Below are 112193 nucleotides of genomic sequence, written 5' to 3'. Positions count from 1 at the left end.
CCATGGGCGCCATTCCGCTCGGCATCGGCCTGATGCGCGACCAGCTGCCCCGCGAGAAGCTCGGCTCCGCGATGGCTCTGATGAGCTCCTCCATAGGCGTTGGCGGCGGGCTCGCACTGCCGCTCGCCGCCCTGGTCGCCCAGCACACCGACTGGCACGCGCTGTTCTTCGGCTCGGCCGGCCTGGGCGCGGTGGCCATCGCGCTCACCCTCCTGTTCGTACCGGAGAGCGAGGTCAAGGCGACCGGCACGTTCGACGTGCTCGGCGCGGTCGGTCTCTCCGCGGGACTCGTCCTGCTGCTGCTCCCCATCACCAAGGGCAGCGACTGGGGCTGGGGCTCCACCACCACGCTCGGCCTGCTGGGCGCGGCCGTCGTCGTCCTCGTCCTGTGGGGCGTGATGGAGCTGCGCCTCAAGGCGCCGCTCGTGAACCTGCGCACCAGCGCCCGCCGCGAGGTCCTGCTCACCAACCTCGCCTCGACCATGGTCGGCGTCGCCTTCTACGCCATCTCGCTCGTCCTGCCCCAGCTGCTCCAGCTGCCCTCCGCCACCGGGTACGGCCTCGGCCAGTCGATGGTCGTGGCCGGCCTGTGCGTGGCGCCGCTCGGCCTGACAATGATGCTGACCGCGCCCGTCTACGCCCGTCTCTCCGCCAAGTACGGCCCGAAGACCACCCTGATCCTCGGCATGCTGATCATCGCGATCGGGTACGGGGCGGGGCTCGGCCTCATGAGCGAGGCCTGGCAGACCATCGTCATCTCGGTGATCGTCGGCGCGGGCATCGGCCTCGCCTACTCCTCGCTTCCGGCCCTGATCATCGGCGCGGTCGACCCGTCCGAGACGGGTGCGGCCAACGGCCTCAACACCCTGATGCGCTCCATCGGCACCTCGGTGTCCAGCGCCGTCATCGGCATGGTGCTCGCCAACACGTCGCAGACCTTCGGGACGGTCGCGCTCCCCACGATGCACGGCTTCCGCGTCTCGTTCCTGATCGCCACGGTCGCCGTGGCCGGCGGTCTGGCGCTCGCCGCCTTCCTGCCCAAGGGCCGTCCCGCCGCCAAGCCGCAGCTGCGGGCCAGCAGTGAGGAGGACGCGGTCCTGGAGCGCGTCACCGAGGCACTCGCCGCCTTCCACGGACAGGTCGTCGGCGCGTCCGGCGCGCCCGTGGCCCGCGCCAAGGTCACCCTCATCGACCGTCACGGCCGTCAGGCGGGCTCCGCGCACACCGACGAGAGCGGCCGCTACGCGGTGCCGGTCCCGCAGGGTGGCGCGTACGTCCTGGCCGCGACCGCCTCGGGCCACGCGCCGCTGGCGTCGGCGGCCACGCACCACGGCGGCGAGGGCCCGGTGACCGTGGACCTGGCGCTGCCGGTCCCGGTCCGGTAACGGACCCGGCACCACCACGGCCGCCCCCCGACTCCCGTATCGCACGGCGGAGTCGAGGGGCGGCCGCGTTGTGTCACCGCTGGGGCGAGGCGCTCGGCGAGGCCGACGCCGGGGCGCGGCACACGCCGCCCTCGACCATCTTCAGGTGCCCGGCCACGATGGGCCGGGCGGCCTTGGCGGCCGCCTTGATCTGGCTGTCCGTGCCGGACTTCAGCTCCTTGTCGATCAGCGCGAGCGCCTGCTGATGGCCGCTGCTCTGCACCTTCAGCCACGCGACGTCGTACTGCTTGGTGCCGTTCATGGGTTTCAGCGCGGTCAGGCTCTTCTGCTGGGCCGTGCTGGGTTCGTTCGGCAGCGTGATGCTCTTGCTCTTGGCCAGGGCAGCGCCCTTGGCGTCCAGCGTGGTGTGATCACGCACGATGACATCGGCGACCTGCTTCACACAGGCGCCGTTGGCATGGGTGCGTGCGTCCTTGCCCGCGGCGATCTCGGCGAGGTTGGCCTGGTGGATCGCCTGCAGGAACACCGCGTCGGCGGTGGCGGAAGGGCTGCCGGAGGGGCTGGCGGCGGCGAACGCGGGCGCGGCGCCGGTGAGGGCCAGCGCGGTGACGGCGGCAGCGGTTGCGCAGGTGTGGGTGAATCGCATGGGGGACCTCCACGTGTCCGTGGACCTGATGAGGGGCCACGTAGGCGTTCGGACGGCGCGTGGGGGGGGCGCCCGTCCGGACTTCGCTCAACGCGGATCATCGTAGGTCGGCACGCGGACGCCCGCCCGTCCAGATCACTCAGCGTGACGGACGCGGCGGGCGACTCGCGGGGCCGCGGAGCGGGTCGGGCCCGGCCCCGGGGGTCAAGAGGCCGGGTACGGGGCCGCCTTGAGGCGCCGTGCGAGGTGGCTCGCGTTGGCGGCGAGGGTGGCGGTGGTGCCCGCCGTGGTCTTGGGGGTGCTGGGGAGATCGCGGTAGTCCGTACCCTGCATGGCCTCACCGACCCAGTAGGTGACCGCGCCGGGTGCCAGCGTGAAGCCGACGTCGTTGAGTCCCTGGAAGATGTCGGCGCTGACCTTGTGCGCGCCGTCCTCGTTGCCCACCACGCATACGGCGGCGACCTTGCCGTAGACGAGCGGCCGTCCTTCGTCGTCGGTCTGCGAGATCTCCGCGTTGAGGCGCTCCATGACCTTCTGGGCGACGCTGGAGGGGTGGCCGAGCCAGATCGGTGTGGAGATCACCAGGATGTCCGCGCCGAGCACGCTGTCGCGGATCTCGGGCCAGGCGTCGCCGTCCCCCATGTCGGTCTCCACGCCCGGCTTCACCTCATGGTCGACGACGCGGATCACCTTGCCCGTCACGCCGTGCTCCGCGAGCGACTTCATGGTCTGCTCGGCCAGCAGCTGGGAGCTGGATTCGGCCGGGGACGGGGACAGGGTGCACACGAGCGCGACGGCGCTCAGCGGGACGTTGTTCGAGGCATCGGCGTGTGTCTGGTTCGTATCCATGCATCCCCTACTGCCCCGCCGTCAGCCGTCCTATCGCCCCGGCACGAAGCGGACGTCCTTCGCGCGGCGCGCGGGCGGCCGGCCTCCGGCCCCTTGGTGACCAGGTGCGTTCAGGCCCGGCGTGCGGCGCCCTCGCCCGGCTTGGTCGTGGGCGGCCACCATTCGATGAGGAGCATGGTGGCGTCGTCGCGCAGGTCGCTGTCCTCGGTGTCGAGGATGGCGTGGATGAGGCGGCGCAACGACTCGGCGGCCAGTTCACCGGACGCGGTGGCCAGGATGATGGAGTCCGTGAAGCGGTCCATGCCGAATTCGCCGCCGCCCACGGTGCGGGCCTCGGTGACGCCGTCGGTGTAGAGGAGGACGCGGTCGCCGGGTTCCAGCTTCAGTTCGTGGACGGCACGCGGGTCATCGCTGAACCTCGCGGGCAGGCCCATGGGCGGCTGGGGGGTGCGTTCGAGCGCTCCCGCGACGACGCGCCCGTCGCGGATCAGGACCGGCGGCGGATGCCCGCAGTTGCACCAGCTGAACAGCCCCGAGGCGAGGTCGAGCTGGGTGAGGATGCCGGTGCAGTACTTGTCGGGCAGCCACTGGGCGAGCGCCTGGTCGATGGTCTCGACGAGGTCGAGCAGGCCCGCCCCGGCCCGGCGCGCGTTGCGGCACCCGGCGAGGGCGACGGAGGTCGTCAGGCCCGAGGCGAGGTCGTGGCCCATGGCGTCGAGGATCGCCGCGTGGAGGGTGGACTGGGTGAGCGAGTGGTCGAAGGCGTCACCGCCGATCTCGTACGCCGGCTCCAGGACGGCGGTGGAGACGACGTGCGCGTTGCCGATGGTGCGCGGGGGGAGGAAGGCCCGGAGCATCTCGGCGGGCAGCTGCATGCGTTCGGCCCGAGCGCGGCGGGCGAAGCTGTCGCTGTAGGCGCGCTTGGAGGTGATGGCCATCGCGACGATGCCGGTCAGCATGCGGCAGCGGCGCAGGCGTACGGCGTCCACGGAGCGGGTGCGCACGCCGAGGACGCCGAGCCGTTCGGCTCCGTCCACCACGGGAAGCCACAGGCACAGAATGCCGGCCTCGACATCCTCGATGCGCAGGGAGACGGTCCGGTAGCACCAGCCGGCGACGGACGCGTCGATGTCCAGGGTCGCGAGGCCGTCGGTGAGCCCGACGAGACTGCGCTGCTGAAGGTCGGTCAGGTAGATGACGACCTCCCCGAGACCGAAGGCCTCGGCGCATCGGTTGACCAGGACGGGGAGGTCCATCGGGGTCGCGCTGTGCGCCTGGGCGAGCAGGTCCTCCAGCAGCCGCTCGCCGCAACCGGAGTCCCAGGTGTCCTCCGAGCCCATGCCCGACCACCTCCTTGTGAGGCAGTCTCACATCCCGCGCACCGTGCCGCCCGCTGTGTTCGGCCGGTCGCCGAGCGGACGGGAGCGGGCGGACGACGGCGGGCGGACGAGAGCGGGGCGGCCCGCGTGGGCCGCCCCGCTCCGTGTGACGCGCGCGGCGTCAGCTGTTCTCGGCCTGGAACATCCAGGCGTGCTTCTCCAGCTCGGCGGTGAGGGCGATCAGGAGGTCCTGGCTGACCGGGTCCGGCTCGTCGGTCGCCGCGATGCGCTCGCGCATCCGCTCCACGACCCTGCCGAGCGCCACGACCAGGATCTCCACCGCCTCGGAGTCCTTGATCCAGCCCTCCGGCACCGTCCCCAGCGCACTGTCGCCCGCGACCGTGGCCGCACGCCCGTCCGGGTTCACGCCCAGCGCGGCGGCGCGCTCCGCGACCGTGTCCGAATACTGCCGCGCCGTGGCCACCACGTCGTCGAGCTGAAGGTGCACCGAACGGAACCGCGGACCGACCACGTTCCAGTGCACCTGCTTGGCCGCGAGCGACAGATCCACCAGATCGACCAGCGCACCCTGCAGGGCCGAACCGACGACCTTCAGCTGCGCATCGGACAGCGAACTCTTCACGACAGACACTGCTTCACTCCCATTCGGATTCCGGGGACGAGAGGGTTTACGGAAGGGGACCGCCGTAGTACCGGCCGATGATGTCGCGGTACGTGGGGTCGTCGAGGTGGGTGGCCGGTTCGAACTCCGGCGAGTCCTTGACCTGGTCCCGGGTGAGGGCGATATGGATCCTCTTGTCGTCCGGGTCCAGGCGGGTCACGGTGCCCGCGGGCAGCAGCACCCGCTTGCCGAAGATCCACGGCCCGGTGTCCACCACGAGGTGCGCCGAGCCCACCTCGTCGGAGTGGCTGTCGACCTTGCCGATCGACCCGTCGGCCGCCTCCACCTTCCAGCCGCGCAGATCCACCCCGGCAAGGTGGCCACTGGTGTCCTTGAAACCCCAGAGATCGAGACCGCTGTTCATGACAGGGACATCCCTTCCGTTCGTTGTGGCGGCGGGCTCCAGCCGCGTCGTCCGCGCCGGGGCCGCGCTGTCGCGCGCTATCCCGGCCGGCCGCGGGTCAGCGCCTGAAGGCCTCGTTGGCCTTCTCCTTCTCCTCGCGGGTTTCACCCTTGACCTGGTCGATGCGGCCCTCGGCGGTGAGCCGCTCATTGCCCGTCATACGGCCGAGCGCTTCCTTGGCCTTGCCCTTGGCCTGCTCGGTCTTCGCCTTGGCCTTCTTGTCGGCAGACATATGTGCTGCGCCTCCACCGTGGATCGCTGGGGATCGATGACGTATGTACGACGTATCGATGTATCGGCGACGTAGAGGAGGACGAGGGATCCATTACGTCGACATCCATACGCCTGGCCGCTCCACCCGGTTTCAAACGAACGGGTTCAGCCCGCGGTGAGGATCTCGGCGAGGAAGGCGTCCACGTCGACCTCTTCCCGGCCGGGCGGGACGATCTCGTAGGTCTTCTCCAGGAACGTGCGCAGGGCGGGCTCCCACGCCGAGAACACCGCGCACCCCCAGGACCCGTCGAGACCGCAGCCCGCGAGTTCGATGCGCGCCTCACGGCGTCCCTCGACGACCTGGGGAGCCACGCGTACGTCACCGTCGCCCATCGCGCGGTGCAGGCCCTGGGCCAGCAGGTCCCGCTCGATCGTCCACACGACGGCGATGTCCTCCTGCAGCTCGAAGCAGAGGCCGACCGCGAACGGGTCGTCGGCCGTGTAGGTGAGCCGGGTGACCACGGGGACGCGCTCCGCCCCGTCGGCCTCCAGGTTCATGAACACGGTCTCGCGCAGGGAATTCAAGGATCGCCTCCAGCATGCGGCTCGGGCAGGCGTCGGCTTCCAGGAATTCGTCGAGCGGCGGCGGGACCCCGGCCCGCATCGGGGTCCCGCCGCGAGTACCGCGTGCGGCCGGGTGCCGCGGACCCTCAGGTGCGTACGGTGAGGTCGTCGGCCATGCCGGCGCGCAGCTTGGTCAGGATGCGCGACAGCAGGCGGGAGACCTGCATCTGTGAGACGCCGAGCTCCGCTCCGATCTCGGACTGCGTCATCTCGAGACCGAACCGCATGCTCACGATCCTGCGCTCGCGCTCGCTCAGGTCCCCCATCAGAGGCGCCAGGGACTGGAGGTTCTCGACCTTCTCCATGCCCGGGTCGTCCTCGCCGAGGAAGTCGACGAGCGTGCGGCTGCGGTTTCCGGCGGCGCCGCCCGCGTCCTCGGAGTCGGCGGACATGTCGAGCGAGCCCGCGGTGTACCCGTTGGCGGCGACGAGCCCTTCGACGACCTCTTCCTCGTCACGGTCCAGGTGGGCGGCGAGCTCCCGGACGGTCGGGTCGCGGTCGAGGTCGACGGCGAGCCGCTCCTTGGCCTTGGCGATGTCGACGCGCAGCTCCTGAAGACGCCGGGGCACGTGCACCGCCCAGGTGGTGTCCCGGAAGAACCGCTTGATCTCGCCCACGATGTAGGGGACGGCGAACGAGGTGAACTCGACCTCGCGCGACAGTTCGAACCGGTCGATCGCCTTGATCAGGCCGATGGTGCCGACCTGGATCACGTCTTCCATCTCGCCGCTGCCGCGGTTGCGGAAGCGGCCCGCGGCGAAGCGCACCAACGACAGGTTCATCTCGATGAGCGTGTTGCGCGCGTACTGGTATTCGGCGGTGCCCTCTTCGAGCACCTGGAGCCGTTCGAAGAAGACCTTCGACAGCTCACGGGCGTCCTTCGGCGCCACCTTCCCCGCGTCCTCGACCCACGGCAGCTCCCCCACACCGGGGTCCATGGTCTTGGCCGCCGGCCGGTCCGTCCGCTCGCGTACCGTCACTTGCGCCGCTGCCATGAGGACAACCTCCCTAGTCGCCAAAACTATGTCCGTCGAAGCAAGCGCCTGCCCCCGGTCACACGGAACATGCACTCCGACCCTCAACTGGCCGAAGCAGCCGGTCCGGGACCGGCGCCCGCCCGGCGCGTTCGGCCCGCTGCGGCGTCAGCGCGGCAGGGCGACGCAGACGTTCTTGCCGCCGTCGGCGGCCGGGGTGACGGCCACGCTCTTGGCGAGGTAGCGGACCAGCAGCCAGCCGAACCCTCCCTCGTACCCGCGCAGGTCCGGGGTGCGTTCGCGGGGCGGTACGGGGCTGGGGTCGCGGACGCTGACGCGCAGCGTGCTGGGGTCGGCCGCCAGGTCGAGCGAGGTGGCCCGGCCCGCGTGACGCAGGGCGTTGGTGACGAGTTCGGAGACGATGAGCACGGCGTTCTCGATGCTCTCGTTCGACGGCCTGGGCACGAGTGCGGCGAGGAACGCGCGAGCGGTGTCACGTGCCTGGGCGGCCGTCGCCGGGCCCGTGTCGGCTGGTTCGAGACCCGGCGGAGGACTGCCGGTACCGGTGTTGGCAGGCGGGCGAGCCATGTGCGGAACCCCCAGATGATCGGCCCTTGGTCAGGTGCGTCTCGGTTTCTGTGTGTGGTGCTCCTGCCCGTAATCCCCGGGACGGAACATGTACACCCCCCGTCTCGATTCGGCCGGTTCTCGCGGCGGGCCGGGCCCGCCGCCCACGGAACGGCGCGTTACCCGGGCGTCCCCGGCCCCGGGTCGGGCTGCGCCTCCGCGGCCTTGGCCATGTTGCGGGCCATGCCGCCGAAGACGATCGCGTGGAACGGGGAGACGCTCCACCAGTAGGCGTGCCCGAGCAGCCCGCGCGGATGGAAGATCGCCTTCTGCCGGTAGTGGCTGCGTCCCTGCCCGTCCGGTTCCGTACGCATCTCCAGCCAGGCCAGGCCCGGCAGCCGCATCTCCGCGCGCAGGCGCAGCAGCCGGCCGGGGATGATCTCCTCGACCCGCCAGAAGTCCAGCGAGTCGCCGACGCGCAGCCGGTGCGCGTCGCGCCGGCCGCGCCGCAGGCCGACGCCCCCGGCGAGCCGGTCGAGCCAGCCCCGGATCGCCCAGGCCAGCGGGAAGGAGTACCAGCCGTTCTCGCCCCCGATGCCTTCCACCACGCGCCACAGCACGGCGGGCGGCGCGTTCACCGTGCGCTCCCGCTCGTCGGTGTAGAGGCTGCCGCCCGCCCAGTCCGGGTCGGTGGGCAGCGGGTCGCTGGGCGCGCCGGGCAGGGCGGCGTTGGACCAGCGCGTGTCGACCTGGGCCTCGCGGACGCGGCGCAGGGCCAGTTCGAGGGCGTCGTCGAAGCCGAGCGGGGCGCCCTGCTCGTCGGGCACGTACCGCGCGATGTCGTGTTCGCCGCAGACCACCTCGTGGCGCAGGGACTCCGCGAGGGGCCGGGCGATGGCGCGGGGCACCGGGGTGACCAGGCCGATCCAGTGGCTGGAGAGCCGTGGGCTGAGCATCGGGACCGGCAGGATCAGGCGGTGGGGCAGGCCGGCGACCTTGGCGTACCGCTCCATCATGTCGCGGTAGGTCATGATGTCGGGTCCGCCGATGTCGAAGGCCCGGTCGACCTCGCGCGGCATGCCGGCGCTCGCGACCAGGTAGCGCAGCACGTCGCGGATGGCGATGGGCTGGATGCGGGTGCCGACCCAGCTGGGGGTCACCATGACCGGGAGGCGCTCGGTCAGGTAGCGCAGCATTTCGAACGAGGCCGAGCCGGAGCCGATGACGACGGCGGCGCGCAGCACGACGGCGGGTACCGCGCCGGCCAGGAAGATCTCGCCCACTTCGGCGCGGGAGCGCAGGTGTGGCGACAGCTCACGTACCGGCACGTCCACCGGGGTGAGTCCGCCGAGGTAGACGATACGGCGGACGCCCGCGTCGGCCGCGCCGGCGGCGAAGGTGCGGGCGGCGTCGCGGTCGGTCTTCTCGAAGCCCGATCCGGTGCCGAGGGCGTGCACCAGGTAGTACGCAATGTCGGTGCCGCGCAGCGCGCCGGCCACGGACTCCGGGTCGGTGACATCGCCCCGTACCACCTCGACGCGGTCCGCCCACGGCTGGTCGCGCAGCTTCTCGGGGGAGCGCGCGAGGCAGCGCACCCGGTGCCCGGCCTTCAGGAGCTGGGGCACGAGCCGGCCGCCGATGTAGCCCGTGGCACCGGTCACCAGACACGTCAGGGGTCCCCCGCCGTCGTGCTCCGTCTCGTTTCCTGAGGCCACCGGACACCCGCTTTCTGTGTGCGCGCGCCCCGGCGGTGCCCGGCTCCTGCGCCGGGCACCCGGGCACGCTGTCGACGGGGTACACCGTGGCACCCGGGGTCCGCACATCGCGGTATCCGGTGTGCCACCGGTGTTGCGCGAGCCGCGCCCCCTGCGTGCGCGTCTGTCGGCTCAGGGCACGACGACGCGTTCCACGAGGAGCCGTACGGCCGCGGCGATGGACTCGGCGTCGATGCCGGCCAGCCGCAGCTGCTCCTCGGGGCTCGCCGACGCGGGCATGGTCTGCACGCCGAGCCGGACCAGGCGCGGGACCGGACGTCCGTCGGCGAACGCCTCGGCCACCGCGTCGCCGATGCCGCCCTGCACGCGGTGGTCCTCCACCGTGACGAGGCAGCCCGTCGCCTCGGCCGCCGCCTGGAGGGTGTCGGTGTCGACGGGCTTCACCGAGTACAGGTCGATGATCCGCACGGCGATGCCCTCCCGTTCGAGCAGGTCGCCCGCGCGCAGCGCCTCGTGGACCGTGACGCCCGCGGCCACGACGGTCACCCGGTCCTGGTCGCCCGAGCGCAGGACCTTGGACCCGCCGGGTGCGAACCGCTCGTCGGGGCCGTAGATGACGGGCGCCTCGCCCCGGCCGGTGCGCAGATAGCGCACCCCCGGCAGGTCGGCCATCGCGGCGACGAGCTGCGCGGTCTGGTTGGCGTCGCACGGGTAGAGCACCGTGCTGCCGTGCACCGAGCGGAACATCGCCAGGTCTTCGAGGCCCATCTGCGAGGGGCCGTCCTGGCCGATGGAGACCCCGGCGTGCGAACCGACGAGGTTGATCCCGGCCTGGCTGACGGCGGCCATCCGCACGAAGTCGTGGGCGCGGGTCAGGAAGGCGGCGAACGTCGAGGCGTAGGGGACATAGCCCCTGGTCTGGAGACCGACGGCGGCGGCGACGAGCTGCTGCTCGGCGATGTAGCACTCGAAGTACCGCTCGGGGTGGGCCTTGCCGAAGAACTCCGTGCGCGTGGAGTCGCCGACCTCGCCGTCGAGGGCGACCACGTCCTCGCGGGCGGAGCCGAGCGCGGCGAGCGCCTGGCCGAAGGCGTCGCGGGTGGCCACCGAGTCGCCGACGTCGAAGCGCGGCAGGTCGAGGTGGCCGGTGCCGGCGTCGCGCCGGGCGGGGACGGAGGGCGGCGAGGAGACCTCGACACGGACGAAGCGGGGTCCGCCCAGCTCCTCGATGGCGGCGTCGGCGTCGGGCAGCGGCTTTCCGTGGTGGCCCTCGCGGTCCTCGACCTCCGCGACCCCGCGGCCCTTCATGGTGTGCGCGATGATGGCGGTGGGCTGCGAGGTCGTGGCCGACGCCTCGGCGAACGCCGCGTCCACCGCGTCGATGTCGTGCCCGTCGATCTCGATGGTGTGCCAGCCGAAGGCCTTCAGGCGGCGTGCGTACGCGTCGAGGTCCCAGCCGTGCCGGGTGGGGCCGCGCTGGCCGAGCCGGTTCACGTCGATGATCAGCGTGAGGTTGTCGAGGTTCTCGTACGCCGCGTGCTCGGCCGCCTCCCAGACGGAGCCCTCGGCCATCTCGCTGTCGCCGGACAGCACCCACACGCGGTACGGGGCGTGCTCCAGCCGCTTGCCCGCCAGCGCCATGCCGACGCCCACCGGGAGCCCCTGTCCGAGCGAGCCGGTGGCGACGTCCACCCAGGGCAGGCGCGGCGTGGGGTGGCCCTCCATGCGGCTGTCACGACGGCGGAAGGTCAGCAGCTCCTCGTCGTCGATGACGCCCGCCGCCCGGTACATCGCGTACAGGAGCGGGGAGGCGTGGCCCTTGGAGAGGACGAACCGGTCGTTGCCGGGGTGCTCGGGGTGGTCGAAGTCGTAGCGCAGATGGCCGGCGAGCAGGACCGCCGCCAGGTCGGCTGCGGACATGGACGACGTGGGATGTCCGGAGTTCGCCGCGGCGGCCGCGCGCACGGCGTCCACCCTCAGCTGCTGCCCCAGGTCGGCGAGTTCCAGCGCGGCTTCGCGTTGCATGTCACTCCTTGTGGTCGACGGCCCGGCGGGCGGACCGGTTGACGGATGCGATGGGGGTTGCCGGTGCGGGGCGCGGGGCCGCCGCGGTCCGGGCGCGCCTTCCGCGGCCACGCGCGCCGAAGGCCACTCTCGCGCCGGGTATCCCGGTGCGCCGAGCCCAAACGGTCACATAGCGCCCAACCGGGTGCTCGCGCGGAGACCGGACCAATCCCTCGCCACGCCCGCGCCGAATGAGCGGTGGGACGTCCCGTGTCGAGGAGGATCGAGCCATGGGGGCGCCCCTCCCCTGACCCACCGTCCGACTGCCCGGGGCGCGTCCCCGAACCACACCCCGATCCACCCCATCCGAGGAGCTCGTCCCGTGTCGGTGTCCGTAGTCCTGTTCACGTCCGATCTGCGGTTGCACGACAATCCGGTGCTGTCGGCGGCGGTGCGCGAGGCCGATCGGGTCGTGCCGCTGTTCGTGGACGACGACGGGGTGCGGGCGGCCGGCTTCGACGCCCCCAACCGCCGGGCGTTCCTCGCCGACTGCCTGGCCGATCTGGACGCAGGGCTGCGCGAGCGCGGCGGACATCTGGTGGTGCGCTCCGGCGACGTCGTGAGCGAGGTCTGCTCCGTCGTGACGGCGGTGGGCGCGGAGCGGGTGCACGTCGCGGGCGGCGTGAGCCGGTACGCCGCGCGGCGCGAGGAGCGGCTGCGTACCGCGCTCGACGGGATCGGCTGCGCCCTGTCCGTGCACGACGCGGTGGTGACGGTGCTGCCGCCGGGCGACGTCACCCCGTCGGGCGGCGACCACTACACGGTGTTCACGCCGTACTTCCGGCGCTGGGCCGACGCGCGGGTACGGGAACTCGCCCCGACGCCGCGCACGGTCTCCCTGCCCCGGATCGCGGCCGGCACCCTGCCGCGGCGCGCCGGGGACGGGGTGTCGCCGGGCGTGATGGAGGGCGGCGAGACGGCGGGCAGGAAACGGATGCGGCAGTGGCTCTCCGGGGGCGTCGCCGGGTACGAGGACGGGCACGACGACCTGGCGGGCGACGCCACCTCGCGCCTCTCGCCCTACCTCCACTTCGGCGCGCTCTCCGCGACCGAACTGGTCCACCTGGCGCGGCGCGAGGGGTCCTCCGGGGCGGAGGCGTTCGTCCGTCAGCTGGCCTGGCGGGACTTCCACCATCAGGTGCTGGCGGCCCGTCCGAAGGCGGCGGGCGAGGACTACCGTGCCCGCGGTGACCGGTGGCGCTCGGACCGGCGCGAGGTCGAGGCGTGGCGGCGGGGGCGCACCGGCTATCCCCTGGTGGACGCGGCGATGCGGCAGCTCGCCCACGAGGGCTGGATGCACAACCGGGGCCGGATGCTGGTGGGGAGCTTCCTCACCAAGACGCTCTACACGGACTGGCGGATCGGCGCCCGCCACTTCCTGGAGCTCCTGGTCGACGGCGACCTCGCCAACAACCAGCTCAACTGGCAGTGGGTGGCCGGAACCGGCACCGACACCCGGCCCAACCGGGTCCTCAATCCGGTGGTCCAGGGCAAGCGCTTCGACCCGCAGGGCGCGTACGTGCGCCGCTGGGTGCCCGAACTCGCCGACGTGGAGCGCAAGTTCATCCACGAGCCGTGGAAGATGGACGAGTCGGACCGGGCGGCGCTCGACTACCCCGAGCCGATCGTGGACCTCGCCGAGGGCCGGGCCCGTTTCGAGCAGGCGCGGGGCGCATGACCCCCTGAAGCACGGCGAACCCGGAACGCGCCGCCCTGTAACGCAGGTCACACGCATGGACGTGCGCGACGGGGGCACCCGCTGCGTATGCCCCCTCGGGGCCGGGCCTCCCCCCGCCCGGCCCAGGGCCCGCGGCCCCGCCGTCCTCTCCCCCCTCGGACGCGCGGGGCCGCTTCATGTCCTGCGCGGGCCGCTCCCCGTCGGACGCGGGGCGGCTAGCGCACCGTGACGCCGATGAGGCACGTGTCGTCGTCCGTGTCCGCGTTGGTGTACCGCAGCAGGTGGTCGAGCTGGTTCTCCAGCTGGGTGCCGCGGCCCAACTGCCGTGCGCTCTGGGCTACTTGGAGGAGGTTGTCCAGGGAGTCCTGCACGGAGCGGTCGCGGCGCTCGATCAGGCCGTCGGTGTACATCATCAGGGTGTCGCCGGTCTCCAGCTGCGTCCGGCCCTCCTCGTACTGGGCCTGGCCCGTGGCGCCGAGGAGGATCCCGCGGAGCTGGGGCAGCGCGCCCGCCTTGCCGTCCCGGACGAGGACCGGCGGGAGATGGCCGGCCCTGGCCCAGCGGAGCGCGCGCGAGACGGGGTCGTACAGGCCGCAGACCGCGGTCGCCGTGACGTTGTCGGTGAGGTGGTGGGTGACGGTGTTGAGCCAGGCGAGGAGCTGGGCGGGCCCGGCCCCGGTGGTGGCGAGGCCGCGCAGGGCGTTGCGCAGCGCGACCATGCCGGTGGCGGCCTCGATGCCGTGCCCGGCGACGTCGCCCACGCACAGCAGGACCTGACCGGAGGGCAGCGCCGCCGCGTCGTACCAGTCGCCGCCGACGAGGTGGTCCTTCTCGGCGGGGCGGTACCGGACGGCCACGCTCAGGTTGTGCAGGTCCACCGGGTCGTGGCTCGGCGGCATGATGGCCTGCTGCAACCGGAGGGCGAGGCGGTTGCGTTCGGCGGTCTCCTGCTGGCTCTGGGCGAGCTGGTCCCGGGTGGCCGCGAGGGCGACCTCGGTCCAGTGCTGGGCGGAGACGTCCTGGTAGGCGCCGCGCACCGCGACGACCCGGGTGTTCTCGTCGAGTACGGGTTCGGCGACGACGCGGATGTGCCGGGCCACGCTGTCGGCGCGCTGGAGCCGGAAGGCGGTGGAGGCGGGCCGCTGGTGGTGGAGCAGGGACCGCAGGAACCGGCCGATGGAGTGGGCGTCGTCGGGGTGGACGTGGGCCGCGAGCTGCTCCAGGGGGACGGGTTCGGCGGTGGGCGGAAGGCCGTGGAGCTCGAAGAGGGAGTCGTTCCAGGCGATCTCGCCGGAGACCAGGTTCTCCTCGAACCCTCCGATGCGGCCCAGGCGTTGGGCGTGCTGGAGCAGGCTGGCGACCTTGGGGGCGCCGTCGTCGAACCGCCACACCACGAGGACGTGGGCGCCCTGGCGGCTGATGCTGACCTGGGCCTGCGTGGTGAGGGCGACGGTGTCGACCACGGCGGCGAGCCGCATGCGCTCCGCGCGGAACGGCTCGCCGGTGGCCAGGACGTGCTCCACCTTCTCGAAGAGGCCGTCGGCGCCGGCGGCCAGCGGGTAGGCGTCGAGCAGCCGGGATCCCGCGATCGTGTTCCGCGGCCGGCCCGCGAAGTCGACGAAGCTCGGGTTGACGTGCCGGATCAGGAAGTCGGCGGGGGTGTCCGCCACGTCGAGGAGCGGTTCGAGGACCAGGCACGGGTCGTGGAGTCCGTCGGTGAGGTCGAGGAGTTCGGCCAGCCTCGGGTCGGCGGGCCGCCGCGAGGGGCGGTCCGGGTCGCAGACGGGGTGGCTCTCCAGGGCGATCGCGCACAGCTCGGCCAGGACCTCCACCTGCCGGTCGATGGACTGCGAGCGCTCGGGCAGCCGGTCGCGCCAGCAGATCTCCAGGACGCCGATGATGCGGCCGCCCGTGCCGGCCGGGACCGTCATGCGTCCCCCGCTCAGCTCCTGGAGCCCGATGGACGGCAGGGCGGCTTCGCCGAGCATGTCGTAGTGCGTGGCGGCCCGGTTGCCGAGGGCGTGCCGGGCGGGCGTGGGGACACCGGGCGGCACATGCCGCCAGCGGGCCGGCTCCTCCTCGGAGAAACCGGCGCTGCCGGCCAGGGTGAGGGACTGGTCGGCGTGGGCGGCCCAGATGGCGACGGCGACGGCGCCCAGCGGTTCGAGGGCGTGCTGGAGGATCGACTGCGCCACGGCCTGGGCGTCTCCGGCGGCGAGGGCGCCCGCCTCGGCGCTGCGCAGCCGCAGGCCCACGGACGCGCCGGGCGGCTGGGCCGTCTCGGTGACGAAGTCACGCGCGACATCGGCGATCTTGTCGCGGGTCGCCTGGTTGACGAGGTCGGCGGCGAGTTCCAGCGTGGAGAGGCCGGCCTGCGCGGCCAGGCTGTCCAGCTGCGCCGCAGCCTCGACCGGGCTGCACGTCAGGCGCTCGACGAGGATGCCGCTCGCGAGGTCGACGAGGGCGCGCCCCTCGGACTCGGCCTGCGCGCGCTGGAGTTGGTCCTGCAGGCGCTGGACGGTGTCGGCGAGCCGCCCCACGGCGCTCCCCTCCTCCGTCGGGAAGTCCGCCGGGAAGTCCGCCGGGAGGTCCGCCGGGAGGTCGGTCGCGACGTCCGCGGATTGCGGGCCGCGCGCGCCGTCGGCGTCCCGCAGGGCGGCACGGGAGCCCGCCGGCCGGGCCGGAAGCGGGCCCGGCTCGGCGGGAGGGCCCGGCTGAAGGGGCAGGCCCTGCTCGGGCGGCGGGCCCGACTGGAGAGGCAGGCCGCTGCCGGGCTCATCGCCGGGCTGGTGGGACGTGGACACAAGCTCTCTCCTCACGTCAGGAGACGGATCGGGGCGTGGCAGTGGCGGGGGCGGGCGGCCGTCAGGGGTTGAGCTGCCGCTTGATCCTCGCCATCAACTCCCCCGCGTCCACGGGCTTGGTGACGTAGTCGCTGGCCCCGGAGGCCAGGCTCTTCTCCCGGTCGCCGATCATCGCCTTGGCGGTGACGGCGATGATCGGCAGGTCGACGTGGTCGGGCATGGCGCGGATCGCGGCGGTGGCCGCGTAGCCGTCCATCTCCGGCATCATCACGTCCATCAGGATCAGGTCGATCGCCGGGTGCGCGGTCAGCGTGTCGAGGGCGATCCGGCCGTTCTCGGCCTGGAGCACCGTCATGCCGTGCACCTCCAGGATGCCGGTGATGGCGTACAGGTTGCGGTCGTCGTCGTCGACGACGAGCACGGTGCGTCCGGCGAGCGACTTGTCGGCGTGCTGGCTGACCTCGACCGGCTCGTCCGCCCGGACCAGCGGCAGTACGTCGCCGGGCTGGTCCGCGCTCAGGTGCAGGGCGATGCGCTCGCGCAGCTCGTCGAGGCTGGAGATCAGCTCCAACGGCTGGGTGGCCGCGCGCTTCTGCAGGATCCGCTCCTGGTCCGTGCCGAGGCGGCGGTTGTTGTGGGCGAGCACGGGGACGCCGCGCAGCGCCGAGTCGCGGGCCATGTCCTCCAGGAACCTGAGCGCCGCGTCCTCCGGCAGGTCGAGTTCGAGGACGACGCAGTGGCAGGGGGCCGCGGCCAGCGCCTCGGCCGCCTCGTGGACGCCGACCGCCGCGGTGATCTCCACGGGCCCGCGCGGGTCACCGAGGGTGGGGTGCGCGGCCAGATCACCGACGGCGCTCTCGGCGACGAGCGAGAGCAGCCCGCGCGAACGCTCCTCCACCACCAACAGCCGCTTGGGCTGTACGGGTTCGGGGGCCGGCAGGATCGAGTGGCGCTGGTCGGGCTCGTCGACGGGCTCCTCCAGCGGCTCGGCCGCCGGGAGCGCCGGGCGGCCCGGCTGCACGGTGAACTCCGCGTAGTCGGGCCGGGCGACCGGCAGGTACAGGGTGAAGGTGCTGCCCTGTCCCAGGGTGCTCTCGGCGGTGATGGCGCCGCCCAGCAGGAACGCGATCTCCCGGCTGATGGAGAGCCCGAGCCCGGTGCCGCCGTACTTGCGGCTCGTCGTCCCGTCGGCCTGCTGGAAGGCGCCGAAGACGGTCTCCAGGTGCTGCGGCGCGATGCCGATGCCGGTGTCCGCGACGTGGAAGGCGATGACCGGGCCGCCGCGCCGCGCGGCCTCCGGTGCGAGTTGTTCGGCGAGCACCTCGATGCGCAGCTCCACGCCGCCCTTCTCGGTGAACTTGACCGCGTTGGAGAGCAGGTTGCGCAGCACCTGGCGCAGCCGGTAGTCGTCGGTGAGCAGCTCGGTGGGCAGGGTGGCGGGGGTCTTCACCGTGAAGGTCAGGCTCTTCTGGCTGGTGACCGGCCGGAAGGTGACCTCGATGTAGTCGAGGAGCTTGCGCAGCGAGATCCGCTCGGGACTGACGTCCATCTTGCCGGCCTCGACCTTGGACAGATCGAGGATGTCGTTGATGAGCTGGAGCAGGTCGGAGCCGGCCGAGTGGATGATGCCGGCGTACTCGACCTGCTTGGCGGTGAGGTTGCGGCTGGGGTTCTGGGCGAGCAACTGGGCCAGGATGAGCAGGCTGTTGAGCGGGGTACGCAGCTCGTGGCTCATGTTGGCGAGGAACTCGGACTTGTACTTCGAGGCCAGCGACAGCTGGTGGGCGCGGTCCTCCAGCTCCTGGCGGGCCCGCTCGATCTCCAGGTTCTTGGTCTCGATGTCACGGTTCTGCGCGACGAGGAGCTCCGCCTTCTCCTCCAACTCGGCGTTGGAGGACTGCAGTTCCTCCTGTCGGGACTGCAACTCCTGCGAGCGGACCTGGAGTTCGGCGGTGAGGCGCTGCGACTCGCCGAGCAGCTCGTCGGTGCGGGCGTTGGCGGTGATGGTGTTGACGTTGACGCCGATCGCTTCCATGAGCTGTTCGAGGAAGTCGCGGTGGATGGGCGTGAAGGCGTGCACGGTGGCGAGTTCGATGACGCCGAGCACCTGCTCCTCGACCACGATGGGCAGCACCATCAGGCAGACGGGCTCGGTGCTGCCGAGTCCCGAGGAGACCGTCACGTACCCGGGCGGGAGGTTGTCGACGGCGATGGTGCGCTTGCTGCGGGCCGCCTGGCCGACGAAGGACTCGCCGAGCCGGAAGCGGAATCCGAGGGTGGTGTCGGGGCGCGCGTAGGAGCCGACCAGGTTGAGGTAGACGCCCTCGCCGGTCTCCTCGGCGAGGTAGAAGGCGCCGTACTGTGCGGAGACCAGCGGGGTGAGCTCGTCCATGATGAGTTCGGCGACGACCGCGAGGTCCCGGCGGCCCTGCATGAGGCCGGAGATCCGCGCGAGGTTGGACTTGAGCCAGTCCTGTTCCTCGTTGGCCCGGGTGGTCTCGCGCAGCGACTCCACCATGAAGTTGATGTTGTCCTTGAGGTCGGCGACCTCGCCGGAGGCGTCGACGGTGATCGAGCGCGTGAGGTCGCCCTCGGCGACGGCCCCGGTGACCTCGGCGATGGCACGGACCTGGCGGGTCAGGTTGCCGGCGAGTTCGTTGACGTTCTCGGTGAGGCGCTTCCAGGTTCCGGAGACGCCCTCGACCTCGGCCTGGCCGCCGAGCCGTCCCTCGCTGCCGACCTCGCGGGCGACGCGGGTGACTTCGGCGGCGAACGAGGAGAGCTGGTCGACCATCGTGTTGATGGTCGTCTTGAGCTCCAGGATCTCGCCCCGCGCGTCCACGTCGATCTTGCGGGTCAGGTCGCCCTGGGCGACGGCGGTGGTGACCTGGGCGATGTTGCGGACCTGGCTGGTCAGGTTGTGGGCCATGAAGTTGACGTTGTCGGTGAGGTCCTTCCAGGTCCCCGCGACGTTGGGGACGCGGGCCTGGCCGCCGAGCGTGCCCTCGGTGCCCACTTCGCGCGCCACCCGGGTCACTTCGTCCGCGAAGGCGGACAGGGTGTCGACCATCGTGTTGATGACCCCGGCGAGCGCGGCGACCTCGCCCTTCGCCTCCACGTTGATCTTCTGCGAGAGGTCGCCCTTGGCGACGGCGGTGGCGACCTGGGCGATCGAGCGGACCTGGCCGGTGAGGTTGGACGCCATCACGTTGACGTTGTCGGTGAGGTCCTTCCACGTGCCGGACACGCCCCGCACGGTGGCCTGGCCGCCGAGGTTGCCCTCGGTGCCGACCTCGCGCGCCACCCGGGTCACTTCGTCGGCGAACGCGCCGAGCTGGTCGACCATCGTGTTGATGGTCTCCTTGAGTTCCAGGATCTCGCCCCGGGCGTCCACCCGGATCTTCTGCGAGAGGTCGCCCTTGGCGACCGCCGTCGTCACCTCGGCGATCGACCGGACCTGCGCGGTGAGGTTGTCGGCCATGACGTTGACCGACTCGGTGAGGTCGCGCCAGGTGCCCGACACGTCCCGTACGTCGGCCTGACCGCCGAGCCGCCCTTCGGTGCCGACCTCGCGTGCCACCCGGGTCACCTCCCCCGCGAACGAGGAGAGCTGGTCGACCATCGTGTTGATGGTGTCCTTCAGTTCGAGGACCTCGCCGCGCGCGGTGACCGTGATCTTCTGCGACAGGTCGCCCTTGGCGACGGCGGTGGCGACCTGAGCGATGGAACGGACCTGGGCCGTGAGGTTGCCCGCCATGAAGTTGACCGAGTCGGTCAGGTCGCGCCAGGTGCCGGAGACGCCCTTCACATCGGCCTGCCCGCCGAGGATCCCCTCGGTGCCGACCTCCCGCGCCATGCGCGTCACCTCGTCGGCGAACGCCGAGAGCTGGTCGACCATCGTGTTGACGGTGTTCTTCAACTCCAGGATCTCGCCCCGGGCGTCGACGGTGATCTTCTGCGACAGGTCGCCGCGCGCCACCGCGGTGGTCACCTGGGCGATGTTGCGCACCTGGTCGGTCAGGTTGCCCGCCATGAAGTTGACCGAGTCGGTCAGGTCGCGCCAGGTGCCGCCGACGCCGGGCACCTGCGCCTGGCCGCCGAGCCGTCCCTCGCTGCCGACCTCCCGGGCTACGCGGGTGACTTCGTCGGCGAACGCGGAGAGCTGGTCGACCATCGTGTTGACGGTGTTCTTCAGCTCCAGGATCTCGCCGCGGGCCGCCACATCGATCTTCTGCGACAGGTCGCCCCGCGCCACCGCCGTGGCCACCTGCGCGATGTCGCGCACCTGGCTGGTGAGGTTGCCCGCCATCGCGTTGACGGAGTCGGTCAGGTCCTTCCACGTACCGGAGACCGAGGGCACCTCGGCCTGGCCGCCGAGCCGGCCCTCGGTGCCGACCTCGCGGGCGACCCGGGTGACCTCCGACGTGAACAGCGAGAGCTGGTCGACCATCCCGTTGAAGACCGTGGCGATCTCACCGAGCAGACCGTCGGCCTCACCCGGCAGCCTCGTCCCGAAGTCGCCGTCGCGCACCGCGGTCAGACCGGCGAGGAGCTGCCGCAGCTCCGATTCGCCGACCTGGGCGGAGGCAGCCCCCGCGGATGTCCGCTGCTGAGCAATGCTGGATTTAGCCGAGCCGGCCATCGACCATCGCCTCCGTCACCTTCGCCGGGCCCACGACCCGTCACTCCCGCCCAGTCGGTGGGGCGCCGCGCCACGAAGACCCTCACGAGATCCCCACCGCACGTACACGCACCGCCGAGGAGGTTATCCCACCGCCCGGACGCCTCGGACCCGACCGGCCGAACTCCCGTGACCAGGCGGAGTCCGGGGCCGTGGGAGCCGGACCGGTAGGCTCGGGGGCGTTCACCACCCGAGCCGGCGCCGCGAAGAAGGGGACCTCGTGCCCGCATCCGACGTCCCTGGCGCGCGGCTCCCTGCGCCGCCCGGCGTGACGCACCTCTCCCCCGGCGCGTGCGCCGTGCCGGGGGTGCGCGCATGACCGGCGCCTTCGCGCTCCCGCCGGAGACGGGGGAGTTCCAGCATCCCGCGCTGTTCTACCGGGCCCTCGACGCGTACGTACGGGAGACGGCCGGATTCGTGCGGGACGCGCTGAAGGTGGAGGAGCCGGTGCTCGTCGCCGTGCCGCAGCCGCGCCTCGACGCCCTGCGCCAGGCGCTCGGCACGGACGCCGCCGCCGTCTCCTTCGCCGACATGACGGAGCTGGGCCGCAACCCCGGCCGCGTCCTCTCGGCGCTGGGGAGCTTCGCCGACCGGCACCCGGGGCGGCCCGCCCGGATCGTCGGCGAATCGATCTGGCCGGGCCGGCCGCCGGCCGAGACCGTCGAGGCGGTCCGCCACGAAGCCCTCGTCAACACCGCGTTCAGGGGCCGCCGGGCCACCGTCCTGTGCCCGTACGACATCGAGGCGCTGCCCCCGGCGGTGATCGCGGACGCCCGGCGCACGCATCCGGCGCTGATCGAGGACGGCCGGGCCCGGACCAGCTCCGCGTACACGGACCCCGCCGCCGTGTGCGCCGGCCTCGACCTGCCCCTGCCCGAGCCCGCCGCGGCCGAGGTGCGACTGGCGTACGCGGGCGGCCAGTTGCGGCAGGTGCGGGAGCGGGCGGACGCCTGGGTCCGGGGCACGGCCCTCGCTCCCCACCGGCGCGGAGACTTCGTCATCGCCGTCAACGAGGCCGCCGCCAACTCCCTTGCCCACGGCGGCGGGAGCGGCACCCTGCGGCTGTGGCGCACCGGCTCCGGCACGGCGGTGGCGGAGATCCGCGACGGCGGCCGCCTCACCGATCTGCTGGCGGGCCGCCACTGCCCGCCCCTGGCGTCCAGCCGGGGCGGCCGCGGCCTGTGGATGATCCACCAGCTCTGCGACCTGGTGGAACTCCGCACCGACACCGCGGGCCTCACGCTGCGGCTGCACATGAGGACTCAGGACGCCTGACCCGGGGAGCGCAGGGACGTTGCACGCGCCGGGGCGTGTGCGCCGTTGGTATTGAGGGTGTGTCAGATTCTGTATCTGGTCACGTGTGGAGTTTCTCCGCCGCGCTCGCACCGTCGCAGGCCAGAGTGTGCGCGTCCGGCCGAACCAGCGCCGGGCATCCGCACGATTCGGCACCCTCACGCTCGTGTTGAGGGCGCCGCGAATTAGGGGTTCACATGTCTCCTCGTTCCATCCGCCGCGTCGCCGCACTCGCCCTGGCCGCCGCGGGCCTCGCCACCGCGGCAGCCGTTCCCGCCACCGCGGCGGCCCGCCCGGCTCCGCACTCGCCCGTCGTCCTGGGCGCCATCCAGTACGACAGCCCCGGGCGTGACGACCGCTCGCAGAAGAGCCTCAACGCCGAGTGGGTCACGGTCACCAACACCGGCCGCGGCAGCGTGAACCTCAAGGGGTGGACCCTGACCGGCCGCCACCACCAGACGTACACCTTCCACGACCTGCGCCTCGGCGGCCACCAGTCGGTGCGGGTCCACACCGGCAAGGGCCACAACACCGGGCGCGACGTCTTCCAGGACCGGCGCGACTACGTGTGGGACAACCACATGGACACCGCGGTCCTGCGCGACCACCACAAGCACATCGTCGACACCAAGACGTGGCGCCACCGCTGAGCCGAGCGGAGCTCCTCGACCCGCACGTCGTGAGATGACCGGTGCCCGGCACCCCTCAGGGGGCGCCGGGCACCGGCCGTTGGTGTGGCTGCCACCGAACTACCACCCATAGGCGGGGTACTTGGGGGCGTCGCGCCGGATGCGCGAGGCCGCGTACTCGCCGAGGACGAGCAGTACGCAGGCGCCCGCGAGGAGCGGGATGAGGCTTTCCGGCGCGGGGTGGTGCAGTACGACGACGACCGGGGTGGCGCAGGCCGGTGCGTGCGGGGCGCGGGCGAGGAGGGTGAGCGCGTCATGTGCACGGTCTCTGGGCAGGCGGCGCTGGGCCGAGCGGGTCGACAGGGGCGGGAACGGTCGACACTGCGCGGAGCAGGTTCTGCGATCAGCAGAGACGGTGACCTTGCGCCGGCCCGGTGGGGCCGAACACAGTCCGCCGTTCATGTTGTCGAACGCGCCGGGCTCGGCCTCCGTGCCGTGGGCCGGCCCCGGTCGTCGGCACACCCGTCATGGACGTCAAGCCGTGGGGTGCGGAGTGCGGCCCCCTCGGGGCTGTGCGGCAGCCGGCGTGGGCGTCCGGTCTGATTTGGGGCTCCTACTGGGCGGGCCGTCGCCGGAACGCCGCCGGGCGGTCGGCGCCGCCGTGTCCCGGCACGCCGCCTGCGCCGTCAGGACGTACAGCAGGGCGAGGCTGATCAGCCAGTCCGTCACCGCGGAGAACTGGTTGAGCGTGAACTTGAAGGCCTGGCCGAGGAGCAGGTCCACCAGGAGCGCGGCGCGCAGGGTGCGCAGGGCGCTGTCCTGGTCGCGGCCCAGCAGGGCCGTGCCGCGCAGGGCGAGCACGAGGGAAGCGAGCGAGCACGCCAGGGCGCCGGCGATGGAGGTCCACTCCGTCTCGTGGGCGAGCGCGCCCGTGAGGCCGTCGACGGCGACCGCGACGAGCAGGAGCGCCGCCTGGAGCGTCGTGCCCCACGCCGCGATCCGGACGAGCTCCCGGCGTCCCGACACCCGGGTGCCCAGCCATGCGCGGGCCCGTCGGACCGCCTCGTGGTGCGGGCCGGGTCGCGGGGCCGGAGCGTCCGGGACCGCTTCGATGAGGGCCGCCAGAGCCGCCTCCACCTCGCCGGCCGGGGCGCCCGTGCCGCGCAGACGGCGCAGCGCCTCCTGCCGTTCGCGCGGGGTGAGACCGCACAGGACGCCGTGCAGCGCGATGTCCGCGGCGGCGGCCGAGCCGAGCGCGCCGGGGGCCCGCTCCCGGTCCGTACGCGTGCGGCGCGCCACCCACCAGACGAGGCCGGTCAGCGCGGCGAACGTCAGATAGATGATCCCGGCGGCCGGCCGGTAGAAGTAGCCGACATCGGCGACCTGTTTGCCGACCTCGTCGATGAAGAGGCCGAAGCCGACACCGCCGACGAGCGCGCCGCGCTGCCGGGAGGCGACTCCGGTGAAGACGAGCATGACCAGGAGCCCCGCCAGCATCAGCAGCCCGCCCCACAGCATGTGCGAGATGTGCAGCCTGCTGGTTCCCGCCCCTCCCCCGAGCTTGGGGTAGCCGGTCGCGGCGAGGAAGGCGCGGGTCGCCAGGACGGTGACGATCCCGGCCAGGACGAAGAGCCGCAGGTGCGCCGCGGCGCTCGCGGTCCGCAGGAGTCCGTTGGTCACATGCGTACGGGGCATGGTTCGAGCGTCGCCGCTGCGGGCCGCCCGATCCATGGGGGCAGCCCCCTTCTCCCCCGACGGGCTGACACCACCGTGCAGTTGGGGGCCAGGCGGTGGGCGCCCCTGCCGTCCGGCCCTCGGCGGCGTCCGGGCGTGCCCGACGCGCGTGAGGGGCGGAAGGCCGGCGCGCCCTCCGCCGTCCTCAGCCCTGCCTCGCGGGCACCGCGTCCCGGGCGCGGATGCGCCGGCTGAGGAAGAGCGCCGCGCGGTCCAGCGCGTCGTCGGCCTCTTCCAGGACCCCGGCGAAGGCCTGGAAGACGTGCGGGACGTCGGCGACCACGTCGAGGACGACGTCCACTGCGGCTTCCCGCGCCCGCGCGGCCAGACGGGTGGAGTCGTCCAGGACGATCTCGTTGCTGCCCGACTGCAGGAGCATCGGCGGGAATCCGGTCAGGTCGGCGAGGACGGCGGGGCTCAACAGCGGCTGCCACGGGTCCTGGCCCGCGAGGTACATGGCCCCGGTGTGCAGGAGGCCCTCGCGGGTGAGGTACGGGTCGACGTCGGCCTTGTCGTCCATGCTGGGCCCGGTGCGGGTCATGTCGAGCCCCGCGGAGAACGTGACGATCGCGGAGGGCAACGGCAGCCCGGCGTCGCGGGCGGCCAGGCAGGTGGTGACGGCGAGACCGCCGCCCGCGGAGTCCCCGGCGAACACGATGGCCGACGGGTCCTCGCCGCCGTCCAGGAGGGCGCGGTACGCGTCGAGCGCGTCCTCGATCGCTGCGGGGAACGGATGCTCGGGCGCGAGCCGGTAGTCGAGCGAGAGCGCCCTGACCCCGGTGCGGCTCACCAGGTTCCCGGTCAGCGACAGCGCCGTCCGCGGCGAGCCGACCACATAGGAGCCGCCGTGGAAATAGAGGATCGTCCCGGGTTCCGGCGCACCGGACGGCTCGACGAGCAGCGCGGGGCGGGACCCGAGCGTCGTGGGGCGGGTGCGTATCCCCGACGGGACGATCATCTCCGCCATCATCGCCCGGAACCCGGCCCGGAGCCGCTCCACCGACGGAGGCCCGTCGGACGCACCGGCCTCCGCCGACGCGTCCCGCTGCGAACGCCGGATCATCGCGTCGAGTTCCGCGCGCTGTTGCCTGCTCATGGTCGCCTCCATCACAAGTGCATGCCAAGGAAATATATGCCCAGGAATCTAGGTTAGAATATATGCCATGGCATCCAAGTCAAGCGACGGGGAACTCGACCTCCCGGCCCTCTTCGCCGATCTCGTCCGCTGCGAGACCCGTCTCTACAACGCGCTCAACGACCGCCTTCGCGAGGCCCACGGGATCGTCGCGTCGCAGTTCGAGTTCCTGCGCTTCCTGCGCGAACACCCCGGCTCGCGGGTGGCGGAGCTCGCCGTCGAGTTCGCCATCGGGATCGGGGCGAGCAGCAAGGGGGTCGACCGCCTGGAGAAGCAGGGGTGGGCCGAGCGGCGGCCCCACCCCTCGGACCGCCGTTCGTCGCTCCTGCACCTGACCGACGACGGCCTGCGGCTCACCGAGGCCGCGGAGGTGACGTTCACCCAGACGCTGGCCGAGCTGACAGCGGGCGCCCTCGACGGCCCCGCGGGCCCGGCCGTCGCAGGCGCCCTCGCCCAGCTGCGCTCCGCCCTGGAACGCGAGCAGATCGGCCTGCCCACGGGGTGACACCCCCCGTGCCCACGAGCCGGGCCGGGTGCGTGCGACCGGGAACGGGCCGGGGGCGCGCGGCCCGGTACGGGGGCCGGGCGGAGGCCTGCCGCGCCCGCCCTCCCCCTCCGGACCACCCGCACCCCGGTGCGGAAGGGGGACGCCACCGGTCAGTTGAGCGCCGCCGCGAAGGCACCGGCCTCGTACGAACCTCCGCGCTGGTGCACGATCACGGCCAGCCGGTTGGCCGCGTTGATCAGGGCCACCAGGCAGACCAGGGCGGCGATCTGGTCGTCGTCGTAGTGCTTGCGCACCTGCGCCCAGGTCTCGTCCGAGACGCCCTGGTGCGCGTCCGCGAGCCGGGTGCCCTCCTCGGCGAGGGCGAGCGCGGCCTGCTCGGCCTCGCTGAACACCGTCGACTCGCGCCAGGCGGCGACCAGGTGGAGCCGCACCGCCGTCTCACCCGCGGCCGACGCCTCCTTGGTGTGCATGTCGATGCACCAGCCGCAGCCGTTGATCTGGCTGGCCCGCAGGGAGACCAGCTCCTGGGTCGAGGCCGGCAGGGGCGACTGCTGGATCACCATGCTCGCGTTGGCGAAGCGCTTGGTGAACTTCGCGGCGATCTCGTTCTCGAAAAGGTTGAATCGCGCGTCCATGATCTCGTCCTTACTCGTAGCAGCTCATAGCGTTGCGCTGGACGAACACAAGATGCCGACGCCCCGATCGCTGTGACAGGCCCACGATGTGACGTGAACCACAGCTCACGGATGTCACAGAGCACCGGCGAGCGGCGTCTGGTGGGCGTTACAGGGGAGAGCGACAGGCGAGGAGCAACCGGTGAACAGCGAGCACAGTGAGAGCGCCGCGGAGTCGGCCGGGCAGGCCGTCCCGGGCGACAGCAACAGCACCGGCGGCGGCGACAGCGTCGGAGCCGGCGCCGGCCCTGCGACCGAGGCGTTCGTGGCCCACCGCAATCTGCTGTTCACGGTGGCCTACGAGATGCTCGGCTCGGCCGCCGACGCCGAGGACGTCCTCCAGGAGACGTGGCTGCGGTGGTCCGGGGTCGATCTCGCCGAGGTACGGGACCGGCGCGCCTATCTGGTCCGGATCACCACGCGGCAGGCGCTGAGCCGGCTGCGCACGCTCGGCCGCCGCAAGGAGTCCTACGTCGGCACCTGGCTGCCCGAGCCGCTGCTCACCGCACCGGACGTGGCCGACGACGTCGAGCTGGCCGACAGCGTCTCGATGGCGATGCTGCTGGTGATGGAGACGCTCACGCCGACCGAGCGGGCGGTGTTCGTGCTGCGTGACGTGTTCGCCCTGGAGTACGAGGAGATCGCGCGGGCCGTCGACAAGAGCCCGGCGGCGGTCCGCCAGGTCGCGCACCGGGCGCGGGCGCACGTCACGGCGCGGCGGCCGCGCGGCGCCGTGTCCGCCTCCGAGACCAAGGACGCGCTCACCGCGTTCCAGCGGGCCACCGACACGGGTGACCTCCAGGGCCTGTTGGACATCCTGTCGCCCGATGTCGTCCTCCTCGGCGACGGCGGCGGGATCAGGCAAGCGGTGCTGCGGCCGGTGGTCGGAGCGGACAAGGTGGCCCGCCTGCTGGCCCACGGTCTGGGCAGGATCGCCACGTCGTCGCTGCGGCCGGCCCAGGTCAACGGCTGGCCGGCGCTGGTCGTGCACCTCGACGGCGATGTCGACACCGTCGTGGCGCTGCGCATCGACGAGGGCCTGGTCACCGGGATCTACGCGGTACGCAACCCCGAGAAGCTGTCCCACATGCACCACCAGGCCACCCTCCTGCGCCGCTGAGCCCCGGCCTCGGCTACTCCCCGTCGACGTACTCCGCGACCAGGCCGGCGAACTCCTCCGGGGTCATGAGGGGCACGCCCAGGTCCTCGGCCTTGGCGCGCTTGGAGCCCGCGCCCTCACCGGCCACGACGAGCGTGGTCCGCTTGGAGACGCCGGACGACGCCTTGCCGCCGGCGCGTTCGATGAGCTCGTTCATCTGGTTGCGCGACAGCTTCTCCAGGCTGCCGGTCATGGCGCCGGTGACGACGACCGTCCTGCCGGTGAGCGGGCCCCCGTCGCCGGCCGGTTCGGCCTGTGCGCCGTCGATCGCGGGCGGGGTCGCACCGGGCTCGGTCATGTTGACCCCGGCGGCCGTCAACTTGGCTATCAGCGGGCCGAGTTCGGCGAGTTCGTCCACGATCACCCGCGCCTTCTCCGCGCCGATGCCGTCGACCCGCTGGATCGCCTCGGCATCGGCGGAGCACAGCTCGGCCATGGTGGCGAAGTGCCGGGCGAGACGGCGCGATATGGAACGTCCGGTGCCCCGCACCCCCAGCGCGGCCAGCACCCGGGACAGCGGCCGGTCCTTGGCGGCGCCGATGGCGGCCAGGAGGTTGTCGGTGCTGGTCTCGCCCATGCGCTCCAGGGACAGGAGGTGCTCACGGGTCAGGGTGAAGAGGTCGGCCACATCGGCGGCGAGGCCCGCGTCGACGAGCTGGACGACCCGGGTCGCACCCAGGCCCTCGATGTCGAGCTGATCGCGGCCGACGGCGTACGAGATCGAGGCGACCACATGGCAGGCGCGGCCCCGCACACAGCGCCAGCGCTGCTCACTCGTATCGATCTCCGATCCGCACTGCGGGCACACGTCGGGGAAGGCAATCGGCTGTTCCGCACCGGTCCGCAGATGCGCGACGGGGGCTTCGACGCGGGGAATGATGTCGCCCGCCTTGTAGACCATCACCCGGTCACCGACGCGCAGGTCGCGTCGGGTGATGTCGGCGGGGTTGTGGAGCGTCGCGTAGGTGACGGTGCTCCCGTCGATCCGGACGGGTTCGAGCACCGCGCGCGGCGCGATGATCCCGGTGCGGCCCACGTTCCACTCCACGGCGAGCAGGGTGGTCACCTTCTCCACCGCGGGCAGCTTGAAGGCGATGGCCCAGCGCGGCGCGCGGGAACCGGACCCGGCGTCGCGCTGGTCGGCCGCGCTGTCGGCCTTGATGACGACCCCGTCGATCCCGAAGGGCAGCTCGGCCCGCAGCCCGGCGATCTCCGCCACCCGCTCCAGCGCCTCCTGCGCGGTGGCGGCCGTGCGCGGCGGCACGGCCGTGTCCGCGGCGGTGTGCACGCCGAGCGCCGCCGCGCGGGCGAGGATCTCGGTGTGGGTGGACTCCCGCAGCTGGGCGGCCAGTTCCTGCGAGGTGGCGGGCAGCGGCAGGGCGCCGTAGCAGAAGAAGGTCATCTCCACCGTGTACGCGCGGTCCTTGGCGCGCAGCGAACCGGCCGCCCCGTTGCGCGGGTTGACGAACGGAGCGCCACCATGGGCGACCCGCACCGCGTTGGCCTGCTCGAACTGCTCGGTGGTCATGAGGACTTCACCCCGCACTTCGAGGGTGACGGGCTCGGCGAGCGACTCGGGCAGCCCCCGGATCGCGCCGATGGCATGCGACACGTCCTCACCTGCGCTGCCGTCGCCGCGGGTGACCAGCTGGACCAGGCGCCCGTCCCGGTAGCGGGCGGCCATGGCGAGGCCGTCGAGCTTCGGCTCCACGCTCCACCCGGCGACCGGCCGCCCGGTGCGGCGCTCCACGGAGGCGGTCCAGGTGATGAACTCCTCCGGGGAGAACACGTTGTCCAGGGACAGCATCGCCACCGTGTGCGGTACGTCGCCCACCGCGGCGCCGCCCGCCACCTTGCCGCTCGGGGAATCCGGCAGCACCCGGTCCGGGTGGGCCGCTTCGTACGCCGCGACCGCGCGCACCAGGCGGTCGTACGCGTCGTCGTCCAACGCGCTCTCGCCCGTGGCGTAGTAGGCACCCGCGGCCGCGACCGCGGTCTCGACCGCCGCGGCGTAGGCAGCGTCGTCCGCGAGGACTCCAGCAGATCCAGCAAGTGTCGTCATGTCGAACATCCTGCCGGGCACCACTGACAACGCCCCCGGGACGCCGCTGCCGCGGCGGTCGTACCCCTGCGGGCCGCCCCCGTACCCCTGCGGGCCGGCGCGCTACACCCGGCCGCGGGCCATGTCGATCAGGCGGTCGAGCACCCGTCCGCCGCTGACCTTGAGACCGTCGTGCTCCCACTCGTTGGTGACCCAGGCCCGCAGCCCGCCCACGGCGTCGGCGGTGGCGAGGGAGTCTGCGGTGTCGACGTACATGTCGTCGTGGTAGACGGCGGCGAACACCGGAACCCGGTTGGCCGCGAGGGCGTCGTGGTCGTACAGGTCGGGCCAGTCCCTGCGCCGGGCGAGGAGGTCGGCCGTCTCGCGCAGCGGGCGCAGCGCGGGGTCGGTGTCGAACATCCAGGGGTAGATCATCTCGCCGGTGAACCGCACGGGCGCGCCGTCCGCCAGGGCCTTGGCCGCGTCGAAGCCGGGGAACTCGGCGCGTACCCGCTCGGCGGCCCAGCCGGTCGGCCCCGGGTCCACCGACCGCTGGCCGTAGATGGATTCGTGCAGCACGGCGTAGAGCGGGCCGTCGGCGAACGAGAGCTTCGACTGGGCGCCCGCCAGGAAGGTGTCGGAGAGTTCGGGTCCCGCGGCGCCGTGGACCCAGGCGTCCTCCAGCAGGTAGTGCAGGAGGTCGGAGCCGTTGCCGGAGCCGAGCATCAGACCGAGCGCCTGGAAGGCTTCGACGGTCAGGGTGCCGCCGTCGGGCAGCCGGGCGGGCGCGGCGAGCAGGTGCTCGGCCACCCGCCGGGCCGCCTCGACGTCCTGCGGGTAGCGCGCGTAGTGCGCGGCGTTCTTGCGGGCGACCCGGGGGTAGGCCGCCCGGTACACGTCCGCCGCGCTGCTGCGCAGGCCCGCGAGGCCGCCGGTGACCAGCGCCTCGCGCAGCCCCTCGGGGGCGAGCGAGAGGTAGGTGAGCGTGCAGAAGCCGCCGAAGCTCTGCCCGAGCAGGGTCCATCGCCCCTGGTCGCCGAGGAGCCGGCGCCGGATCAGTTCGGCGTCGCGGACGATCGAGTCGGCGCGGAAGTGGCAGAGGTAGGCGGCCTGTTGGGCCGCGTCGCCGCGCTGGGGCAGGGTCTGGCGGTTGGCCGGGGTGGAGCGTCCGGTGCCGCGCTGGTCGAGGAGGAGGACCCGGTAGTCCTCCAGGGCCCGGTCGAGCCAGCCGTCCCGGCCCAGCGGCCTGCCCACACGTCCGCCGGGGCCGCCCTGGAGGTAGAGCAGCCAGGGAAGTTCGGCGTTCTCCTTCCCGGCGGCGACGACCTCGCGGGCGTACACCTCGATCTGCTCGCCCCCCGGCACGTCGTGGTCCAGCGGCACCTGGAAGAGATGGTCGGCCAGGACGACACCCGGCTGTCGGAACACGGCGGACATGAAGCTCCCTCGTCTACGGTCTGTGCTCGTGCGGCGGTCCCGTCCCGGCCCCGCCCGGTACGGGCTGCGCCCCCTGCGTACCGTAAGGGAGGGGGCCTGCCGCGGTTCGGGCGGCCCGTGGTGTACGAAGTGCTACGTGACCGAAGAGAATCAGCCGCCGACCGTCCGCGTCTTCATAGCGCTCGCCCCGCCCGACGAGGCGAAGGACGAGCTGGCCAGGGCGCTGGGGCCGGCGTACGAGGCGTATCCGCGGCTGCGCTGGAACCGCATCGAGGACTGGCACATCACCCTGGCGTTCCTCGGTGAACTCCCGGCCACGACCACCCCGCTCCTGCGCCCGCCGCTCGCCGGGCTGGCGCGGTCCCGGCGCCCGCTGCGGCTGTCGCTGCGCGGCGGCGGCCACTTCGACGAGCGGGTGCTGTGGAGCGGCATCGAGGGCGAGGTCGAGGAGCTGCACCGGCTCACCGCCGATGTCCGCGATGTCGTCAAGGAGTGCGGCGTCGTCTTCGAGGACCGTCGCTTCCGGCCCCATCTGACCCTCGCCCGCGCGCGCCGCGACGACGTGTCCAGTGTGCTGGAGGCGGCCGGGGGACTCGCCGGGTTCACCGGCGGTTCGTGGCCCGCCGCACGGCTGCATCTCGTCGCGAGCAATGTCGCCCGGGGCCCGGGGCCGATCCGCTACCGGTCCATCGCGACGTGGGACTTCACCGGCGGGCTCTGACACCCGGTCGTCCTTCCGGCCCCGCCCCGGCCCCGGGGCCGCCCGGATCCGTTCAACGCCCTTTCCGGAGCGGGGAGTTCAGCGCGCGCCGAGCAGATGGTCCAGGGCCAGCTGGTCGAGGTGCTCGAAGGCCATGCCCCGCTCCCCCGCCGCCTCGACGTCGAACTCCTCGAAGGCGGTACGGTCGCCGAGCAGCCCCGCGAGGCCGTCCTCGGCGGTGGACCGGGCGAGGTCGTCCAGGCGGGCGGCGCGCAGCGCCTCGCGTACCTCGGGGTCGGCACGGAACGCGGCCGAACGCTCTTTCAGGATCAGGTAGTTGCGCATGTTGCCGGCCGCCGACGCCCAGACGCCCGCGATGTCCTCGGTGCGCGGCGGCTTGAAGTCGAAGTGCCGGGGGCCGGTGTAGTCGGAGGATTCCAGGAGGTCCACCAGCCAGAACGCGTCGCGCAGATTGCCCGACCCGAAGCGCAGGTCCTGGTCGTACTTGATGCCGGACTGGCCGTTGAGGTCGATGTGGAAGAGCTTGCCCGCCCACAGGGCCTGGGCGATGCCGTGGGTGAAGTTGAGGCCGGCCATCTGCTCGTGCCCGGTCTCGGGGTTGACGCCGAACAGTTCGGGCCGTTCCAGGCGCTCGATGAAGGCGAGGGCATGGCCGATGGTGGGCAGCAGGATGTCGCCGCGCGGCTCGTTGGGCTTGGGCTCCACGGCGAAGCGCAGATCGTAGCCCTGCTCGGTGACGTACTGGCCGAGCAGGTCGAACGCCTCCTTCATCCGGTCGAGAGCGACGCGTACGTCCTTGGCCGCGCCGGTCTCGGCGCCCTCGCGGCCGCCCCAGGCGACATAGGTGCGGGCGCCGAGCTCGACGGCCAGGTCGATGTTGCGCAGGGTCTTGCGCAGCGCGTACCGGCGGATGTCGCGGTCGTTGGCGGTGAACGCCCCGTCCTTGAAGACCGGATGGGTGAAGAGGTTGGTGGTGGCCATCGGCACGGCCATGCCGGTGGCGTCGAGGGCCTGCCGGAAACGCTTGACGCGTGCTGCGCGCTCCGTGTCCGGGGCGCCGGACGGGATCAGGTCGTCGTCGTGGAAGGTGACGCCGTACGCGCCGAGGTCGGCCAGGCGGCGCACGGACTCGACGGGGTCGAGGGGCGGCCGGGTGGCGTCGCCGAACGGGTCGCGCCCCTGCCAGCCCACGGTCCACAGCCCGAAGGAGAACTTGTCGTCAGGGGTCGGGGTGAAGCGCTGGGTCATGCTCGTCGCCGCCTTCGTGCGGGCCTGTCCGACGATCGCCGGAGCCATTTGTTTGCTGAGTTACCAAATAGGGGTCCACCAAATACTGCACGATCGTGGCGGCTTCCGTAACCCCGTCCTGTCGCCTAGGTTGGTCGAGCCCTTTTTGTCGCCCCCGATTGCAAATGGCAAGCCGCAGGAGAGGTGCCCCGGATGCCGCACGACCCGGTCGTCATCGGTGTGGACAGTTCCACCCAGTCCACCAAAGCCCTGTTCGCCGACGCCGCCACCGGCAGGACGCTCGCTGTCGCACGCGCCCCGCACCGCGTCACCGGCTCCGGCGGCGCCCGGGAGAGCGATCCCGAGGAGTGGTGGCGGGCCCTGTGCGAGGCCGTCACGACGGGGCTGGAGGAGTCGGGCGTCCCGGCGTCCGCCGTGCGCGGCATCGCGGTCGCCGGGCAGCAGCACGGCCTCGTGGTCCTGGACCGGGACGGGCGGCCGCTGCGGCCCGCCCTGCTCTGGAACGACACCCGCTCCGCCCCGCAGGCCACGGCGCTCACCGGGAGGCTCGGCGGCCCGCGCGCCTGGACCGAGCGCACCGGATCGGTGCCCGTCGCCGCGGTGACCGCCGCCAAATGGGAGTGGCTGCGCGAGAACGAGCGGGCGACGGCCGGGCGCTGCGCGGCCGTCCGGCTGCCGCACGACTTCCTCACCGAACGGCTCGCCGGTGTCGCCGTGACCGACCCCGGTGACGCGTCGGGCACCGGCTGGTACTCCACGGCCACCGGTGCGTACGACCGCGAGATCCTCCAACTCCTGGGCCTGGAAGCGGAGTTGTTGCCCACGGTGGCCGATACCGGCGCCACCCGCGTCGGAGCTCTCACCGCTTCCGCCGCCGACGCCCTCGGGCTGCCGCCCGGCGTCGCGGTGGCCGCGGGCACCGGTGACAACATGAGCGCCGCCGTGGGGCTCGGGCTGGGCGGCGCCGGACTCCTGGACCACCCCGTGCTCAGCCTCGGCACCTCGGGCACGGTCTTCGCCGCGACCCGCAACCGCCCCGCCGACCCGGCCCTGAGCGGCTTCGCCGCCGCCGACGGCACCCATCTGCCCCTGGCCTGCACCCTGAACTGCACGCTCGCCGTCGACCGCATCGCCGGGCTGCTCGGCCTCGACCGGGACGACGCGGCGCCGGGCGGCGAGGCGGTCCTGCTGCCCTACCTCGACGGCGAGCGCACCCCGGACCTTCCGGCCGCCTCGGGGCTCCTCACCGGCCTGCGCCACGCCACCACGCGGCAGCAGCTCCTCGGCGCCGCCTACGAGGGCGCCGTCGTCACCGTCCTGCGCGCCCTGGACGAGGTCCTGCGTGCCTGCGGGCTCGACCCCGCGGCCCCCGAGGTCGCGGCCCGGCCGCTGCGCCTCATCGGCGGCGGCGCCAGGGGGCGCACCTGGGTCGAGACGGTGCGCCGCCTGTCCGGGCGCCCCCTCGTCGTCCCGGCCGGCACCGAACTCGTGGCGGTCGGCGCGGCCGCTCTCGCCGAAGCCGCCGTCTCGGGGGCCGATCCCGTCTCCGTCGCGACCGCGTGGGGAGCCGGAGAAGGGAGCGAACTGCCTGCCGTGGAAAGGGACTTGGCGTCCTGGGAACGCATCGTCTCGGTGCTCGACGGCGCCGGAGCGACGTTGCTCGGCGGACCGTAGCCCCGGCGCGCCGTCCGGGAGGACGCGCGCGGCGACCCGATCCGGCCAGAGGCGGAGGGTGACAGTGCCCTCGTCATCGACGCCTTGGCCGCGGGCCCGCCGCCGTCACCTTGTCCGAAACTCGCACCATTACGGAACGTCACAGACGTGAGATCCTCAGATCATCGGGGCATGAGGACTACCAGGGGGTTTTCCACACGCCCCCACTTCGCGCCCCGCGCGAGGGTCACGGAGAGTGAAAATCCTTCGGATGCTGACGCCGTTCAAGCACCGGGGCTCAAGAGACAGGCAGGCACGACGTGGGCGCAGACGAACTCGCCTTCTGGCTGCGGGCGCGCACCGTGGGCGGCACCATCATCATCGAACTGCACGGCGAGCTGGACATGCTGGCCCAGGGCGAACTGGGCCCGCGCATCCACGCCCTGGTGTGCCGGGAAGCCACCGAAGCGATCCTGGATCTGCGGGCGGTGACCTTTCTCGACGCCGGCGGCATCCGGCTGCTCCTCGCGGTACGCGACCAGGTGGCGCGGCGGGGCGGGTCGCTGCGGCTCATACGCGGCGCTCCGCGCATCGCGCAGGTGCTGAGGATCGTCCGCCTCGACACCGCGTTCACCATGCTCGACGCACTCCCCCGTACGCTCGCCGAGGGCGCCGACGCCGATCTCGGCATCAGACCCTCCGTCTAGCGGCCCGGCCGGCAGAACCCGGCCGCCGTGGCTACACCTTCCGTGCCGGGTCCTGGAGGGCCCGGACAAGTCCGGCCACCAGGTTCGCCCGCCCGGCCATGGTGTCCACCACCACGTATTCGTGGTCGGCATGGGCGCCGCCGCCGACCGCCCCGAGCCCGTCGAGGGTCGCCACGCCCAGGGCCGCGGTGAAGTTGCCGTCGCTTCCGCCCCCGACCGCCCTGCCTTCGAGACCGGGAACCAGCCGCTCGGCCATCGCGAACAGCGTGGCGGACGCGGACCGGGGCATCGGAGGCCGCCCCACCTCCCCCTCGACCCTGATCCTCGCCCCGTCGAGGTGCGGGGTCAGCGCGGCGAAGGCGGCTTCGATCCGCTCCTTCTCCTCGGCCGACTCGACCCGTACGTCCACGACGACGGTGGCTCCGGCCGGCACGACGTTGTCCAGGGTGCCGGCCGACGCGACGGTCGGGGTGACCGTCGTGCCGAGCTCCGACCGGCCGAGCGCCACGATGTCCAGGACCTGGTGCGCCGCCTCGACCAGGGCGTTCACCCCGGCCTCCGGCTCGAGACCGGCGTGCGAGGCCCGGCCCTCGACGAAGACCTGGAACGTGCCGCAGCCCTTGCGCCCGGTCTTGACGCCTCCCCCGTCGGCCGCGCCCTCGGCGACCAGGACCGCCCCGCAGGCCAGGGCCCGTTCCTCGATGAGCGCGCGTGAGGCGCGGGAGCCGACCTCCTCGTCGGCGGTCACCAGGATCTCGACGCCCGAGCGGTCCGCCAGGGCCGCCACTCCGTGAATGGCCTGGACGAGCCCGCCCAGCATGTCGAAGACGCCCGGTCCGCTCACGTGCCCGTCCGCGACCCCGAACGGGCGGCGCGCCAGGGTGCCGAGCGGGAAGACCGTGTCGTGGTGGCCGAGGATCAGCACCGCGGGCTCGCCCCCGCCCGACCAGTGGACGTGCGGCCCGGCCTCGCTCTCCACCAGCACCGCACGGCCGCCGAGGCGATTCTCGATGACCGCGGCGACGGCCTCGGCCGACGCCTTGAGGGCGACGAGATCGCGCGAGGGCGACTCCACCTCCACGAGGGTCCTGAGGTCCTCGATCATCGCGTCCACACTCACCGGGGCCGTCTCGCGCATCGTCATGCGGCCAGGTTAGTGAAGGCTCACGCGGCCGCTCCGGCCAGGTCGCCGCCCGTACCACTGCGAAAAGGACATGTCGATACCGCCGTGCAGCGGGTACTCGTCCAGAGAGGCCCCGAGAGCGGCGACGTACGGCATGCAGAGGTGAGTGATGTGACCGCACCCGAGAACGGGACCACCCCGGAGGGCCGGGCGGTACGAGACGGCGGGAGCACGATGATCGGCGTGCGGCACCGCACCGATGTGGACCTGGCGCTCAAGTATCTGAACGCACGCTCCCAGACACCCGCGCAGTTCGCCCTCGGGGTGGCCGCCGCGTACAACTGGGCGACCGGCCGCGCCCCCCGCGCCCCCGTCACGGGCTCCTCCGCCCGGCACCACGTCCCCGATCTGCGCCTGCTCACCGCCGAGGTGGACGCGGCCGTGGTCCAGCTCGAAGACCCCACCACGCAGCGGGGCGCCCGGGACTTCACCCGCGGTGTGCACGACGGGCTCGCGTGGGTGTGCGGCTACAGCGACCAGCGGATCTGAGCACTCCCCGCCCGCCCTCGCCGTCCGCCCTCGCCGTCCGCCGCCCCGGGGTGCCGGACGCCCGTCGTCGCGCTCAGGACGCGTCGGTACGGGAGAAGACGTGCTCGTCCAGGATCAGCCCGATCGCGACGGCGACCGGGATCGCGACCAGGGCGCCGACGATGCCGAGCAGCGCGCCGCCGAGCAGCACGCCCACGACCGTGACCAGCGGGTGGACGTCGACGGCGAACCGCATCACGCGCGGCACGATCAGGTAGTCCTCGGCGACGCGGAAGGCGACGTAGAAGCCGGCCGTGGCGAGGGCGACGGGCAGCGAGACCGACAGCGCCACGAGGCTGACGACGAAGCCGCCGATGGTGGTGCCCACGATGGGGATGAGGTCCATCAGGGCGATGAAGACGCCGAGCGCCGCGGGATAGGGCACGCCGAGGGCCACGCACCACAGGAACGAGGCGAGACCCGCGATCACCGAGGTGACGACGTTGCCGAGCATGTACCGGCCCACCCGGTTGAGGATCTCGTCGGTCACCTCCTGGGTGTGCGGGCGTCTGCTGGCCGCGACGAAGCGCAGGCAGAACCGCTTGAGGGACGGCAGGAAGGCCATCACGTACACCGTGACGACCATGACGACGACCGCCGAGGTCACCGCGCCCACCACGACCCGGCCCGCGCCGAGCAGCCCGCCCGCGAGGCCGGCTGCCCCGCCGGACGAGAACTGCTGCTTGATCTTGTCGAGGACGTGGTAGCGGTCCTCGAACCTGCCGAGCGTCGAGTTGTGGTCGTGTACTTCGCGCAGCCAGCCGGGCACCGCCTTGACCAGGGCGTTGACCTCGTCGCTCACCGGCGGGACGACCAGCGCGAGGAACCCGGCGAACAGCCCGAGCAGGGCGACCAGGACGACGAGCACGGCCCCGACCCGGCGCACCCGGTGCCGGGTGAGCCAGGCGACGACGGGTTCGAGTGCGAGCGCGATGAACACCGCGAGCAGCAGGAGCGTCAGGAGGCTGCCGACCTCCAGGACGGTCTGGACCGTCAGCCACGCCAGCGTCGCGCCGAGGCCGAGCCCGAAGCCGACGGCGATCCACGAGCGTCCGCCCACCACGACTCTTCGTGCGGCACGCCCGCCCCGTGCGCCCGCCGGGCCCACGGAGGACCGCTCGGCGGGCTCGGGGCCGCCGTCGTCAGGCCGGGCCGTGGTCACCGCGGTCCCTCGGTCCGCCGGGCGCGGGTGAGGCGCAGGCCTGCGATGCGTGCATCTGCCAGTACCCCTCTTCGAGGCCGCCGGAGCCGGTCCCTTTAGGCGTCGGTCCGGTCAGGTGTTCCGCTTCGACCCTAGCCAGGTATCGCTCGCCCGGCCTTGTCTGCCGGTCCCGGTGCCCGCCATCCGGCTGAGGTCCGGCGGCACGCCGATGGTGAGGGGCGAGGGCGGGTGCCGACCGCGGTGGCGCTCTTCCACCCCGTCGGGTGATTGACGTGTGATCTTCCGGGTACTGGTCGAGCCCGGAAGGGCCGTTCCCCACAGGGGTGTTCACGGGGTGCTCCCCGACGGCCCCGGCACAGCGCGCCGTCGTCGGAGCGCCGGCCGGCGGTGCTTTCATGAACGGGCCACGAGCGGGCCACGGGCGAGTCGGGAACGGGCCCTCAATGGGCCGAAGCGCTGATGACGGGTCGGGTGTCGAGGTGATGCAGGGATGGGACGCGCAGCGGCCGTGACCGCGGAAGTGCTCGCATGGTGGGTGGTCCTGACGGGCGGATGGCTCGTCCTCATCAGCACGGTCAGCGCCCTGGAATGGCTGGTCGGAGCATCGGCCGCGCTACTGGCCGCGGTCGCCGCTGCGGCGGCGCGCCGGGCGACGAGCGGCTGGTGAACGGCTGGCTCGTGGCCGCGACCGCCGTGCTCGCCGCCGGGTTCGGGCCCGTGGTGTGGGGGGTGTCGACCGGTCCGCTCGACCGCCGTGTCGTGGCGCAGAACTTCGGCACCTCGGTGGTGTGTCTGGTCATGCTGCTGCTCGCCCAGGCCTACTCCCGGCCGTCGTACGTCGATCTCGCGCTCGTCCTCGCCGTGCTCGGCCCCGCGGGCACGCTGGTGTACGCCCGGCTGCTCGCCGATGACCTGGAGGGTGATCCGCCGCACTCCGATCTCCTGACGGTGCTCGCCGCTTCGGCCACCGTGGTGGTCGTGGTGGCGGCGTGCGCGGCCACCGGTCCGGGCCGCGCGACGGTGAAGCTGGTCCTGACCGGGGTGCTGCTCGTCGCCGGGAACGTGATCGCCTCCCGCGCCCTGTCGGGTGGCTTCCCCGCGCCGGACGGGGGCGGCGGACAGTGACCGACGCCCTGATCCTGGTCTCGCTCCTGCTGGTCGCCGCCTCGGCGACGGCGGCCGTGCTGGTGCGCGATCCGGCCCGCCAGGCGTTGGTGCTCGCCGTGCTCGGGCTGGCTCTCGCCGTGCTGTTCACCGTGTTCCAGGCACCCGACGTGGGGCTCTCGCAGCTGGCGGTGGGTTCGGCCCTCACCCCGCTGCTCATCCTGTTGTCCGTCCGCAAGGTGCGGCGGCGCGGACGGCGCGAGGACGGTGAGCGGTGAGCCGCCGGATGCGCCTGTGGGTGCTCGCGACGGGCGGCCTCGGTGTCGCCGCGCTGTTCGTCGCGGCGTATCTGCGGCTGCCGCGCTTCGGCGGCGCGAGCCACCCCTACGGGGAGCGCGCCGTGGCCGCGGCGCTCTCGCGGCACACCGCCAACGTCATCTCCTCCGTCAACTTCGATCTGCGGGCCTTCGACACCCTGGGCGAGGAGAGCATCCTGTTCGCGGCGGTGCTCGGCACGGTGGTGCTGCTGCGTCAGACCCGTGACGAGCGGGAAGTCGCGCCCGCCCCGGAGAGGGTCGCGCCCGCCGTACGGCGCTACGCGCTGATCATGCTGCCCGTCGCGCTCCTCACCGGTCTGTACGTCGTCGCACACGGGCAGCTCAGCCCCGGCGGCGGCTTCCAGGGCGGGGTGGTCGTGGCGACCGCGCTGCATCTGCTCTACATCGGGGCCGACTACCGCGCCCTGGAACGGATCCGGCCGGTCGGCATCTACGAGGTGGGCGACGCGGCGGGCGAGGGCGCCTACCTCGTCATCGGTGTCGCCGCGATGGTCCAGGGCTCGGCGTTCCTCGCCAACACCCTCCTTCCGTACGGGACGTTCAACACGCTGGCGTCGGGCGGCACGGTGCCGCTGCTCAACGCGGCGGTCGGCATGGAGGTCGCGAGCGCCGTGGTGGTGCTGCTCGCCCACTTCCTCGACCAGGCCGTCGAGATCGAGGACTCCGGCACGGCACAGGGCAAGGACGGATCATGAGCGGGGGTGTGGGGTCACAGTGATGTCGGCAGTGCCGTATTTCGTCGCCGGATGGATCTTCCTGGTGGGCTGCTACGGCCTGGCCACCAGTCGCCATCTGGTGCACGCCGTCGGCTGTTTGACGGTGTGTCAGTCCTCTACGTATGTCCTGCTGCTGGCCGTGGGCTACCGGGACGGCGGCACCGCTCCCGTCTTCTCCGACATCGAGCCGGGGTCACGACCGCTCGTGGACCCCGTCGTGCAGGCCCTCGCGCTCACCGATGTCGTGGTGGGCGCCACGGTCACGGCCCTGCTGCTCGCCCTGGTGATACAGGTCGCCAAACGGCACGGCACGGTGAACCCCGACGAACTGTCCGAGCTGCGCGGATGAACCACCTCCTGCCCCTGGTCGTGGCCCTGCCGCTGCTCGGCGCCGCCGCCCTCGTCGTGGCCGGGCGCCGCCTCCCCCGCATCGCGGCCGAGCTGATCGCCTGCGCCGTGTCCGCCGCGACGGCCGGGCTGGCGCTCACGCTCCTCGTGCACGCCTCGCCCACCGCCGTGGAGTGGGTCGGCGGATGGCACCCCGAGGGGGGCGAGGGGGTGGGCATCGTCCTGGTCGGTGACGGTCCGGGCACCGGGCTCGCCGCGCTGGTCTCCGTCCTGGTCGTCGCCGTCCTGGTCTACTCCTGGCGGTACTTCGACGAACCCCCGCAACGGCATGCCGGATCGTTCCCGGCTCTGGTGCTGCTCTTCCAGGCCGGCATGTGCGGATTCGCGCTCACCGGCGACCTGTTCAACGCGTTCGTCTTCTTCGAGCTGATGAGCGTCGTGGCGTACGCCCTGACCGGCTACCGCGTCGAGGAGGCGAAGGCCGTCCAGGGCGCGCTCACCTTCGGGGTGCTCAACTCCCTCGGCGCGTACGCCACACTGACCGGGATCGTGCTCCTGTACGCGCGCACCGGCGAGCTGGGGATGCGCCAGATCGGGCAGCACCTCGACGCGCGGGGCGGGCCCGACGCGCTGGTCCTCGCCGCGTTCGCCCTGGTCCTGACGGGTCTCCTGGTCAAGGCGGCGGCCCTGCCGTTCCACTTCTGGCTGCCGGACGCCCACGCGGTGGCGCCCACGCCCGTTTGCATGCTGCTGTCCGGGGTCATGGTCGAACTCGGCCTGTACGGGACATGGCGGGTGTACGAGACGGTGTTCGCGGGGCCCGGCGGCGTGCCGGCACCGGACGCCGAGCGGGCCCTGGTGGTGCTCGGCGTCCTCACCGCCCTCGTCGGCGCCCTCATGTGCTGGCAGCAGCGCCACATCAAACGGCTCCTCGCCTATTCGACCGTCGCGCACACCGGGCTCTTCCTCGTCGGCATCGGACTCCTGAGGCCCGAGGCGACCGATGGTGTGGCGCTCTACGTCCTCGGGCACGCGGGCGTCAAGGCGGCGCTCTTCGCCTGCACCGGGATCCTGCTCGACCGCTACGGAAGCGTGGACGAGCACGAACTGCACGGCAGGGCGCGGAAGTTGCCGGTGGTGGCAACGCTCTTCACCGTGGGCGCGCTCGCTCTCGCGGGCCTGCCGCCCTTCGGTACGGGGCTCGGCAAGTCCCTCGCCGAGGAGTCGGCGGGCGGTGGCTTCACCGTGCTGTTCGTCGCCGTCTCCGCGGTCACCGCGGGCGCCGCGCTGCGGGTCGCGGCCCGCGTCTTCCTCGGGCTCGGCCCGCGGCCCCTGGGCGACCCCGGGTACGAGACGAGCGGCGACGACGAGGAACCGGAGACCGACGGCCCGATCGGCCGGGTGCCGGTCACGATGACCGCGGTGCCGGCCGCGCTCCTGGCGGGGGCCCTCGCGGTGGGGCTGGTTCCCGCTGTGGCCGCGGCGGTGGGTCGCGCCTTCGACGCCACTCGGGCGCACGCGCCGCACTGGACCCTGCCCGGTCTGCTCCTCGGCCTCGCCTCGACCGCGCTCGCCGTGGGGCTCGCGGGGGCCGCGGTGCGCGGCCCGGCCCGCCGGGAACCGTACGCCTGGACGGAGCCGCTGCGCCGGCTGCACTCCGGTCACATCGGCGACTACGTCGCGTGGTTGCTGGTGGGCACGGCCTTGCTCGGGGGCCTGGCGCTGCCCGGCATCCTCACCGGCTGAGCGGACCGGTCGTACCGGCACGCACGACGGCCCCTCGTACGCTCTGGGGGCGCGAGGGACCGTCGTGGCACGGGGGCACGCTCACATGGGGTCGATGCCGCGGCCTTCGGACGCCATCCGGCTCTGCTCCTGAAGGTGCTGGGCCTTGTCCTTCAGGCGCCGGGCCTCCTCGGGGTCGGCGGCACGCTCCGCGGCCTGCTGAAGCTCCTCGGCCTTCTGGCGCATCTGCCGGGCACGGGCGGCGAACTCGTCTGCGACGCTCATGATCACTCCTGATACGTGGGTGGGGTCCAGCTGACCCAAGCCAAACAGCGACCGGCCACGCCCGCATCCCGAAGCGTCACGCACAGTGATAACTCGGGGTAGAGGCCGACCGCGCCCGGAGCAACGGCGTTCCGCGGGGCGGAGGTCCTTCGCGGGGGGCCCTTAGCGGGGGCGCTCCGGTGAAGTCCCCCGGGCCCCCGTGTCATCACCCGCGCGCCGCCGGGTAGGCGCTCCGGCATGAACACCTTCGCTTCTTCGCAGGTCCTGGCCGCCGGTTCGACGGCCTTTCTCTTCACCGGCGTGGGCATCGTCATCGTCGCCGTCCTGCTCGGCACGTTCTGGTTCGGCAGCCGGCGCGCGGCGCGCAAGCCGATGCCTCCCCGGGAGCCGCAGCCCCGCTCGGAGTCCTGGCAGACGCCGGACGCGGCGCACACATCGGCGCAGCGGTCCGACCCGGAGGACCGCGCGTAGCGGCTCACCCCGCTCGGCGATCGGGACGGGCGCAGCCGACCGCCCTCAGCCGCCCGCCGTCTGCGAGTGGGCGGCTCGGTCGGACAGGTCGCTCAGGTCGAGCGGCCGGGCGGGCGGGTCCGGCACGGCCGGCCGCTGCTCGGTCCGGCCGTCGGACGCGACGTGGAGCAGCGTCCCGGGCTCCATCAGGCGCCAGTCGGGGTGCTCGTCCATGGGTTCACTCGCCACGACGCACGCCGGGGCGTCGGCGAGGTCCCCTGAATGCACGCGCATCCGGCCGGCGGTGCCGCTGTGGTCGAGGTGGCGACCTCCGTGCGGGCCGCCCGCCTCACGTTCCAGTACGTACAGCTCGTGGGTGGCGGGGTAGCGCAGGGCCCACAGTTCGTCCGCGGTGATCAGGACGAAGTTGAGGGAGTAGACCGGCAGATGGGCGGCGGCCCAGCGGGCGGCGCGCTCGATGCCCCGGCCGATGTCACCGCCCGCGTCCCTGATTTCACGGGTGACGAGGGCGAAGAACCGCTCGGAGTCCGTGTCGCCGCGCACCAGCCCCATGTCGGCGCCTAGGTGGGCCTCCAGGGCCGGCAGGTCCTCGATGACCCCGTTGTGGGCGAAGAGCCGGCCGTCCTGCTGGAAGGGGTGGGTGTTGGCGTCGGTGAGGCTGCCGGTCGAGGCGAGCCTGATGTGGGCGAGGAACGTCGCCGAGCTGATCCGGCGCGCCTCGCGGGCGAAGTCACGGTCCTCGTACGCGGCGTCGGGCGCCTTGCGCACCTGGGGCGCGCCGTCGGCGTCGAAGTAGCCGAGCCCCGTCCCGTCGGGATCGCGGTGGCTCTGCGTGGTGAGGCTGTCGGGGGCGTCGAGCAGCCAGAAGGTCGCCCGGCTCCGTCGCGGGGCACTGCTCAGTCCGAACAGACGGCACATCGACGCCACCTCCACACGCGCGGGCACCCGGTCCCGCCCCGGGCATCGTGCCCCGCCGGGCCGGTGAGCGCAACGCACGCACGGGGGCGGACCGATCGCATGCGGGGCGGGTTGTGGGTGGAGGGTGGGTCAGCTGGGGGTGGTGAGGGTGAAGGTGGCGCCGTCGGGGTCGCTGACGCGGACCCAGGGGCCGGTGGGCGAGGTACCGTCGGCGAGGACGGTGGCCCCGTGGTCACGGGCGGTGTCGGCCACCGCGACGGGATCCTTCACCGTGAAGTGGGTGTGCCAGTGCGGCCGCAGACTCGGATCCGGAGCCGCCTCCACCGCACCCGACGTCAGCCGCGCCACCACATGCCCGCCATGGCGCAGCACCACCTCGTCGTGCTCGTAGCGCACATCGCAGCACCCCGGCCGCTCACACGCCCAGTCCAGGACCTCACCGTAGAAGATCGCCGCATCGAACGCGTCCCGCGTCCGCAACCGCGTCCACGCCGGAGCCGTGTCCCGCCACATCTCCCACTGCGACACCAACGGACCCTGCCACAACCCGAACACCGCCCCCTCACGATCCGCCGCCAACGCACCCCGCCCCGTATGCAACGCCACCGGACCCACCGCCACCGTCCCGCCCCGCTCCCGGATCCGCGCCGCCGTCACATCCGCGTCCTCCACCGCGAAATACGGCGTCCACGCCACCGCCACCTGCAACGCCGGAGCCAACGCACCGATCCCCGCCACCGGCACCCCACCCGACGACGCAATACGAAACTCCTCACCCAACCCACCCGACCGGAACGTCCAGCCGAACACCCCACCATAGAAATCCAACGCGGCACCCAGATCCCGAGCCATCAGGCTCACCCAGCACGGTGCGCCGAACACCGGCTCGCCTGAGCCGAGTCGGGCGGTGGAGTCTGTCGATGGGGGCGTCACGAAGGGCCTCGTTTCCAGGTGTATCCAGGTGGTTCCGGGTGAGTGACACACCGGTCATGGTCGTTTCCACTATCGCGCCGCCGGGCGGCCGGTGCCCGTCGGCCACGCGGGGCCGGGAGGCGCCGGGCCGACGGCGCCGCCCCCGCCCCGTTCCCGCCGGGGCGGGGGCGGCTCGTGTTGCGGATGCCGCCGTACGGGTCATGCTGGAGGAATCCGCGCTGTGCTCACCTGGCTACTTTTAGTAGTCCTTGCGTGGTTGCGGACGCGGGAGTGGCCGGCGAGCCACTCCCGCCGACAAGGGAGCCGTAGTGGTAAGCAACGACAGTCCCCGCCAGTACACCCTGAGCCTGCACGCCACGCCGGACCGCATACCGCAGGTCCGTCGCATCGTCGCCGCTCATCTGCGCCACTGGCGGTTGGAGAACATCCTCCAGCCCGTCAGCCTCGGCGTGTGCGAACTCCTCACCAACGTCCACCGGCATACCGAGGGCGACCGGCCCTGTGTGCTCGAACTGCGGTGGGCGCGTGGGCAGTTTGCCGCGTCCGTGGCGGACGGCGATCCGCGTCTGCCCCGACTGCAAGGGCCGCAACCCTTCGCGGAGCGCGGTCGCGGCCTCGCCCTCATCGCCCACCTCAGCGACAGCTGGGGCACCCAGCCGACGCCCGACGGCAAAGTCGTCTGGTTCACGCTCACCGCCCAGCCCCAGGCGCTCCGCCCGCTGCGCCCGCTGCCGCCGACGCCGACCCTGAGCACCACCGTGAGCGTGTCCGCGCTGCCGCCCCTGGACACTCCGGCCCACGGGCTCGCCCCGCACCCCGCGCAGTGGTGCCTCAGCGACGCCTGACGCTCTCGGCGGGGTACGGGGAATGCACCCCGCGCGGGGTGCATTCCCCGTACCCGGAGCCGGCCGCCGCGGGCGTCAGGCCGCGAGTTCAGCGATCAGGGTCTCGCAGAACGCCTTGAGGTCGTCCGGCTTGCGGCTGGTGATCAGGGTGTTGGGGCCGCCGGTGCACACCTTGACCTGCTCGTCGACCCAGGTGCCGCCCGCGTTGGCGATGTCGGTGCGCAGGCTGGGCCATGAGGTGAGGGTGCGGCCGCCCAGGACTCCCGCCTCGACGAGCGTCCACGGCGCGTGGCAGATCGCGGCCACGGGCTTGCCCAGGTCGAAGAAGCCCTTCGCGAAGGCGACGGCGTCCTCGTCCATGCGCAGCGCGTCGGGGTTGGCGACGCCGCCCGGCAGCACCAGGGCGTCGTAGTCGTCCGGCCGGGCCTGGCTCACCGTGCGGTCCACCGGGAACGTGTCGGCCTTGTCCAGGTGGTTGAGGGCCTGGACGTGCCCCGAGTCGGTGGAGACCAGTTCCGGGGTGTGGCCCGCGTCCTTCACGGCCTTCCAGGGCTCGGTCAGTTCGACCTGCTCGATGCCCTCCGTCGCCACGAGAAATGCCACCTTCATGGTGTCGCTCCTTTCTGAGTGCACCGCGCCGTTCGCGGTGGGGTTCCTGTCCTGCGGGTCCTGCGGCTTCATGGGGCAGGCGTTCATGTCTTCTTGAGGTAGCGGCGCGCCGCCCATCCCGCTGCGGCCAGCGCGCCCAGGGCGGTGCCGGTGGCCAGGACGGGGTGGTGCGCCGTCATCGCCTGGTACGAACGGGAACGGGCCCGGTCGTCGAAGACACCGTGCGCGCCGTGGTCGCCGTCCGCCGTCCTGTCGAGGGGCTGCCACAGGTTGCCGCGCGCCGTCTCCGGCGCCATGTCCTCGGCCTGCTGCGAGCCGTATCCGGTCCGGGCGAGGTAGCGGTCGAGGAGGGCCGGCACGAAGCGGTTGGCCCACACGGTGGCGACCGTGGACGCGCCGACGTAGTACTGCTTGCGCCGGGGGTGGTCGGCGGCGAACAGCACGGCGCGCGCGGCGACTTCCGGCTGGTAGATCGGCGGTACGGGTTGTGGATGCCCGGGAAGCCGCGACCGCACCCAGGAGAACTGGGGCGTGTTGACGGCCGGCATCTGGACGACGGTGATGCGTACATGGCTCTTGTTGTGGAGGAGTTCGGTGCGCACGGACGAGGTGAACCCGTTCACGGCGTGTTTGGCCCCGCAGTACGCGGACTGCAGCGGAATGGACCGCTCTCCGAGCGCGGAGCCGACTTGCACGATCGTTCCCCGGTCGCGGGGAAGCATGCGGGCCAGTGCGGTGTGTGTGCCGTGGACGAAGCCGAGGTAGCTGACGTCGGTGACCCGCCGGAACTCGTCCGCGGAGATCTCGTCGAACGGCGCGAACACCGAGGTGAAGGCCACGTTGACCCACACGTCGATCGGGCCGAAGGCCGCCTCCGCCGCGTCGGCTGCCTTCTCGACCTGGTCGGGGTCGGCCACGTCGACGGGGATGGCCAGGGCCCGCCCGCCGAGTTCCTCGACCTCCGCGGCGGCCGCGTCGAGCCCGGCCTCGCCGCGGGCGAGCAGGGCGATGTGGGCACCTCGCTCGGCGAAGAGCCGGGCGGTGGCGCGGCCGATGCCGGCGCTCGCTCCGGTGATGACGACGGTCTCGGGCATGGCCTTCCTTTCGGGTCGCGGCGGTGGGCGGCGGCAGGGTGCCGCCGCCCGGGTCAGCCGGCGCGGTGGGGCTCGGCGTCGGTGGCCTTGAACGTCAGTCCGTGGCCCGGCGCGCCGTCGGCGCCCGGGGTGATGTGGCCGCCCTCGGGGTCGAGGGCGCCGTCGAACCACAGGGATTCGATGCGGGCGTGGTCGTGGAACCACTCCAGATGGCGCAGGTTGGGCACGGCCGCGGCGACGGCGGCATGGGCGTGCGGGGCGCAGTGCCCGGAGATCTGCGTGCCGAACGCCTCGGCGAGTGCGGCGGCCCGCAGCCAGACGGTGAGTCCGCCGCAGCGGGTCGCGTCGGCCTGGAGGCAGTCGACCGCGCCGGCCCGGAGCATGTGCCCGAAGTAGGCGAGGGTGTAGCCGTATTCGCCGGCGGCCACGTCGACGGCGCTCGCGGACCTGACGCGGGCGAGACCGTCGAGGTCGTCGGAGGAGACGGGCTCCTCGAACCAGGTGACGCCGTGGTCGTCGAGGAAGCGGGCCAGGCGCACGGCCTGTTTGACGGTGTAGCCGCCGTTGGCGTCGACGTACAGCTCGGTGGTGTCGCCGATGGAGGCGCGGGCCTTGGCGATCCGCTCCCGGTCGCGGTGCTCCGCGCCGCCCCACGACTCACCGATCTTGATCTTGACCCGGGGGATGCCCCGCTCCTCGGCCCAGTGCCGCAGCTGCCGGTCCTGACGCAGGTCGTCGTAGGTGGTGAACCCGCCGCTCCCGTAGACCGGCACGTCGGTCCGGGCCTGGCCGAGCAGGCCGGTCAGCGGAACGCCGAGCAGCCGGGCCTTGAGGTCCCACAGGGCGATGTCCACGGCGGAGATCGCGCCGGCGACCAGGCCGGGGCGGCCGTCGTTGCGGACCGCGCGGGTCATCGCCTCGTTGGCGCCCGGCACGTCGAGGGCGCGGCGCCCGGTGACCACGGGCGCCAGATGGCCGCGGACGTACGCCGCGGTCTCGGGCGCGCCGTAGGCGTAGCCGAGGCCGGTGGTGGTGCCGGAGCGGACGTGGACCACGACGAGGGTGGTCCGGTCCCACTCCAGGGTGCCGTCGGCCTCGGGGGCGTCGGTGGCCAGTGTGTACACGGCCGCCTCCACCCCGTCGACCGACGGCCCGGCGCCGGGCGCCGCGGGTGTCGTCACGCGTCGCCGCCGTCGCGGTGGCGGGTGCCGGGGAGCATTTCCTGCACCTTGGCCTTGAGGCCCTGGCGGATCATGCCGGTGCGGTCGCTGTCGCCCTTGAGGACGGAGGCGGCGGCGGCCTCGATCTGGTCGAGGGAGGCGTGCGGCGGGATCGGCGGCACGGCCGGATCGGTGCGGAAGTCGATGACGAAGGGCCGGTCGGCGGCGAGCGCCTGCCGCCAGGCACCCTCGACCTCGTCCGGCTTCTCCACGCGTACGCCGTCGAGGCCGATCGAGCGCGCGAAGTCGGCGTAGGCGACGTCCGGCAGGGACTGCGACGGCAGGAACTGCGGGGCGCCCGACATGGCGCGCATCTCCCAGGTGACCTGGTTGAGGTCCTGGTTGTTGAGGACCGCGACGATGAGGCTGGGGTTGCTCCACTCCTGCCAGTACTTGCCCGCCGTGATCAGTTCGGCGAGCCCGTTCATCTGCATGGCTCCGTCGCCGACGATGGCGATGGCGGGGCGGTCGGGGTGGGCGAACTTGGCGCCGATCACATACGGCACGCCGGGCCCCATGGTGGCGAGGGTGCCGGAGAGCGAGCCCCGCATCGAGCCGCGCATCCGCAGGTGGCGGGCGTACCAGTTGGCGGCGGAGCCGGAGTCGGCGGCCAGGATCACGTTGTCGGGGAGCAGCGCGTCGAGTGCGTGCACCACGTGCTCGGGGTTGATGGGGTCGGCGTCCACCGCGGCGCGCCGCTCCATCACCTCCCACCAGCGCGCGGTGTCCTTCTCGATCTTCTTGCGCCACTTGCCGTGCTGCTTGCGCTTGAGGAGCGGCAGGAGGCGCTGGAGGGTACCGGCGGAGTCGCCGACCAGGTTGACCTCGAAGGGGTAGCGCAGGCCGATCATCTGGGGGTCGATGTCGATCTGCACCGCGCGGGCCTGGTCGAGTTCGGGCATGAACTGGGTGTAGGGGAAGCTCGATCCGATGACGAGCAGGGTGTCGCAGTCCTGCATCATCTCGTAGCTGGGGCGGGTGCCGAGCAGGCCGATGGAGCCGGTCACGTACGGCAGGTCGTCGGGGAGCGCGTCCTTGCCGAGCAGGGCCTTGGCGACGCCCGCGCCGAGCACGTCGGCGATCTTCTCGACCTCGGCGCGGGCGCTGCGGGCGCCCTGGCCGATGAGGATGGCGACCTTCTCGCCGGCGTTGAGCACCTCGGCGGCGCGGGCGATGTCGTCGTCCGCCGGGACCGGGGCGTAGGAGGCCATGCCCAGGCTGGAGGGGACCATCTTGAAGGCGTGCTGCGGCGGCGAGTAGTCGAGCTCCTGCACGTCGGCCGGGATGATGACGGCGGTCACCGTGCGCTGGGCGCGGGCGACGCGCATCGCACGGTCGATGACGTTGGGCAGCTGCTCGGGGACGGTGACCATCTCGCAGTACGCGCCGGCCACGTCCTTGTAGAGGCTGAGGAGGTCGACTTCCTGCTGGTAGGAGCCGCCCATGGCGCTGCGGTTGGTCTGGCCGACGATCGCCACGACCGGCACGTGGTCGAGCTTGGCGTCGTACAGGCCGTTGAGCAGGTGGATCGCGCCCGGCCCCGAGGTCGCCGCGCAGACGCCGACCTTGCCGGAGAACTTGGCGTAGCCGACCGCTTCGAAGGCGGCCATCTCCTCGTGCCGGGCCTGGATGAACCGGGGCTTGTTCTCGGCGCGCCCCCAGGCGGCGAGCAGGCCGTTGATGCCGTCGCCGGGGTAGGCGAAGACGTGCTCGACGTCCCACTCGCTCAGGCGCTTCAGGACGTAGTCGGAGACTTTGATGGACACGGGGGCTGCCTTTCGCGATGCCTTGCACGGTCGGGTGGTGTGTGGGGGCGCTCGGGGCGGCGCGGCGTCACCTGCGGCGACGGCGGGTCCAGGCGTAGAGGGCGGCCATGCCGCCGCCGAGCGCGAGGCCCGCGGTGGCGGTGGCCAGGGCCGCGTCCCGGTGCGAGGGTTCGGGGCGCGCGATGAGCTTCTCGGGATGGTCGGCGGGCAGCGGCCCGTCGAGTCCCAGGGCCAGCGCTTCGGCGAGGTGCAGGGCGCGGCGCCCGGTGTTGCCCTGCTCGATCTGGGTGCGGCAGCTGAATCCGTCGGCGACGACGAGGGTGCTGGGTGCGGCGCCCCGCACGGCGGGCAGCACGCCCTGTTCGCCGATCTTCATGGACAGGTCGTAGTGGCCCCGCTCGAACCCGAAGTTGCCGGCGAGCCCGCAGCAGCCCTCGTCGAGGACGTCCGCGTCCAGGCCCATGCGGCGCATCAGTTCGCGGTCGGCGTCGTCCTTCAGGACGGCGTGCTGGTGGCAGTGGGTCTGAACGAGCGCCGTGCGCGCCAGAGTTGGAGGCTTCCACCCCTCGGGCGCGTGGTGCAGCAGGAACTCGGCCAAGGTCTTGAACTGCTGGGCGAGGCGCTTGACGTCCTCGTCGTCCGGCATCAGCTCGGGCGCGTCGGCCCGGAAGACGGCGGTGCACGACGGTTCCAGGCCGACGACGGGCGTGCCGGCCTCGATCCACGGCCGCAGGACGTCGAGGGTGCGGCGCAGGACGCGCTGGGCGGTGGTGAGCTGGCCGGTGGAGATCCAGGTGAGGCCGCAGCAGACGGCCCGGTCCGGTACGGCCACGTGGAATCCGGCGCTCTCCAGGACCCGTACGGCCGACTTGGCGACCTCGGGGTGGAAGTACGTGGAGAACGTGTCGGGCCACACGACGACGGTCCGCGCGTCGGCCGGATCGGGTTCGGGCAGGCCGCGCCCGGCCCACCACTGGGTGAACGACTCCTCGGCGAAGGCCGGCGCCTCGCGCTCGGGGGCCACTCCGGCGAGCTGTTTGCCGAGCCGGGCGACGAAGGGGGCCCGCGCCAGCGCGTTGACGGCGCGGGGCGCGAGCCGGGAGAGGCGGGCCCACAGCGGCAGCCAGCCCATCGAGTAGTGGGCGGCGGGGCGCGGGCGGCCGGCGTAGTGGTGGGCGAGGAACTCGGCCTTGTAGGTGGCCATGTCGACGCCGGTCGGGCAGTCCGACTTGCAGCCCTTGCAGGCCAGGCACAGGTCGAGGGCGTCGTGGACGGCGGTGGAGCGCCAGCCGTCGGTGACCGCCGAGTCGGCGTGGCCGTCGAACATCTCGAACAGGAGCCGGGAGCGGCCGCGCGTGGAGTGCTCCTCCTCGCCGGTGGCGCGGTAGGAGGGGCACATCACGCCGCCGGAGTGGGTGCGGCAGTTGCCGATGCCCACGCAGCGCAGCACGGCCTGGTTGAAGGATCCCTTGTCGTGCGGGTAGGCGAAGTGGGTGTCGAGCGGCCGGGGCCGCCAGAGCGGGCCGAGCCGCAGGTTCTCGTCGGTGCGGTACGGGTCCACCACCTTGCCCGGGTTCATCCGCCCGGTGGGGTCGAACACCGCTTTGACCTCGCCGAACGCGGTGACCAGCGGCTCGCCGAACATGCGGACCAGCAGCTCGCCCCGGCCCTGCCCGTCGCCGTGCTCCCCCGACAGCGAACCCCCGAAGGACGCCACCAGGTCGGCCGCCCGGAACAGGAATCGGCGGAAGTCGGCCACCCCTTCGGCGGTCTTCAGGCCGAACGGGATCCGGGTGTGCACACAGCCCTGGCCGAAGTGGCCGTACAGCGAGGGGTGGTCGTAGTCGAACTCCTCGAACAGCGCCTTGAGGGAGCGCAGATAGTCGCCGAGGCGCTCGGGCGGCACCGCGGAGTCCTCCCAGCCCTCCCACGTCTCGCGTTCGTCGGGCGGCCGGGCGGTCACGCCGAGCCCGGCCTCGCGGGCTTTGAGCATCTCCTGCTCGCGCGCGGTGTCGTCGGAGAACGCCACCGAGGGGTCCTTCTCGTTGCGGCCGAGCGCCCGCAGCAGGGCCTGGGCCTGTCCGTCGACGTCGTCCTGGCTGTCGCCGGTGAACTGCACGAGCAGCCAGCTCTCGCCCTCGGGGAAGTTCTCAAGGGAGGCGAGGTAGGCGTGCTCCTCGCGCATGAGCTGCGCCATCCGCCCGTCCAGGGCTTCCAGTTGGGCCGGTGAGCTGTGTTCCAGGAGGCGGGGCACGTCGTCGGCGGCGGCGCAGATGTCGGGGTAGCCGAGGACGAGGATCGCGTCGTTGGGCGGTACGGGCACGAGGTCGAGTTCGGCGTGGAGCACCGTCACGAGGGTGCCTTCGCTGCCGACCAGGGCGCGCGCCAGGTCGAAGTCGTTCTCCGGCAGCAGCGAGTCCAGGTTGTAGCCGGAGACGCGGCGGGGGATCTTGGGGTAGCCGTGCCTGATCTCCGCCAGGTTGCGGTCGATGATGTCCTTGAGTCCCTGGTAGATCTCGGCGCGCCGGCCTCCCTCGGCGACGACGGCCTCGAACTCCTCGGCGCTGGTGGGGCCGACCCACATCCGGGTGCCGTCGTAGGTGAGCACTTCGAGGCGGCGTACGTTGTCGACGGTCTTGCCGTAGGCCTGGGCGGAGGCTCCGCAGGAGTTGTTCCCGATCATCCCGCCGAGCGCGCAATGACTGTGGGTCGAGGGCTTGGGGCCGAACTTGAGCTGGTGCGGGGCGAGTTGGCGGTTGAGTTCCTCGAGGACGAGGCCGGGTTCCACGACACAGGTGCGCGCGACCGGGTCGACCGAGACCAGGGTGTGGCAGTACTTGGTCCAGTCGATGACGACCGCCGTGTTGGTGCACTGGCCCGCCAGGCTCGTGCCTCCCCCGCGCGACAGGACGGGCGCGCCGAACTCGGCGCACACCGCGACCGCCTCGACGGCGGCGTCGACCGAGCGCGGCACCACGACGCCGATCGGGACCTGCCGGTAGTTGGAGCCGTCGGTGCTGTAGGCCGCCCGGCTGCCCGCGTCGAACCGGACTTCGCCGTCGACGCGCGCACGCAGAGCGCGTTCGAGGGCGGGGGCGTCGAGATCGGTCCCGCCGGGAGACGAGTGGTCCGAGTCCACCGCTGCCCTTCGCACATCCGCTCCACGGCCGGCCGAAGCGGCGCTGTCGGGCATGTGCATCACTCCACTTTCCGTAGTCGCCGTCGCTCCCACGCGTCCCGCGAGTACCCGTGAGCCGGGTGCCCACACCCTCCCTACGGCTACCCGAGGTGGACCGCCCCCGCCACTCGGCCCTCACCCCCTTGTCGCACGTGCGGCGGGGGTGGGCCGCGCCTAGGGTGACGAGGGACGGGCCCCGCGCGCCGCCGAAGTCGTGGCCCCGGGGCGGTTTCCCCGCGCGTACACCGGCCACCCGGACGGAGATGCGTCGCGTCCGCCACCCCTTGAGGAGTCCCCGATGACGGAGTACGGCTATTTCCTCTCCAGCGAGGAGCACACCCCAGCCGAGCTGGTGGAGCAGGCCCGGATGGCCGAGCAGGCCGGATTCACCTCGCTGTGGATCTCCGACCACTACCACCCGTGGAACGGCGAGCAGGGGCAGAGCCCGTTCGTCTGGTCGGTGATCGGGGCGCTCTCGCAGGCGGTCTCGCTCCCGGTGGAGACCGCCGTGACGTGCCCGATCACGCGGATGCACCCGGCCGTCGTCGCCCAGGCGGCGGCGACCAGCGCGGTCCAGCTCGACGGGCGCTTCCGGCTGGGCATCGGCAGCGGTGAGGCCCTCAACGAGCACATCCTGGGCGACCCCTGGCCGGAGGCCGCGGTACGTCTGGAGATGCTGGAGGAAGCCGTCCGGGTGATGCGCCAGCTCTTCACCGGCGAACAGGTCAGCCACCACGGCAAGCACTACACGGTGGAGAACGCCCGGCTCTACACAGTGCCCGACGAGCCGGTGCCCATCGACGTCTCGGCCTTCGGGCCGCTCGCCGCGGAGGTCGCGGGACGGATCGGGGACGGCTTCATCACCATGGCGCCCGATGCCGCGTCGATCGAGCGGTTCCGGCGCAGCGGCGGCGGCAGCAAGCCGGTGATGGCCGGGCTCAAGGTGTGCTGGGACACGGACGAGGACGAGGCGCTGCGCACCGCGCACCGGCTGTGGCCCAATGAGCAGCTGCCCGGCGAGCTGGCGCAGATCCTGCCGACTCCGGCCCACTTCGAGCAGGCCTCCGAGCTGGTCACACCGGAGCGGGTCCGCGCGAACGTCACCTGCGGACCTGATCCGGACGCTCATGTGGCGGCGGTCAAGGGGTATGTGGATGCGGGGTTCGACACCGTCTACATCAACCAGATCGGCAAGGACCAGCAGGGGTTCTTCGACTTCTACCGCACCAAGGTGCTGCCGCAGCTCGGCTGAACCGGACGCGGTCCGGGGAACCCCGCGCACCACAGCGTCACCGCAGCAACGCACCGACCACGGGAGTGACATGACCCACCCGCACCAGCAGGACACCGGCTCCTCCGAGTCCCACCCGGACACGGCGCTCGACGAGGTCCTCAAGGAGTTCGAGGACGCGGAGACGCGCGACCCCAGGCGGGCGGGGCGCGAGGACGAGCACGACGGCGAGGCCGGAGACGCGCTGTCGCCGAGCGAGGAGGCGCAGGAAGAGGCGTCGGACGACTGAGCGGCCCGCCGCACGCGGAGCGCCGAAGGGCGCCTGTCCGGGGACCACTCCCCCGGCAGGCGCCCTTCGGCGCTCCGTACGGTCACACGCGTACGGCGTACTGAGTCCTCGTATCCAGTCCTCGTGCAGGGTCCTCGTGCCCAGTCCTCGCGCTCAGTCCTCGCGTTCCATCTGGGCGAAGATGCTGGTGTCCAGGCGGGACAGGAGCTCCGCCGGGTCCCCGTACACGGCCAGCGCGCCGGCCTCCTCCAGGTCCGCGCGGGCGATCCCGCCGGCGAGCAGCGCGACGGCGCGTACACCGGCCGCCGTCGCCGCCTTCATGTCCCAGACCGTGTCCCCCACGAACACCGCCTCGGCGGCCTTGGCCTCGGCCAGTTCCAGGGCCCGCTCGACGGGCTCGGGGGCGGGCTTGCCGGCGCTGACGTCGTCGGCGCTCGCGACGCCCGCGATGACGTCGTCGGCGTCGATGGCGCGCCGCAGCGCCTTCAGTTCGGGCCCGCCCGCCGATGTGGCCAGCACGACGCGCCATCCCCGCCCGGCGAGTTCGCGCAGGAGGCGGCGGGCGCCGTCGAGGGAGGGCAGGCGCTCGAAGTAGGTCCCGTACAGGGCGGTGTGGGCGGCGCTCAGGGTGTCGTCCTGGTCCTTGTCCCGGTCGTCGCCGAGCAGGTGCCCGATGAGGTCGTCGGAGCCGAGGCCGACGGCGCGGTGGATGTCGTGCATCGTCACGTCGTGCCCTGCCTGGTGGAACGCCTCCCACCAGGTGACCACGTGCAGATGGTTGGTGTCGACGAGGGTTCCGTCGACGTCGAACAGGGCCGCACGTGCCATGCGTCAAGGCCTTTCGTTCCGTGCTCGGGTTCCGTCTCGGGTTCCGCTCCACTGCCGATCATGCCGTGATCCGCCGCGCCCGACATCCGCGGGCGGCTCGTGCCCTACGCCGCAGGCCGGTCCTGCGCGACGGCGGCCCCGTACGGCCGCACCCGGTCCGGCTCCGGCGTCCCGGCCTCCGGGAGGTCGGGCACCGCGACCAGATGGCGGCCGTTCGGTGTCTCCGCGGGTTCGTCCCCGCCCAGCATGAGCTCTTCGTACCTGGCGAGCGCCACGAGGACCATCAGCATCAGCGCGGGCAGGAAAACGGCTATGAGGACCACGACAACTCCTTGCACGGGAGACGGGTCTGCCTGGACCGGGTTGCCCGGAGAGCGCGGTCGAAACATGTCGGGCGGAAGTCGTCCACGGGGGGCATCCTGGCCGCGTACGTCCCGCGCCGGCGGGTACGCGGCGAGCCGGCGGCCGTACGCGGCGGGGGCGGAGGTTTTGGCCGCAGCGGATCGGAAAAGGGTGACATATGGTGCAAATCGGCTACACGATGATGACAGAGCAGGCGGGCCCCCGCGCCCTCGTCGACGACGTGGTCGCGGCCGAGCGCGCCGGCTTCGACTTCTCCGTCACCTCCGACCACTACTTCCCGTGGCTGAAGTCGCAGGGACACGCCCCCTACGCGTGGAGCGTGCTCGGCGCGGCGGCGCAGGCCACCAGCCGGATCCCCCTCATGACGTACGTGACCTGCCCCACGGTCCGCTACCACCCGGCGGTCGTGGCACAGAAGGCCGCCACGATGCAGCTCCTGTCCGAAGGGCGGTTCCGCCTGGGCCTCGGTTCCGGCGAGAACCTCAACGAGCATGTGACGGGCGCCGGTTGGCCCGCCCCGAAGGTGCGCCTCGGCATGCTGGAGGAGGCCGTCGACATCATCCGGGCGCTCTTCGACGGCGGCAACGTCAACCACCAGGGCACGTACTTCGACGTGAGCGACGCCCGCCTGTGGGACCTGCCCGACGAGCTGCCGCCGATCGGCATCGCGGTGTCGGGCGAGCGCTCCTGCGAACTGGCGGGCCGGCTCGCCGATCTCGTGATCGCCACCGAGCCGAAGAAGGAGCTCATCGACTCCTTCGAGCGGCACGGCGGCCGGGGCAAGCCCCGCGTCGGACAGCTGCCCGTCTGCTTCGACACCGACCGGGACGCGGCGATCGCCCGCGCCCACGACCAGTTCCGCTGGGCGATGGGCGGCTGGCCGGTCAACTCCGAACTCCCGGGCCCCTCCGGCTTCGAGGGCGCGACGAGCTTCGTGACCCGTGCGGACGTGGCGGACGCCATCCCGTGCGGCGACGACGTCTCCGCGTTCGTCGAGGCCGTACGCCCCTACGCCGAGGCCGGGTTCACCGAGATCGCCCTCGTCCAGATCGGCGGGGAACACCAGCGCCCCTTCATCGACTGGGCCGAGAAGAAGCTGCTGCCCGCGCTGCGCGAGCTCTGACCGCACACGGCGTACGGCATCTCACCGCGTACGCCACCGGACGTTACGACATGGAGGAGACCGGCATGGCCATCGCGACGTACAGCCTCGTGGCCCTGGACTGCCCCGACCCCGAGGCGCTGGCCGCGTTCTACGCCGCGGTCCTCGGCGGGGAGGTGACGAGCAACGGCGACGACTGGTACGACCTGTACGCACCCGGCGGCCACCGCGTCGCCTTCCAGCGCGCGCCGGGCCTGACACCGCCGGAGTGGCCGCGCGGCGACCGCAACTCCCAGCAGCTGCACCTGGACTTCGACGTCCAGGACATCGACGCGGCCGAGCAGCAGGTCCTCTCCCTGGGAGCGACCCCGCTCGATCTCGACGACGGCGGCGGCAAGCGCGGCTACCGGGTGTACGCGGACCCGGCGGGCCACCCCTTCTGCCTCTGCCGGACCTGAGCCCACATCCGCCGGCCCGGACCACCGGAAGGCCGGAACCCGGACATCAACGAGCACGGAGAACAGCGTGAACGACACATCTTCCCCGGCCGCCCCCGACAACGGAGCCGACTCCCCCGACCTGGTGCACGTCATGCTCGGCGAGTGCTCCGCGGCCGACGCCGACGCCGTCTTCGAGGTCCTCGGCTCGCACTTCACCTCCGACCGCGAAGGCGTCGTGCCCCATCGCGACGAGAGCCCGCAGCCCGCGGCCTGGACCGGCAGCTTCTGCGTCGACCACGCCCCCGGCGAGGTGGCGGGGGTGCTCCTCGCGGGACCCGTCACCGCCGACCTCCAGGGCGGCCCGGTGGCGGTGGACCGGCTGCGCAAGACGCTGGCCGCCGCCTTCACGGTGGAGGCCGCGGGCACGTCGGCCGGCGACCAGGAGGTCGACGTCCAGCTCCGCCTGACCAACGCCTAGACGGCCCCGCCCGGCCCCCGGGGCCCCGGGAAGGCCCATCTCGTGCGGGAAAGGTCCCCGATCGGCCACACGGACCTACTCTGGTACAAGAGCGGGAACCCTTCCACGAGAGCGGAGGACATCATGATCGTCCTCGGAGTCATCCTGCTGGTTGTCGGCTTCGTGGCCGGCATATCCATCCTGTGGACCATCGGCGTCATCCTCGTCGTCCTGGGCGTCATCCTGTGGATCCTGGGAGCCGTGGGTCACGCGGTCGGTGGACGGCGGCACTACTGGTAACGGCCCGGAGCGGATGCACTCCATCCGTCGCACAAGAGGCGCCCCGGGGACCCGACCGCCACTGAGCGGCACGGTCCCCGGGGCGCGCGCGAGGTGAGGGGCCCACGGCCGGTCAGAGGCCGATGACGATCAGGGCCGTGTCGTCGGTGGCGCCCCCGGTCGGGAGCAGGTCGGCGAGCACGGCGTCGGCGAGGAGCTCCGGACCCGCGCCGTGATGGCGGGTGAGCGAGCCGGCGAGCCGCTGGAGGCTGGTCTCGATGTCCTCGTCGCGGCGTTCGACGAGCCCGTCGGTGTAGAGGACGAGACTCGCCCCCGCCGTGAAGGCGGCCGTGGCCTGCGGCCGGTCGACATGTTCGGGGCGGGCCCCGAGCGGAGGGTCGGTCGCCCCGTCGAGGAACTCCACCGTCGCGTCCGGATGCACGAGCGCCGCGGGCGGATGGCCCGCACTGCTGTACGCGACGGTCCGGTCGGCCCAGTCCACGACGGCCAGGAACGCGGTGCTCGACTCGGCGCCCTCCACCGAGCGCGCGTACAGGCCGAGCACGTCGAGGGCGCGGCCCGGCCCCTGCGCCACCCGGGAGGCCGCGCTCAGGGCGCTCCGCAGCTGCCCCATGACCCCGGCGGCGGCGAGCCCGTGCCCGACCACGTCACCGACGGCGACGGCGAGCCGGTCGTCGGGCAGTTCGGCCAGGTCGTACCAGTCGCCGCACACGTTCAGGGCGCCGACGGCCGGCCGGTAGCGCACGGCGGCGTTGCGCCGCCCCAGGGGAACGGGCGCGGGCAGCATCGCGGCCTGCAACGACAGGGCGACCTCGTGTTCCCTCGCGTGCGACTGGCGCAGCCGCTCGTTCACTTCCTGCAGCTCACGCGCCCTGCTGTACAGCTCGGCCTCCAGGACCCTGGCCCGGTCCCCGCCCGCCGCGGCGGCCCGGCCGCGGATCAGCTCGGTGACCTCCTCCACCCGGTGCAGGATCAGGGCCACCTCGCCGCCGGGCCCCAGCACGGGGGTGTTGACGGGGCTCCAGTACCGCTCCTCCCACACCCCGGAGCCTGTGGGGTCCTCCACGTCGTAGCGCTGCAGCGCCATGGTGTCGCGCTCACCGGTGGCCGCCACCCGGCGCAGCGACGCTTCGAGGTTGCGCATCCCGCTCGCGTCCGCGTCGCCGGGGTTGTCGGGGAAGACGTCGAAGATGTACTTGCCGACGAGCTGTTCGCGCGACCGGCCCGTCAGCGCGGTGAAGGCGACGTTGACGTCGGCGTAGACGAGGTCGGTGGTGAGCAGGGCCACCGGGGCGGGCAGGGCCCGGAACACCGCCTCGTAGTGGATGCCGGACCCGTTCACCATGCACCTGCCCGCGCGACGCCGCTTCGGATCTTGTGCTCTTCACGATAGGCGGCATCGGGCGAGCGGGCCCGCCGGACCGGCCGGTACGACGGAAGGGCAACCGGATGCCGTCGCATCCGGTTGCTCTTCGGGCCGGTGGGCCGCTCAGGTCAGAGCGCCGGCACCGGGTAGGTCGGGTACTCGACGCCGGAGACGTGCTGGACGACGCGGATGACCTGGCAGGAGTAGCCGAACTCGTTGTCGTACCAGAGGTAGAGGATCGCGTTGTCGCCGTCGACCTTGGTGGCGCCTGCGTCGACGATCGAGGAGTGGCGCGAGCCGACGAAGTCCATGGAGACGGCGTCGGGCGCGGTCGTGAAGTCGATCTGGCGCTTCAGCGGCGAGTGCAGCGACACGTCGCGGAGGTGGTCGAGGACCTCTTCGCGGGTGGTCTCGCGGCCCAGGCGCAGGCTCAGGATGGCGATCGACACGTCCGGCACGGGCACCCGGATCGAGCTGCCGGTGATCGGCGCCTTGAGGTCGGGCAGCGCCTTGGCGACGGCCGAGGCGGCACCGGTCTCGGTGATGACCATGTTCAGCGGCGCGGAGCGGCCACGGCGGTCGGCCTTGTGGTAGTTGTCCAGGAGGTTCTGGTCGTTGGTGAACGAGTGGACGGTCTCCACGTGGCCGCGCAGCACGCCGTACTCGTCGGCCATCGCCTTCAGCGGCGGGACGATCGCGTTGGTGGTGCAGGAGGCGCAGGACAGGATCTGCTCGTCCGGCTTGATGGTGTCGTGGTTGACGCCGTGGACGATGTTGGGGACGTCGCCCTTGCCGGGGGCCGTCAGGACGACCTTGTCGATGCCGGGGCGCAGGTGGTTCGACAGGCCCTCGCGGTCGCGCCACTTGCCCGTGTTGTCGATGAGGATGGCGTCCTTGATGCCGTACGCCGTGTAGTCGACCTCGGACGGGTCGTTCGCGTAGATCACCTTGATGGTGTTGCCGTTGGCGACGATCGTGTTCGTCGCCTCGTCCACCGTGATGGTGCCCTGGAACTGGCCGTGGATGGAGTCGCGCCGCAGCAGCGAGGCCCGCTTGACGAGGTCGGCATCGCCGCCGCCCCGCACGACGATGGCGCGCAGCCGCAGGCCGTTGCCCGAGCCGGCCTTCTCGATCAGCAGCCGGGCGACGAGGCGGCCGATGCGGCCGAAGCCGTACAGGACGACGTCGCGGCCCTCGCGGCGCTCGATCTTGTTGTCGCCGGTCGCGCCGATGACGGCGTCGGCGGTGAACTCCTCGACCGAGAGGCCGCGGTCGTCCGCCTTGTAGGTGGCGGCGAGCATGCCGATGTCGATCTGGGAGGGGCCGAGATCGAGGGTGGTCAGCGCCTGGAGGAAGGGCAGCGTCTCGGTGACCGAGAGCTCCTCCCCGGCTATCTGCCGGGCGAATCGGTGGGTCTTCAGGAGGCTGACCACCGACTTGTTCACCAAGGAGCGGCTGTGCAGCAGGATCGTGACGTCCCGCTCCCGGTGCAGCTTCCCGATGATGGGGATCATCGACTCCGCGATTTCCTCGCGGTTTTTCCAGTTGGTGAACGAGTCGTCATTGACAGTCACGGGTTCATCTTTCGAGCTAGGCGGCGCTCATATGCTAACCCGCGCGACTTTTGATCGTTCAAGCGGTCCACCTTGAGGGAAACGCCGGGTGGGAGGGTGGGGTCCGGCCGCAGCGGCGCTCCGCGCGGCGGCCGGGCCCCGGGGCCTCAGCCGAGGGTCCAGCGCTGCAGCGCGGAGCCCGTGTCGGGCTGCTGGGTGACCAGTGCTCCGTCGCCCGTCGAGGCGGTCGTGAGGAGCAGCCCGCTGACCTTCGACGCGATGGTGTAGCGGCCGTCGGCCGTGGCGGTCACCGTCCAGTGCTGGTTGGCGCCTCCGGTGCAGGCCCACTGGATCACCGCGGCTCCGGCGGAGCGTGAGCTCGCGGTCACATCGGCGCAGAGCTTCGACTCGCCGTTGACGAGCTGGTAGCTGCCGTCGGGCTGCCGGGTGAGGACCCAGTTCTGGTTGGCGCCCGCGTTCGGGCTCCAGGTGATCAGCTGGGTCCCCTGCTCCGTCGAGTGGCCCGGGTCGTCGAGGGCCTTGCCCGAGGCCGTGAGGGTGTGGGTGCCGTCGGGGGACCCGCCGGTGGCCGGGCCGGTGGCGGTGAGCGCGAGCGTCTGCTCGGCGGCGGTGCGCGCGCCGCCGACCGCGCTGCCCGTGGTGTCGCTCCAGCTCCGGGTGGGGGTGGTCTCGGCGGGCCGGCCGGCCTTCGCGGACAGGCCGAGCACGAGCCCGCTGTAGCGGTTCACCAGCCGGTAGGAGCCGGTGGATGCGACGGGCACGACGAACCACTGCTGTCCCACCGTGGGGCCGCCCGCCCCTGCGGCGGCCAGCACGGGCTTCGCGCCCCAGGCCCGCCCGGCCTTGGAGGTGGCGGGGACGCCGAGGAGCTTGCCGCCGGCCGCGGCAGCGATGCGGTACGAGCCGTCGCCGTCGGCGGTGAACACCCAGGACTCCCCGGCGGACCCGGTGGGCGCCGCGAGGGAGGTGACCGATGCCCCGTCGGCGGCCTGCGCGAGGACCCGGCCGTCGCCGCTGCCGATGCGGTAGCTCTTGGTGACGTCGACCGGGGGCGCGGCGGGCGCGGAGGTGTCCACCGTGATGTCCACGTACTCACCGTCGGAGCCGCCGTGGCATTCGATGGAGCAGTACGACCTGAAGGTCTTGCCGACGATGGTGGAGTTGGTGCGGTTGGCGCCGTCGAGGAACCAGCGGTACCACGAGTTGTTGGTGTAACCGCCGGTGTCACCCAGCAGGTGCCACTTCTGGCTCGTGAGGTCGTCGGTGGCGTAGATGCGCTGCGGCGCCGTTCCGTTCACCGCCTCGGGCTCTCCGATGTAGAGGCCCAGGTAGGCGTTGTAGGTGATGTTCATGACGAACAGCGGTGATTTGGGAGGCAGTTGACCCGCCGCGATCTGCTGGGCCACCGTGCCGGCGTGGGCCGGGTCGTAGTCGCCCGCGACCGGTGTGTACCCGGTGGAGCCGGCGGCGTCGACCGGCACCATGTTGCTCTCCAGGCCGCCCACGCCCGGCTGCGACCAGTGCCCGTCGTACCACTTCTGCCAGGAACCGCGCGCCATCTTCGAAGAGATGGGGGCGCGGGCGACGTGCGCGAGGCTGTCCTGCCAGTTCCCGCCCTTCGCGACGATGCGCGAGCCGTAGTAGACGTAGAAGTAGCCCGACGCCGTGTCGACGAAGAGCCGCTGGTCGCCGTCCCCGTAGGAGTACGTCTCGTTCGGGAACTGCGTGGTGTCGCCGCGCTTGGTGCTGTACGGCGAGGTGATGGCGTGGTCCTTGATGGTCCAGGTGCGGCCCTGGTCCTTCGAGACCGCGTAGTCGATCGCGTCGAAGTGGATGCCGTCGGAGAACGGCGCCGGGGTGAACTCGTTGTGGACGAGCCCGTACCAGTCGCCGGTGTCCGGGTCGACCCACATTCCGGAGAGGTCGCAGTAGTTCTTCTGCGAGTACCCCGCGTTGCCGACGGCATTGCTCGCCTCGACACCGGTGGGGCTGTTGTTGCAGCGCCAGGTCGTGTCGTTGTTCTTGTCGGAGGGGTTGGCGGGGTTCACCGCGTCGCTGACGGCGCTCGACCGGGAGGCGCTGTCCATGTCGGTGCCGGTGAAGAAGTCCCAGTACCGGGGGTCCTTCGCCCCGTACAGGGCGGCCGACTGCTGGAAGTAGAAGGTGCCGTCCTTGTCGGTGTAGGCCGAGGCGGGCGTGTCCGTGGGGTGGGTGTACGGCACGGGCGATCCGACGCCGATGGTGTACGTCGCGGCCGGGGGCGCGGCCGCGGCGGGCGGAGCCACCGCGGCGGCCAGGGCCAGGGCCGCGGCTCCGACGGCCGCGGCGACTGCTCTGAAGGTGGGGGAGGACACGGGCGCTCCTTCTGTGACGCTGTGACGGCCCACGGATGTGGGAGCGGGGAACGGCGCGCCGGCGAGGAGGACGCCCGCGTGCTGCGCAGTCTGTGCACCGTGCCGGGCGGCGTCCACGGACAACCGTCGGCCGGACTTGGACTTTTGTCGCCGCGCCAGGAGGGCCCGCACCCCGGCGCGGCGTGCCCGCCGAGGACGCGGGAGGGACGTGCGGACCGCCGTGCCGAATATGCCGAATACGGGCGCTGTCGAGCCACGAGCGGGAATGTGTGGCCGAAAATCGACTCGAAGTCAATGACTTTATGAGCTGCGCCCGACATCACCAAAGGGCACGGAACCAGATATTCCGGGCGACGAGTTTCGATGGGCCTAAAGGATGAGTAAGGTGTGGGTCGCTGTCGGTGAACCTGCGTACAGGCTCGGGCTCCGGCTCAATTCCCTATGGCTGGGATTCGTAGGGCGCGGGGTGTCGTCCGCGGGGACACAGGGGGAGGATCGTGGCTGCCGGCTCGTTCGAGGGACACTACGTGTGGCATCCGGCGGCCGACGATCGCGAGCTGGCGCGGGCGTGCACGGATGTGCGGGCCGGGCGCTACCTGGGCGCCCACAACGTGCTCCAAGAGACGCGTGGGGACTACGAGTTGAGGGCCCACCGCTCCCTCGTGCTCGCCTCGGAGGCGGCCGACTCGGACCTCGCGGAGCGCTGGCTCGCCGAGGAACCCGGCCCGGAGGCAGCCCTGTTGGCGGCGCGCGTGGCGATGATCCGCGCGCTGCGCACGGCCGACGCCGGCGACGCACGCTCCGACGCACTGCTGCGCATAGCGCAGGCGGCCTGTGTCCGGGCGGCCCGGCTGCTGCCCAACGATCCCACCCCGTGGGCGGCCCAACTGGCCCTCGCCCGCATCGACGGACCCCGTGACGCCGCGCCCCGGGGGCTGCTGACCGCGCCGGCCGGGCCCTGGCAGATGTTCGCGCACGTACTGCGGCTCGACCCCTGGCACCGCGAGGCCCATCACCGCTTCCTCGCCTGCTTCTTCACCCGCTACGGCGGTTCCGCGAGCGCCCGCTGGGACGTCGCCTCCTTCCTCAGCCACCGGGCGCCGGCGACGTCGGCGCTGCGTCTGCTGCCGCTGGTCGCACTCGTGGAGGACTACGACCCGAACGCGCTGCTCGCCAACGAGACCTGGCAGCAGCCGCAATGGGCCACCACCACCTTGGGCATTTACCACAACTGGTTTCCCCATGCGGCCAGTTACCGGTTCACACCCGTCCTCGACCTGGCGTATCTGGCGCACGCGCTGTTCATGGCGAAGCGCGAATTCGAGGCACGGGAAGTCCTTACGGCCATGGGCCCCTACGCCTCACGCATGCCGTGGAGCATGTTCGGCGAGCCCGGGGAGCAGCTCACCCGGGCCAGGAGGTCCTGCGGCCTCCCGACCCCCGCGCCGACCTGATCACGGCCGGCGTGCACGTCCCGCCCGCGAGACCACGCGTCTTTTCATTCCCGAGGAAAGGTTGCTCCTGTGTCCGAGCGCATGTCCCCCGCTCGTCCGTCGAGCCGGCCCGTTCCGTCGTCGTCCACCCTCGACGACGATGCCACACTGCACGCGATGGGATATCCACGGAAACTGACCCGTAGATTCCACGCCTTCGACAATTTCGCCATATCCTTCACCATCATCAACATTATTTCCGGCATATTCTCCGCATTTGGCTTCGGAATGGGAGCGGGCGGCCCGAGGATTCTCGTCTTCGGCTGGATCGGCGTCTCCGTCATGGTGCTGTTCGTGGGCGCGGCGATGGGCGAGATCGCCTCCGCGTACCCCACGAGCGGGGCCCTGTACTTCTCGGCCGGCAAGCTCGCCAAGCGGCACCGCGGCGCCTGGTCCTGGTACACGGGATGGCTCAACTTCGTCGGCCAGGTGGGCGGCACCGCCGCCACCAACTACGCCGCCGCCACCTTCATCCAGGCGTTCATCTCCATGCAGTGGCCCTCGTACGAGGGGACACCCCAGCAGACGGTCGGCATCGCGACGGCGATCCTGCTGCTCCAGGCGCTCGCCAACACCTACACCGTGCAGCTGGTCGCCGTGGTCAACCGGATCTCCGTGTGGTGGCTGCTCGTCGGCATGGTGGTGATCGTCGTGGCGCTGGCCGTGAAGCCCAGCTCGCACCAGCCCGTCTCGTTCGCCACGCACTTCGTCAACAGCACCGGCTTCAGCAACGGGTTCTACGCCGCGATGCTCGGCCTGCTCGTCACCAGCTGGACGTTCACGGGCTTCGACGGCAGCTTCCACATGTCGGAGGAGACGGTGAAGGCCACCGTCAACACGCCCAAGGGCATCATGCGGGCGATCCTCTACTCCGCTCTCGCCGGCCTCGTCCTCATGCTCGCCCTGGTGTACTCCATCCGCGACTACGCCGGCGAGATCGCCGCGTCGGCGCCTCCGGTGCAGATCCTCGTGGACGCGCTGGGCCTCGGCATGGCCAAGCTGCTCCTGCTGATCGTCATCGGCGCCATGCTGTTCTGCGGTCTGGCCAACATGACCAGCAACACCCGCCAGATCTTCGCCTTCTCGCGGGACGGCGCGATGCCCGGCTCCCGCCTGTGGCACTCGGTGTCGCTGCGCACGCGCACGCCCGTGAAGGCCGTATGGCTCGCCGCCGCCTGCGCGCTCGTGCTGATCATCCCGGGCTGGTGGTCGCACACGGCGTTCACCGCCATCGTCAGCGTCAACGTGGTCGGCCTGTACCTGGCGTACGGCGTGCCCATCTTCCTGCGGCTGCGCCTGAACGACTTCCAGCCCGGCCCGTGGAACCTGGGCCGCTACGGCAGGCCGGTCGCGGCGGTGGCCGTGGTGTGGATCGTGCTCAGCAGCATCCTGTTCATGCTGCCGCAGGTCTCCCCCATCACCGCGGACTCGTTCAACTACGCGCCGATCGCGCTCGGCGCGGTGCTGCTCATCGCCACCGTCTGGTGGTTCGCCACCGCCCGGCGGCGCTTCCAGGGGCCGGTCAGCTACGGCAGCCCCGACGAGGTCGCCGCGATGGACCTCGTCTGACGGAGCTCGCAACCCGCTCGCAACCACCCGCGTGGTGAGCTGAGCCGGGCCGGATCCGCGCGGCGCCGCCCACCGGGGGCCGCCGCGCGGACCGGAGGAGCGAGGAGAGATGACACCCGCGCAGCACCCGGAGCCGCCGGCCGCCGCACCGCCGGTCGAACTCACCCCGGCCGCAGGCGAGTTGCTCCGCAGACTACGGGCGGCCCACGGCCCCCTGATGTTCCACCAGTCCGGCGGCTGCTGCGACGGCAGCGCCCCCATGTGCTATCCACGCGGCGAGTTCCGCACCGGCAACTCGGACGTGCTGCTGGCCTCCCTGACGGTGGAGGGCGTCGAGGAGGGCATCCCGTTCTGGATGTCGACGAGCCAGCACGAGCTGTGGCGCCACACCCGCCTGATCGTCGACGTGGTGGAGGGCCGCGGCAGCGGGTTCTCCCTGGAGGCGCCGGAAGGGGTGCGGTTCCTCATCCGGTCGCGCCTGCTCTGAACCCGCCGCCGCTCGGGCCTCAGACCCGGTCGCGCACGGCCACGATGCCGTTGAACACACCGATGTACGCGGTGCCGTCGGGCCCGATCGTGATCGGCGCCCAGTTGTTGTCGTAGGCGGGGCCGGTGCCGGTGAGCTTCTTCCAGCGGACGGCGCCGCTACGGAAGTCCACGGCGGTCAGGTACCAGGCGTCGATGCCGAGCGCGTTGGGCTCCTTCTCGTAGAAGTAGACGAGCCCGTTGGCCGTGGACAGCTTCGGCACGACGGACGGCGAGCGGACCGCGCTCTGCCACACCGTGTCGCAGCCGCTGCCGTCCGCGCGTACGTCGATCCTGGTGGCGCCGCCGACGACACTGCGGCCGAAGGTGAGCGACGTGAGGTTCTCGTAGCCGTAGTTGTTCTCGACGATCAGGCTGTTGCCCCAGCTGATCAGGGAGTTGTCGGTGGTCGACGCTCCGGACCCGAAGACCGGGATCCGGCACACCTCGCGCCGCCCGTCCGGCACGTCGTCGCCGCGCCGGTAGACCACCACGTCCATCCGGTCGTCGGCGTTGTCGGTGATCGCCACATAGCCGTCGCCGAACAGGTCGGGGGTGGTGCCCGAACCCTGGTTCACGGAGCCGGGCTTGGTGCCGGTTCCCCGGTCGTAGCTCTGGCGCCACTCCACGACGGGCGTGCCGTCGGCGGCGGCCCGGAAGCTGTAGAGGGCGTGGTCGGAGACGATGGAGACGCCGTCCTCGGCCACCGAGAAGGAGTTCTGGATCTCCTCCCCCGCCAGCTGTGTGGAGTGGACGGCTCCGGTCGCCGGGTCGACCGTGCCGACACGGCCGAGCCTGGTCACCCACCAGATGCGCCCCTGCCAGTCGGGCATCACGGACGTCACGGGATCGCAGGTGCCGCTGGGGAAGAGGTTGGTCCAGCTGACGCAGTCGTGCGGGACGACACCGCTCAGGTCCCAGTCGTCGTCGACGGCGAACGACCAGCTGCCGTCGGCCGCCTGATGGTGGGCGAGGCGCAGGATGTGATGACGGGAGTCGGCGAGGACCACCCGGTCCTGGTCGTCGAGGTAGAAGTAGGCGCCGCCCGAGGTGTCCTTGAAGATTCTTTCGAAGTCGAGCCGGGTGATCGCCTCGACGGTGGAGGAGCGCTGCGGGAGCTGGTACTCGGCGAGGGTGGCCAGGGAGTGCGGGTCGAGGAGCTTCAGCTTGAAGCCCTGGAAGGTGCCGCAGACGGTGAGGAGGCGCCCCGCCGCGTCGAAGGTGGCGGTCGCGCATTCGCCGCCCAGCGGGGCGATCTGCTCGCTGGTGACCTGCGGGTCGCGGCCGAGCGGCCCGGAGTACGGATGGGTTCCGCTCCCCCAGGAGTCGCCGTGCATCCCGTTGCGGCCGTTGGGCGCCATGAATGGGTTCTGGGCGGGGGCCGGCGCGGGGACGGGACGCGCGGTTGCGGGGGCGCCCTCGTACGAACTCACCAGCCGGTGGCCGGGCGCCTTGGGTATCTCGGCGGCCCGGACGCCGGCCGGGCCGAGGAGGGTGCTCGCGGTGACGGCGAGAGTGAGGGCCAGTGCGCGGGCGAGCGCTCTGCGGTCCATGCGGCTCCTTGGTGTGCGTACATACGACAGTCGTCGCGCCGCCACCGGACGTTAGGGCCGGCCGCCCGAAGTGTCCATGGAAAGTGAGGGTGTTTCATCTTCGTGTCACGCGTACGCAACACAGCGGCGCCGCAGCCCGGTTGGGCGCCGTCATCGCGTGAGCCGGCGCTCCAGCGGAGTGCGGAAGCTCGGCTTGACGCGTACGTCGGCGAAGAACGCGGCCAGCCGGGCGGCCTCGTCGGCGATCGCGGCGAGGGCCTCACGCCCGACGCCCCGGGGGGTCAGGAGTTCCGTGACGATCTCGCCTTCGGACCGCTGGGCCCAGCCGCCCACGACACGCCCGTCGCACCACACGCTGGGCCCGATGTTGCCGTTGGTGTCGAACAGTTCGGACCTGTGGCCCGCGTCGAAGTACCAGTCGCGGTCGCGCCAGCCCATGGGGGTGGGGTCGAGCGCGGGGAGCAGCGCGACCCAGGGTTCGGGCTCGGCGGGGGCGTCGAGGTGGGCGGGCAGGGCGTGGCCGGGGCCGTGGTCGAGGTCGACCTCCACGGCCTCCGTGCGGGCGAGCGCCTTGCGGGTGTCGGTGAGCGTCCACCCCGTCCACCACGTGACGTCCTCGGTGGTGGCGGGGCCGAACGCCTCCAGGTAGCGGGCGGCCAGCCGTGCCTTCGCCTCGTCGACGGGCAGGTCGGGGTGGGGCTCGGCGGGGATCCAGCGGTACTGGCTGGAGGCCCAGGTGCCGAGCGGCCGGCCGCGCCGGATGCGGCCCTCGGCGGCCATCACCCCGAGGAAGCGGCTGGTGATGCGGGGCCTCGCCTCGTACGGCTTGCCCGCGGCCTGCACGATCTTCGACGTCAAGTCGGGTACGTCGGAGGCAATTTGGGACGCCGTCGCCTCGCCCCGTCGCTGCAGCGCCGCCACCACCGCGGCCTCGGTCGCGGCGAACCAGCGCTCGTCGAAACCGAGCTGTTCCTGGATGACCTTGGCCAGATTGCGGCGTTCGCGGGCCGCCACGGCGCGGGCGGTCGAGGCGTCCACGACGGGAGCGAGCTCGCGCGGCACCACGAACATGGTGCGCCGCATGCACAGCATCCGCACCAGCGTGTGGTCCTCGTAGAGCGCACGCTCCAGCTCCGTCACGGACGGGTCCTGGAGCCGGGCGGCCACGGAGAGGTACACCGAGGCGGGGTCGGTGGCGTGCAGCCCGAGCAGCGCCTCGGCGACCGCCTCCGGGGTGCTCGCGCGAGCGGTGGGCGCGAGCAAGTGGCGTGCGCCCAGGCGGGCGCGGCGCTCCTCGTCGGTGATCTTCCGGCGGGCCTCGGTCATGGTTTCAGGCTACCGACCACACCCGCCGTGGCGTTGACGCCGTCCAGGATCGTCGGCGCCACGCTGGTGCTCGCCAGGAAGAAGCCGAGCAGCGCGCAGACCACGGCGTGCGACAGCTTGAGTCCTCCGCTCCGAAGAAAGATCACCGCGAGGACCAGCAGCAACAGCACCACCGAGATCGAAACAGCCATGACGAGCCTCCTCCACCGCGCCGGGATGGCGGTCTTCGGGCGTCAGTGTGGCGGAGGAGGCGCCGCCCGCCGCCTCAAGACGTGTCCGCCGTACGGGTGTTGACTGCGCGTTACCCGTTACGGAGTGTGTGCGAGCGGGGTGGTGGTGGGCGCGTTCCAGGTGACCGTGCGGTCGCACCAGGTGGCGAGCAGGGCCGGGTCGTCCCCGACGGCGAGCAGGGAGGCCCCGGATGCGCGCCGGTAGTCGCACACCGCCGCGATGAGGGCGTCCGTGGTCTCGGAGTCCATCAGCGCGGTCATCTCGTCGCAGATGAGCAGGCGCGGGCGGAGCACCAGGGCGCGGGCGAGGAGGGCGCGTTGGAGCGGGCCGTCGCCGACCTCGCGGGTGTCGCGGGTGAGGAGGTCGCCGCCCAGGCCGACGGCGTGGGCCAGTTCGTCGACGCGCTCACGGATCTCGATCCGCCGGCCCGACGCCTTCAGCGGCTCGGCGATCAGGTCGCGCAGGCGCAGTGCGGGGCCGCCGGAGCGGCCGGGTGCGGGGAGGACGAAGCCCACCGTGGTGCGCAGGGCGCGGGGTACGCGGTGGCGGGGGTCGGTGACGACGGGGGTGCCGCCGATGACGACCGTGCCGGCGTCGGGGCGGTGGAGCAGGGCGGCGACGCGGGCGAGCGTGGACTTGCCGCACCCGCGGGGGCCGAGCAGGCCGACGGCCTCGCCGCGGGCCACGACGAGGCTCATGTCGCGCACGACGGGCTTGTCCCGCTCGTATCCGGCGGTGATGTTGCTGAGTTCGAGCACTGCGGCGGTCCTCCCGGTGGGCGTGGTGGCGGGCGGCCGTCGTACCCCGGCGCGGCTGCCTCCGGCGGAATGTCGGAAGTCGGGGGTGAAGGAACGTTCCGTCTCGGTATCGCCACGAGCGTACGGGGTGGGCTGCGGTGCATGTACCCCGCCCGAAACCCCGAGCACCCTCCGCGCAGTTCCCCGCGCCCCGGGAGAGCTCCACCAGGCCGGGGCGCACCCGGCTCGGCCGAAGCACCGCACAGCCGGACCCGCCAGGGGCGCGGGGGACTGCGCGAGACGCGTCCACGGCCCGCAGACGACAACAGCCCGCGATCCGCTCGCCCTCAAGCTCCGCGCAGGAGAGCCCGGTCAGTGGCGCGGGGAACTGCGCGGGAAGGGCCCACGGCCCGCGGCCGACAAAACAGCCGAAACGCCCTCGCCCCGCGGGGCTGGGCGGGGCGCGGAGCACGACGGCCCCGGCCGCGCGGGCCGGGGCCGGGTGGTGCGGGCGGGGCCGTCAGGGCGCGGTCAGGTCCATCAGCGCGGCGATGGCCGACCGGTGCTCACCCGCCGGCCCCAGCGCGATCTGGGCCGACTTGGCGCGCTTCAGGTACAGGTGCGCCGGGTGCTCCCAGGTCATGCCGATGCCGCCGTGCAGCTGCACGCACTCCTCGGCGGCGTGCACGGCGACCCGGGCGCAGTACGCCTGGGCTACGGCCACCGCGAGCGGCACCTCGGGGCTGCCGGTCGCCAGCGTGTCGGCGGCGTTGCGGGCGGCGGCACGCGCCGATACGACCTCCAGCCAGAGCTGGGCCATGCGGTGCTTGAGCGCCTGGAAGGACCCGACCGGCCGGTTGAACTGCTTGCGCTCGCGGGTGTACGCCACCGTCTCGGTCAGGCACCATTCGGCGACCCCGAGCTGCTCGGAGGCGAGGAGTCCGGCTCCGGCGAGCAGGCCGCGGCGCACGGCGGCCCGCGTGGCGTCCGGGCCGGCCAGCAGCGTGCCGTTCGCGCCGTCGAGGGTGACGGCGGCGAGCGGGCGGGTCAGGTCGAGCGGCGTGAGCGGGGTGGCCGTGACGTCCGCGGCGTCCAGCGCGTACAGGCCCTGAGCCGTCGGCACGAGCAGCACATCGGCGGTCGCAGCGTCCGCGACGGCGGAGACCGTCCCGGTGAGCGCCGCGGGCAGCCGCACCGAATCCGGGCCCGCCGAGAACGGCACGACGAGGGCGGCGGTCCGGTGACCGGACGCCAACTCCCGTACCAGCGTGCCCACTTCGGCGCTCTCGGCAGCCACGGCGAGCAGCGTCTCGGTGGCGATCACGGCGCTCGTGAGGAACGGGACCGGCGCCACGGCCCGGCCGATCTCCTCCAGGACCACCGCGGCCTCCCGGTGCGAAGCGCCCTGGCCGCCGAGCTTCTCGGGCACGAGCAGGCCCGCGAGCTCCATCCGCGCGCCGAGCGAGCGCCACAGATCGGGGTCGTACGGGGCGTCCGACTCGGCGCGGGCGAGCGCGGCCGGGGTGTCGGCGCGGTCGGTGAGCAGGGAGCGTACGGCCGCCCTGAGATCGTCCTCGGCCTCGGAGTACAGCAGGTCCACGGTGGCTTCTTCGGCGGTCTGCGCTGTCTGCGCTTTCATCGGGTCAGGTCCTTCCAGGCGACGTCCTTGTCGTTGCGCGGCTCGGCGGGCAGCCCGAGGACGCGTTCGGCGACGATGTTCAGGAGCACTTCGCTCGTGCCGCCCTCGATGGAGTTGCCCTTCGAGCGCAGGTAGCGGTAGCCGGCGTCGCGTCCGGTGAAGTCGACCATCTCGGGCCGGCGCATCGTCCAGTCCGCGTACAACAGGCCCTCGGAGCCGAGCAGTTCGACCTCCAGGCCGCTGATCTCCTGGTTGAGGCGGGCGAAGGCGAGCTTCATGCCGGAGCCCTCGGGTCCCGGCTGGCCCGCGACGAGCTGCTGGCGCAGCCGCTCGCCGGTGAGCCGGGCGACCTCGGCCTCGACCCACAGGGTGAGCAGCCGCTGGTGCAGGTCGTGGGTGCGCAGTTCGGGGCGTTCGCGCCAGGTGCGGGCGACCGGGCCGATCATGCCGCCCTCGCGGGGGATGCGCATGCCGCCGATGGAGACCCGCTCGTTCATGAGGGTGGTCTGGGCGACCTTCCAGCCCTCACCCACCTCGCCGAGCCGGTGCGCGTCGGGGATGCGCACCCCGGTGAGGAACACCTCGTTGAACTCGGCCTCGCCGGTGATCTGCCGCAGGGGCCGCACCTCGACGCCGGGGTCGGTCATGTCGCAGATGAAGTAGCTGATGCCCTGGTGCTTGGGCAGTCCGGGGTCGGTGCGGGCGATGAGGATGGCCCAGCGGGCGAGGTGGGCGCTGGAGGTCCACACCTTCTGCCCGTCGACCACCCAGTCGTCGCCGTCGCGCACCGCACGGGTGCCGAGCGCCGCGAGGTCTGAGCCCGCGCCCGGCTCGCTGAAGAGCTGGCACCAGACCTCCTCGCCCACCCACAGGGGCCGCAGGAAGCGCCGCTTCTGCTCGTCGGTGCCGTACTTCAGGACGGTCGGCGCGGCCATGCCGAGGCCGATGCCGATCCGGCGCGGGTCGTTGTCGGGCGCCCCGGCCGCCGCGAGTTCGGCGTCGACGACGGGTTGCAGGGAGCGCGGCGCGGCGAGGCCGCCGAGGCCCACGGGGTAGTGCACCCAGGCCAACCCGGCATCGAAGCGGGCCTTGAGGAAGTCGAGGGGGTCGGTGGCGGCGGGCGGGTGTGCGGCGAGCAACTCGCGCGTACGGGTGCGCAGTTCGGCGGCGTCGGTCATCGGGCGGCTCCGTCCGTGAGGACGACCACACGGCCGGTGGTCGTGCCGTCGGCGACGCGCTGCACCGCGGCGGCGGCGTCCTTGAGCGGGACGCGCTCGCTGATGAGCGGCTTGATCGCGCCGTCGGCGGCGAGCCGGGTGAGCTGCTCGTGGCAGCGGGCGATGGAGGCCGGGTCCTTCTGCGCGTACAGGCCCCAGTGCAGCCCGACGATCGAGTAGTTCTTGACGAGGGCGTGGTTGAGCGCGGGCGCCGGAACGGAGCCGCTGGCGAAGCCGACGATCACGATGCGCCCCTCGAAGGCGACGCACTTGGCGGACTTGGCGTACGCGTCACCGCCGACCGGGTCGTAGATGACATCGGCGCCGCGCCCGCCGGTGGCTTCCTTCACGGCGGCCACGATGTCGTCCGCGCGCCGGTCGATGACCAGATCGCAGCCCAACTCCCGTGCCACAGCCGCTTTTTCCGGCCCGCCGACGACGCCGATGACGCGGGCCCCCGCGGCCTTGCCGAGCTGCACGGCCGCGCTGCCCACTCCCCCGGCCGCGGCGTGCACGAGCAGCGTCTCGCCCTCCTGGAGGTGCGCGCGGCGGTGCAGTCCGAAGACGCCGGTCTGGTAGCCGATGTGCAGGGCGGCCGCCTCGGCGTCGTCGAGCGCGTCGGGCGCGGGCAGCAGGGCCGCCTCGTCGGCGACGACGTACTCGGCGAGCCCACCGTTGGGGAGCGCCGGGTTGGCGATCACCCGGCGGCCGTCCTCGGTCTCTCCGCAGATCTCGACGCCGGGCGTGAACGGCAGCGGGGGTCGGATCTGGTACTGGCCGCGGCAGAGCAGCGCGTCCGGGAAGTTGATGTTGGCGGCGCGCACCCGGAGGAGCACCTGTCCAGGGCCCGGCACGGGCCGGTCGATCTCTTCGAGCCGCATCACCTCGCCCGGCTCGCCGTTCTCGTGCACTCGCCATGCCTGCATTCGTGGGCCTCCACACGCCGGGCGCGATACGGCTGCGTACCGCTGAGTACGTTCCTGTGCTCGCGAGCATACTAAGCGGTCGCTTGCCGCAGGGGAATCACCTGTCCGAAATCGGACGGGGTGCCCGGTACCGAGCGGGAAGGGCGGCTCGCCCCGAGCCCCCGGCGCGGGCAAGAAGGGGTCGCACGGGCATGGTGATGTGCGGCGGCAGCCGGTAGGGATGCGGCATGACCGATGCCGCCGCACCTCCGCCGCGCCCCGCGCACCCGGGGCTTCCCGCGCCGCCACCGCTCGGTGCGTGCGCGCTGCCGCCGGGGACGTACGCGGGCAGCGTGGTGCTGGTCACCGGGGGCGGGTCGGGGCTGGGGAAGGCGATGGCGGCCGAGTTCGCGCGGCTCGGGGCCGATCTCATGATCGTGGGGCGCTCCGCGGACCGGCTCAGGGCCGCCGAGCGCGAGCTGGCTCGGCTCGGCGGCCGCGTGGCGTGCGCGGTGTGCGACATCAGGGAGCCGGAACGGATCGCCGAGGTCTTCGACGCGGCGGAGGCGACGCTGGGCCTCCCGGCCGTGCTGGTGAACAACGCCGCCGCCAACTTCCCCTCCCCCGCCGAGGACCTGTCGCCCAACGCCTGGCGGGCGGTCCTCGACATCACCCTCACCGGCACCTGGTTCATGACCCGCGAGTTCGCCCGCCGCCACCTCGCGGCCGGCACCCCGGGGTCGGTGGTCAGCATCGGGGCCTCGTACGCCTGGACCGGCGGGCCGGGCCATGCCCACTCGGCGGCGGCCAAGGCGGGGGTACGCAACCTGGTGGAGACGCTCGCCGTGGAGTGGGGCCCCTACGGCATCCAGGTCAACGGTCTGGTCCCGGGACTGATGCCGCATCCGGACCTCCCGGAGTCGATCCGCGCGAGCCTCGGCCGGGCCGAGGACAGCGGCGAACTCCCCCTGCGGCAGCCTGCGTTGAGAGTCGGGCTGCCCCGCGAACTCGGCTGGGCCGCCACCTTCCTCTCCTCACCGTACGCCCGTTTCATCAGCGGACACACCCTGGTGGTCGACGGGGCGAACTGGCAGCGGCGGGCGCTGGTGGCGCCCCCGGTGAGCAGCGTGCGGGAGCAGCTGGGGCGCGGCCCCTTCGGCGCGTAGCCCGGTACCGGGCAGTCGGCCGGCGCGGCGCCGGTGCCTCATCTCCCTTCGAAGGCGGGCGGGCGCCTGGCGGCCTTCGCCGCATAGCCCTCGCGGGCGTCCTCGGAGGTGAGGGTGAGGGCCGCCGCGAGGGCCGTACGGTCGAGGGCCTCGGCCAGACCCGCGTCGGCGAAGGCGTCGATGTCGCGCTTGACGGCGCGTACGGCGAGCGGCGCGTTGGCCGCGATCTCGGTCGCCACCGCCAGCGCGCCCTTTGCCAACTCGGCCGGGGGCAGCACCTGTTGGAGCAGGCCGATGCGCTCGGCGGTGGCCGCGTCGATGCGGCGTCCGGTGAGGGCGAGCAGCTTGGCCCATCCCGCACCGGCGTCGCGCGCGATCCGCAGGTCCCCGCCGGCGTCGACGGCCACCCCGATGCCGGTCTCGGGCAGCGCGAACACGGCGTCCTCGGCGGCGATCCTGATGTCGGCCATCAGGGCGAGTTCGAAGCCGAAGCCGAGACAGTAGCCCTGCACGGCGGCGATCACCGGCTGGGGCAGCCGCGCGAAGGCGGCGAAGCGCTCGTGGACCCAGCGGATGCCTTCGTAGTACTGGTGGGTGCGGTCGGCCGGGGAGCGGCCGGTGATGGCGCCCCCCGGGGCGCTGACGTCGATCCCGGCGCAGAAGGCGCGGCCCTCGGCCCGCAACAGCACGGCCCTGACCGAATCGTCGAAGCGGATGCGGTCGGCGAGCAGGCCCAGTTGCCGGCTGGACTCCCAGCTCCACCCGTTGAGCTTCTCCGGCCGGCACAGGGTGAGGACGCCGATGCCGGATGCGGTGACGTCGAGCCTGATGCGCTCCTCGCCGTCGGCGACCCGCCGGTCCAGGATGTCGATCATCACCCCTCCTCTTCCCTATGCTGACTGCCCGTCAGGTCTGTCGAGACTAAGGGACTTCTCCGTACGGCGCACCCCTGCGTGAGGTGGTGCCGTACGGGCCGCGTGAGGCTCCGGCTCAGGGGTTTGGGAAGCCCTTGCTCTTCGTTGGGCTCGTGTTCATCGGTCCCTCCACCGCGCCACATCGGACAGCGCAAGACTGACTGGCAGGTCCACGTCACTGGTCTCAACCGACAGCTCTGGAAGGGGCGTTCATGGCCGAGTTGACACGACGCAGACTCCTGGGTTCGGCAGCCGGAGCACTCGGAGGCGCGGCGGCGCTCTCCCTGCTGCCACCCAGCGTGCAGAAGGCCGTCGCGGCGGGGGCGCCGCGCCGTGGCTCGCTGCGCGACGTGGAGCACGTTGTCATGCTGATGCAGGAGAACCGGTCCTTCGACCACTACTTCGGCACGCTCTCCGGCGTCCGCGGGTTCAGCGACCCCCAGGCCCTCAAGCTTGCGAACGGGCGGTCGGTGTTCTACCAGCCCGACTCGGTGAACCCCAAGGGCTACCTGCTGCCGTTCCGCCTGGACACCCACAGCACGAGCGCGCAGGCCATCCCCTCCACCAGCCATGCCTGGGCCGTGCAGCACCAGGCGTGGAACGGCGGCAAAATGGACCAGTGGCTGCCCGCGCACCGCAAGGCGGACGGCGTCAACGGGCCCTATGTGATGGGCTATTACACGCGCGAGGACATCCCGTTCCAGTTCGCGCTCGCGGAGACCTTCACGATCTGCGACAACTACTACAGCTCGGTCCTCGGCCCGACCTGGCCCAACCGCCTCTACTGGATGACCGGAACCATCGACCCGTCCGGCACCAGGGGCGGACCGGTGATCAGCAACGCCGCGCCCAGCCCGTACCGGTGGACGACGTACGCGGAGCGGCTGCAGGCGGCGGGGGTGAGCTGGAAGGTCTACCAGCAGGACGACGACTACGGCTGCAACCTGCTGGAGCAGTTCCAGAGCTTCCGCGACGCCAAGGCGGGCTCGCCGCTGTACGAGCGGGGGGTGCGTCCGCAGCCCGTGGGCACCTTCGAGGACGACGCGCGGGCCGACCGGCTCCCGACGGTCTCCTGGATCGTGCCGACGAGCCACCAGTCGGAGCACCCCGACTATCTGCCTGCCGCGGGCGCCGACTTCGTGGCGAGCAAGATCGAGGCGATCGCGTCGAATCCGAAGGTGTGGGCGAAGACGGCGTTCGTCCTCAACTACGACGAGAACGACGGCCTGTTCGACCATGTGGCGCCGCCCACCCCGAAGGCGGGCACCGCGGACGAGTTCGTCGGCGGGCTGCCCATCGGCGGCGGGTTCCGGGTGCCGGCCATCATCATCTCGCCGTGGACGGTGGGGGGCTGGGTGGCGAGCGAGGCCTTCGACCACACGTCTGCGCTGCGCTTCCTGGAGCAGTTCACCGGGGTCAAGGAGCCGAACATCAGCGAGTGGCGGCGCCGGACGTTCGGCGACCTGACGTCGGCGTTCCGGTTCAGCGCGGCGGGGGCGCCGGCGCCTCGGCTGCCGGACGACACGGCGGAGCAGTTGGCGGAGGCGAAGCGGGAGGTGGCGACTTTGCCGAAGCCGACGTTGCCCGGGGCGGACCAGTCCTTCCCCAGCCAGGAACGGGGCCACCGCCCCCACGTCTGAGTGCCCCGGCCGGACGGGCTGAAGATGCTCAGGATCGGCACCCTGCCAAGATCCACCCACCTAGGGGCGCGGGGAACTGCGCGAGAAGCGAGCACGATCCGCAGATGAAGACCGGGGCCACTGGGGCTCCGCCCCAGACCCAGTGTCGCGCCTCAAGGGCGCTCGTCCTCAAACGCCGGACGGGCTGAGGGTGCCGGGACTGGGCACCCCGCCAACGCCGACCCACCTAGGGGCGCGGGGAACTGCGCGGGAGGCGGGCACGGTCCGCAGGCGAAAGCGGGACGCCCTGGGGCTCCCCCGAGCGCCGGGCAGGCCGAGGTGGCCACGGCCCAGCGCCCTGCCAAGGGGTGCGGCGCCGTCAGGGCGTCGGCGTGGAGGACGGGTTCGGGGTGCGCTGGGGCAGGAGCGTCTTGCAGATGCCCAGCGCCCCCGCCGTCTTGGGATCCGCCGTGTTGAGCCCGCGCATCCCGCCCCCGGCCCCCGGCGACGCCGAGGGAAGGACCACCCCGTGGTCCTTGAGGCAACTCGTGAACGCCTTCATCGCGGTGCTGTCACCACCCGCGCCCCGCCCTCCGAACTGCGGACGCAGACTCGCACACGCCTGCGCCGCCTGACGCTGCGCCGGGTCTGCGGAGGCCCCGCCGCCGAAGCCGCCGAAGCCGCCACCACCGCCACCCCCTCCGGAGTGCCGGGCACCACCCGAGGGCCGCCCGCTGGGCCGGCCGCTGGGCCACCCGCCGGGCCGGCCGCTGCCCGCGGGCCGCGGCGCCATCGTCACCCCGTGCTGCGCGAGGCACTGCCGGTAGGCGTCCATCCCCTTGCCCGTGGCCGACGAAGCGGACGATGACGCCGACGCCGGTCCCGACGCCGCCGCGGAGGACGACGCCGAGGACGAACACGCCACGAGCAGCAGCCCGCACGCCGCGAGCGTGGCCGTGGAGACGGCGGCCCGCACGGCGAGCGCGGTGCGCGCGGTGGCGGTCCTGCGCTTGGTCCAGGTCATGTCCGGTGTCTCCTCGGTGCGTTGGGCGGACGACGGCCCCGCTGGAGTGCGTACGCCGTCGGCGACCCATGACTGAACCGCACCGGGGTGGGTGCCTCCGGGGGAAGGACTGGGAGTTTCCTGAGCGCCCGGCCCCGCGCGGGGCCCAGGAGGCACGGGTAGCGGCCCGTTACGTACGGTGCGTACCCGAATGCGAAGATCCGGGGGTCCCGGCGCTCCCAGGGAACTCCCAGGAAGCTCCCAGGGGTTCCAAAGTGCGGGCGGCCAGGATCCGGCCCCATGAAGGTGCTCCCACGACGGCGCAAAGCCGTCCTGATCAACTCGGTGCTCGGTGTGGCCGTCCTCGCGGGTGCCGGCGGCGCCTACGCGGCGGTGACCAGCCACGACAGCGCTCCCGCACGGAGCGACGCGAAGAGCGTGACGGTCACCAAGGGAACGGTCCTCGCCACCGTGTCCGGCTCGGGATCCCTCGCCTCGCCGAGCGACGCCGGGGTGAACTTCACCACCGGCGGCAAGCTCACCGCGGTCGACGTCAAGCCGGGCGACAAGGTCACCGCGGGCCAGGTGCTCGGCAAGGTGGACGCCACCGCGGCCAGGGAGACCCTCGCGCAGGACGAGGCGTCCCTGACCGCCGCGCAGGCCAACCTCACCAAGGTGCAGGAGGGACAGGCGAGTTCGAGCAACGCCACCGGTTCGGGCAGCTCGACGCGCGGCGCGGCCGGCTCCGCCCCCGCGCCCGCCGCGTCCCCGACGGTCGATCCCGCCCAGCTCGCCCAGGCCGAGGCCCAGCTGACCCAGGCGCAGAACGCGGTGGACGCCGCACAGCGGTCGGTGGACGGAACCACCCTGAGGGCTCCGGTCTCCGGCACCGTGGCCTCGGTGTCCGCGAAGAAGGGCGACACCGTCTCCGGGACCGGCGGGAGCACCACGAGCGGCGGCAGCGGCGCCTCGGGCGGCGGCTCCAACTCCGGCTCGGGCAGCGCCAGTTCGACCTCGTCGTCGGCCCTGTCCGGCTTCGTCGTCCTCACCAACCCGTCCGGGATGCAGGTCAGCGCCAACTTCTCCGAGGCCGACGCGCTCAAGCTGAAGCCGGGCCAGGCCGCCACGGTCACGCTCAACGCGGAGGCGGGCCGCACCCTCAACGCCAAGGTTCTTTCGGTGAGTTCGCTGCCGGTCAGCAGCGGCTCCGGCTCCGGCGGGGGTGGCAACAGCAGCTCCGGGAGCGCCGTGCAGTACGCGGCCACCCTGGCCATTACCAGCCCCACCACCGACCTGCGCACCGGGCTCAGCGCGAGCATCCAGGTCGTCACGGGCGAGGCGTCCGGCGCCCTGTCGGTGCCGACCGCCGCGGTGAGCGGCACCGGCGCCAACCGCACCGTGACGGTGGTCAAGGCGGACGGCGCCACCGAGCGGACCCCCGTCACGGTGGGCCTCGAGGGCGACAGCTCCGACCAGATCCTCAGTGGTCTGAGCGAGGGCGAGAAGGTCCAGCTGGCCAGCGTGTCCGCGACGGGCAGCGGTGGATTCCCCAGCGGCGCCTTCCCCGGTGGTCTCGGCGGTGGCGGCGCGCGCACCCGCGGCGGTGGTACCGGCGGAGGCGGGACCGGCGGCGGGGCCGGCGGCGGCTTCCGTGCCGGCGGTGGCGGCGGGGGTGGCCGCGGATGACGCCGCCCCGGTGGCCGCGCAGGACCGCGACGCTGCCCGAGACGGAGGACGCGGGCCCCTGGGCCCCGGCCCCGGTGATCGAGGTGCGCTCGCTGATCAAGACGTACGGTCACGGTGACGCGGCCGTCCACGCGCTGAGCGGTCCGGTCGACCCGGCGAGCGGGGCGGCCCTCGGGGTCGAACTGGTCGTGGAGCAGGGCGACTTCGTGGCCGTGATGGGAAGTTCCGGCTCCGGCAAGTCGACCCTGATGAACATCCTGGGCTGCCTCGACGTGCCGACCTCCGGACGCTATCTCCTGGACGGCATCGACGTCGGCGGGCTCGACGAGCGCCAGCTCTCCCTCGTACGCAACCGGAAGATCGGCTTCGTGTTCCAGTCGTTCAACCTGGTGCCGCGCACCCCCGCGCTCGCCCAGGTCGAGCTCCCGCTGGCGTACGCGGGGGTGAAGCCGGCCGAGCGGCGCAGGCGTGCCGAGGCCGCGCTCACCCTGGTCGGGCTCGCCGACCGGATGGACCACCGTCCCAATGAGCTGTCCGGCGGTCAGCAGCAGCGGGTGGCCGTGGCCCGCGCCCTGGTCACCGCGCCCGCGATGCTGCTCGCGGACGAGCCGACGGGCAACCTCGACAGCCACAGCACCGAGGAGGTGCTCGCCGTCGTGGACCGGCTGAACGCGGCGGGCCGCACCGTCGTCCTGATCACGCACGAGGACGAGGTGGCCCGGCACGCCAAGCGGGTCGTACGGCTCGTCGACGGAAGGATCGTCGAGGACGTGCGGCAGGCCTCCGTGGACGGCCCCCCGCCCGCCATGCGTGCGGCGGGCTCGCTGGTCGGAGGCGGCCGGTGAACCCGTTCGAGACGCTGCGCTTCGCCTTCGGCGGGCTCGCGGCGAACAAGGTGCGCTCCGCGCTGACCATGCTCGGAGTCCTCATCGGCGTGGCCGCGGTCATCGTGCTCCTCGCGGTGGGCAACGGTTCGTCGCAGTCCGTGAAGGACTCGATCGAGAAGCTCGGCACCAACGCGCTCACCGTGTCGTCGGGCGGCGGCTTCGGCGGCTCCCGTTCGGCCACCGTCACCAAACCGCTGACCGTGGACGACGCGAGGGCGCTCGCCGACCCGGCGTCGGCTCCGCACGTCGAGTCGGTCGCGCCGGAGACCACCACCTCGCAGACCGCCCTGCACGACGGGACGTCCCACACCGTCAGCCAGGTCGTCGGCACCTACCCGGCGTACTTCAAGGCGTCCAACAGCAAGGTGGCCAAGGGCGACTACTTCAGCTCCGACGACGTGCTCGGCTCGCGCAAGGTGGCCGTGATCGGCTCGACCACGGCGACCGACGTGTTCGGCACGGCCGACCCGGTCGGGAAGAAGATGACCCTGGGCGGTACACCGTTCACGGTGGTCGGCGTCCTCGCCACCAAGGGGGGCACCGGCTTCCAGGACCCGGACGACGTGGTGGTGGCGCCGCTGCCGACCGTGCAGAACGCCTTCACCGGCTTCGGCTCCCTCGGTCAGATCCTCGTCGAGGCCAAGTCGGCCGACGCGACCACGGCGGCGCAGAGCGAGATCACCTCGGTCCTCATGGGCCGGCACGGCCTCAAGGACCCGACGGCGCTGGACTTCCGGGTCAGCAGCCAGGCCTCCCTGCTCACCACGCAGGCCGACACCAACAAGACGTTCACGGTGCTGCTCGGCGCGGTGGCGGCGATCTCCCTGCTCGTCGGCGGGATCGGCATCACCAACATCATGCTGGTGACGGTCACCGAGCGGACCCGCGAGATCGGCATCCGCAAGGCGATCGGGGCGCCGCGCGGCGTCATCCTCGGCCAGTTCCTCGCCGAGTCGACGCTGCTCTCGCTGATCGGCGGCGGGCTCGGTGTCGCGGCGGGCCTGGTCGGCTCGCACTTCACCATCGCCGGCATCAAGCCGGTGATCATCCCGGAATCCGTCGTCGGCGCGTTCGCCATCGCCGTGGCGATCGGTCTGTTCTTCGGCGGCTACCCGGCCAACCGCGCCGCGAGTCTGCGCCCGATCGAAGCGCTGCGTCACGAATGAACCCCATGTACGAACAGGGAGAGGACATGTTCGGCAACGCCGAGATTGTGGAGAGCGCCCGCCCCACGGCGGCAGCAAGCCCGGAGGACATCCTCGCCGAACCGCCGGACACCCGGGACATCTCGGCCGAGCTCAGTGCTCCGCCGCGGCCACGGCTGCCCTGGCTGACGCTGCTGCTGTCCGGCGGCCTGATCGCGGGGGTCGCCTTCGCGGGCGGCGCTTTGGTGGAGAAGGGTCAGGACCAGACCGCGTCGGGTACGCAGCGCACCCCGGCCGCGGCCGGAACCGCCCGCTCCGGCGCCGCGGGGGCGGGCCAGCGGCAGGGCTTCGGCGCCGGTCAGAGCGGTCAGAGCGGTCAGAGCGGTCAACGCCAGGGCAGTGGCGCGGGGGCGGGCGCGGGGGGCGGGCTGACCATCGGTACGGTGAAGCTCGTCGATGGCAGCACCCTCTACGTCACCGACACCCAGGGCAACGTCGTCAAGGTCACCACGGCGGGCACCACCCAGGTCACCGAGTCCAAGTCCGGCAAGGTCTCCGATCTCCAGCCCGGCCAGACGGTCACCGTCCGCGGCAGCCAGAATGCCTCAGGGGACGTCGCGGCGACCACCGTCACCCAAGGCGGCGCGAGCGGTTTCGGCGGGGGCCGGGGCTGACCGGCGCCCATCACCCACGCCGCCACGAGGAGGAAACCGATGGCCCCGACCGACGCGGCCGCGCCCGAGGCGAGCCTGCTCGTCGTCGACGACGAGCCCAACATCAGGGAGCTGCTGTCGGCCTCGCTGCGCTTCGTCGGCTTCAAGGTCGTCTCGGCGGCGACCGGCGCCGACGCGCTGGCCGCCGTCGCCAAGGAGCGCCCCGACCTGGTGGTGCTCGATGTGATGCTGCCCGACATGACGGGCTTCGCGGTGGTGCGCCGGCTCCGTGAGGAGGCCGGGGGCGGATCGGGCCCCGACCACCTCCCGGTGCTCTTCCTCACCGCGAAGGACGGCGTCGACGACAAGATCAGCGGCCTGACGGCGGGCGGCGACGACTACGTCACCAAGCCGTTCAGCCTGGAGGAGCTGATCGCCCGGATCCGCGCCATCCTGCGCCGCACCGGCGGTCCGAGCGGCGAGGGCCGGCTCGTGGCGGGCGACCTCGAACTCGACCCGGTGGGCCACCAGGTGCTGCGGTCCGGCCGGCCCGTGTCGCTCTCCCCCACCGAGTTCAAGCTGCTCGCCTATCTGATGGCCAACGCCGACCGTGTCGTGTCCAAGCCGCAGATCCTCGACCATGTGTGGGCGTACGACTTCGGCGGTGACCTCAGCATCGTCGAGTCGTACATCTCCTACGTGCGCCGCAAGGTGGACTCCGGGGCGGACGGCGCGCCCAAGCTCATCCACACCGTGCGCGGCATCGGCTATGTGCTGCGCCGCCCCCAGTCCTGAGGTGTTCCGCCCGATGCTGAGACATCTGCGGGCGCGGCTCGGGTGGCTGCCGCGCCGGTTCGCCGCCCTGTCGCTGCGCTCGCGTCTCGTGCTGCTGGCCATGGCGCTGGTGGCGCTCGGCCTGACGGTGAGCGACACCGTCGTGCTCAGTTCAGTACGTGCCCAGCTGGTCCAGCGGGTGGACCAGCAGCTGAACCGGTTCGGCGACTCGGTGGCGCACCGGGTCGGCGTCGAGGGCACCCCCACACCCAGGCCCGGCCGTACGGGGGGCGGCCGGGCCTGGCTCCCCAGCCAGTACGTGATCGCCTTCGCCGCCGACGACGGGAAGGTCACCGAACAGTTCCGCCAGCCCGTCGCCGCGGGCGACCCCCGGCCGCTGTGGCCGGCGATGGACGCGGCGGACCTGCGGGCGCGCCTCGGCAAGCCGTTCGAGGTGGCCAGTGATCACGGCGGCGGCAGCTGGCGGATGCTGATCGTGCCGGTGGACGGCGGCGATCCCGCGCTGCCTGCCGGGGTGGTCGTGGCCGCCCCGTTGGAGGAGGTCTCCTCCACGGTCGACCACCTCGCCACGGCGTTCCAGATCATCGGCGTCGTCGTGGCGCTGCTGCTCGGCGTGGCGGGCTGGTTCGCGGTCCGGGCGGGGCTACGTCCGCTGCGCCGCATCGAGGCGACCGCCGTGGAGATCGCCGCGGGCCGCCCGCTGTCGCACCGCATGCCGGACGCCTCGCCGCGTACCGAGGCCGGCCGGCTCACCAGTGCCCTCAACGGGATGCTCGCGCAGCTCGAATCGGCGTTCGCGGCGCGCGCCGAGTCGGAGGAGCAGATGCGGCGTTTCGTCGCGGACGCCAGCCACGAACTGCGCACGCCGCTCGCCGGTATCCGGGGCTTCGCCGAGCTGTACCGGATGGGCGCGCTCCCCGACGAGGCCGACGTGAAGCGCACGATGGCCCGCATCGAGAGCGAGGCGGTGCGCCTGGGCGGTCTGGTGGAGGATCTGCTCACGCTGGTCCGCATGGACGAGCAGCGCCCGCTCCAGCTCGCGCCGATGGATCTGCGCACCCTCGCGGTGGACGCCCTGCACGACACGCGGGCGCTGGACCCCACGCGCGAGGTGACCCTGACCGGGCCGGGCGGCGAGGGCCCGCCGGGACCGGCCCCGGTGCTCGGTGACGAGGCGCGGCTGCGGCAGGTCGTCGCCAACCTCGTCGGGAACGCCGTCGCCCACACCCCGTCCGGTTCTCCCGTACGCATCGGCGTGGGGGCCCGCGACGGGCACGGCGTCATCGAGGTCGCCGACGCGGGGCCGGGGCTCGCGCCGGAGCAGGCGGCCCGCGTCTTCGAGCGGTTCTACCGGGTGGACGCCTCCCGCAGCCGGCAGACGGGCGGCGGCGCGGGCCTCGGCCTCGCCATCGCCTCCGCCCTCGTGCAGGCCCACACGGGCCGGGTGGAGCTGGAGACCGCGCCCGGCGAGGGCGCCGTGTTCCGCGTGCTGCTGCCCGGCGCTCCCTGAGCCGTGGGGCCCACTCCCCCGGCCCGGCCCGAGTGCGCGCGGGGCCGGGGGCTCCTAGCGTGGATCCATGATCCGGTTCGAGCAGGTCAGCAAGGTCTATCCGGACGGCACCCGCGCCGTCGACGACCTGTCGTTCGAGGTGGCGGAGGGCGAACTGGTCACCCTCGTCGGCCCGTCCGGCTGCGGCAAGACGACCACGATGATGATGGTGAACCGGCTCATCGAGCCCACGTCGGGCCGCATCCTCGTCGACGGTGAGGACATCGCCTCGCTCGACCCGGTGAAGCTGCGCCGCCGGATCGGTTACGTGATCCAGCAGGTCGGGCTCTTCCCGCACCGCACCGTCCTCGACAACACGGCGACCGTCCCGGCACTGGTCGGCTGGAAGCGGGAGAAGGCGCGGGCGCGGGCGGCGGAGCTGCTCGACCTGGTGGGGCTCGACCCGTCGACGTACGGGGCGCGCTACCCGGCGCAGCTCTCCGGCGGCCAGCGCCAGCGCGTGGGGGTGGCCAGGGCCTTGGCCGCGGACCCGCCGGTCCTCCTGATGGACGAGCCGTTCGGCGCGGTCGACCCCGTGGTGCGCGAGCGGCTCCAGAACGAGTTCCTGAGCCTCCAGGCGACGGTGCGCAAGACGGTGCTCCTCGTCACCCACGACATCGAGGAGGCGGTGCGGATGGGCGACCGCATGGCGGTGTACGGGTCGGGGCGCATCGAGCAGTTCGACACCCCCGCATCGGTCCTGGGCGCTCCCGCCACCTCCTACGTGGCCCAATTCGTCGGCGCCGACCGGGGGTTGAAGCGGCTCTCGGTCACGACGGTGGAGCCCGACGACCTGGAGCAGCCGCCGGTGGTTCGCCTGGACGAGACCGCTCAGGCCGCCGCGGCCCGGCTGCGCGGCGAGGACGCGCGCTGGGCCGTGGTGCTCAACGAAGGGGGCGAGCTGCACGGCTGGGTCGCCGCGGAGGAGCTCTCGCTCGCCGGGTCGGGGTCGGTCGCCGATCTGGCCCGGCGGATGGAGGCCTGGGTCCCGGTCGGCGCCCCGCTCAAGCAGGCGTTCAGCGAGATGCTGCAGTACGACGCGGGGTGGGTGGCGGTGGTGGACGGCGCGCGCTTCGTGGGTGTCCTGACCCCCGCGAAGCTGCACGAGGCGCTGCGGCGTTCGGTGGACGCGGACGCGCTGGGCGTGCAGCGCGCGGAGGTCGACTTCGACTCGGTCGCCGACGTGTAGGAGCGCCGCGCGCCACGTGAGGGAGGGCGGGACGCGCCGCGCGGCGGAGGGTCACCGGGCCGCGTCAACACCCCGCCCCGCGACGAAAGTTGGGCCCGCCCGTCTCTTACGTTTCGTGGTGCTCGTGGTTACCATCCGGTAGCCCCGCTCGGAACGCCCCGTCGGGGCTCCCCGCACCCATCCCCGCTGGAGCCGCCATGCGCCTCGCCACCGCCGCCACCGCGCTCGCTCTGCTCGCCGGCACGATCGCCCTCGCTCCCGCCGCCGACGCGGCGCCCGCCCCCGGCCCCGTCCCGGTCGTGTTCGTGCACGGCCGCAACGCCGACCCGGGGGTGTGGGGCACCATGAAGGACCGGTTCGAGCAGGCCGGGTACCCGGCGGGTGATCTTTTCGCCTGGGGCTACGACTCCAGCCGGTCGACCAACGAGGTCCTGTCCGGTCAACTCGCCGCGTACATCGACTCGGTGCGCGCCCAGACCGGCTCGGCGCAGGTGGACATCGTCGCGCACAGCCAGGGCAGTCTGCCCACCCGGTGGTACACGAAGTTCGGCGGCGGCTCCGACGTGGTGCGGCACCTGGTGTCGCTCGGCGGCCCCAACCACGGCACGAGCCTCGCGTGGGCGTGCGCGATCTGGGACCAGGGCTGCCGGGACATGACGCCGAACTCGTACGTGGAGAGCCACCTGGCGAGCGGCGACGAGACGCCGGGAGCCACCGAGTACGCCACGTTCTGGTCGGACTGCGACGGCTTCATCCTGCCCAACAGCAGTGTGCCGCTGTCCGGCGCCGTCAACACCGACGCCGGCTGCCTGGCCCACAACGACCTCCTGACCGACGCGCCCACCGCGCAGGGGGTGCTCGACTTCCTCAAGCGCTAGGGACGCCGCCTCGCCCGCCGGGGCGGGCGCCATCAGATCAGGTGCTTGGACTTCAGGTAGTTCCTCGCCACGTCCTCGGGCAGCCGGCGCCAGCTGTCCACCTGTTCGTTGAGCGAGGCGAGGTCGGCGGTGGTGAGTACGGTGTTGAGCTTGTCCAGGGCGTCCGTCACGCCCTTGCTGCCCGCCCGCGAGCGGTTGACCACCGGCACGATGTAGTCCGCGTTCTGCAGGTGCTTGTCGTCGGCGAGCAGCACCAGGCCGAAGGCGCCGAGGGTGGCGTCCGTCGTGGTGGTCAGGACCATCTGGTCCTGGCCGCTCTGGACGGCCTGCTTGGACTGGGTGGTGCCGACGCCCTTCGGGTCGACCGCGGTGATGTCGATGCCGTAGGTCTTCTTCAACCCCGGTTCACAGTAGGGGCGTTGGACGCACTCGTCGCCCGCCGCGAGCCGTACCGGCAGCTTCGACGCGCCCAGCTCGCTGAGGGTCTTGAGCCGGTGTTCGCGCGCGTAGGACCGGGCGACCGCGAAGGCGTTCTGGTCGACCGCCCTGCCCGGGTCGAGGACCGTCAGGCCGCGCGGGGTGGCCAGGGAGCGCAGGGCCGTCATGGTGCGGTTCAGATCGGGTGAGCCGACGGGCTTGGCGTCGGCGCCGTTGGCCTTGGCGTTGAGCCAGTCCGCGAAGGTCGCCGCGTACTCGGCCACCACGTCGATCTGGCCGCTCTCCAGGGCGGGTTCGTAGATCTCCCGGTTGGTGACCGAGAGGATCTTCGTGCTGTAGCCGGCCTTGTCGAGGAGCAGGGCGTACATCTGGGCCAGGAGGTCGCTTTCGGTGAAGCCGGCGGAGCCGATCGTCAAGTGTTTGCTGTCGCCGGGAGGCGCGGTGACCGAGCCCTGCTTCTCCAGGCTCGGCCCGGTGGTGCAGGCGGTGGCCGCGATCAGGGCGAGCGCGGCGGCCGGCAGGCGCGGCCTCACTCGAAGCCGCCTCTGGCCCACTGCGGCGCGAAGCGCTGCACCGCCTCGAAGATGCCCTCGACGACCAGCGCGAACACCGCCACGAGCACGGCGCCGGCGACGACTTGGGGAGTGGAGGCCAGGTTGAACCCCGCGGTGATGATCCGGCCGAGCCCCCCGCCGCCGGCCAGTGCGGCGAGGGTGGCGGTCGCGACGAGCTGGACGGCCGCGATGCGTACGCCGGTGAGGATGAGCGGCAGGGCGAGCGGCAGCTCGACCCGGAACAGGAGCTGGCGGCCGGTCATGCCCATCCCCCGGGCCGCGCGCACCACGTCGCGGTCGACCTCGCGCATGCCGACATAGGCGTTGGTCAGCAGCGGCGGCACGGCGAAGAGGATCAGCGCGATGATGGTCGGCCACTCGCCGTACGCGCCGATCGGGGTCAGCAGGAGCAGCACCAGGACGGCGAAGGTGGGTACGGCGCGGCCCACGTTGGAGATGTTGACGGCGAGCGTCCCGCCCTTGCCGAGGTGGCCGAGGACCAGGGCGACGGGCAGCGCGATGAGGCAGCTGAGGACGAGGCAGAGCGCGGTGAGCCAGAGGTGCTGGACGAGGCGGTTCCAGATCCCGTTCTCGCCCGACCAGTGTGCGGCGGAGGTGAGCCACGACCATGTCTCGGAGAGTGTGTTCATGACGGCACCGCCCTCGTCCAGGGTGTGAGCAGCCGCTGGATCCCGAGCAGCACCAGGTCGGCGGCGACGGCGATGACCACGCACAGCACGGAGGCGGTGAGCACCTGCGCCTTGAAGTAGGTGTTCATCCCGGCGTAGATCAGGTTGCCGAGTCCTCCGTAGCCGACGATGGCGCCGACCGTCACCAGGGACACCGCGGAGACGGTGGCGATGCGCAGCCCGGCCATCGCGGCCGGCACGGCGAGCGGCAGCTCCACGGCGAGGAGCAGCCGTACCGGGCCGTAGCCCATGCCGCGGGCCGCCTGCCGGGTGTCCTCGGGGACGGCGCGCAGCCCGGCGAGGATGTTCCGTACGAGCAGCGTCAGGGAGTAGAGGACGAGGCCCGCGATGACGATGGAGGCGGAGAGCCCGTACACCGGGAGCAGCAGCGAGAACATGGCGAGGGAGGGGATGGTGTAGAGGATCGTGGTCACCGCGAGCACGGGTCCCGCGGCCCATCGCCAGCGGCGCGCGGCGACGGCCAGGGGCACGGCGATGACGAGGCCGATCAGGACGGACACCGCGGTGAGCTGGAGGTGCTGGACGACGGCGTCCCAGAGGATCTGCCGACGGCTCGACAGATAGGCGCCGCAGATCCAGTCATTGCGCGCGAGGCAGTCGTCGGGGGGCGCGGTCACCCGTCCATTGGAGCCCGTTGCCCGGACCGGCCGCGCGTCCTGGTGGGCTGTTCGGGGCAGCGATTGTGGTACCGGGACAAAAGGGAGAGGCTGGAAGGGAGCGCGGCCGGGACCCACCGGTACGTCGAGCGCACCCGCCCGGCCGGGAAGAGGTGAGTGGTGTGCGCGTACTGCTGAAGGCACAGCTCGACACCGAGAAGACCAACGAGTCCATCCGCGACGGCACGATGACCAAGTCGATGCAGTCCATCATGGAGACCATCCGCCCGGAGGCGGCGTACTTCACCGCGGAGGACGGCCGTCGTACGGCGCTCATCATCTTCGACATGGCCGACTCCTCCGAGATCCCGAAGATCGCCGAGCCGTTCATGCAGGACTTCGGCGCCAGGATCGATCTGATGCCGGTCATGAACGGCGACGACCTCGCCAAGGGGCTCGGCGCCCTCGGCTGACCGCGGGGCACCGCCGGTTCTGCGGAGCCGGGCCGCACGGGCGGCCCGGCCCCGCCCCTGTCAGGTCGCGCCGTCGCAGCAGCCGTCGCGTCGCATCAGGCGGCCCACCTCCAGCCAGTCCTCGCTCGTGGCCGCCGCATGACGCTCGTGCGGCTCGAACGCGGCGACCAGGTCGGCGGTCGTGTGGAGCGTGCCGGCCCGGAGCACGGCGGTGGTGCGCACCAGGGAGTCGAAGTCGGCGAGCGGGTCGCCGTCGACGAGGGTGAGGTCGGCGAGCTTGCCGCGCTCCACGGTGCCGAGGTCCTTGTCGAGGCCGAAGAGCCGGGCGGGATGGACGGTCGCGGTGCGCAGGGCCGCCGCCGGGGAGAGCCCGCCGCGGTGCAGGGCGCGCAGCCCGAGGTGGAGGGAGAGCCCGACGGGCACGAGCGGCTGGTCCGTGCCGAGGGCGATGAGACCGCCTCCGTCGAGGACTCGGCGGTAGACGTCGGTCTCCGTGCGCAGGGCGGCCAGTTGGGCGTCGGTGGGCGGCTCGGTCGCCGCCTTCCGTACGGCCGCCGTGTCCCAGGGCGGCATCACGACGGTGACCCGGGGGTCGTCGGCGAGTCCGGGGTCGGCTCCGAGCAGGGGCGCGGAGGTGAACGGCGTCATGATGAGGGCGAAGTCGACGCCGCGCGCCGTGTAGATCTCGACGACGTCCTCGTAGGCGCGCCCCGTCGCGGTCGTGGCATGGCCGAACTCGGCGCGCTGGGTGGCCAGGAGATGGGTCGTCAGGTCCTGTCCGACCTCGACGCCGGGCGAGACGAGGTGGCTGCCCGAGCGCACGCCGAGACGTTCGTGCGCGAAGCGGGCCGCCTCCTTCATGAGCCAACTGGGCGCTCTCACATAGGTTTTGACGAAGTCCCAGTCGAGTGCGACGCCTCGTTCCAGCGAGCGCGCGAGGCCCGCCTCGGTGCGGTGGGCGCGCCCCATGCTGTACGCGACGCGGGACCCGTCGAGCAGTTCACCGGTGGTCAGCAGGCGCGGCCCGGCGAGCTGCCCGGTGGCCACCGCCTCGCGGACGCGGGCCTGTTCGTGGGCGAAGCCGCCGAGGGAGACGGCGGTGGTGATGCCGTAGGTGAGCTGGCCCACGGTCTGACGTGCGCCGTAGGTGCTCTGCCACGGGTGGGTGTGGGCGTCCCACAGGCCGGGCACGACGGTCTTGTCGGAGGCGTCGACGGTCCGCTGGGCGGCGCGCCTGCGGTGCGGTTCGACCGAGGCGATGCGTCCGGCCCGCACCACGATGTCCACCTCGTCACGCGCCGTCTCCCCGGTCCCGTCCCAGAGCCGTCCGGCGTGCACGACGGTGTCGGCGGGCGCGGGCCTGCGCTGGTCGAGGGCGAGCCGCACGGTCCGCGCGGCGCCTCCGCCGACACCGATGAGCCGCAGCCGGGCGCCGGACAGATAGAGCAGCGTCATGGAGTCGCCGGACCAGGAGGGGTGGTCGGCGGGTTCGGTGGTGAGGGCGCGCGGCGGGCCCTGCGGGGTGCCGTCGGGGGCGACGGGCAGCAGCCACAGGGCGGACTCGACGACGACCGCCATCCACCGTCCGTCGGGCGACCAGACGGGCCCCGAGCCGTAGCGGTCGGCGATGGAGACGTGCGGGGCGACGGCGTGCAGCCGGTCGGCGCCGGTGGTGGTGTCGACGACCCGGATGACGTTGTAGCCCTCGCGGAAGCGCAGGTTGAGGCGGTTGCGGTCGCACAGGGCGAGGTAGCGGCCGTCGGGCGACCAGCTCGGCCGCCCCGGCAGGCCGCCGCCGCCGAGCGGGGTTGCCACGGCGCGCTCGGTGCCGCTCGCGAGATCGCGCACCATGAGCCGGCCGGTCATGTCGAGGGCGGCGAGCCGGGTGCCGTCGGGCGAGAGCGCGGGGTGCACCCGGCCGCCCGTGGCGAGGGCACTCTCCGCGCCGGTGGCGAGATCGCGCCGGTAGACGCCGAGCAGCCCGTCGCGGTCGTCGGCGTACACGAGGGAGCGGCCGTCGCGCGCCCAGACCGGGCCGAGCAGATAGCGGGTGACGGGCGCCTGGTGCAGCCGTCGCGGTGGCCGTGAGCCTGAAGTATCCGCGATCCAGAGCGAGTTGAGGGCGGCGAACGCGATGCGGTGGCCGTCCGGGGAGAGCGCGGGCAGGTGGATGCCGCGTACCGGGCGCACCCGCTCCTCGCCGAGGTCGTACGACTTGACCCGGTAGCGCGGTCGGTCGACGGGCAGCGTGCCGGCGAACGGGATGGGTTCGGTCCGCGCCGGGCGGTCCGGGTGCACCAGCGTGAACCGGCCGTCCAGGGTGAGGAGAAGCTCTCCGCCGGCCGTCCAGCGCGGTGGCATCGGCGCGATGTCGCCGGCCACCGGGACGGCCGCGCCGTCGACGACCAGGACGCAGGAGGCGCCGGGCGCCGAGGTGGTGCGCAGATAGGCGAGGCGACGGCCGTCGGGAGCGAGGGCGGGCGTCATGACCTGAGCGGTCTCGGTCTCGGTGTGGACGAGGGCGACGGCGCCGGCGCCGGTGGCGGGAACGGCGGCGACGGTCCTGGCCTCCACGCCGAGGCTGCCGAACGGGGTGGTGACGGCCCGCGCGCGGACGAACAGGATCCGTCGCCCGTCGGGTGACCAGGTGGGGTCGAAGTCCTCCCACGCGCCGTCCTGGAGCGGCCCGTCCTGGCCGGGGAGGCCGGTGATGCGGCTCAACCCGCCGGAGCGCAGGTCGAGTACGTGGATGCGGGACGCGCTGCCCGCCACCGGGTCGCCGCCGCGTTCGGAGGCGAAGACGATCCTGGTGCCGTCGGGCGACCAGGCCGGGCCGCGGTCGTCCCAGGGACCGTCGGTGCGCCGCCGCACCTCGGAGCCGTCGGGCCGCATGGTCCAGATGTGGTAGCCGCCGCCCTGGTAGGCGCAGAACGCGACGAGCGTGCCGTCCGGGGAGTGGACGGGCCGGGTGGGTTCGAGTCCGGCGGGGGTGAGCGGCTCGGCCGGGCCGCCGGCCCGGGGCAGCGACCACAGGACGTCCTGAACCTCCGCGATCAGATGCCCGCCGTCGGGTGAGAGGCTCGCCGCGCCGTTGGTGGCGGCGGTGAAGGAGAGCGAGGGCCGCCCGGGGCGCGTCGCCGCCCGAGCGGGCGCGGCACCGACGGCGGTGACGGCCCCGGCTGCGGTCGCGGCGGCGAGGAGTTGGCGGCGGGAGAGCGTGAGGGCGGAGGCGATGGGGTCACGGTCCATGGCACAGCACGCTCGCGCACCGCGCGGGGCCGGGCAAGAACGCCGTCCCCACCAAACGGGTACGACGCGTCCGAACGCCCCCGGGTCATGCAAGTACGCCCCAACTCCGGTGGGATGTTAGGGATTTCGGACGATGCACGGATGGCCTCGACGGGGGCGCGACTACCTCGCGCCGGCGACCGCGACACCCCGCTCCGGCATCTCCGTACACCCCGGCACGCACCCCCTCCCCTCCTCCCCCGTTCCCCGCCTCCCCGAAGGGGTCGGGCCACGCCGGCGTTGGGGCGGTCGGGTGATCTTCGGTGCGTGTCGCGGTCCGGTGGCCGCACGCGGGCGCGGGGACGTGAAAGAGAGTCAGGCACAGGTCCGACTTGTATGACAATCATCCCAACCAGAGGAACGTTCATGCCTGCCCCAGCACTTCACGCCCGCACCCGCACCCGCACCCGCACGAGGCTCACCGCCGTCGCGGCGCTCACCCTCGCGGCGACCGCGCTCACCGCGGCTCCGGCCGCCGTCGCCGCGCCCGGCGACAACGGCGACATCAAGCTCCACGCGATGGGGACGCCCTTCACCGACCCGCGCGACGAGCCGAAGGTCTGCAACTTCTACCTCGACGCGTTCAACTTCGACACCGCCCAGGCCATCACCTGGAACGTCAACACCCAGCCCGACAGGGCCGGTGGCCCCTCCCTCTCGGGCACCGTCCAGCTCACCACGGGCACCGGGCACACCACGCCGCTCACGCTGCCCAACGGGCAGTACAAGCTCACCTGGAACATCGTGGGCGGCAAGGGCGCCGGCAAGCAGAAGGTGTTCAAGGTCGAGTGCCCGGCCTCGGCGCCGCGGGCCGCGGTGATCGGCAACCCTGGCGCACCGCACGGCGGCGTGCCGGCCGGCGGCGGCGGGCTCGCCGACACTCCGAGCATCCCCCAGGCAGGGGCCGTGGCGGGCGTGGGTCTCGTCGCGGTCGCCGGGGTGCTCTACATCCGCCGCCTGCGCCGTCGCCCCGATGGCGCAGCGTAGACGCGCCCCCATCGCCCGTCGCCGGACGCGCGCCTACCGCCTGACGAGGACGGCGGCCCTGGCCGTGTCCCTGGTGGTGGGCGGCGTCTGGTGGGCCCAGGACGACGAGTCCGCCGCGCTGTCCGCCGCCGGGCCGATGGACTCCGAGGTGGCCGCCGCCCCGGCGGGCGACAGCCGGGGCGCGGCGTCCCCGCGGCCGACGGCTCCGCCGCCGCGGCCGCTGCCGCCGTCCCCCGCGGTCTCGCTGGCGATCCCTCATCTCGGCATCACGGCGCCGGTCGTCGACCTGGGCCTGGACGCCCAGCACCACCTCACCACGCCCCCGCTGGACAACCCGAAGCTGGTGGGCTGGTACCGGCAGGGGCCGTCACCGGGCGAGTCGGGCACCGCCGTCGCGGTCGGCCACCGCGACACCAAGACCGGGGCCGCCGTCTTCGCGGAGCTGCGGGCGCTGCGCCCCGGCCGTCTGGTGGAGGCGCGCCGCGCCGACGGCAAGGTCGCCGTCTACACCGTCGACCGGGTCACGACGTACGACAAGGCGCACTTCCCCGACCAGGAGGTGTACGGGCCGGCGAGCCGCCCCGAGCTGCGGCTCATCACCTGCGGAGGCCGCTTCACTCCCAAGACGGGGTACGAGAGCAACCTCGTCGTCTTCGCCCACCTGACCCAGGTCCGCCTCCCCACCCCTGCCCCCGCAGCCCCCGCGGCCCCCGCGGCCCCCGCGGCCCCCGCCGTGACACGGCCCTCGGGCCACTCCCACCAGGCAGCGCCCCGGCACCGGACCGCGCCGTAGCGGCCCGCCGAGAAGGCCCGCGCCCGCACCATCTTTTCCGGGCACGGCTCTAGGAACCTCTGGGCCGTCTCGCTACCCTCCGCGCATGATTCCCACGGTTGTCTGGGGTACCGGCAATGTCGGCCGTGCGGCGATACGCGCCGTCGAGGCCCATCCCGCGCTGCGACTCGCGGCCGTGCTCGTCCACGACCCGGCCAAGGTGGGCCGTGACGCGGGTGAACTGGCGGGCCTGGACGCCGTGTTGGGCGTCGCGGCGAGCGACGACATCGAGGCCGCCCTGGCCGGGCGGCCCCGCGCCGTGGTGTACGCGGCGTCCGGCGACATCCGCCCCGACGAGGCCCTCGCCGACGTGTGCCGGGCGATCCGCGCGGGCGCCGTGGTCGTGACGCCCGCGCTGTATCCGCTCTACGACCAGCGCAGTGCGCCGCCCGAGTTCCGCGACCCGGTGCTCGCCGCCGTCACGGAGGGCGGCGGGTCCCTGTTCGTCTCGGGCGTCGACCCGGGGTGGGGCAACGACGTTCTGCCGCTGCTCATCAGCGGCCTCGGCACCACCGTGGACGCGATCCGCTGCCAGGAGATCTTCGACTACTCCACCTACGAGCAGGAGGAGTCGGTCCGCTTCCTGATCGGCATGGGCCAGCCGATGGAGTACGAGCCCCTCATGCTCGCCCCCTCCATCCCGACCATGGTGTGGGGCGGTCAACTCAGGCTCATGGCACGGGCGTTGGGCGTCGAGCTCGACGACATCCGCGAGACCATGGAGCGCCGTCCGCTCGACGGGACGGTGAGCACCCGGACGATGGGCACGTTCGAGGCCGGCACCCAGGGTGCGGTGCGGTTCGAGGTGCAGGGCATCGTCGAGGGTGAGCCGCGCATCGTCATCGAGCACGTCACCCGCATCCACCCCTCGTGCGCCCCCGACTGGCCGGTGCCCCCCGACGGCGGAGACGGGGCGCACCGCGTCGTGATCGAGGGGCGGCCGCGCATCGAGGTCACGGTGGAGGCGACCGACGAGGGCGCGAACCGGTCGGCGGGCGGCAACGCCACCGCGGTCGGCCGTCTGGTGAACGCCGTCGACTGGCTGGCGGCGGCGGAACCCGGACTCTACGACGCGCTCGACGTCCCGCTGCGCCCGGCAGTCGGCAGACTCGGAAGGAAACAACGATGAGGATCGACATCCCCGAGGGCCAGGAGCCGATCGGGTACGTATGGGGCGACATGGTGCCCGGCATCGGCATGGCCGCCGCCAACTTCTCCCTCTCCGTCTACGCCCACACCACCCTGGGGCTGCGGGAGTTCGAGGCGGCGCGGCTGCGGATCGCGCAGATCAACGGGTGCCAGTTCTGTCTCGACTGGAGGACCGACCGGGACGGCGAGAAGGTCGAGGAGTCCTTCGCCGACGCGGTCACCGAGTGGCGCACCACGGACGCCTTCGACGACCGTACGCGGCTCGCCGCCGAGTACGCCGAGCGGTACGCCCTGGACCACCACGGGCTCGACGAGGAGTTCTGGGAGCGGATGACCGCGCACTACAGCCAGATCGAGATCGTGGAGCTGAGCATGAGCATCGGCTCCTGGCTGGCGTTCGGCCGGCTCAACCATGTGCTCGGCCTCGACTCGGTGTGCGTCCTTCCCACCGCGTGACGACGGGGCCGCCCGGCGTTCCGGGCGGCCCCGCGTTCCGCCGTCATGCGAGATCGGCGGCGATGATCTTCTCGATGTTCCGTTCGGCGAGCGCCGTGATGGTGACGAACGGATTGACGCTGGTATTGCCCGGGATCAGCGAGCCGTCGATGACGTACAGGCCCGGATACCCTTGCAGACGGCCGTAGTTGTCGGTCGCCTTGTTGAGGACGGCACCGCCCAGCGGGTGGTAGGTGAGGGTATCGTTCCAGATCTTGTAGACGCCGAACAGGTCGGTGCGGTAGATTGTCCCCTCCGTCGCGTTGATCTTGTCGAAGATCGTCTTGGCCATGTCGATGGACGCCTGCTTCCAGGCGGTCTGCCAGTCCAGGTCGACGCGGCCGGCCACGGGGTTCCAGGAGAACGTGCCGCGGTTGGGGTTCTTGGTGATCGACAGGTAGAACGAGGCGTACGTCTCGATGCCGGTGGGCAGCGGTGCCACCTCGGCGAAGGCGCCGCCCGCGTTCCAGTTGTCGATGCCGCCGCACGGGATGGACGCCTGCACCTTGCCGGTGGGATCCCACAGGTAGTTGGCGCGCCCGCACATGACGTTGCCGTTGTCGCCCCAGCCGCGGCCGACCTCGCCGTTGAGGTTGGGCAGGGCGCCGGTGGCCTTCAGCTTGACCAGGAGCTTGCTGGTGCCGACGCTGCCGGCCGCGAAGAACACCTTGTCCGCGGTGACGGACTTGGTGGCCGTGACGTCGCCGTTGGTGTTCAGCTGCTCGATGACGACGGTGTAGGAGCCGCCCGAGGCCGGGGAGACCGAAGTGACCCTGTGCAGCGGGGAGATGGTGACCCTGCCGGTCGACTTCGCCTGCGCCAGATAGGTCTTCTGGAGCGACTTCTTGCCGTAGTTGTTGCCGTACAGGATCTCGCCCGCGACGGCCGACTTGGGGACGGTTCCGGCCGACTCCTGCTTCATGTAGTCCCAGTCGTACACGTCGGGGACGAACTCGAAGGGGAAGCCGGAGCGCTGGGCCTGCTTGCGGCCCACGCGGGCGAACTGGTAGCAGTCCACCGTGTCGAACCAGGCGGGGTCGATGAGTCCCGAGCCGAGCCCCGCGTTGGCGCGCGGATAGTAGGTGTTGTACATCTCGTCGGGGTTGACCGACGGGAGGATGGCGCCGAAGTTCTCCCGCTTGGGCGTGACCGCCATGCCGCCGTTGACGAGCGAGCCGCCGCCGACGCCGCGGCCCTGGTAGACGGTGATCCCGCTGAAGTCCTCGGCGTCCAGGATCCCGGTGTAGCGCGGGATGGTCCGGTCGATCGGGATGCCGAAGAAGTTGCTCAGCGGCTGCTTGGTCTTGGTGCGCAGCCAGTAGGAGCGGTAGTCCGGCGACGTGGTGTTGCAGAAGATCTTGCCGTCCGAGCCGGGCGTGTCCCACGCCATGCCCATCTCGATCATCTGCACGTCGACGCCGGCCTGGGCCAGGCGCAGCGCCGTGACCGAGCCGCCGTATCCGGTGCCGATCACGAGGGCCGGGACGTGGGCGCCGTCCCCGATGGCGGCGGTCGGGGCGAAGGCGCGCGCCTGGGCGGCGGTGCCGTGTCCGACGAGGGCCGCCGCCCCGAGAATAGAACCTGTTCCAGCAATGAATCTTCGCCTGGAAACACCCTGGGAACCCGAATGGTGCATGGTAGTGTCACTCATGTGACATTCCTCACTCTCGACGGAGTGAGAACAGGTTCTACTGGCGCGGGCGTGATAAGTCACTAGATACCTGGGAGTAACTTCTGGCTCAAGACGCACTCATGAACGAGAGCTTCCACCCCCGGCGGCCGCCCTACAGGCCGTGCCGCCGCTCCCCCAGGACCACCTCGCAGACTTCGCGCTCCATTTGGGCGGAGAAGGGCTCCCTGCGCGCCTCGACGGCCCGGCGCGTCTCTTCCGCGACGAGGTCCGCGTTGAGGGCGGCCCCGGCCCGCACCCCGGCCGCCGCCGCCGCGACGACCTGGTCCATCGGGCTGGCGACGTTGCCGGCCACCCACACGCCGGGCACTTCGGTGGCGCCGAACGGGTCGGCGGCGATGTGCGCGCCGACGACGGCGCCGGCGATCTCCAGGTCCACGGGTTCGAGTCCGAGCGGGGCGAGAACCCCGGCTCTCGGCACCAACTTCGTTGCCACCGCCAGCGCCTGACGCATCATCAACTCTCCGCTCGCCAGACGTACGCCGTGCAGACGTCCGTCGCGCGTCTCCAGTGCGGCGACCTCGCCGGTCACCACACCGACACCCCGGGCGGCCAGCTCCTCGTACTGCTGCTCGTCCGGCTCGTCCATCGTGTGCAGGAAGAGGGTGACGTCGGCGCTCCACTGCCGCCACAGCAGAGCCTGGTGCACGGCGAGCGGCCCGGTGCCGAGGACGCCGATGGCCTGGTCCCGCACCTCCCAGCCGTGGCAGTACGGACAGTGCAGTACGTCGCTGCCCCACAGCTCCGCGAGCCCGGGTACGTCCGGAAGCTCGTCGACGAGGCCGGTGGTCACCAGGAGCCGGCGGGCGCGCAGCCGTTCCCCGTCGGCGAGGGTGACCCGGAAGCCGTCCCCGACGCGCTCGGCGCCGGTCGCCCGGCCGGCCCTGAACTCCCCTCCGTAGCGCCGCACTTCGGCCCGCCCCGTGGCGAGCAGTTCGCCGGGCGGGGTGCCCTCGTGGCCGAGGTAGGCGTGCACGCCGTGGGCCGGGGCGTTGCGGGGCTGCCCCGCGTCGACCACCAGGACCGAGCGCCGGGCCCTGCCCAGGGTGAGCGCCCCGCTCAGTCCGGCGGCGCCGCCCCCGATCACCACCACGTCGTACGTCGTCGGGCGGCCGTCACCGGGAGTGCTGTTCATCGCGTGTTCCGTTCGCTCGTTCATCTGCGACACCTCCAATGCCGCGATGCTGCGCCCGGACCCGCCAGGTTGACAAAACCTCTTGCCGATACGGCAAATGGAGTCATGCCTCCAGAAGACGACCTCACCGATGTCCTCTCCGGAGTGGGACCGCGGCTGCGCGCCCTGCGCCAGGCGCGCGGCACCACGCTCGCCCAGGTCGGCGAGGCGACCGGGATCTCACTGAGCACGCTCTCCCGCCTGGAGTCGGGGCAGCGCAAACCCACTCTGGAACTGCTGCTGCCGCTCGCCAGGGAGTACCGGGTGCAGCTCGACGAGCTGGTCGGCGCGCCGACCACGGGCGACCCCCGCATCCACCCGCAGCCCTTCACGCGCCACGGCCAGACCTTCGTGCCGCTCACCCGCCACCTCGGCGGGCTGCACGCGTACAAGCAGATCGTCCCGCCCCGGAAGACCGCCAAGGACGTACGGCCCGAGCTGAACGTGCACGAGGGGTACGAGTGGCTGTACGTCCTGTCGGGGCGGCTGTGGCTCGCGCTCGCCGACCACGACCTGATCCTCACCGCGGGCGAGGCCGCCGAATTCGACACGCGGACCCCGCACGGCGTCGCCAACGCGGGCGAGCGGCCCGTGGAGTTCCTCTCCCTGTACGGGGCCCAGGGCGAGCGCATGCACGTACGGGCCCAGCCCGCCGAGGGCTGAGGCGTCGGGGGAAACCGGCTACTTGCGGCCGCGCGGCTTGCCGCGCTTGGCGCCGCTCTTCGGCGCGCCGGAGCCGCCGCGCGGGTTCTTCCCGCCGGGCTTGCCCGCCGTCTTGCGCGGAGCCCCGCCCTTGTCGGCCCGCTTCTGCTTGGGCTGGGGCGGTGTCGGCGTACGGCCGCGGGAGCTGTTCACGGTACGGCCGCGGACGATGCCGATGAACTCCTCCACCAGGTCGGGCGCGACCTCCTCCTCCGCCCACGACAGCGCGACCCGCGACTCCGGGACACCGGTGACCGTCCGGTAGGTGAGGTCCTTGCGGTGGTACAGACGCGCGAGCGACTGCGGCACGACGAGCACCCCCACCCCGGCCGCCACCAGCTCGACGGCGTCCTCCGTGGTGGCGGGGCGCTCGAAGGCGGGCCGGCCGGGCGGGGTCTCCCAGTCGAGGGTGTCGTCGAGGGGGTGCAGCACGATCTCGTCGGCCAGCTCCGCCGCGGACACCTCCTCGACCGCCGCGAAGAGGTGGTCCTTGGGGACCACGACGACCGTCGTCTCGGTGTAGAGCGGGATGGCGCTGAGACCCGTACGGTCGATCGGCAGCCGTACGAAGCCGGCGTCGGCCTCGCGGCCGCGCAGCAGGGCGGGCGCCTCGGCGGCGGTCACCGTCGTCAGCGTCAGGGGCACGTCGGGCAGCCGCTCGTTCCAGATCCGCACCCACTTGCTCGGCGTCACACCCGGAACGTAGGCGAGCCGGAACGATGGGGGTTCTTCCGAGCCTGTCACCCCGCCAGGTTACCGGTCGTGGTCGGCGGGATCGCACACGCTCGCTACTCTTGACTCCATGACGTCGCACCAGACCACCCAGACGATGAAGCCCGCCACCGCGGCGAAGAAGCTGGGTGTGTACCTCGAAGCCACCCCCGCCGAGTTCCAGGAGGGTGTGGTCTCGCGCACCGAGTTCAACGCGCTGCAGGCCGAGCCGCCCCAGTGGCTGCAGGACCTGCGACGCACCGGCCCGCACCCCCGCCCGGTGGTCGCGGCCAAGCTCGGCGTCTCCATCGCGGGTCTCGCGCGCGGCGGGGTCACCGAGGCGCTCACCACGGAGCAGATCGACGCCCTGAAGCAGGAGAACCCGGAGTGGCTCCAGAAGGAGCGCGCCACGCAGGCCGAGGTCCGCAAGGAGACGGTCCGCATCAAGGAGAAGCAGAAGGAGAAGGACGCGCAGCAGGCCGAGGAGCCCCGCAGCCCCCGCTCCTGACCCGCCCGGCGCCCCGGCGCCGCCCGGCCTCGCCGCTCGCGGACGAGTGCCACCCCGTACGAGAGTGCCGCCGATCAGCTGCCCCGCAGCCGGTCGGCGGCACTTCGCGTAGGGGCACCCCGAGTCCGCGCCTCCCTTCTGACGCCTCGTCAGTCAGGTGCTCGACATCGGAGTCCGGTTGGTCAAGTCATGCGCCGGGCAAGGGTCGTTGGGGCATGATGCCGTCATGGCCGAGATCAGTGAAACCCTGTGGAACGCGGGCGTCACGGCGTCCGACTACGGCGCGGAGGGGGCGACCTACAACGCGGCCGTCTTCGAGCAGTACAAGCTGTGCGTCGAGATGGCCGACCGGGTCAGTGCCCGCCGCAACCTGGCCAACACCTTCTTCGTGACCCTCCACAGCGGCCTGCTCGCCTTCCTCGGCGTCTGGCTGTCACAGCCCCACCGAACGCGGCCCTCCGTGGTGCTCCTGGTCGGCGGGCTGCTCGTGCTGCTCTCCCTGTGCACGGCCTGGTGGTTCACTCTCCGCTCCTACCAGCAGCTGAACAACGGCAAGTTCCAGGTGATCGCCGCTCTGGAGGAACGCCTCCCGGCCCGCGCCTTCAAGGCAGCCGAGTGGCAGGCGCTCCAGGAGGGCCGGAACTGGAACACCTATCTGCCGCTGACCCATGTCGAGCGCTGGATCCCCGCCATCTTCGCCACCACCTACCTCCTGGGATGCGTGGGCCTCGCGGTGTGACGCCCGGCGCCGGACCCCCGACCGGCGCTCCGCCCGACCGCACCCGGCTCTACCGTCGACCTGCCGCGACCGCAAGGAAGGTGTCACGTGCCCACGATCGCCGTCACCGGCCACATGGACCTCACCCCTGACAGTGTCGGGCCGGTCCGCGCCGCGCTGCGCGAGATCCTCGGCGCGTGCACCCCCGGTCTTGTGGGGCGGTCCTGCCTGGCGCCCGGAGCCGACACCCTCTTCGCCCAGGAGGTGCTGGATCTGGACGGCCGGCTCTGCGCGGTCATTCCGTCCCGCGACTACCGCGAGGCGGAGGTGGGCGCGGCCGATCTGGCACGGTTCGACGCGCTGTGCGCCGCGGCCGACGAGGTGGCGGTCATGCCGTACGACCACGCGGGGCGCGCCGCCTACGAGGCGGCGAACCGGCGACTGATCGAGGGAGCCGACCGCCTGGTGGCCGTGTGGGACGGCGGCGCTCCGACCGGCCGCGGCGGCGGGACCGCGGACCTGGTCGCCGAGGCGCGGGCGGCCGGGGTGCCGGTCGACGTGGTGTGGCCACCCGGATCCCGCAGATCGGGCGGCGACGGCACGGCGTGAACGGATTCGACGGCGGCACCTGGATGTGAGCCGCTTCGGTGGCGAGGTCTCGGCGGGAGCACAATTCGTTCAGTCGAAACTGGACAGTTTCAACTGAAGACTTTACGGTGGCGGCATGACCGACACCCCCGAAGGCGTCTCCGCGTCCGCCGTCCGCGTCGCACGCGACCTTCGCGTGGTGTTCAGCCGGCTGCGGCGCAGGCTCCGGGAGGTCGCGGACGTCCAGGACCTCACGCCTTCGCAGGTCTCCGCGCTGACCCTGATCGACAAGGGCGGCGCGGCTTCGGCCAGCGCCCTCGCGGCCACCGAGGGGGTGCGCCCCCAGTCGATGGCCGCGACCCTCGCCGCGCTCGACCAGCAGGGTCTGATCCAGCGCAGCCCGGACCCCGAGGACGGCCGCCGCCAGCTGGTCACCTTGACCGAGGCGGGGCGCGAACGCGCCGAGGGCAATCGTCAGGCGCGCGCCGAGTGGCTCACGCAGGCGTTCCAGGAGCGCTACACGCAGGACGAGCGCGCCACCATCGCCGAGGCGATGACCCTCCTGGAGAGACTCGCCCAACCCTGATCCCGCCCCCGGGGCCCGGTCGGGCCGCCCGTCCGGGCGCGCCCGCCCACCCCTCGCACACAGCCGGCCGGCCGCACCACTCGGCGCTACCGGTCAACTCGGCCGGTACACAAGGCCAGTAGGCAAGAAAGGCACCACCATGGCTCTCACCACACTCGACCCGCGCACGGCCCTCGTCGTCATCGACCTCCAGCGCGGCATCGTGGCCTCCCCCACCCAGCCGTACCCGACCTCCGACGTCGTGGCCCGCTCGGCCGAACTCGCCGAGTCCTTCCGCTCGCACGGGCTCCCCGTCGTGCTGGTCCGCGTCTCGTTCGCCCCCGACGGCTCCGACCTGGCCCCGGGCCGTACGGAGACGAGCAACGGGCGGGGCACGCCGCCCGAGGGCTGGGACGTCATCGTCGACGAGTTGGCCGGGCACCCCGAGGACATCTCGGTCACCAAGCGCAACTGGGGCGCCTTCTACGGCACCGATCTCGACCTCCAGCTCCGCCGCCGCGGCATCACCCAGATCGTGCTCACCGGCGTCGCCACCAGCATCGGCGTGGAGTCGACCGCGCGCGCCGCACACGAGCACGGCTACCACGTCACCCTGGCCACCGACGCCATGACCGACCTGCGGGCGGACGCGCACCAGAACAGCGTCGAGCGGATCTTCCCCCGCCTCGGTGAGACCGGCACGGCGGCGGAGATCGGCGAACTCCTGGCGAAGACCCGCTCGGTCTGACCCGCCCCACGGGGAGGGGGCGCCGGTCAGGCGTCCTGCACCGGGTGCCCGGCTTCGATGCCCTCGCTGTCGCTCAGACGGAACAACTCACCGCCGGGTAGCGGTAGTTGGGCGTCCGAGGCCTCCAGGGGGCTGAGCAGGAAGCCGACGTGGTCGCCGCCCTCCAGATGTCCTTCCACCCGGCCCACGAACCACGCCGGGGCGTCGTCGAGGAGGACGGTTCCTGCGGGGCCCTCGTGGCAACGGATGCCGGCGAACTTGTCGACGTCGTCGCCGGTCAGGCCCCCGAAGTGCTCCGCCAGGTCGTACTGGGCGCGGCCCAGCTGATGCACCGCGAGGACATCGGCGGAACGCGCCACGCGATACGTCCTGTTGGCGGTGGACAACCACACCATGAACCGCACCGGCACCATCGAGCACTGCGAAGCGAACCCCACCAGGCACCCGGCCCGCTGCTGCCCCGCCACCGCCGTCACGACGTACATCGGGTAGTCGAGGCGGTCGAGGAAATCGTCCATGGCACTCCCCTGGGCACTCACCTGCTGCATCCCCTCACCTCGTGGTCCGCACACTCTGTCCGGCCCGCCACGGGCGTGCCACCGGGTACGCGCCGGGTAGCCCGAACGGCTGAAAGAAACGCTGTGCGGGCTCCTCGGAGTGTAGGGAAGAGGGCCGGGGGCACCCGGGAACTTGGCGGCCGACGGGCACCGAACGCCGACAGGCACCGAGCACGAAGCACGACGTCGCCCGTCGTCCGCATCCCGCCATGTGGTCCCGCCATATGGTCGCCCCCATACGCGATGCCCGGCCGTCCCGAGCGGCCGGGCATCGTCATGTGTGCGACCCATGTGTGTATGCCGTGGCCTGTGTATGCCCTGCGTGCGTCAGGCGTCAGGCGTCAGGCGTCAGGCGTCAGGCGTCAGGCGTCAGGCGTCAGGCCGAGGTGTTGTCCCGTGCGGCGGGCGCGGGCCGTCCTTCCGGCGGCGCGTCCGTGATGTCGAGGAACACATGGTCCGCCTCGGGCCACTCCCCGGCCACGGCTGCCTTGATGCGCTCGGAAACCACCTCGACCTCCTCGCTGTCGAGGCCGGGCCGCAGGTCGATCCTGGCGGCGACCAGCGTCGAGTCGAGGCCCAGCCGCATCGTCAGCAGGTCGGCCACATTGTCGATCTCGGGCTGCTCGTCGAGCAGGCTCCGGATGCGGCGCCGCAGCTCCGGGTCGACGGCTTCGCCGATGAGCTGGTCGCGGGCCTCCTTGCCCAGGCGGTACGCCACGTACACGAGCAGCAGTCCGATGGCGAGCGATGCGGACGCCTCCCAGACCACCTCGCCCGTGACCATGTGCAGCGCCATGCCCGCCCCGGCGAGCAGCACACCGAGCACCGCGGTGCCGTCCTCGGCGATGACCGTGCGCAGGGCCGGGTCGCCGCCGATGCCGCCCTTCTGCCCCCGTACTTGGTACAGGGCGCGCAACAGCGATCCGCCCTCGGCCAGGAGGGCGACGCCCAGGACGGACAGTCCCGCGATGTAGCCGCCGGTGGACTCCTGTTCGTGGGAGCCCAGCGCCTCGACGCCCTGGAGGAAGGAGAAGCAGCCTCCCATGACGAAGATCCCGACGGCGGCGAGCAGCGACCAGAAGTAGCGCTCCTTGCCGTAGCCGAAGGGGTGGCGCTGATCGGCGGGGCGCCGGCTGCGCCGCAACGCGGCGAGCAGGAACACCTCGTTCATGCTGTCGGCCACGGAGTGCGCCGCCTCCGAGAGCAGTGCGGGCGAACCGGCCAGCACTCCGGCGCCCGCCTTCGCGGCGGCGATGAGGAGGTTGGCCCCCAGCGCCACCAGGACGGTCAGCCGGGTCTTGCGGTCCTTCTTGTTCACGGTCACTCTTCCCTGCCTCCGCGGCCCGGCGTCCGGCACACCTCGAAAGTCAACGGTCCCCGGGGGCGGGACGAGCCGCCCCCGGGGAGATCACACACGGCGGGTCACCGGCGGCTGCGGCTGCCCGCGTAGGCGCGGCGCTTGCGGGCGGACGACGCCTCCTCGGGGTCGTCGGCCTCTTCCTCGGCCTCCTCGTCCGCGGCACCCTCGTCCTCGACCTCGTCCTCGTCCTCGTATTCGCCTTCGACGGGCTCCTCGTCCTCGGCGGGCGCTTCGTCCTCGTCCTCGTACTCGCCCTCGTAGGCACCGTCGTCGGCCTCGGCGTCGGGGTCCGCCTCGTCCTCGTCGTACTCCTGGACGGGCTCGCCCTCGGCCTCCTCCTCTTCGAGCTCGTCGGGGTCGGCCTCCGCCTCGTTCTCGGGCTCGTCCGCGCCTTCCTCGTCCTGCTCGGGGTCGTCCTCGTCCCGGTCCTCCCGCGACCCGGACTCCTGCGCGTCCCGCTCCTCTTCCTCCTCGGCGACCGCGTCGTCGTGGCTGACCACGACCTCGCCGTCCCGGATCTCGCCGCGCCAGCCTCCGTCGGCCTCGCCGAGCATCGAGATGTGGCGCGCGAAGTTCTTGAGGTCGAGCCGGGCACGGCGGCCCTGGGCGCGCCAGATGTTGCCGGTCTTCTCGAAGAGCCCCTTCGGGTAGTACTCCATGACGAGGAGCACCCGGGTGAGGTTCTCGCCCAGCGGGTGGAAGGTGACGACGCCCTTGACGGTGCCCTTGGCGCCCTCGGTCGTCCAGGCGATGCGCGCGTCCGGCAGCTGCTCGGTGGTGTGCGCCTTCCAACTCCGGCTGGACCAGAAGACCTTGACCTTCCAGTCGGATGTCGTGTCGTCTGCGACGGTCGCGCTCTTGACGCCCTTGGCGAAGGAGGAGAACGACTGGAACTGGGTCCACTGGTCGTAGGCGTCACGCACCGGAACGCCCACGTCCACGGATTCCATGATGACGGTGGGCTTGCGCCCCGCGCCGCCCTTCTTGCGTCCTCCGAGCCCCTTGAACATCTCCTTGGCGTTCTCCTTGAGGTGCGAGGCACCCAGCTCCACCGCCGTACGCACGGGGCTCTTGCCCTCGGCGATCTTGCGGCCGCCGTCCAGGGCCAGCTTGGCGAAACCGGGGCTGCGGCCCTCGGCTATGTCGTTGAGCTTGCCGGTGCTCTCGCCCAGTTTGTGCCCCACGCCCACGAGGAGGCTCTCGCCCTTGGCCAGCAGATAGGACTGGAGCTCGGACTTGAGACGGTCGGCCGCGGGGTTGTTGACCAGCGGGTTCTTCGACTCAGCCACGGTCGTCACCACCCTTGCCGGTGCGACGGCTCGCGGTCTTCTTGGCCGGGGCGCGCTTCGCCGTGCGCTGCGTGGCGGTCTTCGCCGTCTTCTTGGCCGTGGAGGCCTTGGACGACGCCGACTTGGCGGCCGTACCGCCCGCGGAGCGGGACTTGGACGCCGTCCCGCTGCCGGACGACCGGGACGACGAGCGCCCCGAGGACGAGCGGCCCGAAGCCGACCGCCCGGAGGACGACCGGGAGGAGGAACGCGAAGACGACTTGGCGGGAGCGTCGTCCCCGCCGTCGGACTCCTCGTCCACACCCTCCTCCTCTTCGCCCTCTTCGTCCTCGTCGTCCCGCGAAAGGGTCTCGCCGGAGATCACGCCGGACATGCGGTCCTGCACACCGAGCGTGCGGTCGTGCAGCCGGTCGGCCAGGCCTTCGAGCTGCCGGTTGAGGATCGCGCCGGTCGCGGCCTTGCCGACGCCGCGCAGATCCCCCTTCAGCTGGTCACCGATCTCCTTGAACTGCGGGTTCGCCGACAGTTGCGCCGCGGCGAAGTCCGCGATGGCCCGTGGGTTCAGTTGCAGGCGCTTGCCCATGACCAAGGTGCCGATGCCGAAGGCCAGCTTCGCCTTCTTCGTACGTCCCAGCAGATAGCCCGCGCCCACCGCGAGCCCCAATCCCATGCGATTGTTCATGTCAGGCCTGTCCTCTTCTCGTCAGTCTCGCGAGGGGTAGCCCAGGAAGGACTCATCACACCGGGTAGCCACCAAGGCCAGAGCCAAACCCCGGATCGGCGGACGGGAATGGGGAGCGGGAGACCTCGTGGCGCGCGGTGACCTCGTCTCGCGCCGCCTCCACGGATGTCGATCCCCACAGGTCAGAAGGGCGAGCGGGTCGGCACATCCGGCCCGTCCGAGGGTCTTCGCGTACGGATCGGCCGACTCGTCGGCGCCAACGGAACATCCGGGACGCCCCGTGGAAGGCCGACGGGGCAACACGGCCCGGTGCAGGGTGTTTTGACGGTCGCACGTGGGGACGGATGCCATGGGCGCGCGTCCGGGACCAGCCCCCATAGGCGCTGGTGGGAGCGTACGACCGTACGTCTACTCTGGGGCCGCGGGCCGTGTAAGGGCGGCCGCCGGGGAACGGAGCGTGCGGTGTCAGCGGGGGAAGCGAACAACGACGGTGGAGTGAGCGGCAGACTGCTGGGAGGGCGCTACCGGGTGACCTCGACGATCGGGCGCGGCGGCATGGGCGTCGTCGCCAAGGCCGTCGACGAGTTGCTCGACCGGGAGGTCGCCGTCAAGATCCTCCGCGCCTACACCGACGTCTCCGCGCCCGAACTCGCCGATCTGCGGGCGCGGATGCGCCGGGAGGCGCAGGCCGCGGCCCGGATCAGACACAGCGGTGTGGTCACGGTGCACGACGTGACCGAGCAGGACGGCCTCCCGGTCATCGTGATGGAACTTGTCGACGGCCCCTCGCTCGACGACGTGCTTGCCGAGCGCGGCGCGCTCGATCCGCGCGAGGCCGCGGCGATCGGCGCCCAGGTGATGGACGCGCTCGACGCCGCCCATCGGGCCGGAGTGCTGCACCGGGACGTGAAGCCGGGCAACATCCTGCTGGAGCGCGGCGGGCGCGTGGTGCTCACCGACTTCGGCATCGCCACCATGGAGGCCACCGGCGACGAGGCCATGGCCAAGCTGACCCGCAGCGGTGAGCTGGTCGGCTCGCTCGACTTCCTTCCTCCCGAACGCGCTCAGGGCCGGGAGCCGGGGCCCGCGTCCGACATCTGGTCGCTCGGCATGGCGCTGTACGCGGCGGTCGAAGGCACACCGCCGTTCCGCCGGACATCGGTGTGGTCCACGCTGTCGGCGATCGTCACCGATCCGCTCCCGCCGGCGCGGCGGGCGGGGGCGCTGACGCCGGTCCTCGAAGCGTTCATGGCGAAGGAACCGGAGCACCGGCCGACCGCCGATGAGGCGCGCCGGATGCTGGAACGGGTGGCGGCGAGCGGCCGGGAGGGCTCCTTCGGGCCACCTCCGCCTGCCACGCCGGTGCCGGTCGCGACGCCGGTAGCGGGTTCGGTGCCGGCTCCGGTGCCCGGCGGCACGGCGTACCCGCAACAGGCGCAGGCCGGCCACGACGTGCCGTCCGTGCCGCCGGGCACCGTGCCGGCTGGGCTCCGTACGGCGAACCGGCGGCGACGCTCTCGTCGTACGGCCGTCGTCGCCGCGGCGGCCGCCGTGGTGCTTGCCGGGGGCGGGATCACGTACGCCCTCGCCACCGGCCACGACGCCGAGGGAGCGGGCACTCCCACGGGCTCAGGTGCACTGGCATCGCCCGGATCGGCGAGCAGCACTCCGGTGGCCGGTGACGATGCGAACCAGGCCGACCTCCCGCTCGGCGAGGACATCACCCCGGGTGCCACGGCATCCGCGGCCTCCCCCGCCACGCCGTCGGCCTCCGGCTCGCACCGGCCGGGCTCCACGGCGAAGCCGAGCACACCGCCCGGCAGCAGCGCGAAGCCATCGGCATCGAAACCGGCGTCCGGAGCGGCGTCGGGCAAACCCGGTTCGGTGTCGACGAGTTGTGACGGCTGGAGCCACCGGGACCCGGCTCCGGGCTCGTACGCGTACATGGCCGGGGACTACCACCTGGAGACCGGGCCGTACCAGGTGTGCCCGGCGGTCTCGGCGGTCAAGTCCGGAACGAAGCTCTGGTACCACTGCTATGTGAGCAACGCCTATGGCAACAGATGGATTTATGTGCGGCTGTCGGGTTCGAACACCATGGGGTGGATGTCGGCCGACAACATCACCCGTCAGAGCGGCCCTTCGACTCCCTGCTGAGCGAGGTCCGGCGCAGGACCGCCGTGAGGTGGTGCTGGAGGGGGCGGCCGATCGCGGCCAGGTCGTGCGTGAAGGTCAGCGTGGTGTCGTCGGTCAGCTCGTAGCGGCGGCGGGTGGCGTCGACCTCCTTCGCGGTCGGGGTGAGGGCCACCTCGCGGGTGGTGAACTCCACCGACGTGCCGCTCGCCTCGCCGACCGCGATCTCCGCGATGCCGGTGGGCTGGGTGATGAGGGCCTCCACTCGTCCGTCGGCCTGGAGCCGCCACCAGCCGC

At 72.4% G+C, this 112193-nt stretch carries 105 protein-coding genes (2 of these 105 cut by a window edge); 49 read left to right on the top strand and 56 right to left on the bottom strand.

The window, feature by feature from the left end:
- A protein-coding gene (locus OOJ98_RS28370; protein WP_267057894.1) for an MFS transporter crosses the window boundary here: on the top strand, positions 1–1385 show its 3' portion. Its footprint begins 352 nt before the window's first position; the window shows 1385 of its 1737 coding nt (coding positions 353–1737); its start codon lies beyond the left edge, outside the window; the stop codon is at positions 1383–1385.
- Positions 1386–1458: 73 nt separating this feature from the next.
- On the opposite strand, the gene OOJ98_RS28365 is transcribed toward OOJ98_RS28370, so the two are convergent.
- The 11 genes from OOJ98_RS28365 to OOJ98_RS28315 form a co-directional block, all read right to left on the bottom strand.
- Positions 1459–2031: a DUF4142 domain-containing protein gene (locus OOJ98_RS28365; protein WP_267057893.1), complete on the bottom strand. Its 573-nt coding sequence runs from the start codon at positions 2029–2031 to the stop codon at positions 1459–1461.
- Positions 2032–2235: 204 nt separating this feature from the next.
- Positions 2236–2880 carry a flavodoxin family protein gene (locus OOJ98_RS28360; protein WP_267057892.1) on the bottom strand — a complete coding sequence of 215 codons (645 nt, stop codon included), beginning with the start codon at positions 2878–2880 and terminating at the stop codon, positions 2236–2238.
- Between the two features lie 110 nt (positions 2881–2990).
- Complete coding sequence (locus OOJ98_RS28355) at positions 2991–4220, bottom strand: PP2C family protein-serine/threonine phosphatase (protein WP_267057891.1); 1230 nt, start codon at positions 4218–4220, stop codon at positions 2991–2993.
- A 160-nt stretch (positions 4221–4380) separates the two neighbouring features.
- A complete protein-coding gene (locus tag OOJ98_RS28350; protein WP_267057890.1) occupies positions 4381–4851 on the bottom strand; it encodes a Dps family protein in 471 nt (156 codons plus the stop codon).
- A 37-nt stretch (positions 4852–4888) separates the two neighbouring features.
- Positions 4889–5245: a PRC-barrel domain containing protein gene (locus OOJ98_RS28345; protein WP_267057889.1), complete on the bottom strand. Its 357-nt coding sequence runs from the start codon at positions 5243–5245 to the stop codon at positions 4889–4891.
- 97 nt (positions 5246–5342) lie between these two features.
- Positions 5343–5516, bottom strand: a complete 174-nt coding sequence (locus OOJ98_RS28340; RefSeq protein WP_267057888.1) for a CsbD family protein — start codon at positions 5514–5516, stop codon at positions 5343–5345.
- A gap of 146 nt (positions 5517–5662) precedes the next feature.
- Positions 5663–6082, bottom strand: coding sequence for an SsgA family sporulation/cell division regulator (locus OOJ98_RS28335; protein WP_267057887.1), 420 nt, complete (start codon positions 6080–6082; stop codon positions 5663–5665).
- Between the two features lie 125 nt (positions 6083–6207).
- Complete coding sequence (locus tag OOJ98_RS28330; protein ID WP_267058270.1) at positions 6208–7059, bottom strand: SigB/SigF/SigG family RNA polymerase sigma factor; 852 nt, start codon at positions 7057–7059, stop codon at positions 6208–6210.
- 204 nt (positions 7060–7263) lie between these two features.
- Positions 7264–7683 (bottom strand): ATP-binding protein, encoded by a 420-nt coding sequence (locus tag OOJ98_RS28325; protein ID WP_267057886.1) that lies wholly within the window; start codon positions 7681–7683, stop codon positions 7264–7266.
- Between the two features lie 158 nt (positions 7684–7841).
- Complete coding sequence (locus OOJ98_RS28320) at positions 7842–9377, bottom strand: SDR family oxidoreductase (RefSeq protein WP_267057885.1); 1536 nt, start codon at positions 9375–9377, stop codon at positions 7842–7844.
- 171 nt (positions 9378–9548) lie between these two features.
- On the bottom strand, positions 9549–11402 hold the full coding sequence (locus OOJ98_RS28315; protein ID WP_267057884.1) for a transketolase: 1854 nt from the start codon (positions 11400–11402) through the stop codon (positions 9549–9551).
- A 361-nt stretch (positions 11403–11763) separates the two neighbouring features.
- Between OOJ98_RS28315 and OOJ98_RS28310 the strand changes: the two genes are divergently transcribed.
- Positions 11764–13119: a deoxyribodipyrimidine photo-lyase gene (locus OOJ98_RS28310; RefSeq protein WP_267057883.1), complete on the top strand. Its 1356-nt coding sequence runs from the start codon at positions 11764–11766 to the stop codon at positions 13117–13119.
- Positions 13120–13334: 215 nt separating this feature from the next.
- Here the strand turns inward: OOJ98_RS28310 and OOJ98_RS28305 are convergent, their stop codons facing one another.
- Both OOJ98_RS28305 and OOJ98_RS28300 read right to left on the bottom strand, forming a co-directional pair.
- Positions 13335–15923, bottom strand: a complete 2589-nt coding sequence (locus tag OOJ98_RS28305; protein WP_267057882.1) for a SpoIIE family protein phosphatase — start codon at positions 15921–15923, stop codon at positions 13335–13337.
- Between the two features lie 61 nt (positions 15924–15984).
- Entirely contained in the window at positions 15985–20565 is a 4581-nt protein-coding gene (locus tag OOJ98_RS28300) for a HAMP domain-containing protein (protein ID WP_267057881.1), read from the bottom strand.
- A gap of 354 nt (positions 20566–20919) precedes the next feature.
- Between OOJ98_RS28300 and OOJ98_RS28295 the strand changes: the two genes are divergently transcribed.
- Together OOJ98_RS28295 and OOJ98_RS28290 are read left to right on the top strand one after the other, a co-directional pair.
- Positions 20920–21879 carry a sensor histidine kinase gene (locus tag OOJ98_RS28295; protein WP_267057880.1) on the top strand — a complete coding sequence of 320 codons (960 nt, stop codon included), beginning with the start codon at positions 20920–20922 and terminating at the stop codon, positions 21877–21879.
- Between the two features lie 215 nt (positions 21880–22094).
- Complete coding sequence (locus OOJ98_RS28290; RefSeq protein WP_267057879.1) at positions 22095–22547, top strand: lamin tail domain-containing protein; 453 nt, start codon at positions 22095–22097, stop codon at positions 22545–22547.
- Between the two features lie 99 nt (positions 22548–22646).
- Here the strand turns inward: OOJ98_RS28290 and OOJ98_RS28285 are convergent, their stop codons facing one another.
- The 3 genes from OOJ98_RS28285 to OOJ98_RS28275 all read right to left on the bottom strand — a co-directional run bounded on the left by OOJ98_RS28285 (position 22647) and on the right by OOJ98_RS28275 (position 25356).
- Positions 22647–23048, bottom strand: coding sequence for an HPP family protein (locus OOJ98_RS28285; RefSeq protein WP_267057878.1), 402 nt, complete (start codon positions 23046–23048; stop codon positions 22647–22649).
- A 12-nt stretch (positions 23049–23060) separates the two neighbouring features.
- Positions 23061–24221 (bottom strand): hypothetical protein, encoded by a 1161-nt coding sequence (locus OOJ98_RS28280; protein ID WP_267057877.1) that lies wholly within the window; start codon positions 24219–24221, stop codon positions 23061–23063.
- A gap of 184 nt (positions 24222–24405) precedes the next feature.
- A complete protein-coding gene (locus OOJ98_RS28275) occupies positions 24406–25356 on the bottom strand; it encodes an alpha/beta hydrolase (protein WP_267057876.1) in 951 nt (316 codons plus the stop codon).
- 67 nt (positions 25357–25423) lie between these two features.
- Between OOJ98_RS28275 and OOJ98_RS28270 the strand changes: the two genes are divergently transcribed.
- On the top strand, positions 25424–25900 hold the full coding sequence (locus OOJ98_RS28270; RefSeq protein ID WP_267057875.1) for a MarR family winged helix-turn-helix transcriptional regulator: 477 nt from the start codon (positions 25424–25426) through the stop codon (positions 25898–25900).
- A 152-nt stretch (positions 25901–26052) separates the two neighbouring features.
- Here OOJ98_RS28270 and OOJ98_RS28265 read toward each other — a convergent pair whose 3' ends face one another.
- Positions 26053–26538 carry a carboxymuconolactone decarboxylase family protein gene (locus OOJ98_RS28265; RefSeq protein WP_267057874.1) on the bottom strand — a complete coding sequence of 162 codons (486 nt, stop codon included), beginning with the start codon at positions 26536–26538 and terminating at the stop codon, positions 26053–26055.
- Positions 26539–26719: 181 nt separating this feature from the next.
- On the opposite strand from OOJ98_RS28265, the gene OOJ98_RS28260 reads away from it, so the two are divergent.
- Entirely contained in the window at positions 26720–27697 is a 978-nt protein-coding gene (locus tag OOJ98_RS28260; protein WP_267057873.1) for an RNA polymerase sigma-70 factor, read from the top strand.
- Positions 27698–27710: 13 nt separating this feature from the next.
- Here OOJ98_RS28260 and ligA read toward each other — a convergent pair whose 3' ends face one another.
- Positions 27711–29798, bottom strand: a complete 2088-nt coding sequence (gene ligA / locus OOJ98_RS28255; protein WP_267057872.1) for an NAD-dependent DNA ligase LigA — start codon at positions 29796–29798, stop codon at positions 27711–27713.
- A 102-nt stretch (positions 29799–29900) separates the two neighbouring features.
- Positions 29901–31214, bottom strand: a complete 1314-nt coding sequence (locus OOJ98_RS28250) for an alpha/beta fold hydrolase (protein ID WP_267057871.1) — start codon at positions 31212–31214, stop codon at positions 29901–29903.
- Positions 31215–31350: 136 nt separating this feature from the next.
- On the opposite strand from OOJ98_RS28250, the gene thpR reads away from it, so the two are divergent.
- A complete protein-coding gene (gene thpR, locus OOJ98_RS28245) occupies positions 31351–31935 on the top strand; it encodes an RNA 2',3'-cyclic phosphodiesterase (RefSeq protein WP_267057870.1) in 585 nt (194 codons plus the stop codon).
- A gap of 78 nt (positions 31936–32013) precedes the next feature.
- Here the strand turns inward: thpR and xylA are convergent, their stop codons facing one another.
- Entirely contained in the window at positions 32014–33183 is a 1170-nt protein-coding gene (gene xylA / locus OOJ98_RS28240) for a xylose isomerase (RefSeq protein ID WP_267058269.1), read from the bottom strand.
- Positions 33184–33375: 192 nt separating this feature from the next.
- Between xylA and xylB the strand changes: the two genes are divergently transcribed.
- Together xylB and OOJ98_RS28230 are read left to right on the top strand one after the other, a co-directional pair.
- Positions 33376–34857, top strand: coding sequence for a xylulokinase (gene xylB / locus OOJ98_RS28235; RefSeq protein ID WP_267057869.1), 1482 nt, complete (start codon positions 33376–33378; stop codon positions 34855–34857).
- Positions 34858–35156: 299 nt separating this feature from the next.
- Entirely contained in the window at positions 35157–35543 is a 387-nt protein-coding gene (locus tag OOJ98_RS28230) for an STAS domain-containing protein (RefSeq protein ID WP_267057868.1), read from the top strand.
- A gap of 31 nt (positions 35544–35574) precedes the next feature.
- Here the strand turns inward: OOJ98_RS28230 and OOJ98_RS28225 are convergent, their stop codons facing one another.
- Positions 35575–36687 (bottom strand): M20 family metallopeptidase, encoded by a 1113-nt coding sequence (locus OOJ98_RS28225; protein ID WP_267057867.1) that lies wholly within the window; start codon positions 36685–36687, stop codon positions 35575–35577.
- Positions 36688–36837: 150 nt separating this feature from the next.
- On the opposite strand from OOJ98_RS28225, the gene OOJ98_RS28220 reads away from it, so the two are divergent.
- On the top strand, positions 36838–37215 hold the full coding sequence (locus OOJ98_RS28220) for a hypothetical protein (RefSeq protein WP_267057866.1): 378 nt from the start codon (positions 36838–36840) through the stop codon (positions 37213–37215).
- Positions 37216–37288: 73 nt separating this feature from the next.
- Here the strand turns inward: OOJ98_RS28220 and OOJ98_RS28215 are convergent, their stop codons facing one another.
- Positions 37289–38416, bottom strand: a complete 1128-nt coding sequence (locus tag OOJ98_RS28215; protein ID WP_267057865.1) for an AI-2E family transporter — start codon at positions 38414–38416, stop codon at positions 37289–37291.
- Between the two features lie 490 nt (positions 38417–38906).
- Between OOJ98_RS28215 and OOJ98_RS28210 the strand changes: the two genes are divergently transcribed.
- Genes OOJ98_RS28210 through OOJ98_RS28185 form a run of 6 tightly spaced genes read left to right on the top strand, consistent with a single transcriptional unit; the run spans position 38907 to position 42668 of the window.
- Positions 38907–39083: a hypothetical protein gene (locus tag OOJ98_RS28210; protein ID WP_267057864.1), complete on the top strand. Its 177-nt coding sequence runs from the start codon at positions 38907–38909 to the stop codon at positions 39081–39083.
- Complete coding sequence (locus tag OOJ98_RS28205) at positions 39080–39541, top strand: MrpF/PhaF family protein (RefSeq protein ID WP_267057863.1); 462 nt, start codon at positions 39080–39082, stop codon at positions 39539–39541. Before OOJ98_RS28210 ends, OOJ98_RS28205 begins: the two co-directional genes overlap by 4 nt.
- The gene (locus OOJ98_RS28200) at positions 39538–39798 is read left to right on the top strand and encodes a hydrogenase subunit MbhD domain-containing protein (protein ID WP_267057861.1); all 261 of its coding nucleotides are present in this window, start codon (positions 39538–39540) and stop codon (positions 39796–39798) included. The genes OOJ98_RS28205 and OOJ98_RS28200 overlap by 4 nt, the downstream gene beginning before the upstream one ends.
- Positions 39795–40553, top strand: a complete 759-nt coding sequence (gene mbhE / locus OOJ98_RS28195) for a hydrogen gas-evolving membrane-bound hydrogenase subunit E (protein WP_267057860.1) — start codon at positions 39795–39797, stop codon at positions 40551–40553. Before OOJ98_RS28200 ends, mbhE begins: the two co-directional genes overlap by 4 nt.
- Before the next feature lie 22 nt (positions 40554–40575).
- Positions 40576–40923: a sodium:proton antiporter gene (locus OOJ98_RS28190; RefSeq protein WP_267057859.1), complete on the top strand. Its 348-nt coding sequence runs from the start codon at positions 40576–40578 to the stop codon at positions 40921–40923.
- Positions 40920–42668, top strand: coding sequence for a complex I subunit 5 family protein (locus OOJ98_RS28185; RefSeq protein ID WP_267057858.1), 1749 nt, complete (start codon positions 40920–40922; stop codon positions 42666–42668). The genes OOJ98_RS28190 and OOJ98_RS28185 overlap by 4 nt, the downstream gene beginning before the upstream one ends.
- An 81-nt stretch (positions 42669–42749) precedes the next feature.
- Here the strand turns inward: OOJ98_RS28185 and OOJ98_RS28180 are convergent, their stop codons facing one another.
- Positions 42750–42932 (bottom strand): DUF6381 family protein, encoded by a 183-nt coding sequence (locus OOJ98_RS28180; protein WP_267057857.1) that lies wholly within the window; start codon positions 42930–42932, stop codon positions 42750–42752.
- Positions 42933–43169: 237 nt separating this feature from the next.
- Here OOJ98_RS28180 and OOJ98_RS28175 point away from each other — a divergent pair, with 237 nt between their 5' ends.
- Positions 43170–43403 (top strand): DUF6479 family protein, encoded by a 234-nt coding sequence (locus OOJ98_RS28175; RefSeq protein ID WP_267057856.1) that lies wholly within the window; start codon positions 43170–43172, stop codon positions 43401–43403.
- A 45-nt stretch (positions 43404–43448) separates the two neighbouring features.
- Here the strand turns inward: OOJ98_RS28175 and OOJ98_RS28170 are convergent, their stop codons facing one another.
- Both OOJ98_RS28170 and OOJ98_RS28165 read right to left on the bottom strand, forming a co-directional pair.
- A complete protein-coding gene (locus OOJ98_RS28170) occupies positions 43449–44321 on the bottom strand; it encodes a class II glutamine amidotransferase (protein WP_267057855.1) in 873 nt (290 codons plus the stop codon).
- Between the two features lie 129 nt (positions 44322–44450).
- A complete protein-coding gene (locus tag OOJ98_RS28165) occupies positions 44451–45254 on the bottom strand; it encodes a VOC family protein (RefSeq protein WP_267057854.1) in 804 nt (267 codons plus the stop codon).
- Positions 45255–45562: 308 nt separating this feature from the next.
- On the opposite strand from OOJ98_RS28165, the gene OOJ98_RS28160 reads away from it, so the two are divergent.
- Positions 45563–46099, top strand: a complete 537-nt coding sequence (locus OOJ98_RS28160; protein WP_267057853.1) for an ATP-binding protein — start codon at positions 45563–45565, stop codon at positions 46097–46099.
- Between the two features lie 75 nt (positions 46100–46174).
- Here the strand turns inward: OOJ98_RS28160 and OOJ98_RS28155 are convergent, their stop codons facing one another.
- From OOJ98_RS28155 to OOJ98_RS28135, 5 genes are all read right to left on the bottom strand, one after another.
- Positions 46175–46708, bottom strand: a complete 534-nt coding sequence (locus OOJ98_RS28155; protein WP_267057852.1) for a type 1 glutamine amidotransferase domain-containing protein — start codon at positions 46706–46708, stop codon at positions 46175–46177.
- Positions 46709–46791: 83 nt separating this feature from the next.
- Positions 46792–47802, bottom strand: coding sequence for an SDR family oxidoreductase (locus tag OOJ98_RS28150; RefSeq protein WP_267057851.1), 1011 nt, complete (start codon positions 47800–47802; stop codon positions 46792–46794).
- Positions 47803–47855: 53 nt separating this feature from the next.
- Positions 47856–48983, bottom strand: coding sequence for an enolase C-terminal domain-like protein (locus OOJ98_RS28145; RefSeq protein WP_267057850.1), 1128 nt, complete (start codon positions 48981–48983; stop codon positions 47856–47858).
- Positions 48980–50788 (bottom strand): thiamine pyrophosphate-requiring protein, encoded by a 1809-nt coding sequence (locus tag OOJ98_RS28140; protein WP_267057849.1) that lies wholly within the window; start codon positions 50786–50788, stop codon positions 48980–48982. Before OOJ98_RS28140 ends, OOJ98_RS28145 begins: the two co-directional genes overlap by 4 nt.
- Before the next feature lie 67 nt (positions 50789–50855).
- Positions 50856–53981, bottom strand: coding sequence for an FAD-binding and (Fe-S)-binding domain-containing protein (locus tag OOJ98_RS28135; RefSeq protein WP_267057848.1), 3126 nt, complete (start codon positions 53979–53981; stop codon positions 50856–50858).
- Positions 53982–54264: 283 nt separating this feature from the next.
- On the opposite strand from OOJ98_RS28135, the gene OOJ98_RS28130 reads away from it, so the two are divergent.
- Both OOJ98_RS28130 and OOJ98_RS28125 read left to right on the top strand, forming a co-directional pair.
- Positions 54265–55218, top strand: coding sequence for an LLM class F420-dependent oxidoreductase (locus tag OOJ98_RS28130; RefSeq protein ID WP_267057847.1), 954 nt, complete (start codon positions 54265–54267; stop codon positions 55216–55218).
- A 70-nt stretch (positions 55219–55288) separates the two neighbouring features.
- A complete protein-coding gene (locus OOJ98_RS28125) occupies positions 55289–55486 on the top strand; it encodes a hypothetical protein (protein WP_267057846.1) in 198 nt (65 codons plus the stop codon).
- Positions 55487–55639: 153 nt separating this feature from the next.
- On the opposite strand, the gene OOJ98_RS28120 is transcribed toward OOJ98_RS28125, so the two are convergent.
- Positions 55640–56314: an HAD family hydrolase gene (locus OOJ98_RS28120; RefSeq protein ID WP_267057845.1), complete on the bottom strand. Its 675-nt coding sequence runs from the start codon at positions 56312–56314 to the stop codon at positions 55640–55642.
- Positions 56315–56418: 104 nt separating this feature from the next.
- The gene (locus tag OOJ98_RS28115) at positions 56419–56637 is read right to left on the bottom strand and encodes a hypothetical protein (protein ID WP_267057844.1); all 219 of its coding nucleotides are present in this window, start codon (positions 56635–56637) and stop codon (positions 56419–56421) included.
- A gap of 197 nt (positions 56638–56834) precedes the next feature.
- Here OOJ98_RS28115 and OOJ98_RS28110 point away from each other — a divergent pair, with 197 nt between their 5' ends.
- The 4 genes from OOJ98_RS28110 (at position 56835) to OOJ98_RS28095 (ending at position 58976) form a co-directional block, all read left to right on the top strand.
- Positions 56835–57800 carry an LLM class F420-dependent oxidoreductase gene (locus OOJ98_RS28110; protein WP_267057843.1) on the top strand — a complete coding sequence of 322 codons (966 nt, stop codon included), beginning with the start codon at positions 56835–56837 and terminating at the stop codon, positions 57798–57800.
- A 65-nt stretch (positions 57801–57865) separates the two neighbouring features.
- On the top strand, positions 57866–58237 hold the full coding sequence (locus OOJ98_RS28105; RefSeq protein WP_267057842.1) for a VOC family protein: 372 nt from the start codon (positions 57866–57868) through the stop codon (positions 58235–58237).
- 67 nt (positions 58238–58304) lie between these two features.
- Positions 58305–58697, top strand: a complete 393-nt coding sequence (locus OOJ98_RS28100) for a hypothetical protein (RefSeq protein WP_267057841.1) — start codon at positions 58305–58307, stop codon at positions 58695–58697.
- A 123-nt stretch (positions 58698–58820) separates the two neighbouring features.
- Positions 58821–58976: a DUF6131 family protein gene (locus tag OOJ98_RS28095; protein ID WP_267057840.1), complete on the top strand. Its 156-nt coding sequence runs from the start codon at positions 58821–58823 to the stop codon at positions 58974–58976.
- Between the two features lie 112 nt (positions 58977–59088).
- On the opposite strand, the gene OOJ98_RS28090 is transcribed toward OOJ98_RS28095, so the two are convergent.
- The 3 genes from OOJ98_RS28090 to OOJ98_RS28080 form a co-directional block, all read right to left on the bottom strand.
- On the bottom strand, positions 59089–60321 hold the full coding sequence (locus OOJ98_RS28090) for a PP2C family protein-serine/threonine phosphatase (RefSeq protein WP_267057839.1): 1233 nt from the start codon (positions 60319–60321) through the stop codon (positions 59089–59091).
- Positions 60322–60470: 149 nt separating this feature from the next.
- Positions 60471–61916 carry a glyceraldehyde-3-phosphate dehydrogenase gene (locus OOJ98_RS28085; RefSeq protein WP_267057838.1) on the bottom strand — a complete coding sequence of 482 codons (1446 nt, stop codon included), beginning with the start codon at positions 61914–61916 and terminating at the stop codon, positions 60471–60473.
- 146 nt (positions 61917–62062) lie between these two features.
- Entirely contained in the window at positions 62063–64270 is a 2208-nt protein-coding gene (locus tag OOJ98_RS28080; protein ID WP_323177943.1) for an RICIN domain-containing protein, read from the bottom strand.
- A 497-nt stretch (positions 64271–64767) separates the two neighbouring features.
- On the opposite strand from OOJ98_RS28080, the gene OOJ98_RS28075 reads away from it, so the two are divergent.
- The 3 genes from OOJ98_RS28075 to OOJ98_RS28065 all read left to right on the top strand — a co-directional run bounded on the left by OOJ98_RS28075 (position 64768) and on the right by OOJ98_RS28065 (position 67819).
- Positions 64768–65724 carry a hypothetical protein gene (locus tag OOJ98_RS28075; protein WP_267057837.1) on the top strand — a complete coding sequence of 319 codons (957 nt, stop codon included), beginning with the start codon at positions 64768–64770 and terminating at the stop codon, positions 65722–65724.
- A gap of 156 nt (positions 65725–65880) precedes the next feature.
- Positions 65881–67332, top strand: a complete 1452-nt coding sequence (locus OOJ98_RS28070; protein WP_267057836.1) for an amino acid permease — start codon at positions 65881–65883, stop codon at positions 67330–67332.
- A 109-nt stretch (positions 67333–67441) separates the two neighbouring features.
- Positions 67442–67819, top strand: coding sequence for a DUF779 domain-containing protein (locus tag OOJ98_RS28065; RefSeq protein WP_267057835.1), 378 nt, complete (start codon positions 67442–67444; stop codon positions 67817–67819).
- Between the two features lie 19 nt (positions 67820–67838).
- Here OOJ98_RS28065 and OOJ98_RS28060 read toward each other — a convergent pair whose 3' ends face one another.
- The 7 genes from OOJ98_RS28060 to OOJ98_RS28030 form a co-directional block, all read right to left on the bottom strand.
- Positions 67839–69410 (bottom strand): hypothetical protein, encoded by a 1572-nt coding sequence (locus OOJ98_RS28060; RefSeq protein ID WP_267057834.1) that lies wholly within the window; start codon positions 69408–69410, stop codon positions 67839–67841.
- 150 nt (positions 69411–69560) lie between these two features.
- Positions 69561–70736 (bottom strand): winged helix DNA-binding domain-containing protein, encoded by a 1176-nt coding sequence (locus OOJ98_RS28055; RefSeq protein WP_267057833.1) that lies wholly within the window; start codon positions 70734–70736, stop codon positions 69561–69563.
- The gene (locus OOJ98_RS28050) at positions 70733–70927 is read right to left on the bottom strand and encodes a hypothetical protein (RefSeq protein WP_267057832.1); all 195 of its coding nucleotides are present in this window, start codon (positions 70925–70927) and stop codon (positions 70733–70735) included. Before OOJ98_RS28050 ends, OOJ98_RS28055 begins: the two co-directional genes overlap by 4 nt.
- A gap of 117 nt (positions 70928–71044) precedes the next feature.
- On the bottom strand, positions 71045–71725 hold the full coding sequence (locus OOJ98_RS28045) for an ABC transporter ATP-binding protein (RefSeq protein WP_267057831.1): 681 nt from the start codon (positions 71723–71725) through the stop codon (positions 71045–71047).
- 499 nt (positions 71726–72224) lie between these two features.
- A complete protein-coding gene (locus OOJ98_RS28040; RefSeq protein WP_267057830.1) occupies positions 72225–73343 on the bottom strand; it encodes an acyl-CoA dehydrogenase family protein in 1119 nt (372 codons plus the stop codon).
- Positions 73340–74521: an acyl-CoA dehydrogenase family protein gene (locus OOJ98_RS28035; protein ID WP_267057829.1), complete on the bottom strand. Its 1182-nt coding sequence runs from the start codon at positions 74519–74521 to the stop codon at positions 73340–73342. The genes OOJ98_RS28040 and OOJ98_RS28035 overlap by 4 nt, the downstream gene beginning before the upstream one ends.
- Complete coding sequence (locus OOJ98_RS28030) at positions 74518–75486, bottom strand: NADPH:quinone oxidoreductase family protein (RefSeq protein ID WP_267057828.1); 969 nt, start codon at positions 75484–75486, stop codon at positions 74518–74520. Before OOJ98_RS28030 ends, OOJ98_RS28035 begins: the two co-directional genes overlap by 4 nt.
- A gap of 227 nt (positions 75487–75713) precedes the next feature.
- Between OOJ98_RS28030 and OOJ98_RS28025 the strand changes: the two genes are divergently transcribed.
- Positions 75714–76631: an SDR family oxidoreductase gene (locus OOJ98_RS28025; protein WP_267057827.1), complete on the top strand. Its 918-nt coding sequence runs from the start codon at positions 75714–75716 to the stop codon at positions 76629–76631.
- Between the two features lie 38 nt (positions 76632–76669).
- Here OOJ98_RS28025 and OOJ98_RS28020 read toward each other — a convergent pair whose 3' ends face one another.
- Positions 76670–77506 carry an enoyl-CoA hydratase/isomerase family protein gene (locus OOJ98_RS28020; protein ID WP_267057826.1) on the bottom strand — a complete coding sequence of 279 codons (837 nt, stop codon included), beginning with the start codon at positions 77504–77506 and terminating at the stop codon, positions 76670–76672.
- A 251-nt stretch (positions 77507–77757) separates the two neighbouring features.
- On the opposite strand from OOJ98_RS28020, the gene OOJ98_RS28015 reads away from it, so the two are divergent.
- Positions 77758–79185, top strand: a complete 1428-nt coding sequence (locus OOJ98_RS28015) for an alkaline phosphatase family protein (RefSeq protein ID WP_267057825.1) — start codon at positions 77758–77760, stop codon at positions 79183–79185.
- A 358-nt stretch (positions 79186–79543) separates the two neighbouring features.
- On the opposite strand, the gene OOJ98_RS28010 is transcribed toward OOJ98_RS28015, so the two are convergent.
- Complete coding sequence (locus OOJ98_RS28010) at positions 79544–80188, bottom strand: hypothetical protein (protein WP_267057824.1); 645 nt, start codon at positions 80186–80188, stop codon at positions 79544–79546.
- Between the two features lie 279 nt (positions 80189–80467).
- Between OOJ98_RS28010 and OOJ98_RS28005 the strand changes: the two genes are divergently transcribed.
- From OOJ98_RS28005 to OOJ98_RS27970, 8 genes are all read left to right on the top strand, one after another.
- Positions 80468–81853 (top strand): efflux RND transporter periplasmic adaptor subunit, encoded by a 1386-nt coding sequence (locus OOJ98_RS28005; protein WP_267057823.1) that lies wholly within the window; start codon positions 80468–80470, stop codon positions 81851–81853.
- Positions 81850–82698 carry an ABC transporter ATP-binding protein gene (locus tag OOJ98_RS28000; RefSeq protein ID WP_267057822.1) on the top strand — a complete coding sequence of 283 codons (849 nt, stop codon included), beginning with the start codon at positions 81850–81852 and terminating at the stop codon, positions 82696–82698. Before OOJ98_RS28005 ends, OOJ98_RS28000 begins: the two co-directional genes overlap by 4 nt.
- Positions 82695–83906 carry an ABC transporter permease gene (locus OOJ98_RS27995; protein ID WP_267057821.1) on the top strand — a complete coding sequence of 404 codons (1212 nt, stop codon included), beginning with the start codon at positions 82695–82697 and terminating at the stop codon, positions 83904–83906. The genes OOJ98_RS28000 and OOJ98_RS27995 overlap by 4 nt, the downstream gene beginning before the upstream one ends.
- Before the next feature lie 5 nt (positions 83907–83911).
- Positions 83912–84559: a DUF5666 domain-containing protein gene (locus tag OOJ98_RS27990; protein WP_267057820.1), complete on the top strand. Its 648-nt coding sequence runs from the start codon at positions 83912–83914 to the stop codon at positions 84557–84559.
- A gap of 39 nt (positions 84560–84598) precedes the next feature.
- Positions 84599–85333, top strand: a complete 735-nt coding sequence (locus OOJ98_RS27985) for a response regulator transcription factor (RefSeq protein WP_267057819.1) — start codon at positions 84599–84601, stop codon at positions 85331–85333.
- A 13-nt stretch (positions 85334–85346) separates the two neighbouring features.
- Positions 85347–86843, top strand: coding sequence for a cell wall metabolism sensor histidine kinase WalK (locus tag OOJ98_RS27980; RefSeq protein ID WP_267057818.1), 1497 nt, complete (start codon positions 85347–85349; stop codon positions 86841–86843).
- Positions 86844–86910: 67 nt separating this feature from the next.
- Complete coding sequence (locus tag OOJ98_RS27975; protein ID WP_267057817.1) at positions 86911–88071, top strand: ABC transporter ATP-binding protein; 1161 nt, start codon at positions 86911–86913, stop codon at positions 88069–88071.
- Positions 88072–88268: 197 nt separating this feature from the next.
- Entirely contained in the window at positions 88269–88949 is a 681-nt protein-coding gene (locus OOJ98_RS27970) for a triacylglycerol lipase (protein ID WP_267057816.1), read from the top strand.
- A 32-nt stretch (positions 88950–88981) separates the two neighbouring features.
- Here the strand turns inward: OOJ98_RS27970 and OOJ98_RS27965 are convergent, their stop codons facing one another.
- The 3 genes from OOJ98_RS27965 to OOJ98_RS27955 are packed head-to-tail and all read right to left on the bottom strand — an operon-like array spanning position 88982 to position 91268.
- Positions 88982–89920, bottom strand: coding sequence for an ABC transporter substrate-binding protein (locus OOJ98_RS27965; protein ID WP_267057815.1), 939 nt, complete (start codon positions 89918–89920; stop codon positions 88982–88984).
- Positions 89917–90591, bottom strand: coding sequence for an ABC transporter permease (locus OOJ98_RS27960; protein ID WP_267057814.1), 675 nt, complete (start codon positions 90589–90591; stop codon positions 89917–89919). Before OOJ98_RS27960 ends, OOJ98_RS27965 begins: the two co-directional genes overlap by 4 nt.
- Positions 90588–91268, bottom strand: a complete 681-nt coding sequence (locus OOJ98_RS27955; protein WP_267057813.1) for an ABC transporter permease — start codon at positions 91266–91268, stop codon at positions 90588–90590. The genes OOJ98_RS27960 and OOJ98_RS27955 overlap by 4 nt, the downstream gene beginning before the upstream one ends.
- A 161-nt stretch (positions 91269–91429) precedes the next feature.
- On the opposite strand from OOJ98_RS27955, the gene OOJ98_RS27950 reads away from it, so the two are divergent.
- Positions 91430–91720 carry a DUF3303 family protein gene (locus OOJ98_RS27950; protein WP_267057812.1) on the top strand — a complete coding sequence of 97 codons (291 nt, stop codon included), beginning with the start codon at positions 91430–91432 and terminating at the stop codon, positions 91718–91720.
- A gap of 60 nt (positions 91721–91780) precedes the next feature.
- Here OOJ98_RS27950 and OOJ98_RS27945 read toward each other — a convergent pair whose 3' ends face one another.
- Positions 91781–94969, bottom strand: coding sequence for an amidohydrolase family protein (locus OOJ98_RS27945; RefSeq protein WP_267057811.1), 3189 nt, complete (start codon positions 94967–94969; stop codon positions 91781–91783).
- Positions 94970–95374: 405 nt separating this feature from the next.
- Here OOJ98_RS27945 and OOJ98_RS27940 point away from each other — a divergent pair, with 405 nt between their 5' ends.
- The 4 genes from OOJ98_RS27940 (at position 95375) to OOJ98_RS27925 (ending at position 98432) form a co-directional block, all read left to right on the top strand.
- Positions 95375–95995, top strand: coding sequence for a hypothetical protein (locus OOJ98_RS27940; RefSeq protein WP_267057810.1), 621 nt, complete (start codon positions 95375–95377; stop codon positions 95993–95995).
- Positions 95982–96788 (top strand): class F sortase, encoded by an 807-nt coding sequence (locus OOJ98_RS27935; RefSeq protein WP_267057809.1) that lies wholly within the window; start codon positions 95982–95984, stop codon positions 96786–96788. Before OOJ98_RS27940 ends, OOJ98_RS27935 begins: the two co-directional genes overlap by 14 nt.
- Before the next feature lie 85 nt (positions 96789–96873).
- Positions 96874–97956: a dihydrodipicolinate reductase gene (locus tag OOJ98_RS27930; RefSeq protein WP_267057808.1), complete on the top strand. Its 1083-nt coding sequence runs from the start codon at positions 96874–96876 to the stop codon at positions 97954–97956.
- Positions 97953–98432 carry a carboxymuconolactone decarboxylase family protein gene (locus tag OOJ98_RS27925; protein WP_267057807.1) on the top strand — a complete coding sequence of 160 codons (480 nt, stop codon included), beginning with the start codon at positions 97953–97955 and terminating at the stop codon, positions 98430–98432. Before OOJ98_RS27930 ends, OOJ98_RS27925 begins: the two co-directional genes overlap by 4 nt.
- Before the next feature lie 43 nt (positions 98433–98475).
- Here OOJ98_RS27925 and OOJ98_RS27920 read toward each other — a convergent pair whose 3' ends face one another.
- Positions 98476–100122 carry a GMC oxidoreductase gene (locus OOJ98_RS27920; protein ID WP_267057806.1) on the bottom strand — a complete coding sequence of 549 codons (1647 nt, stop codon included), beginning with the start codon at positions 100120–100122 and terminating at the stop codon, positions 98476–98478.
- A 133-nt stretch (positions 100123–100255) separates the two neighbouring features.
- The gene (locus OOJ98_RS27915) at positions 100256–101320 is read right to left on the bottom strand and encodes an NAD(P)/FAD-dependent oxidoreductase (protein ID WP_267057805.1); all 1065 of its coding nucleotides are present in this window, start codon (positions 101318–101320) and stop codon (positions 100256–100258) included.
- 81 nt (positions 101321–101401) lie between these two features.
- Here OOJ98_RS27915 and OOJ98_RS27910 point away from each other — a divergent pair, with 81 nt between their 5' ends.
- Positions 101402–101998, top strand: coding sequence for a helix-turn-helix domain-containing protein (locus tag OOJ98_RS27910; protein ID WP_267057804.1), 597 nt, complete (start codon positions 101402–101404; stop codon positions 101996–101998).
- Between the two features lie 18 nt (positions 101999–102016).
- On the opposite strand, the gene OOJ98_RS27905 is transcribed toward OOJ98_RS27910, so the two are convergent.
- A complete protein-coding gene (locus OOJ98_RS27905) occupies positions 102017–102781 on the bottom strand; it encodes a LysR substrate-binding domain-containing protein (protein WP_267057803.1) in 765 nt (254 codons plus the stop codon).
- A gap of 58 nt (positions 102782–102839) precedes the next feature.
- Between OOJ98_RS27905 and OOJ98_RS27900 the strand changes: the two genes are divergently transcribed.
- From OOJ98_RS27900 to OOJ98_RS27880, 5 genes are all read left to right on the top strand, one after another.
- Positions 102840–103256: a DUF5997 family protein gene (locus tag OOJ98_RS27900; RefSeq protein ID WP_267057802.1), complete on the top strand. Its 417-nt coding sequence runs from the start codon at positions 102840–102842 to the stop codon at positions 103254–103256.
- Between the two features lie 226 nt (positions 103257–103482).
- Positions 103483–103995 carry a hypothetical protein gene (locus OOJ98_RS27895; protein ID WP_267057801.1) on the top strand — a complete coding sequence of 171 codons (513 nt, stop codon included), beginning with the start codon at positions 103483–103485 and terminating at the stop codon, positions 103993–103995.
- An 87-nt stretch (positions 103996–104082) separates the two neighbouring features.
- Positions 104083–104583 (top strand): hypothetical protein, encoded by a 501-nt coding sequence (locus tag OOJ98_RS27890; protein ID WP_267057800.1) that lies wholly within the window; start codon positions 104083–104085, stop codon positions 104581–104583.
- A 115-nt stretch (positions 104584–104698) separates the two neighbouring features.
- Positions 104699–105148: a MarR family winged helix-turn-helix transcriptional regulator gene (locus OOJ98_RS27885; RefSeq protein ID WP_267057799.1), complete on the top strand. Its 450-nt coding sequence runs from the start codon at positions 104699–104701 to the stop codon at positions 105146–105148.
- Positions 105149–105287: 139 nt separating this feature from the next.
- A complete protein-coding gene (locus OOJ98_RS27880) occupies positions 105288–105875 on the top strand; it encodes a hydrolase (protein ID WP_267057798.1) in 588 nt (195 codons plus the stop codon).
- 26 nt (positions 105876–105901) lie between these two features.
- Here the strand turns inward: OOJ98_RS27880 and OOJ98_RS27875 are convergent, their stop codons facing one another.
- The 4 genes from OOJ98_RS27875 to OOJ98_RS27860 all read right to left on the bottom strand — a co-directional run bounded on the left by OOJ98_RS27875 (position 105902) and on the right by OOJ98_RS27860 (position 109763).
- Positions 105902–106423 carry a flavin reductase family protein gene (locus tag OOJ98_RS27875; protein WP_267057797.1) on the bottom strand — a complete coding sequence of 174 codons (522 nt, stop codon included), beginning with the start codon at positions 106421–106423 and terminating at the stop codon, positions 105902–105904.
- 385 nt (positions 106424–106808) lie between these two features.
- The gene (locus tag OOJ98_RS27870; protein ID WP_267057796.1) at positions 106809–107750 is read right to left on the bottom strand and encodes a cation diffusion facilitator family transporter; all 942 of its coding nucleotides are present in this window, start codon (positions 107748–107750) and stop codon (positions 106809–106811) included.
- A 104-nt stretch (positions 107751–107854) separates the two neighbouring features.
- A complete protein-coding gene (locus tag OOJ98_RS27865; RefSeq protein WP_267057795.1) occupies positions 107855–109081 on the bottom strand; it encodes an SRPBCC family protein in 1227 nt (408 codons plus the stop codon).
- A complete protein-coding gene (locus tag OOJ98_RS27860; RefSeq protein WP_267057794.1) occupies positions 109074–109763 on the bottom strand; it encodes a DNA primase in 690 nt (229 codons plus the stop codon). The genes OOJ98_RS27865 and OOJ98_RS27860 overlap by 8 nt, the downstream gene beginning before the upstream one ends.
- Before the next feature lie 462 nt (positions 109764–110225).
- On the opposite strand from OOJ98_RS27860, the gene OOJ98_RS27855 reads away from it, so the two are divergent.
- Positions 110226–111920 (top strand): serine/threonine-protein kinase, encoded by a 1695-nt coding sequence (locus OOJ98_RS27855; RefSeq protein WP_267057793.1) that lies wholly within the window; start codon positions 110226–110228, stop codon positions 111918–111920.
- Here OOJ98_RS27855 and OOJ98_RS27850 read toward each other — a convergent pair.
- Positions 111886–112193, bottom strand: partial view of an FABP family protein gene (locus OOJ98_RS27850; protein WP_267057792.1) — the 3' portion only. The gene runs 268 nt beyond the window's last position; the window shows 308 of its 576 coding nt (coding positions 269–576); the start codon falls outside the window, past its right edge; the stop codon is at positions 111886–111888. The genes OOJ98_RS27855 and OOJ98_RS27850 overlap by 35 nt on opposite strands.

This window comes from Streptomyces sp. NBC_00083 (assembly GCF_026343295.1).
Taxonomy (GTDB): Bacteria; Actinomycetota; Actinomycetes; order Streptomycetales; family Streptomycetaceae; genus Streptomyces.
This window is presented reverse-complemented; position numbering and strand designations above follow the sequence as displayed.

What these genes read in the sequence shown, in the direction of transcription:
- OOJ98_RS28270 (WP_267057875.1), top strand. Translation starts at nt 25,424, where the DNA reads ATGGCATCCAAGTCAAGCGACGGGGAACTCGACCTCCCGGCCCTCTTC.
- OOJ98_RS27940 (WP_267057810.1), top strand. Translation starts at nt 95,375, where the DNA reads ATGCCTGCCCCAGCACTTCACGCCCGCACCCGCACCCGCACCCGCACG.
- OOJ98_RS28070 (WP_267057836.1), top strand. Translation starts at nt 65,881, where the DNA reads ATGGGATATCCACGGAAACTGACCCGTAGATTCCACGCCTTCGACAAT.
- OOJ98_RS28005 (WP_267057823.1), top strand. Translation starts at nt 80,468, where the DNA reads ATGAAGGTGCTCCCACGACGGCGCAAAGCCGTCCTGATCAACTCGGTG.
- OOJ98_RS28055 (WP_267057833.1), bottom strand. Translation starts at nt 70,736, where the DNA reads ATGACCGAGGCCCGCCGGAAGATCACCGACGAGGAGCGCCGCGCCCGC.
- OOJ98_RS28315 (WP_267057884.1), bottom strand. Translation starts at nt 11,402, where the DNA reads ATGCAACGCGAAGCCGCGCTGGAACTCGCCGACCTGGGGCAGCAGCTG.
- OOJ98_RS28325 (WP_267057886.1), bottom strand. Translation starts at nt 7,683, where the DNA reads ATGGCTCGCCCGCCTGCCAACACCGGTACCGGCAGTCCTCCGCCGGGT.
- OOJ98_RS28185 (WP_267057858.1), top strand. Translation starts at nt 40,920, where the DNA reads ATGAACCACCTCCTGCCCCTGGTCGTGGCCCTGCCGCTGCTCGGCGCC.
- OOJ98_RS28170 (WP_267057855.1), bottom strand. Translation starts at nt 44,321, where the DNA reads ATGTGCCGTCTGTTCGGACTGAGCAGTGCCCCGCGACGGAGCCGGGCG.
- OOJ98_RS28060 (WP_267057834.1), bottom strand. Translation starts at nt 69,410, where the DNA reads ATGGACCGCAGAGCGCTCGCCCGCGCACTGGCCCTCACTCTCGCCGTC.
- OOJ98_RS27935 (WP_267057809.1), top strand. Translation starts at nt 95,982, where the DNA reads ATGGCGCAGCGTAGACGCGCCCCCATCGCCCGTCGCCGGACGCGCGCC.
- OOJ98_RS27895 (WP_267057801.1), top strand. Translation starts at nt 103,483, where the DNA reads ATGGCCGAGATCAGTGAAACCCTGTGGAACGCGGGCGTCACGGCGTCC.
- OOJ98_RS28110 (WP_267057843.1), top strand. Translation starts at nt 56,835, where the DNA reads ATGGTGCAAATCGGCTACACGATGATGACAGAGCAGGCGGGCCCCCGC.
- OOJ98_RS27885 (WP_267057799.1), top strand. Translation starts at nt 104,699, where the DNA reads ATGACCGACACCCCCGAAGGCGTCTCCGCGTCCGCCGTCCGCGTCGCA.
- OOJ98_RS27960 (WP_267057814.1), bottom strand. Translation starts at nt 90,591, where the DNA reads ATGAACACACTCTCCGAGACATGGTCGTGGCTCACCTCCGCCGCACAC.
- OOJ98_RS27910 (WP_267057804.1), top strand. Translation starts at nt 101,402, where the DNA reads ATGCCTCCAGAAGACGACCTCACCGATGTCCTCTCCGGAGTGGGACCG.
- xylB (WP_267057869.1), top strand. Translation starts at nt 33,376, where the DNA reads ATGCCGCACGACCCGGTCGTCATCGGTGTGGACAGTTCCACCCAGTCC.
- OOJ98_RS28050 (WP_267057832.1), bottom strand. Translation starts at nt 70,927, where the DNA reads ATGGCTGTTTCGATCTCGGTGGTGCTGTTGCTGCTGGTCCTCGCGGTG.
- OOJ98_RS28290 (WP_267057879.1), top strand. Translation starts at nt 22,095, where the DNA reads ATGTCTCCTCGTTCCATCCGCCGCGTCGCCGCACTCGCCCTGGCCGCC.
- OOJ98_RS27945 (WP_267057811.1), bottom strand. Translation starts at nt 94,969, where the DNA reads ATGGACCGTGACCCCATCGCCTCCGCCCTCACGCTCTCCCGCCGCCAA.
- OOJ98_RS27920 (WP_267057806.1), bottom strand. Translation starts at nt 100,122, where the DNA reads ATGAGTGACACTACCATGCACCATTCGGGTTCCCAGGGTGTTTCCAGG.
- OOJ98_RS28015 (WP_267057825.1), top strand. Translation starts at nt 77,758, where the DNA reads ATGGCCGAGTTGACACGACGCAGACTCCTGGGTTCGGCAGCCGGAGCA.
- OOJ98_RS28180 (WP_267057857.1), bottom strand. Translation starts at nt 42,932, where the DNA reads ATGAGCGTCGCAGACGAGTTCGCCGCCCGTGCCCGGCAGATGCGCCAG.
- OOJ98_RS28120 (WP_267057845.1), bottom strand. Translation starts at nt 56,314, where the DNA reads ATGGCACGTGCGGCCCTGTTCGACGTCGACGGAACCCTCGTCGACACC.
- OOJ98_RS28340 (WP_267057888.1), bottom strand. Translation starts at nt 5,516, where the DNA reads ATGTCTGCCGACAAGAAGGCCAAGGCGAAGACCGAGCAGGCCAAGGGC.
- OOJ98_RS28035 (WP_267057829.1), bottom strand. Translation starts at nt 74,521, where the DNA reads ATGACCGACGCCGCCGAACTGCGCACCCGTACGCGCGAGTTGCTCGCC.
- OOJ98_RS28105 (WP_267057842.1), top strand. Translation starts at nt 57,866, where the DNA reads ATGGCCATCGCGACGTACAGCCTCGTGGCCCTGGACTGCCCCGACCCC.
- OOJ98_RS28040 (WP_267057830.1), bottom strand. Translation starts at nt 73,343, where the DNA reads ATGAAAGCGCAGACAGCGCAGACCGCCGAAGAAGCCACCGTGGACCTG.
- OOJ98_RS27930 (WP_267057808.1), top strand. Translation starts at nt 96,874, where the DNA reads ATGATTCCCACGGTTGTCTGGGGTACCGGCAATGTCGGCCGTGCGGCG.
- OOJ98_RS28095 (WP_267057840.1), top strand. Translation starts at nt 58,821, where the DNA reads ATGATCGTCCTCGGAGTCATCCTGCTGGTTGTCGGCTTCGTGGCCGGC.
- OOJ98_RS28365 (WP_267057893.1), bottom strand. Translation starts at nt 2,031, where the DNA reads ATGCGATTCACCCACACCTGCGCAACCGCTGCCGCCGTCACCGCGCTG.
- OOJ98_RS28295 (WP_267057880.1), top strand. Translation starts at nt 20,920, where the DNA reads ATGACCGGCGCCTTCGCGCTCCCGCCGGAGACGGGGGAGTTCCAGCAT.
- OOJ98_RS28355 (WP_267057891.1), bottom strand. Translation starts at nt 4,220, where the DNA reads ATGGGCTCGGAGGACACCTGGGACTCCGGTTGCGGCGAGCGGCTGCTG.
- OOJ98_RS28250 (WP_267057871.1), bottom strand. Translation starts at nt 31,214, where the DNA reads ATGTCCGCCGTGTTCCGACAGCCGGGTGTCGTCCTGGCCGACCATCTC.
- OOJ98_RS27880 (WP_267057798.1), top strand. Translation starts at nt 105,288, where the DNA reads ATGGCTCTCACCACACTCGACCCGCGCACGGCCCTCGTCGTCATCGAC.
- OOJ98_RS28210 (WP_267057864.1), top strand. Translation starts at nt 38,907, where the DNA reads ATGGGACGCGCAGCGGCCGTGACCGCGGAAGTGCTCGCATGGTGGGTG.
- OOJ98_RS28175 (WP_267057856.1), top strand. Translation starts at nt 43,170, where the DNA reads ATGAACACCTTCGCTTCTTCGCAGGTCCTGGCCGCCGGTTCGACGGCC.
- OOJ98_RS27975 (WP_267057817.1), top strand. Translation starts at nt 86,911, where the DNA reads ATGATCCGGTTCGAGCAGGTCAGCAAGGTCTATCCGGACGGCACCCGC.
- OOJ98_RS28360 (WP_267057892.1), bottom strand. Translation starts at nt 2,880, where the DNA reads ATGGATACGAACCAGACACACGCCGATGCCTCGAACAACGTCCCGCTG.
- OOJ98_RS28090 (WP_267057839.1), bottom strand. Translation starts at nt 60,321, where the DNA reads ATGGTGAACGGGTCCGGCATCCACTACGAGGCGGTGTTCCGGGCCCTG.
- OOJ98_RS28065 (WP_267057835.1), top strand. Translation starts at nt 67,442, where the DNA reads ATGACACCCGCGCAGCACCCGGAGCCGCCGGCCGCCGCACCGCCGGTC.
- OOJ98_RS28155 (WP_267057852.1), bottom strand. Translation starts at nt 46,708, where the DNA reads ATGAAGGTGGCATTTCTCGTGGCGACGGAGGGCATCGAGCAGGTCGAA.
- OOJ98_RS28190 (WP_267057859.1), top strand. Translation starts at nt 40,576, where the DNA reads ATGTCGGCAGTGCCGTATTTCGTCGCCGGATGGATCTTCCTGGTGGGC.
- OOJ98_RS28020 (WP_267057826.1), bottom strand. Translation starts at nt 77,506, where the DNA reads ATGATCGACATCCTGGACCGGCGGGTCGCCGACGGCGAGGAGCGCATC.
- OOJ98_RS27900 (WP_267057802.1), top strand. Translation starts at nt 102,840, where the DNA reads ATGACGTCGCACCAGACCACCCAGACGATGAAGCCCGCCACCGCGGCG.
- OOJ98_RS28280 (WP_267057877.1), bottom strand. Translation starts at nt 24,221, where the DNA reads ATGCCCCGTACGCATGTGACCAACGGACTCCTGCGGACCGCGAGCGCC.
- OOJ98_RS27875 (WP_267057797.1), bottom strand. Translation starts at nt 106,423, where the DNA reads ATGCAGCAGGTGAGTGCCCAGGGGAGTGCCATGGACGATTTCCTCGAC.
- OOJ98_RS28010 (WP_267057824.1), bottom strand. Translation starts at nt 80,188, where the DNA reads ATGACCTGGACCAAGCGCAGGACCGCCACCGCGCGCACCGCGCTCGCC.
- OOJ98_RS28300 (WP_267057881.1), bottom strand. Translation starts at nt 20,565, where the DNA reads ATGGCCGGCTCGGCTAAATCCAGCATTGCTCAGCAGCGGACATCCGCG.
- OOJ98_RS28025 (WP_267057827.1), top strand. Translation starts at nt 75,714, where the DNA reads ATGACCGATGCCGCCGCACCTCCGCCGCGCCCCGCGCACCCGGGGCTT.
- OOJ98_RS28000 (WP_267057822.1), top strand. Translation starts at nt 81,850, where the DNA reads ATGACGCCGCCCCGGTGGCCGCGCAGGACCGCGACGCTGCCCGAGACG.
- OOJ98_RS28330 (WP_267058270.1), bottom strand. Translation starts at nt 7,059, where the DNA reads ATGGACCCCGGTGTGGGGGAGCTGCCGTGGGTCGAGGACGCGGGGAAG.
- OOJ98_RS27985 (WP_267057819.1), top strand. Translation starts at nt 84,599, where the DNA reads ATGGCCCCGACCGACGCGGCCGCGCCCGAGGCGAGCCTGCTCGTCGTC.
- OOJ98_RS28130 (WP_267057847.1), top strand. Translation starts at nt 54,265, where the DNA reads ATGACGGAGTACGGCTATTTCCTCTCCAGCGAGGAGCACACCCCAGCC.
- OOJ98_RS28225 (WP_267057867.1), bottom strand. Translation starts at nt 36,687, where the DNA reads ATGACGATGCGCGAGACGGCCCCGGTGAGTGTGGACGCGATGATCGAG.
- OOJ98_RS27990 (WP_267057820.1), top strand. Translation starts at nt 83,912, where the DNA reads ATGTACGAACAGGGAGAGGACATGTTCGGCAACGCCGAGATTGTGGAG.
- ligA (WP_267057872.1), bottom strand. Translation starts at nt 29,798, where the DNA reads ATGACGACACTTGCTGGATCTGCTGGAGTCCTCGCGGACGACGCTGCC.
- OOJ98_RS28150 (WP_267057851.1), bottom strand. Translation starts at nt 47,802, where the DNA reads ATGCCCGAGACCGTCGTCATCACCGGAGCGAGCGCCGGCATCGGCCGC.
- OOJ98_RS27915 (WP_267057805.1), bottom strand. Translation starts at nt 101,320, where the DNA reads ATGAACGAGCGAACGGAACACGCGATGAACAGCACTCCCGGTGACGGC.
- OOJ98_RS28275 (WP_267057876.1), bottom strand. Translation starts at nt 25,356, where the DNA reads ATGAGCAGGCAACAGCGCGCGGAACTCGACGCGATGATCCGGCGTTCG.
- OOJ98_RS28125 (WP_267057846.1), top strand. Translation starts at nt 55,289, where the DNA reads ATGACCCACCCGCACCAGCAGGACACCGGCTCCTCCGAGTCCCACCCG.
- OOJ98_RS27925 (WP_267057807.1), top strand. Translation starts at nt 97,953, where the DNA reads ATGAGGATCGACATCCCCGAGGGCCAGGAGCCGATCGGGTACGTATGG.
- OOJ98_RS28345 (WP_267057889.1), bottom strand. Translation starts at nt 5,245, where the DNA reads ATGAACAGCGGTCTCGATCTCTGGGGTTTCAAGGACACCAGTGGCCAC.
- OOJ98_RS27860 (WP_267057794.1), bottom strand. Translation starts at nt 109,763, where the DNA reads ATGAACAATCGCATGGGATTGGGGCTCGCGGTGGGCGCGGGCTATCTG.
- OOJ98_RS27980 (WP_267057818.1), top strand. Translation starts at nt 85,347, where the DNA reads ATGCTGAGACATCTGCGGGCGCGGCTCGGGTGGCTGCCGCGCCGGTTC.
- OOJ98_RS28135 (WP_267057848.1), bottom strand. Translation starts at nt 53,981, where the DNA reads ATGCCCGACAGCGCCGCTTCGGCCGGCCGTGGAGCGGATGTGCGAAGG.
- OOJ98_RS27970 (WP_267057816.1), top strand. Translation starts at nt 88,269, where the DNA reads ATGCGCCTCGCCACCGCCGCCACCGCGCTCGCTCTGCTCGCCGGCACG.
- OOJ98_RS28030 (WP_267057828.1), bottom strand. Translation starts at nt 75,486, where the DNA reads ATGCAGGCATGGCGAGTGCACGAGAACGGCGAGCCGGGCGAGGTGATG.
- xylA (WP_267058269.1), bottom strand. Translation starts at nt 33,183, where the DNA reads ATGACCCAGCGCTTCACCCCGACCCCTGACGACAAGTTCTCCTTCGGG.
- OOJ98_RS28265 (WP_267057874.1), bottom strand. Translation starts at nt 26,538, where the DNA reads ATGGACGCGCGATTCAACCTTTTCGAGAACGAGATCGCCGCGAAGTTC.